At 63.4% G+C, this 107,337-nt stretch carries 100 protein-coding genes and 1 rRNA gene (1 of these 101 cut by a window edge); 58 read left to right on the plus strand and 43 right to left on the minus strand.

Going from position 1 to position 107,337, the window contains the following annotated elements; genetic code table 11:
- The 10 genes from J2X56_RS18040 to J2X56_RS18085 all read left to right on the plus strand — a co-directional run.
- Nucleotides 1-676, plus strand: the 3' portion of a protein-coding gene (locus J2X56_RS18040; RefSeq protein ID WP_121041226.1) for an aspartate aminotransferase family protein. The gene continues 653 nt to the left of window position 1, outside the view; the window shows 676 of its 1,329 coding nt (coding positions 654-1,329); its start codon lies beyond the left edge, outside the window; it ends in the stop codon at nt 674-676.
- Between the two features lie 35 nt (nt 677-711).
- Entirely contained in the window at nt 712-2,205 is a 1,494-nt protein-coding gene (locus tag J2X56_RS18045; protein WP_121041228.1) for a CoA-acylating methylmalonate-semialdehyde dehydrogenase, read from the plus strand.
- A 574-nt stretch (nt 2,206-2,779) separates the two neighbouring features.
- Nucleotides 2,780-3,973: an ABC transporter substrate-binding protein gene (locus J2X56_RS18050; protein ID WP_121041230.1), complete on the plus strand. Its 1,194-nt coding sequence runs from the start codon at nt 2,780-2,782 to the stop codon at nt 3,971-3,973.
- A gap of 80 nt (nt 3,974-4,053) precedes the next feature.
- A complete protein-coding gene (locus tag J2X56_RS18055; RefSeq protein ID WP_310161426.1) occupies nt 4,054-4,920 on the plus strand; it encodes a branched-chain amino acid ABC transporter permease in 867 nt (288 codons plus the stop codon).
- A gap of 52 nt (nt 4,921-4,972) precedes the next feature.
- Nucleotides 4,973-5,971 (plus strand): branched-chain amino acid ABC transporter permease, encoded by a 999-nt coding sequence (locus tag J2X56_RS18060; RefSeq protein ID WP_121041234.1) that lies wholly within the window; start codon nt 4,973-4,975, stop codon nt 5,969-5,971.
- A complete protein-coding gene (locus J2X56_RS18065; protein ID WP_034340654.1) occupies nt 5,968-6,735 on the plus strand; it encodes an ABC transporter ATP-binding protein in 768 nt (255 codons plus the stop codon). Before J2X56_RS18060 ends, J2X56_RS18065 begins: the two co-directional genes overlap by 4 nt.
- Nucleotides 6,732-7,436 (plus strand): ABC transporter ATP-binding protein, encoded by a 705-nt coding sequence (locus J2X56_RS18070; RefSeq protein ID WP_034340657.1) that lies wholly within the window; start codon nt 6,732-6,734, stop codon nt 7,434-7,436. Before J2X56_RS18065 ends, J2X56_RS18070 begins: the two co-directional genes overlap by 4 nt.
- Nucleotides 7,437-7,471: 35 nt before the next feature.
- Nucleotides 7,472-8,731 (plus strand): Zn-dependent hydrolase, encoded by a 1,260-nt coding sequence (locus J2X56_RS18075; protein ID WP_310161431.1) that lies wholly within the window; start codon nt 7,472-7,474, stop codon nt 8,729-8,731.
- Nucleotides 8,732-8,768: 37 nt separating this feature from the next.
- Nucleotides 8,769-10,262: a M81 family metallopeptidase gene (locus tag J2X56_RS18080; protein ID WP_310161434.1), complete on the plus strand. Its 1,494-nt coding sequence runs from the start codon at nt 8,769-8,771 to the stop codon at nt 10,260-10,262.
- A 220-nt stretch (nt 10,263-10,482) separates the two neighbouring features.
- Nucleotides 10,483-12,057, plus strand: coding sequence for a methyl-accepting chemotaxis protein (locus tag J2X56_RS18085; RefSeq protein WP_121041242.1), 1,575 nt, complete (start codon nt 10,483-10,485; stop codon nt 12,055-12,057).
- Between the two features lie 4 nt (nt 12,058-12,061).
- Here the strand turns inward: J2X56_RS18085 and J2X56_RS18090 are convergent, their stop codons facing one another.
- Nucleotides 12,062-12,952 carry a TauD/TfdA family dioxygenase gene (locus tag J2X56_RS18090; RefSeq protein WP_121041244.1) on the minus strand — a complete coding sequence of 297 codons (891 nt, stop codon included), beginning with the start codon at nt 12,950-12,952 and terminating at the stop codon, nt 12,062-12,064.
- A 155-nt stretch (nt 12,953-13,107) separates the two neighbouring features.
- Between J2X56_RS18090 and J2X56_RS18095 the strand changes: the two genes are divergently transcribed.
- Nucleotides 13,108-14,031 (plus strand): cupin-like domain-containing protein, encoded by a 924-nt coding sequence (locus J2X56_RS18095; RefSeq protein ID WP_310161439.1) that lies wholly within the window; start codon nt 13,108-13,110, stop codon nt 14,029-14,031.
- Nucleotides 14,032-14,102: 71 nt separating this feature from the next.
- Here the strand turns inward: J2X56_RS18095 and gatB are convergent, their stop codons facing one another.
- The 3 genes from gatB to gatC form a co-directional block, all read right to left on the minus strand.
- The gene (gene gatB / locus J2X56_RS18100; RefSeq protein ID WP_310161442.1) at nt 14,103-15,563 is read right to left on the minus strand and encodes an Asp-tRNA(Asn)/Glu-tRNA(Gln) amidotransferase subunit GatB; all 1,461 of its coding nucleotides are present in this window, start codon (nt 15,561-15,563) and stop codon (nt 14,103-14,105) included.
- Between the two features lie 45 nt (nt 15,564-15,608).
- The gene (gatA, locus tag J2X56_RS18105) at nt 15,609-17,075 is read right to left on the minus strand and encodes an Asp-tRNA(Asn)/Glu-tRNA(Gln) amidotransferase subunit GatA (RefSeq protein ID WP_034340678.1); all 1,467 of its coding nucleotides are present in this window, start codon (nt 17,073-17,075) and stop codon (nt 15,609-15,611) included.
- A 73-nt stretch (nt 17,076-17,148) separates the two neighbouring features.
- Nucleotides 17,149-17,451 carry an Asp-tRNA(Asn)/Glu-tRNA(Gln) amidotransferase subunit GatC gene (gatC, locus tag J2X56_RS18110; protein WP_134223901.1) on the minus strand — a complete coding sequence of 101 codons (303 nt, stop codon included), beginning with the start codon at nt 17,449-17,451 and terminating at the stop codon, nt 17,149-17,151.
- Between the two features lie 359 nt (nt 17,452-17,810).
- Here gatC and J2X56_RS18115 point away from each other — a divergent pair, with 359 nt between their 5' ends.
- The 6 genes from J2X56_RS18115 (at nt 17,811) to J2X56_RS18140 (ending at nt 25,292) form a co-directional block, all read left to right on the plus strand.
- On the plus strand, nt 17,811-18,854 hold the full coding sequence (locus J2X56_RS18115; protein WP_006465688.1) for a rod shape-determining protein: 1,044 nt from the start codon (nt 17,811-17,813) through the stop codon (nt 18,852-18,854).
- A 326-nt stretch (nt 18,855-19,180) separates the two neighbouring features.
- Nucleotides 19,181-20,260: a rod shape-determining protein MreC gene (mreC, locus tag J2X56_RS18120; protein WP_121041251.1), complete on the plus strand. Its 1,080-nt coding sequence runs from the start codon at nt 19,181-19,183 to the stop codon at nt 20,258-20,260.
- The gene (gene mreD, locus J2X56_RS18125) at nt 20,257-20,766 is read left to right on the plus strand and encodes a rod shape-determining protein MreD (protein WP_034340686.1); all 510 of its coding nucleotides are present in this window, start codon (nt 20,257-20,259) and stop codon (nt 20,764-20,766) included. The genes mreC and mreD overlap by 4 nt, the downstream gene beginning before the upstream one ends.
- Before the next feature lie 19 nt (nt 20,767-20,785).
- Entirely contained in the window at nt 20,786-22,759 is a 1,974-nt protein-coding gene (gene mrdA / locus J2X56_RS18130; RefSeq protein WP_121041252.1) for a penicillin-binding protein 2, read from the plus strand.
- Between the two features lie 40 nt (nt 22,760-22,799).
- Entirely contained in the window at nt 22,800-23,909 is a 1,110-nt protein-coding gene (gene rodA, locus J2X56_RS18135) for a rod shape-determining protein RodA (RefSeq protein ID WP_034340689.1), read from the plus strand.
- Between the two features lie 174 nt (nt 23,910-24,083).
- A complete protein-coding gene (locus tag J2X56_RS18140; RefSeq protein WP_209569556.1) occupies nt 24,084-25,292 on the plus strand; it encodes a septal ring lytic transglycosylase RlpA family protein in 1,209 nt (402 codons plus the stop codon).
- A 144-nt stretch (nt 25,293-25,436) separates the two neighbouring features.
- On the opposite strand, the gene rsmI is transcribed toward J2X56_RS18140, so the two are convergent.
- Nucleotides 25,437-26,351: a 16S rRNA (cytidine(1402)-2'-O)-methyltransferase gene (rsmI, locus tag J2X56_RS18145; protein WP_134134201.1), complete on the minus strand. Its 915-nt coding sequence runs from the start codon at nt 26,349-26,351 to the stop codon at nt 25,437-25,439.
- Between the two features lie 13 nt (nt 26,352-26,364).
- Here rsmI and J2X56_RS18150 point away from each other — a divergent pair, with 13 nt between their 5' ends.
- The 6 genes from J2X56_RS18150 to J2X56_RS18175 all read left to right on the plus strand — a co-directional run bounded on the left by J2X56_RS18150 (nt 26,365) and on the right by J2X56_RS18175 (nt 30,752).
- On the plus strand, nt 26,365-27,630 hold the full coding sequence (locus J2X56_RS18150; protein ID WP_121041256.1) for a penicillin-binding protein activator: 1,266 nt from the start codon (nt 26,365-26,367) through the stop codon (nt 27,628-27,630).
- Between the two features lie 7 nt (nt 27,631-27,637).
- Complete coding sequence (locus J2X56_RS18155; protein WP_310161455.1) at nt 27,638-28,006, plus strand: YraN family protein; 369 nt, start codon at nt 27,638-27,640, stop codon at nt 28,004-28,006.
- A gap of 123 nt (nt 28,007-28,129) precedes the next feature.
- Nucleotides 28,130-28,726 (plus strand): phosphoheptose isomerase, encoded by a 597-nt coding sequence (locus J2X56_RS18160; protein ID WP_039782952.1) that lies wholly within the window; start codon nt 28,130-28,132, stop codon nt 28,724-28,726.
- Nucleotides 28,719-29,378, plus strand: coding sequence for a BON domain-containing protein (locus tag J2X56_RS18165; RefSeq protein ID WP_121041260.1), 660 nt, complete (start codon nt 28,719-28,721; stop codon nt 29,376-29,378). The genes J2X56_RS18160 and J2X56_RS18165 overlap by 8 nt, the downstream gene beginning before the upstream one ends.
- 166 nt (nt 29,379-29,544) lie before the next feature.
- The gene (locus J2X56_RS18170) at nt 29,545-30,069 is read left to right on the plus strand and encodes a peroxiredoxin (protein ID WP_034340016.1); all 525 of its coding nucleotides are present in this window, start codon (nt 29,545-29,547) and stop codon (nt 30,067-30,069) included.
- Between the two features lie 182 nt (nt 30,070-30,251).
- On the plus strand, nt 30,252-30,752 hold the full coding sequence (locus J2X56_RS18175) for a signal transduction histidine kinase (protein ID WP_034340000.1): 501 nt from the start codon (nt 30,252-30,254) through the stop codon (nt 30,750-30,752).
- A gap of 90 nt (nt 30,753-30,842) precedes the next feature.
- On the opposite strand, the gene pyrE is transcribed toward J2X56_RS18175, so the two are convergent.
- Complete coding sequence (pyrE, locus tag J2X56_RS18180) at nt 30,843-31,502, minus strand: orotate phosphoribosyltransferase (protein ID WP_008333588.1); 660 nt, start codon at nt 31,500-31,502, stop codon at nt 30,843-30,845.
- Between the two features lie 174 nt (nt 31,503-31,676).
- On the opposite strand from pyrE, the gene J2X56_RS18185 reads away from it, so the two are divergent.
- Nucleotides 31,677-32,453 carry an exodeoxyribonuclease III gene (locus J2X56_RS18185; protein WP_039790188.1) on the plus strand — a complete coding sequence of 259 codons (777 nt, stop codon included), beginning with the start codon at nt 31,677-31,679 and terminating at the stop codon, nt 32,451-32,453.
- Between the two features lie 87 nt (nt 32,454-32,540).
- Here the strand turns inward: J2X56_RS18185 and J2X56_RS18190 are convergent, their stop codons facing one another.
- The 3 genes from J2X56_RS18190 to dprA form a co-directional block, all read right to left on the minus strand.
- The gene (locus J2X56_RS18190) at nt 32,541-35,219 is read right to left on the minus strand and encodes a DNA topoisomerase III (protein WP_134134206.1); all 2,679 of its coding nucleotides are present in this window, start codon (nt 35,217-35,219) and stop codon (nt 32,541-32,543) included.
- 402 nt (nt 35,220-35,621) lie between these two features.
- A complete protein-coding gene (locus J2X56_RS18195; protein ID WP_034339991.1) occupies nt 35,622-36,098 on the minus strand; it encodes a DUF494 family protein in 477 nt (158 codons plus the stop codon).
- Between the two features lie 86 nt (nt 36,099-36,184).
- Entirely contained in the window at nt 36,185-37,330 is a 1,146-nt protein-coding gene (dprA, locus tag J2X56_RS18200) for a DNA-processing protein DprA (protein ID WP_310161467.1), read from the minus strand.
- Between the two features lie 303 nt (nt 37,331-37,633).
- Between dprA and def the strand changes: the two genes are divergently transcribed.
- Nucleotides 37,634-38,152, plus strand: coding sequence for a peptide deformylase (gene def, locus J2X56_RS18205; RefSeq protein ID WP_039790192.1), 519 nt, complete (start codon nt 37,634-37,636; stop codon nt 38,150-38,152).
- A gap of 108 nt (nt 38,153-38,260) precedes the next feature.
- Here the strand turns inward: def and J2X56_RS18210 are convergent, their stop codons facing one another.
- Complete coding sequence (locus tag J2X56_RS18210; RefSeq protein ID WP_134134209.1) at nt 38,261-39,325, minus strand: MBL fold metallo-hydrolase; 1,065 nt, start codon at nt 39,323-39,325, stop codon at nt 38,261-38,263.
- Nucleotides 39,326-39,462: 137 nt separating this feature from the next.
- Between J2X56_RS18210 and J2X56_RS18215 the strand changes: the two genes are divergently transcribed.
- The 9 genes from J2X56_RS18215 to J2X56_RS18255 all read left to right on the plus strand — a co-directional run bounded on the left by J2X56_RS18215 (nt 39,463) and on the right by J2X56_RS18255 (nt 48,496).
- Nucleotides 39,463-39,876 (plus strand): MerR family DNA-binding transcriptional regulator, encoded by a 414-nt coding sequence (locus J2X56_RS18215; RefSeq protein ID WP_008333608.1) that lies wholly within the window; start codon nt 39,463-39,465, stop codon nt 39,874-39,876.
- A 113-nt stretch (nt 39,877-39,989) separates the two neighbouring features.
- Nucleotides 39,990-41,174, plus strand: coding sequence for an isovaleryl-CoA dehydrogenase (locus tag J2X56_RS18220; RefSeq protein WP_039790199.1), 1,185 nt, complete (start codon nt 39,990-39,992; stop codon nt 41,172-41,174).
- A gap of 41 nt (nt 41,175-41,215) precedes the next feature.
- Complete coding sequence (locus J2X56_RS18225) at nt 41,216-41,818, plus strand: 2-hydroxychromene-2-carboxylate isomerase (RefSeq protein WP_121041270.1); 603 nt, start codon at nt 41,216-41,218, stop codon at nt 41,816-41,818.
- Nucleotides 41,818-42,234 carry a YchJ family protein gene (locus J2X56_RS18230; protein ID WP_121041271.1) on the plus strand — a complete coding sequence of 139 codons (417 nt, stop codon included), beginning with the start codon at nt 41,818-41,820 and terminating at the stop codon, nt 42,232-42,234. Before J2X56_RS18225 ends, J2X56_RS18230 begins: the two co-directional genes overlap by 1 nt.
- 80 nt (nt 42,235-42,314) lie before the next feature.
- A complete protein-coding gene (locus J2X56_RS18235; protein ID WP_310161478.1) occupies nt 42,315-43,949 on the plus strand; it encodes a carboxyl transferase domain-containing protein in 1,635 nt (544 codons plus the stop codon).
- A 22-nt stretch (nt 43,950-43,971) separates the two neighbouring features.
- Entirely contained in the window at nt 43,972-45,987 is a 2,016-nt protein-coding gene (locus tag J2X56_RS18240; RefSeq protein ID WP_310161481.1) for an acetyl/propionyl/methylcrotonyl-CoA carboxylase subunit alpha, read from the plus strand.
- Nucleotides 45,988-45,997: 10 nt separating this feature from the next.
- A complete protein-coding gene (locus J2X56_RS18245; protein WP_310161484.1) occupies nt 45,998-46,927 on the plus strand; it encodes an MBL fold metallo-hydrolase in 930 nt (309 codons plus the stop codon).
- A gap of 98 nt (nt 46,928-47,025) precedes the next feature.
- Nucleotides 47,026-47,535: a YbaK/EbsC family protein gene (locus tag J2X56_RS18250; RefSeq protein ID WP_310161486.1), complete on the plus strand. Its 510-nt coding sequence runs from the start codon at nt 47,026-47,028 to the stop codon at nt 47,533-47,535.
- 52 nt (nt 47,536-47,587) lie between these two features.
- Nucleotides 47,588-48,496 carry a hydroxymethylglutaryl-CoA lyase gene (locus J2X56_RS18255; RefSeq protein ID WP_088755573.1) on the plus strand — a complete coding sequence of 303 codons (909 nt, stop codon included), beginning with the start codon at nt 47,588-47,590 and terminating at the stop codon, nt 48,494-48,496.
- Nucleotides 48,497-48,692: 196 nt separating this feature from the next.
- Here J2X56_RS18255 and J2X56_RS18260 read toward each other — a convergent pair whose 3' ends face one another.
- The 6 genes from J2X56_RS18260 to J2X56_RS18285 all read right to left on the minus strand — a co-directional run bounded on the left by J2X56_RS18260 (nt 48,693) and on the right by J2X56_RS18285 (nt 54,447).
- Nucleotides 48,693-49,091 (minus strand): hypothetical protein, encoded by a 399-nt coding sequence (locus J2X56_RS18260; RefSeq protein ID WP_310161487.1) that lies wholly within the window; start codon nt 49,089-49,091, stop codon nt 48,693-48,695.
- A 125-nt stretch (nt 49,092-49,216) separates the two neighbouring features.
- Complete coding sequence (locus J2X56_RS18265) at nt 49,217-49,606, minus strand: Imm41 family immunity protein (RefSeq protein WP_310161489.1); 390 nt, start codon at nt 49,604-49,606, stop codon at nt 49,217-49,219.
- Nucleotides 49,607-49,610: 4 nt separating this feature from the next.
- Complete coding sequence (locus tag J2X56_RS18270) at nt 49,611-50,255, minus strand: Imm42 family immunity protein (RefSeq protein WP_310161492.1); 645 nt, start codon at nt 50,253-50,255, stop codon at nt 49,611-49,613.
- A gap of 119 nt (nt 50,256-50,374) precedes the next feature.
- The gene (gene imm45, locus J2X56_RS18275; protein WP_310161494.1) at nt 50,375-50,707 is read right to left on the minus strand and encodes an Imm45 family immunity protein; all 333 of its coding nucleotides are present in this window, start codon (nt 50,705-50,707) and stop codon (nt 50,375-50,377) included.
- A gap of 141 nt (nt 50,708-50,848) precedes the next feature.
- Nucleotides 50,849-51,598, minus strand: a complete 750-nt coding sequence (locus J2X56_RS18280) for a hypothetical protein (protein ID WP_310161496.1) — start codon at nt 51,596-51,598, stop codon at nt 50,849-50,851.
- 233 nt (nt 51,599-51,831) lie between these two features.
- Entirely contained in the window at nt 51,832-54,447 is a 2,616-nt protein-coding gene (locus J2X56_RS18285; protein WP_310161498.1) for a filamentous hemagglutinin N-terminal domain-containing protein, read from the minus strand.
- 199 nt (nt 54,448-54,646) lie between these two features.
- Between J2X56_RS18285 and J2X56_RS18290 the strand changes: the two genes are divergently transcribed.
- Nucleotides 54,647-56,353, plus strand: coding sequence for a ShlB/FhaC/HecB family hemolysin secretion/activation protein (locus tag J2X56_RS18290; RefSeq protein ID WP_310161501.1), 1,707 nt, complete (start codon nt 54,647-54,649; stop codon nt 56,351-56,353).
- Nucleotides 56,354-56,395: 42 nt separating this feature from the next.
- Here the strand turns inward: J2X56_RS18290 and J2X56_RS18295 are convergent, their stop codons facing one another.
- The gene (locus J2X56_RS18295; RefSeq protein ID WP_166675113.1) at nt 56,396-56,551 is read right to left on the minus strand and encodes a hypothetical protein; all 156 of its coding nucleotides are present in this window, start codon (nt 56,549-56,551) and stop codon (nt 56,396-56,398) included.
- 309 nt (nt 56,552-56,860) lie between these two features.
- Between J2X56_RS18295 and J2X56_RS18300 the strand changes: the two genes are divergently transcribed.
- Both J2X56_RS18300 and J2X56_RS18305 read left to right on the plus strand, forming a co-directional pair.
- On the plus strand, nt 56,861-57,835 hold the full coding sequence (locus J2X56_RS18300) for a nitronate monooxygenase family protein (RefSeq protein WP_034339953.1): 975 nt from the start codon (nt 56,861-56,863) through the stop codon (nt 57,833-57,835).
- 388 nt (nt 57,836-58,223) lie between these two features.
- On the plus strand, nt 58,224-58,493 hold the full coding sequence (locus J2X56_RS18305; protein ID WP_121041285.1) for a hypothetical protein: 270 nt from the start codon (nt 58,224-58,226) through the stop codon (nt 58,491-58,493).
- A 52-nt stretch (nt 58,494-58,545) separates the two neighbouring features.
- Here J2X56_RS18305 and J2X56_RS18310 read toward each other — a convergent pair whose 3' ends face one another.
- Both J2X56_RS18310 and J2X56_RS18315 read right to left on the minus strand, forming a co-directional pair.
- Nucleotides 58,546-59,241 (minus strand): alpha/beta fold hydrolase, encoded by a 696-nt coding sequence (locus tag J2X56_RS18310; protein WP_034339948.1) that lies wholly within the window; start codon nt 59,239-59,241, stop codon nt 58,546-58,548.
- A gap of 48 nt (nt 59,242-59,289) precedes the next feature.
- Nucleotides 59,290-60,450, minus strand: a complete 1,161-nt coding sequence (locus tag J2X56_RS18315; RefSeq protein ID WP_121041288.1) for an MFS transporter — start codon at nt 60,448-60,450, stop codon at nt 59,290-59,292.
- A 266-nt stretch (nt 60,451-60,716) separates the two neighbouring features.
- Between J2X56_RS18315 and J2X56_RS18320 the strand changes: the two genes are divergently transcribed.
- Both J2X56_RS18320 and J2X56_RS18325 read left to right on the plus strand, forming a co-directional pair.
- A complete protein-coding gene (locus J2X56_RS18320; RefSeq protein ID WP_134134219.1) occupies nt 60,717-61,316 on the plus strand; it encodes an HD-GYP domain-containing protein in 600 nt (199 codons plus the stop codon).
- Between the two features lie 74 nt (nt 61,317-61,390).
- On the plus strand, nt 61,391-62,626 hold the full coding sequence (locus tag J2X56_RS18325; RefSeq protein ID WP_310161514.1) for a YbfB/YjiJ family MFS transporter: 1,236 nt from the start codon (nt 61,391-61,393) through the stop codon (nt 62,624-62,626).
- Between the two features lie 57 nt (nt 62,627-62,683).
- On the opposite strand, the gene hisC is transcribed toward J2X56_RS18325, so the two are convergent.
- From hisC to J2X56_RS18340, 3 genes are all read right to left on the minus strand, one after another.
- Nucleotides 62,684-63,766 carry a histidinol-phosphate transaminase gene (hisC, locus tag J2X56_RS18330; RefSeq protein ID WP_039790211.1) on the minus strand — a complete coding sequence of 361 codons (1,083 nt, stop codon included), beginning with the start codon at nt 63,764-63,766 and terminating at the stop codon, nt 62,684-62,686.
- Between the two features lie 84 nt (nt 63,767-63,850).
- On the minus strand, nt 63,851-64,513 hold the full coding sequence (locus tag J2X56_RS18335; protein WP_134134223.1) for a helix-turn-helix transcriptional regulator: 663 nt from the start codon (nt 64,511-64,513) through the stop codon (nt 63,851-63,853).
- A gap of 89 nt (nt 64,514-64,602) precedes the next feature.
- A complete protein-coding gene (locus J2X56_RS18340; protein ID WP_121041296.1) occupies nt 64,603-65,277 on the minus strand; it encodes a Crp/Fnr family transcriptional regulator in 675 nt (224 codons plus the stop codon).
- 180 nt (nt 65,278-65,457) lie between these two features.
- Here J2X56_RS18340 and J2X56_RS18345 point away from each other — a divergent pair, with 180 nt between their 5' ends.
- Nucleotides 65,458-67,098: an acyl-CoA synthetase gene (locus tag J2X56_RS18345; protein ID WP_310161519.1), complete on the plus strand. Its 1,641-nt coding sequence runs from the start codon at nt 65,458-65,460 to the stop codon at nt 67,096-67,098.
- A gap of 21 nt (nt 67,099-67,119) precedes the next feature.
- Here J2X56_RS18345 and J2X56_RS18350 read toward each other — a convergent pair whose 3' ends face one another.
- The 14 genes from J2X56_RS18350 to J2X56_RS18415 all read right to left on the minus strand — a co-directional run bounded on the left by J2X56_RS18350 (nt 67,120) and on the right by J2X56_RS18415 (nt 81,981).
- On the minus strand, nt 67,120-67,713 hold the full coding sequence (locus tag J2X56_RS18350; protein WP_121041300.1) for a molybdopterin-dependent oxidoreductase: 594 nt from the start codon (nt 67,711-67,713) through the stop codon (nt 67,120-67,122).
- A gap of 147 nt (nt 67,714-67,860) precedes the next feature.
- Entirely contained in the window at nt 67,861-68,775 is a 915-nt protein-coding gene (locus J2X56_RS18355; protein ID WP_088755427.1) for a bile acid:sodium symporter family protein, read from the minus strand.
- 230 nt (nt 68,776-69,005) lie between these two features.
- Nucleotides 69,006-69,356, minus strand: coding sequence for a YgdI/YgdR family lipoprotein (locus J2X56_RS18360; RefSeq protein WP_240733816.1), 351 nt, complete (start codon nt 69,354-69,356; stop codon nt 69,006-69,008).
- A gap of 101 nt (nt 69,357-69,457) precedes the next feature.
- A complete protein-coding gene (gene ettA, locus J2X56_RS18365) occupies nt 69,458-71,125 on the minus strand; it encodes an energy-dependent translational throttle protein EttA (RefSeq protein ID WP_039790218.1) in 1,668 nt (555 codons plus the stop codon).
- Nucleotides 71,126-71,166: 41 nt separating this feature from the next.
- Complete coding sequence (rarD, locus tag J2X56_RS18370; protein WP_310161529.1) at nt 71,167-72,063, minus strand: EamA family transporter RarD; 897 nt, start codon at nt 72,061-72,063, stop codon at nt 71,167-71,169.
- A 114-nt stretch (nt 72,064-72,177) separates the two neighbouring features.
- Nucleotides 72,178-72,699: an ureidoglycolate lyase gene (locus J2X56_RS18375; RefSeq protein ID WP_199725056.1), complete on the minus strand. Its 522-nt coding sequence runs from the start codon at nt 72,697-72,699 to the stop codon at nt 72,178-72,180.
- Nucleotides 72,686-73,876 (minus strand): amidase, encoded by a 1,191-nt coding sequence (locus J2X56_RS18380; RefSeq protein ID WP_121041303.1) that lies wholly within the window; start codon nt 73,874-73,876, stop codon nt 72,686-72,688. Before J2X56_RS18380 ends, J2X56_RS18375 begins: the two co-directional genes overlap by 14 nt.
- 50 nt (nt 73,877-73,926) lie before the next feature.
- Nucleotides 73,927-74,928, minus strand: a complete 1,002-nt coding sequence (locus tag J2X56_RS18385) for an ABC transporter ATP-binding protein (RefSeq protein WP_121041305.1) — start codon at nt 74,926-74,928, stop codon at nt 73,927-73,929.
- Entirely contained in the window at nt 74,921-76,012 is a 1,092-nt protein-coding gene (locus J2X56_RS18390; protein ID WP_121041307.1) for an ABC transporter ATP-binding protein, read from the minus strand. The genes J2X56_RS18385 and J2X56_RS18390 overlap by 8 nt, the downstream gene beginning before the upstream one ends.
- Nucleotides 76,009-76,911 carry an ABC transporter permease gene (locus J2X56_RS18395; RefSeq protein WP_121041309.1) on the minus strand — a complete coding sequence of 301 codons (903 nt, stop codon included), beginning with the start codon at nt 76,909-76,911 and terminating at the stop codon, nt 76,009-76,011. Before J2X56_RS18395 ends, J2X56_RS18390 begins: the two co-directional genes overlap by 4 nt.
- Before the next feature lies 1 nt (nt 76,912).
- The gene (locus J2X56_RS18400; RefSeq protein ID WP_121041311.1) at nt 76,913-77,866 is read right to left on the minus strand and encodes an ABC transporter permease; all 954 of its coding nucleotides are present in this window, start codon (nt 77,864-77,866) and stop codon (nt 76,913-76,915) included.
- 157 nt (nt 77,867-78,023) lie between these two features.
- Nucleotides 78,024-79,676: an ABC transporter substrate-binding protein gene (locus tag J2X56_RS18405; RefSeq protein WP_121041313.1), complete on the minus strand. Its 1,653-nt coding sequence runs from the start codon at nt 79,674-79,676 to the stop codon at nt 78,024-78,026.
- 91 nt (nt 79,677-79,767) lie between these two features.
- Nucleotides 79,768-80,463, minus strand: coding sequence for a FadR/GntR family transcriptional regulator (locus tag J2X56_RS18410; protein ID WP_121041315.1), 696 nt, complete (start codon nt 80,461-80,463; stop codon nt 79,768-79,770).
- Nucleotides 80,464-80,757: 294 nt separating this feature from the next.
- The gene (locus J2X56_RS18415) at nt 80,758-81,981 is read right to left on the minus strand and encodes a Bcr/CflA family multidrug efflux MFS transporter (protein WP_121041317.1); all 1,224 of its coding nucleotides are present in this window, start codon (nt 81,979-81,981) and stop codon (nt 80,758-80,760) included.
- 471 nt (nt 81,982-82,452) lie between these two features.
- Between J2X56_RS18415 and J2X56_RS18420 the strand changes: the two genes are divergently transcribed.
- The 16 genes from J2X56_RS18420 (at nt 82,453) to J2X56_RS18495 (ending at nt 98,757) form a co-directional block, all read left to right on the plus strand.
- Nucleotides 82,453-83,787 (plus strand): extracellular solute-binding protein, encoded by a 1,335-nt coding sequence (locus J2X56_RS18420; RefSeq protein WP_310161542.1) that lies wholly within the window; start codon nt 82,453-82,455, stop codon nt 83,785-83,787.
- A gap of 13 nt (nt 83,788-83,800) precedes the next feature.
- Entirely contained in the window at nt 83,801-85,522 is a 1,722-nt protein-coding gene (locus tag J2X56_RS18425) for a diguanylate cyclase (protein ID WP_034339882.1), read from the plus strand.
- A 160-nt stretch (nt 85,523-85,682) separates the two neighbouring features.
- The gene (locus tag J2X56_RS18430; RefSeq protein WP_134134231.1) at nt 85,683-86,510 is read left to right on the plus strand and encodes a ferritin-like domain-containing protein; all 828 of its coding nucleotides are present in this window, start codon (nt 85,683-85,685) and stop codon (nt 86,508-86,510) included.
- Between the two features lie 435 nt (nt 86,511-86,945).
- Entirely contained in the window at nt 86,946-88,199 is a 1,254-nt protein-coding gene (gene urtA / locus J2X56_RS18435; RefSeq protein WP_013236630.1) for an urea ABC transporter substrate-binding protein, read from the plus strand.
- A 173-nt stretch (nt 88,200-88,372) separates the two neighbouring features.
- Nucleotides 88,373-89,989: an urea ABC transporter permease subunit UrtB gene (gene urtB, locus J2X56_RS18440; protein WP_121041323.1), complete on the plus strand. Its 1,617-nt coding sequence runs from the start codon at nt 88,373-88,375 to the stop codon at nt 89,987-89,989.
- A complete protein-coding gene (gene urtC / locus J2X56_RS18445; RefSeq protein WP_121041325.1) occupies nt 89,986-91,116 on the plus strand; it encodes an urea ABC transporter permease subunit UrtC in 1,131 nt (376 codons plus the stop codon). Before urtB ends, urtC begins: the two co-directional genes overlap by 4 nt.
- Nucleotides 91,113-91,982 carry an urea ABC transporter ATP-binding protein UrtD gene (gene urtD / locus J2X56_RS18450; RefSeq protein WP_121041327.1) on the plus strand — a complete coding sequence of 290 codons (870 nt, stop codon included), beginning with the start codon at nt 91,113-91,115 and terminating at the stop codon, nt 91,980-91,982. Before urtC ends, urtD begins: the two co-directional genes overlap by 4 nt.
- A gap of 18 nt (nt 91,983-92,000) precedes the next feature.
- The gene (gene urtE, locus J2X56_RS18455; protein ID WP_008333719.1) at nt 92,001-92,699 is read left to right on the plus strand and encodes an urea ABC transporter ATP-binding subunit UrtE; all 699 of its coding nucleotides are present in this window, start codon (nt 92,001-92,003) and stop codon (nt 92,697-92,699) included.
- Between the two features lie 112 nt (nt 92,700-92,811).
- Nucleotides 92,812-93,711, plus strand: coding sequence for an urease accessory protein UreD (locus tag J2X56_RS18460; RefSeq protein ID WP_409025220.1), 900 nt, complete (start codon nt 92,812-92,814; stop codon nt 93,709-93,711).
- 90 nt (nt 93,712-93,801) lie between these two features.
- The gene (locus J2X56_RS18465; protein WP_008333723.1) at nt 93,802-94,104 is read left to right on the plus strand and encodes an urease subunit gamma; all 303 of its coding nucleotides are present in this window, start codon (nt 93,802-93,804) and stop codon (nt 94,102-94,104) included.
- A gap of 10 nt (nt 94,105-94,114) precedes the next feature.
- Complete coding sequence (locus J2X56_RS18470; RefSeq protein WP_204726746.1) at nt 94,115-94,459, plus strand: urease subunit beta; 345 nt, start codon at nt 94,115-94,117, stop codon at nt 94,457-94,459.
- Complete coding sequence (gene ureC, locus J2X56_RS18475) at nt 94,456-96,156, plus strand: urease subunit alpha (RefSeq protein ID WP_310161553.1); 1,701 nt, start codon at nt 94,456-94,458, stop codon at nt 96,154-96,156. The genes J2X56_RS18470 and ureC overlap by 4 nt, the downstream gene beginning before the upstream one ends.
- 18 nt (nt 96,157-96,174) lie before the next feature.
- Nucleotides 96,175-96,708 (plus strand): urease accessory protein UreE, encoded by a 534-nt coding sequence (ureE, locus tag J2X56_RS18480; RefSeq protein ID WP_121041333.1) that lies wholly within the window; start codon nt 96,175-96,177, stop codon nt 96,706-96,708.
- A gap of 4 nt (nt 96,709-96,712) precedes the next feature.
- Complete coding sequence (locus J2X56_RS18485) at nt 96,713-97,393, plus strand: urease accessory UreF family protein (RefSeq protein ID WP_310161556.1); 681 nt, start codon at nt 96,713-96,715, stop codon at nt 97,391-97,393.
- Nucleotides 97,394-97,453: 60 nt separating this feature from the next.
- Nucleotides 97,454-98,086, plus strand: coding sequence for an urease accessory protein UreG (ureG, locus tag J2X56_RS18490; RefSeq protein WP_013236640.1), 633 nt, complete (start codon nt 97,454-97,456; stop codon nt 98,084-98,086).
- Between the two features lie 59 nt (nt 98,087-98,145).
- Nucleotides 98,146-98,757: a HupE/UreJ family protein gene (locus J2X56_RS18495; RefSeq protein WP_034339842.1), complete on the plus strand. Its 612-nt coding sequence runs from the start codon at nt 98,146-98,148 to the stop codon at nt 98,755-98,757.
- Here the strand turns inward: J2X56_RS18495 and glpD are convergent.
- The 5 genes from glpD to phnD all read right to left on the minus strand — a co-directional run bounded on the left by glpD (nt 98,739) and on the right by phnD (nt 103,904).
- The gene (gene glpD / locus J2X56_RS18500; protein WP_134134237.1) at nt 98,739-100,343 is read right to left on the minus strand and encodes a glycerol-3-phosphate dehydrogenase; all 1,605 of its coding nucleotides are present in this window, start codon (nt 100,341-100,343) and stop codon (nt 98,739-98,741) included. The two genes, J2X56_RS18495 and glpD, sit on opposite strands and share 19 nt — an antisense overlap.
- Nucleotides 100,344-100,355: 12 nt before the next feature.
- Complete coding sequence (gene phnE, locus J2X56_RS18505) at nt 100,356-101,189, minus strand: phosphonate ABC transporter, permease protein PhnE (RefSeq protein ID WP_034339830.1); 834 nt, start codon at nt 101,187-101,189, stop codon at nt 100,356-100,358.
- Entirely contained in the window at nt 101,182-101,985 is an 804-nt protein-coding gene (gene phnE, locus J2X56_RS18510) for a phosphonate ABC transporter, permease protein PhnE (protein WP_310161562.1), read from the minus strand. Before phnE (J2X56_RS18510) ends, phnE (J2X56_RS18505) begins: the two co-directional genes overlap by 8 nt.
- Nucleotides 101,982-102,752, minus strand: coding sequence for a phosphonate ABC transporter ATP-binding protein (phnC, locus tag J2X56_RS18515; RefSeq protein ID WP_013236645.1), 771 nt, complete (start codon nt 102,750-102,752; stop codon nt 101,982-101,984). Before phnC ends, phnE (J2X56_RS18510) begins: the two co-directional genes overlap by 4 nt.
- A gap of 162 nt (nt 102,753-102,914) precedes the next feature.
- Complete coding sequence (phnD, locus tag J2X56_RS18520) at nt 102,915-103,904, minus strand: phosphate/phosphite/phosphonate ABC transporter substrate-binding protein (protein WP_034339821.1); 990 nt, start codon at nt 103,902-103,904, stop codon at nt 102,915-102,917.
- 258 nt (nt 103,905-104,162) lie between these two features.
- Between phnD and J2X56_RS18525 the strand changes: the two genes are divergently transcribed.
- A complete protein-coding gene (locus tag J2X56_RS18525) occupies nt 104,163-104,849 on the plus strand; it encodes a response regulator transcription factor (protein ID WP_088755402.1) in 687 nt (228 codons plus the stop codon).
- A 4-nt stretch (nt 104,850-104,853) separates the two neighbouring features.
- Complete coding sequence (locus J2X56_RS18530; protein WP_121041342.1) at nt 104,854-106,257, plus strand: sensor histidine kinase; 1,404 nt, start codon at nt 104,854-104,856, stop codon at nt 106,255-106,257.
- Nucleotides 106,258-106,389: 132 nt separating this feature from the next.
- Here the strand turns inward: J2X56_RS18530 and J2X56_RS18535 are convergent, their stop codons facing one another.
- The gene (locus J2X56_RS18535) at nt 106,390-106,902 is read right to left on the minus strand and encodes a hypothetical protein (protein WP_310161571.1); all 513 of its coding nucleotides are present in this window, start codon (nt 106,900-106,902) and stop codon (nt 106,390-106,392) included.
- 136 nt (nt 106,903-107,038) lie between these two features.
- A 5S ribosomal RNA gene (gene rrf / locus J2X56_RS18540) occupies nt 107,039-107,151 on the minus strand.
- Between the last annotated feature and the right edge of the window lie 186 nt (nt 107,152-107,337).

The raw sequence follows: 107,337 nt of genomic DNA on the forward strand, positions 1-107,337 counted from the left end.
CGCCGTGATCGTGGAACCGGTGGCCGGCTCCACCGGCGTGCTGATCCCGCCCAAGGGATACCTGAAGCGCCTGCGCGAAATCTGCACCAAGCACGGCATCCTGTTGATCTTCGATGAAGTCATCACCGGCTTCGGCCGCCTGGGGACGCCCTTTGCGTCCGACTACTTCGATGTCGAACCGGATATCTTCACCACCGCCAAGGGCCTCACCAACGGCGTGGTGCCGATGGGCGCGGTGTTCGTGAAGAAGGAAATCCACGACGCCTTCATGAACGGTCCGGACGGCATCGAGCTGTTCCACGGCTACACCTACTCCGGCCACCCGCTGGCCTGCGCCGCCGGCCTGGCCTCGCTGGAAGTGTTCCAGACCGAAGGCGTGCTGGAAAATGCGCAAGCCGTGTCGGACTATTTCCAGGAAGCGGCGCATGCCCTGCGCGGCCTGCCGCACGTGATCGACGTGCGCACCATTGGCCTCATCGCCGGCATCGAGCTGTCCTCCATTCCCGGCCGCGTCGGTGCCCGCGCCTATGACGCCTTCGTGCGCGCCTTCAATGACGGCATCCTCATCCGCGTCACCGGCGACATCATCGCCCTGTCGCCGCCGCTGATCATCAACAAGCAGCAGATCGACGAACTGTTCGGCAAGCTGGCGGCCATCCTCAAGACCCTGGCCTGATCCCCTTCACCCAAGCAATGACGCAAGAAAGATTCATGGAAAAGATTGCACACTACATCGGCGGCAAGCGCGTCGATACCCAAAGCGGGCGCTACGCCGATGTCTTCAACCCGGCCCAGGGCGTGCCGGTGGCGCAGGTTGCGCTGGGCACGGCCGACGAGGTCGATGCGGCGGTGAAGGCCGGTGTGGCCGCCTTCCCGGCCTGGTCCAACACCCCGCCGCTGACCCGCGCGCGCGTACTGTTCCGCTTCCTGCACCTGATCCAGCAGCGCGCCGACGACTTCGCCCGCATCATCGTGCGCGAGCACGGCAAGACCTTCTCGGATGCCCAGGGTGAAGTGGCGCGCGGCATCGAGATCGTCGAGTTCGCCGCCGGTATCCCGCAGATGCTCAAGGGGGAATACACCGACCAGATCGCCCGTGGCATCGACGCCTGGTCGATGCGCCAGGCGCTGGGCGTGGTGGCCGGCATCACGCCGTTCAACTTCCCGGCCATGGTGCCGATGTGGATGTTCCCCATCGCCATTGCCTGTGGCAACTGCTTCGTGTTGAAGCCCTCCGAGCGCGATCCCTCGGCTGCGCTGCTGATCGCCGACCTGCTGCAGGAAGCCGGCCTGCCCGATGGCGTCTTCAACGTCATCCAGGGCGACAAGGTGACCGTCGATGCCCTGCTCGATCATCCGCAGGTCAAGGCCATCAGCTTCGTCGGCTCGACCCCGATTGCCGAATACATCTATGCCCGTGGCTCGGCCAAGGGCAAGCGCGTGCAAGCCCTGGGCGGTGCCAAGAACCACATGGTGGTCATGCCCGACGCCGACATGCAGCTGGCCGTGGATGCCCTGATGGGCGCGGCTTACGGCTCGGCCGGCGAGCGCTGCATGGCGATCTCGGTGGCGGTGGCCGTGGGCAGCGCCGGTGATGAACTGGTGGCCGCACTGGCCGAGCGTGCGCGCAACCTGAAGATCAACGAAGGCATGGCGGCCGGTGCCGAGATGGGTCCGGTGGTGACCGCGGCTGCCAAGGAACGCATCGAAGGCCTCATCGGCCGTGGTGTGGAAGAAGGCGCGACGCTGGTGGTGGATGGCCGTGGCTACCAGGTGCCTGGTTTTGAGAAGGGCTTCTTCGTCGGCGGCACGCTGCTCGACCATGTGACGCCCGAGATGACGGTGTACAAGGAAGAGATTTTCGGACCGGTGCTGTGCGTGCTGCGCTGCCCCGACATCGCCAGCGCAGTCGAACTGATCAATGCACATGAGTACGGCAACGGCGTGGCGGTCTATACCCGTGACGGCGGCGTGGCGCGCGAGTTCGTGCGCCAGATCGAAGTGGGCATGGTGGGGGTCAACGTGCCGCTGCCGGTGCCGATGGCCTTCAGCAGCTTCGGTGGCTGGAAGCGCAGTCTCTTCGGCGACCATCACATGTACGGACCGGAGGGCGTACGCTTCTACACCCGGGCCAAGGCAGTGATGCAGCGCTGGCCCAATACGGCAAGTGCCGGTGCGGAATTCGCGTTCCCGCAGATGAAATAAACAGGATCAACGGCATGAAATTTTCATGCCGTTTTTCTTTGGCGGGTGCGTATCATGAAGGGCCCGTCCCGCCCTGCCCAGACGGTGTTGGTGCAGAAAACGTCAGGCAAGGTGCAGAAACGATCAGCCATCCCCAGCCCGCAGGAAGTCAAATGCGGGCTTGCACCAAAAGCAGCAAACCTTAGAAAACCAGACCGTCGTGGACGACCGGTGGAGACACACCGGCAGCACGGGAGAACGGCAAACCACATTTGGAGACACGCTCTGCGGAGCGGCAGGAGGAGCCCCATGACGGCTCACGCCATGCGGCGCAAAGGCGCGCCGCAACAGCGTTTATGGCTTGTCACGTCCCGTATTGCAGCGACTGCGCAAGACGGTGCGACCCTGTTGACCCACCCTTTTCCGCCGGTTCGTGGCGGAGGATTCCACACGTCCATGCAAATCATCCCTGCCCGGCTTTCCTTAGTTTTTCGGGAAGCACGGGCATGGAACTTGCGTTGACGGGCAGTACTGCAGCATTGCGCAATTCCATGGATGTCATCTGTCAATCGTAAGCTTCGAGGGAGAAACAAGCATGATCAGCCGTCGCAATTTCCTGAAACTGTCCGCACTGGCCGCACCCGGCGCATTGAGCTATCACGATGTGTTTGCCCAGGCCGAGAGCATTGCCTTCGGCTGTCCGGTGCCGATGTCCGGCCCCTTCGCCGCCAACGGCAAGTTCGCCGACATGGGCATGAAGCTGGCCCTGCAGAAGTACGGCAAGGTACTGGGCAAGAGCACCAGCTACGTGACTCTGGACACCGAAGGCAAGCCCGCCACGGCGGTGCGCAAGATGCAGGAAACCATCGAGAAGGGCACGCGCTTCTTCGCTGGCGGCATCCTCTCCGGCGAAGCGCTGGCCATGGGCAAGGAAGCCGACAAGGCCGGCGCAGTCTTCATCACCACCGCCGGGGCCGACGAGATCACCGGCAGCGATTGCAACCGCGCCACCTTCCGCTGGTCGGTACCGACCTTCGGGGCCATCGAACAGACCGTGCGTCCGCTGCTGGAGAAGCTGCCCAATGCCAAGCGCTGGTACACCATCACGCCGCAATATGTATTCGGCGAAGGCCTGCTGTCGGCGGCCAAGAACATCTTCAAGGAAAAGGGCATCGAGCATGTGGGCAACAGCTACCACTCGCTGACCGAGAAGGAATTCTCCGGGTATCTCACCAATGCCATGGCGGCCAAGCCGGACGTGCTGCTGCTGCTCAACTTCGGTTCGCAATCCTCGGACACGCTGCGCCAGGCGGTCAGCTTCGGCATGAAGAACAACTGCACCATCCTCATGGCCTGGGCCTCGGGACTGGAACAGTTCGAGACCCTGGGGGCCGATATCTGCGATGGCGTCTACTTCGGCGCGCAGTACTGGCACGCCATCGATTCGCCCTTCAACAAAGAATTCGTCAAGCTGGTCAACGACAATCTCAAGATCGATCCCAACTACAGCCTGGCCGGTTCCTACATCTGTACCAAGATCATCCTGGACGCCATCATCAAGGCCAACAGCACCGATCCCAAGGCGGTGATCGCGGCCATGGAAGGCATGAAGTACGAGGGCCTGACCGGCACCGAGGAAATCCGCAAGGGCGACCACCAGGTCATCAAGAACTACTACCTGCTCAAGGGCAAGGCCAAGGCGAAGATGGCCAACAAGAATGACTATGCCGACATCGTTTCCTCCGGCAAGTCCTTCCTGCCGCTGGAGAAGACGCAGTGCAAGCTGTGATGGCTCTGGCTTGAGGTTCAGGGCCTGTCCTCCGCTTGCGGGGACAGGCCGCATTTGCTGCATCATCGTCACGAGGTTCCATGAACATCTATCTGCTGCAGATCGCCAATGGCGTGGGCATCGGCATGCTCTACTTCCTGCTGGCAGTGGGCTTGTCGATCGTCTTCGGCCTGCTGCGCTTCGTCAATTTCTCGCATGGCGCCTTCTTCCTGCTGGGCGCCTATCTCTGTTACGAGGCCACCAGCCGCGGTCTGGATTTCTGGTGGTCGCTCTTCATTGCCCCCGCCGCCGTGGGCCTGTTCGCCTGGGTGGTGGAGCGCTTCGTGCTGCGCCACGTGTATGCCCTGCCGCATCACTTCCACATCCTCTTCACGGTCGGCATGGCGCTGGTGATCCAGGAAGCGGTGATCTCGGTCTGGGGACCGCTGGGCAACAATGTCTCGCCGCCGGATCTGCTGCAGGGCGTGGTGATGTGGGGCGGCTTCGTCTATCCCAAGTACCGCCTCTTCGTCATCGGCCTGACCGCCGTCATGGCGCTGCTCCTGTGGTGGGTGCTGGAAGGCACGCGCCTGGGCTCGATCGTGCGGGCCGGGTCGGAATCGACCGAAATGGTCAGCCTGCTGGGCCTGAACATCCAGCGCATCTTCAGCCTGGTCTTCGCCCTGGGGGCGGCCACTGCCGGGCTGGCCGGAGCGCTGGCCGCGCCGATACGCGGGGCCGATCCCTTCATGGGCGTCGAGGCGCTGGGCATCGCCTTCGTGGTGGTGGTGGTCGGCGGGCTGGGCAGCTTCTGGGGCGCGCTCATCGGCGGCATCCTGGTCGGCATCGTGCAGAGCGTGATGAGCACGGTCTGGTCCGAAGGGGCGCACCTGATGATCTACGTGGCCAAGGCGGCGGTGATGCTGCTGCGTCCGAATGGCTTGCTGGGCCGGCCAGGCGCGGCCTGAGGCCGCATTACGTCACCTGACGCCACCTGACGTTTTCTGCACAGAGGCTTTCATGAAACAGATTGCGCATTTCCGTTACACCCTGCTGGCCGCCGCCGTGGTGCTGTTGCTGCCGCTGCTGCTGCCTTCCGGCACGCTGGCTACCGAAGTGCTGGTGTTCGCCCTGGCCGCGCTGGGCTGCAACCTGCTGCTGGGCTATACCGGCCTGATGTCCTTTGGCCAGGGCATCTTCTTTGGCGTGGGCAGCTATACCACCGGCGTGGTGCTGCTGCAATTGAAGCTCGCGCTGCTGCCCGCACTGGCCCTGGCTGCCGTGGGCGGCGCGCTGGTAGCGCTGCTGGTGGGCTGGTTCTCGATCCGCCAGCGCGGCACCTACTTCGTGATGCTCACGCTGGCCTTCGCCCAGATGTTTTATTTCCTCGCCTATACGATGAAGGACGTCACCGGCGGCGACAACGGCCTGCTGGACATCCCGCGTCCGCCGCTCTCGCTGTTCGGGATCACGCTGTTGCCGACCACTTCCTCCTGGCAGTACTACACGGTGGTGGCCATCTTGTTCGTGCTGGTGTTCTGGCTGCTGCAGCGCGTGGTCGATTCGGTACTCGGCAAGACCCTGCTGGCGGTGCGCGAGAACGAAGCGCGCGCCTCGGCGCTGGGGTATGACGTGCGGCTGCTGAAGCTGGCGGCCTTCGTCATTTCGGGCGCGGTCACTGGTCTGGCCGGTGGTCTGCACGCGATGATGACCGGCGTGGCACCGCTGTCCAACATCGAATATCACACCAGCGAAGCGATTCTCGTGATGACCGTCATCGGCGGCACCGGCAACCTGTTTGCCTCGGTGCTGGGCGCGAGCTTCTATGTGCTGGTGGGCAACTGGCTCTCCACGCTGTGGCCACGCTGGCTGATGCTGCTGGGGCTGCTGTTGATTGCGGTCAGCCTCTACATGCAGAAGGGCCTGTTCGGCCTGGCCGTGAAGTTGATCGATGCCGCGCGCGGCCGCAAGGATGACGCGGCGCAAGCCGCCACCGTGACCAAGGAGAAGCACTCATGAGCCGCCCCATCCTGCAAGCGGTCAACGTCACCAAACGCTACGGCAAGTTCACCGCCGTCAACGGCATTACGCTGGACATCGAGGCCGGCACCGTGCATTCGGTGATCGGTCCCAATGGCGCGGGCAAGACCACGCTGTTCCATACCCTGACCGGCACCACGCCCATCACCGAGGGCAGCATCCTGGTCGAGGGCGAGGAAGTGGCGCACCTGCCGGGCAATCGCCGGGTGCAGAAGGGATTGGCGCGCTCCTTCCAGGTGACCAGCCTGTTCCCCAACCTGAGCGTGCGCGAGAACCTGCGGCTGGCTGCGCAGGGGCGTTCGCCGCTGGCCGCACTCAATCCCTGGAAACGTGCCGAACAGTTCACTGCCGCCTGCACACTGGCCGATGAGCTGGTGGCGCGCCTGTCCCTGCAGGCGGTGGCGGAGCGGGCCTGTGCAGAACTTTCACATGGCCAGCAACGCAGGCTGGAGGTGGGCATGGCCATGGCCGGACGGCCCAAGGTGATCTTCCTGGACGAGCCGACCTCGGGCATGGGCATCGACGACATCGCCGAGATGAAACAGCTCATCCACGGGCTGCGTCGTGACTATACGGTGGTGCTGATCGAACACAACATGGATATCGTGATGGATATCTCGGACCGCATCACGGTGATGCAGCTGGGCCAGATCCTGGCGCAGGGCAAGCCGGCCGAGATCCGCAGCGATGAACGCGTGCGCCGGGCCTATCTCGGCAGCATGATCACGGGAGGCAAAGCATGATCCTGCAAGTGGAAGACGTTCACGGCTACTATGGCAAGAGCCACATCCTGCAGGGCGTGTCGCTGCAGGTCGATGCCGGGGAAGTGGTGACCCTGCTGGGACGCAATGGCGCGGGCAAGACCACGACCTTGAAAAGCATCGTCGGCGTGGTGCCGCCGGCGCAGGGACGCGTGCTGTTTGAAGGCCAGGTCATCAGCGGCCTGCCCTCCTACAAGATCGCGGCCCGCGGCGTGTGCCTGGTGCCGGAGCATCGCGGCATCTTCAAGCTGCTGACCGTGGAAGAGAACCTGACCATGGCCGCGCGCAAGGAATCCGCATGGGGGCTGGACGAGGTCTACACCATCTTCCCGCGCCTGAAGGAGCGCCGCAGGAATGGCGGCGGCCAGCTCTCCGGCGGCGAGCAGCAGATGCTGGCCATTGCACGCGCGCTGATGACGCATCCGCGCGTGCTGATGCTGGACGAACCGGTCGAAGGCCTGGCCCCGGTAATCGTGGACGAGATCGTGGCGCAGCTGCGGCAGATCAAGGCGACCGGGATGTCCATCATCCTGGTGGAACAGAATCTGGAAGTGTGTACGCAACTGGCTGACCGGCATTACATCGTCGAACAGGGACGCATCGTCTACAGCGGCAGCAATGCCGCCTTCCTGGCCGATGATGGCGTGAAGGACCGTTATCTGGGCGTGAATCTGGCGGCATGATGGCTGCCGCGCACCAACCCGAACAAGGACTCGATATGGACATGAAAACACAAGCCTCCACCCTGCGCATCGACGGCACGCGCCTGTGGGATTCACTGATGGAACTGGCCCGCATCGGCGGCACTGCCAAGGGCGGCGTCTGTCGCCTGGCCCTGACCGACCTCGACAAGCAGGGCCGCGACCTGGTCACGTCCTGGGCGCGCGCTGAAGGCATGAGCGTGGTGGTGGACCAGATCGGCAACATCTTCATGCGCCGCCCCGGCCGCAACAATGCGCTGCCGCCGGTGATGACGGGCTCGCACATCGATACCCAGCCCACCGGTGGCAAGTTCGACGGCAACTACGGCGTGCTCTCCGGCATCGAGGTGATCCGCACCCTGAACCAGCACAACATCCAGACCGAGGCCCCCATCGAAGTGGCGGTATGGACCAACGAAGAAGGCTCGCGCTTCGTGCCGGTGATGATGGGCTCGGGCGTGTTCTGCGGGGCCTTCACGCTGGAGCATGCCTACAACGCCACCGATATCGACGGCAAGAAGGTGCGCGACGAACTGGAACGCATCGGCTACATCGGTGAGCAGGTCTGCGGCGACCATCCCATCGGTGCGTATTACGAGGCGCACATCGAACAGGGGCCGGTGCTGGAAAATGCCGATACCGTCATCGGCGTGGTGCCGGCGGTGCTGGGGCTGTCGTGGTACGACTGTACGGTGACCGGTTTTGAATCGCATGCCGGGCCGACCCCGATGGAAATCCGCAAGGATGCGCTGCAGGTATCGACCTTCATCATGCAGGAAGTAGTGGCCATCGCCAACCGCTATCCGCCTTACGGACGCGGCACGGTGGGCCAGGTGCAGGTGATGCCCAACAGCCGCAACGTGATTCCGGGGCAGGTGAAATTTTCCATCGACCTGCGCAACGTCAGCGAGGACTCGCTCACGCGCATGCATGAAGACCTGCAGGCCTACCTGGAAGCGATGCGCAAGAAGACCGGGCTGTCCATCGAACTGGAGCGGGTGTCGTACTTCCCGCCCTGCCCCTTCCATCCGGATTGCGTGGACAACGTGCGCGCGGCCTCGGCCGCGCTGGGCTACAAGACCATGGACGTGGTCTCCGGCGCGGGACACGACGCCATCTATGCCGCACGCCTGGCACCGGCAGGCATGATCTTCGTGCCCTGCAAGGATGGGGTCTCCCACAACGAGATCGAAGATGCGCGCCCCGAGCACCTCGAAGCCGGCTGCAACGTGCTGTTGCAGGCCATGCTGGCCAGCGCGGGCGTGGTCGCCGACTGATCATTGCATGAATTTGGATTGATGCAAAAAACTGAACATGAAACCGAAAATCGTCATTGCACGCATGAATCACGAGACCAATACCTTCTCGCCGATTCCCACACCCCTTGAAGCCTTCGCCCCGCAATGGGATGCCGATGCGTATCGCGACCAGAAGGGGGCGCGCACCGCGATGGGCGCCTTCCTCGAACTGGCCGAACAGACCGGTGCCGAGATCGTCACGCCCCTGGCCGCCTGGGCCAATCCCAGCGCGGCGGTGGCGGCCGATGCCTACACGGTGATGTGCGACGCCATCGTGCGTGCCATCGAAGGTGGCTGCGATGCCATCCTGCTGGACCTGCATGGCGCCATGGTGGCCGAGAACGCCGAGGATGGCGAAGGCACGCTGCTCGAACGCATCCGCCGCATCGCGCCCGATACGCCCATGGCGGTGGCGCTGGACCTGCATGGCAACGTCACGCGAAAGATGGTCACGCATGCCGATGTGATCGTCAGCTTCAAGACCTATCCGCACATCGACATGTTCGAGACCGGCGAGCATGCCGGCCGCCTGCTGCTGGCACGGCTGCAGGGCAAGTCGCAGCCAACGATGGCCTGGCGCCAGGTACCGGTACTCTCGGCCACGCTGACCAGCAATACCTCGGCCTCGGCCATGCAGCGCGCCGTGGAAGCGGCCAAGGCGGCGGAGCAGGAAGCGGGCGTGCTGGCGGTGTCAGTGCTGGCGGGCTTCCCGCTGTCGGATTTCCGCGATGCGGGGATGTCCGTAGTGGTGGTGACCGAGAACGACACCGCACTGGCCGATGCCGTGGCCGAGCGCATCGCGCGGCAGATCTGGAATGAACGTGACGACTTCGTCTATGACAGCCTGCCGCTGGCCGAATCGCTGGCGCAGGCCCGTGCACTGAGCGAGGGACCGGGACAAGGGCCGGTGCTGCTGCTGGATCACAGCGACAACGTCATGTCGGGCGGTACTTGCAACACTATGGACGTGCTGGAAGCCGCTCTGCAGACGGGTCTCACGGGCATTGCCGTTGGCCCGGTGAGCGACCCGGAAGCGGTGGCGCAGCTGGTGCAGGCCGGGGTGGGTGCGACCGTCACGCTGGCCGTGGGCAACAAGGTGGACCTGGCTGCGCAGGGCATCAGCAAGACGCCGCCGGTTTATACCGGAAAGGTATCGGCCATCAGCGATGGCCGTTTCACCGTCACCGGGCCGATCTACACCGGCTCGACCTTGCAGATGGGGCGCAGCGTGCTGCTGGACATCGGTGCAGCGCGCATCGTCATCACTGAAGAGCGGGTCGAACCGTATGACCTCGGCGTCTTCACCAGCCTGGGCCTGGACCCGGCGCAGCAAGCCTTCGTGATCCTGAAGTCGCGCATGTATTGCCGTCCGGTCTTCGTGCCCATCAGCCGCGCGCTGGTGGAGTGCGATTCCGACAGCGGCGGCCCGACCAGCGCCAATTTCCGGCTGTTCCCGATCAAGAAGGTGCGCCGTCCGATCTATCCGCTGGATCCGGCCATGGACTGGTAACACGCACCGGGCTTGCGCTGCGGGCCGATGGGCTTTGCCGTAATACAACACCCCGGTATCGGGATATTCCCGAGTTGTGCCGTGCCGGGGAGGGCCTGTGTTAGCCTGCAAAGACAGCAAGGATGGGCTGCCCGTCCTTGCTGCCAGCGCCCGGCTCACGATCACAACAGAAAAACAGCACACCAGCCGCCGGTCGCCTCACTCAATCAGGGGAGACGGAATGAAAAACCTCAAGATCGGCGTACGCCTGGCCATCGGCTTCATTGCCTTGCTGATGTTGATGGCCGTGATGGTCGGCCTGGGCGTGTGGCGACTGGGCAATATCGGGGACGCCACCGACGAGATGACCCAGATCGCGCTGAAGAAGGAACGCGATGCCGTACAGTGGCATGCGGCCATCAAGGAAAACGGCGTGCGCACCTTCGCCGTCATGAAGAGTGATGACGATGCCTTCCAGCAATACTTCCAGAAGCAGATCGATGCGCAATCGGCCAAGATCAGCCAGCTGCAGAAGCAAGTGGAAGCGGCCATCACCGATCCCGAGGAAAAGCGTCTCTTCGCGGAAGTCGGCAAGCTGCGTGCCGCCTATCGCGATACGCGGCAAAAGATCTTCGACATCAAGACCGCCGGCGACGATGCACGCGCCCGCGAGATGACCGATACCACGCTGGTGAAGATGATGGATGAGTATGCCGACAGCGTGCTGCGCTATGCCGATTACCAGAAGAAGGTGATCGACCAGGCCGCCAGCGAGATCAACGGCGACTATCGTTCCGGCCGCAGCATGCTGCTGATGCTGGGTGCGCTGGAAATCGTGCTGGGCGCGGCACTGGCCTGGCTGCTCACGCGCAGCATCACGCGCCCGCTGAACCAGGCGGTGAGCATCGCGGAAACGGTGGCCGCAGGCGACCTCACCTCGCGCATCGAGGCCAATAGCCGGGACGAAACCGGCCAGCTGCTGGCCGCGCTCAAGTCCATGAATGGCAACCTGCAGGACATCGTGGGGCGGGTGCGTTCCGGCACCGAGACCATCAACGTCGCCTCGCGCGAGATTGCCACCGGCAACCTCGACCTGTCGGCGCGCACGGAACAGCAGGCCGGTTCGCTCGAAGAGACCGCATCGGCCATGGAACAGCTCACCTCCACCGTCAAGCAGAACGCCGACAATGCGCGCCAGGCCAATGCGCTGGCCGCATCGGCCTCACAGGTGGCCAGCCAGGGTGGTGCGGTGGTGGAGCAGGTGGTGGCGACCATGGGCGAGATCCACGCTTCGTCGCAAAAGATCGCCGACATCATCGGCGTGATCGATGGCATCGCCTTCCAGACCAACATCCTGGCCCTGAACGCCGCCGTGGAAGCGGCGCGCGCGGGGGAACAGGGACGCGGCTTTGCGGTGGTGGCCTCCGAAGTGCGCTCGCTGGCGCAGCGTTCAGCGTCGGCGGCCAAGGAGATCAAGCAGCTGATCGGGGATTCCGTGGAAAAGGTCGGCGACGGCAGCCGCCTGGTAGCCCAGGCCGGTGACACCATGCAGGAGGTGGTGCACAGCGTGGCGCGCGTGACCGAGATCGTGCGCGAGATCACGCTGGCCAGCCAGGAACAGAGCGATGGCATCGAACAGGTCAACCTGGCCATCACCCATATCGATGAAGCCACGCAGCAGAATGCGGCGCTGGTGGAAGAAGCGGCCGCGGCGGCGCGCTCCATGCAGGATCAGGCGGCCTCGCTGACCGAGGCGGTCAGCGTGTTTCGTCTCGATACCACCTTGGTAGCGGACGCGCCAGCGCGCCCTCAGTAATCGCTCAACGCGGCACGTCGCCTTCGACGGTGGTGCGATAGAGCGTACGGCGCAGGTGTTGCGGGGTGATGGCGGCGTAGTGCTGGGTGCTGCGGTTGTCCCAGAACACCATGTCATGCGCCTGCCATTGGTGCGTGTAGACATTCTCCGGACGGGTGATGTGGGCGTGCAGTTCCTTGAGGAGCGCATCGCTTTCGTCACGCGGGATGCCGATGATGTGCGAGGTAAAGCCTTCGCTCACGAACAGGATCTTGCGGCCGCTTTCCGGATGGGTGATGACCACCGGATGCTCCACCGGCGGCACCTCATCGATCTGCTGCTGCGTCAGCGGCTGGCGCCACGGCGAGAGCTTGCGCAGTCGCTCGTAGCGGTAGACGTAGGAGTGCACGGCGCGCTTGCCTTCGAGCTGGGTCTTGAGCGCAGCGGGCAGGCTGTCCCAGGCGGCAGCGGTATTGGCGTAGAGCGTATCGCCGCGTTCAGCGGGCAATTCTTGCGAATGCAGCAGCGCGCCCAGGCTGGGCTTGGGCATGTAGGACAGGTCCGAATGCCAGTCCGCGCCGGCATCGACCAGGCCGATGGGCTTGCCGTTCTCGACCACGTTGGAGACGATCAGGATCTCCGGATGCCCGGCCAGGTGGAAACGGTTCAGCACGTGCACCTGCAGGGGACCAAAGCGGCGGCTGAAATCGATGTGCTGCTGCGGCGTGATGCGCTGCTCGCGGAACACCACCACCCCATGCTCGACCAGGGCACCGCGAATGCGCGCCAGCTCTTGCGCCGAGACCGGCAGGTTCAGGTCCAGGCCAACGATTTCCGCGCCCAGCGGGGCGTCGAAAGGACGGATCTCGAAGTGTTGTTGCGACTGCTGCGTGCGTTCCAGTGTGGCGACCGACATGGGGGCTCCTGTGTAGGCGGTACCAGCCCGGCGCATGTCCGGCTGGCCAAACGCTTATTACACTCCCCCGGCTACCCCGGTACAAGTAAGAATAATTCATATCCTTATGCAGCAAACGAGATAGGGCCTGCCGCAACCCCATTAAAATGGCGAGGATGAAACCGTCCGAGCCTTCTCCTTCACTTCACCCCGGAACCGCCCATTCTGCGGCACGGTCCCTGCCGCCACGCCCCGACGTCAGCGGCCTGAGCGCGGAGGAAGCTGCGGCACGCAAGGCGGCGCGCGACCAGCGCGATGCCCAGGTGCGTGGCGTGCGTTCGGTGGCCGAGATGCGTGAGGCCATCCGTGCGGCCAGTGCGGTGTTGCCTGCGGTGCATGAGATCGCGCGCATTGGTCCGCACAAAACGGCGGCCTTCCGTGAACGGGCGCGGGCGGGATTGCCGTTCATCATGACGGGCATGGCCAGCCGCTGGCCGCTCTCGGCGATGTCGGTGCAAGCGCTGCGGGAACACTTCGGCCAGTTGCCGGTGCGTGCCCGCGTGGGCGACTACATCAACACTGCCTTCGCTCCCGACCGGGCCATGCAGGACATGACGCTGGTCGATTACCTGGAACAGGCGCTGGCCGATGAGAGCGGGCTGCCGCCCTATCTGGGCAACCTGGAATTGCGGGAATTGAATCGCCTGTGTCACTGGCCCAACTTCTTCGAGAAGATGGGACCGCCGCGCTTCTGGATCGGCCCGGCCGGCTGCATCACGCCGCTGCATTGCGACTATGACGACAATGTCTTCGCGCAGGTGTGGGGTAGCAAGCGCGTCTGGCTGGCCCCGCCCCATCATGACCAGTATCTCTATCCGAAGGAGGCCAATGCCATCCTGTTCGGTTCGCCCTTCGACCCCGATCATCCGGACCTGGAGCGCTTCCCGCTGGCGCGCCAGGCGGCACTGGTGTGCTGCGAAGTGCAGCCGGGAGAGATGCTCTACATCCCGGCGGGTTGGTATCACCAGGTCAGTTCATTGACCTTCTCGCTGTCGAGCAATCGCTGGGCGCGGGGGCGGCCATTGGTGTTGGCCGCATAAGAAAAAACCCCGCGTCCGTTGCGGGACGCAGGGTTCATTGCGCTGCTGCTTTATCAGGCAAGGGCCTTGTATCAGCCCGCCAGCTTCTTGCGCAGCAGTTCCGTCAATTGTGCCGGATTGGCCTTGCCGCGCGTGGCCTTCATGGCCTGGCCGATCAGGGCGTTGATGGCCTGTTCCTTGCCGGCGCGGAATTCCGCCACCGACTTTTCATTGGCGGCCAGCACCTGGTCCACGATGGCTTCCAGCGCGCCGCTGTCCGAAATCTGCTTCAGGCCCTTGGCTTCGATGATGTCATCGGCCAGGGAATCCTTGTCGGACCTGGCTTCCCACATGCCCGCAAAGACTTCCTTGGCGATCTTGTTGGAGATGGTGCCATCGGCGATGCGCTTCAGCAGCAGCGCCAGTTGCGCGGCCTTCACGGGCGCGTCGGCGATGTCGGTGTCTTCGCGGTTGAGCGTGGAGGCCACGTCACCCATGAGCCAGTTGGCGGCCGGCTTGGCCTGGTCCTTGCCCGCGGCAGCCACCACGGCTTCGAAGTAGGAGGCCATGCCCTTGGATTGCGTAAGCACCATGGCATCGTATTCCGGCAGCGCATACTCGGCCACGAAGCGCTCGCGCATCGCGGCGGGCAGCTCGGGCATGGTGGTCCTGACGCGCTCGATCCACTCCTGCGAGATGGTCAGCGGCGGCAGGTCGGGGTCGGGGAAGTAACGGTAATCCTGCGCGTCTTCCTTGCTGCGCATGGAACGGGTTTCCTTCTTGTCCGGATCGTAGAGGCGGGTTTCCTGGACCACGGTGCCACCGTCCTCGATCAGCTCGATCTGGCGGCGCACTTCGTAGTTGATGGCCTCTTCCAGGAAGCGGAAGGAGTTCAGGTTCTTGATCTCGCAACGGGTGCCGAATTTCTCCTGGCCGACCGGACGCACCGAGACGTTGGCGTCGCAGCGGAAGGAACCTTCCTGCATGTTGCCGTCGCAGATGCCCAGCCACACCACCAGCGAATGCAGGGCCTTGGCGTAGCCGACGGCTTCGGCGGCGCTGCGCATCTCGGGTTCGGTGACGATTTCCAGCAAGGGCGTACCAGCGCGGTTGAGGTCGATGCCGGTCATGCCCTGGTAGTCCTCGTGCAGGGACTTGCCGGCGTCTTCTTCGAGGTGGGCGCGGGTCAGGTTGATGGTCTTGATCTCGGTCTTGCCGTCCTTCTCGACGGCGAAGGACATGGTGCCGCCTTGCACCACGGGGATCTCGAACTGGCTGATCTGGTAGCCCTTGGGCAGGTCAGGATAGAAGTAATTCTTGCGCGCGAACACCGAGCGCGGGGCGATGGTGGCGCCGATGGCCAGGCCGAACTGGATCGCACGTTCCACCGCGCCCTTGTTCAGGACCGGCAGCACGCCCGGCAAGGCCAGGTCCACCGGGCTGGCCTGGGTGTTGGGCTCGGCACCGAAGCGGGTCGAGCTGCCGCTGAAGATCTTGGATTGGGTCGAAAGCTGCGTGTGCGTTTCGAGGCCGATGACGACTTCCCACTGCATGATGTTGTCCTTGCGAATGCTGTTGTAGTTGACGAGAGCCAGCGATCAGGCCGGTTCGCGCAGGTGCCAGTCGGTGGCCTGCTGGAACTGGTGCGCCACGTTCAAGAGGCGCGCTTCGTCGAAATAATTGCCGATGATCTGCAGGCCGACCGGACGCTTGCCGTTCTTCTCGCCCTGTCCGAATCCGCAAGGAATGGACATGCCCGGCAAACCGGCCAGGCTGGTGGAGAGCGTGAAGATGTCGGCCAGGTAGTTGGCCACCGGATCGTCGGTCTTGTCGCCCAGGTCCCAGGCGACGGTGGGCGAGACCGGGCCCATGATGACGTCGCACTGGCGGTTCTCGCCAGCCAGGGCGCGCTGGAAGTCCTCGGCGATCAGGCGGCGGATCTTCTGTGCCTGCAGGTAGTAGGCGTCGTAGTAGCCATGCGAGAGTACGTAGGAACCCACCAGGATGCGGCGCTTGACCTCGTCGCCAAAGCCTTCGGCGCGCGACTTCTTGTACATGTCGGCCAGGTCCTTGTAGTCGGCAGCGCGGTGACCGTAGCGCACGCCATCGAAACGCGACAGGTTCGACGAGGCTTCGGCCGGGGCGATCACGTAATACACGGGGATCGACAGCTCGGTCTTGGGCAGCGAGATCTCGACCAGGGTCGCACCGAGCTTCTCGAACTCGGCCAGGGCAGCGCGCACGGCCGCTTCCACGTCAGCGGCCAGGCCGGCACCGAAGAATTCCTTGGGCACACCGATGCGCAGGCCTTGCAGGCTCTGGTTCAGCGAGCGGGTGAAATCTTCCTTGGGACGTTGCAGGCTGGTGGAATCGCGTTCATCGAAGCCGGTCATGGCGTTCAACAGCAGGCCGCAGTCTTCGGCCGTCTTGGCGATCGGGCCGCCCTGATCCAGCGAGGAGGCGAAGGCGATCATGCCATAGCGCGACACGCTGCCATAGGTCGGCTTGATGCCGGTCACGCCGCACAGCGAGGCCGGCTGGCGGATCGAGCCGCCGGTATCGGTGGCGGTAGCGGCCGGTGCCAGGCGCGCGGCCACGGCAGCGGCCGAGCCGCCGGAGGAGCCGCCGGGGATGGCGGTTTTGTCCCAGGGGTTCTTGACCGCACCGTAGAACGAGTTCTCGTTGCTGGAGCCCATGGCGAATTCGTCACAGTTGAGCTTGCCCAAGGTGACGGTACCGGCCGCGTTGAACTGCTCCACCACGGTGGCATCGAAGGGGCTCACATAATCCTGCAACATGCGCGAACCCGCTGTGGTGCGCCAGTTGCGGGTGACGAAGATGTCCTTATGTGCAATGGGCACACCGGTCAAAGGACCGGCATCATTGCCTGCCAGGCGCACATCGGCAGCCTTGGCCTGCGCCAGGGTCAGATCGCGGTCCACATGCAGGAAGGCATTGAGGTCGCTGGCCGCAATGCGGTCCAGGAAAAGGGTCGCCAGTTCAGTGGCGGAAATCTTGCGCGCTTGCAGTTGCGCGGACAGTTCTTTGAGGGTGAGCTTGTGCATGGAGTCGGTTACGCTGCGGTCTTGCGGGCCGGCTGGGCCGGAAGCGGACGGTGGCTGGCGCGAAGCGCCGGATTCATTCAATGACCTTGGGCACCAGGTACAGGCCATCCTGGGTGGCCGGGGCCGGTTGCTGGTAGTCCTCGCGGCGATTGGATTCGGTCACGGCATCTTCGCGCAGGCGCAGTGCCAGCGCGGGTTCGATGGCGGCGATGGGGTGCGACAGCGGTTCCACGCCGGAAGTATCGATGGCCTTCATCTGCTCCACCAGGGCAAAGATGCCATTGAGCTTGTCCAGGGTGGCACCGGCCTGGGCCTCGGTGAGCTCCAGTCGGGACAGGTTGGCGATGCGTTTGACGTCGGAAAGGGCTAGAGACATGGTCGAAAGGACGCGCCGGGCGCGCCGCGTGATGTTGAAATTGGAAGACCCGTAGCCGCTGCGGCCGCAAGGCGTTTTCCGCAGCCTCGTTGCCGGGGGCAAGTTCGCTTGCGCGGCAGGTCGGCCAGGTCATGGCGTGGTGGGCGTAAAAAACGGCAAACCCGCGCCAGATGGCGGCCGGAAGGTCCCGGAATGCTGACATTTTTGGCAAACCGGCTTGCTGGTTTCTCGAGAATTATAAGGTAGAATGTCGGATTAATGCCTTGCAGGCGCCTGATTTTCGCGTCGCCGCAGCATGAACGGACACCTCCCCCTATCAAAAAGCTAGGCGCCCCCTCGCGGGCGCATCAGGACAACTCATGTTTGGATTTCTCCGCAGTTACTTCTCCAACGATCTGGCGATCGACCTCGGCACCGCGAACACGCTGATCTACGCGCGCGGCCATGGCATCGTGCTGGACGAGCCGTCGGTGGTGGCGATCCGCCAGCAAGGCGGCCCCAACGGCAAGAAGACCATCCAGGCGGTCGGCAAGGAAGCAAAGCAGATGCTGGGCAAGGTGCCCGGCAACATCGAGGCGATCCGCCCGATGAAGGACGGCGTGATCGCCGATTTCACCGTCACCGAGCAGATGCTGAAGCAATTCATCCGCATGGTGCATGACTCCAAGCTGTTCCGCCCCTCCCCGCGCATCATCATCTGCGTCCCCTGCGGTTCGACCCAGGTGGAACGCCGCGCCATCCGCGAATCCGCACTGGGCGCGGGCGCATCCCAGGTCTACCTGATCGAGGAACCGATGGCTGCGGCCATCGGCTCGGGCCTGCCGGTCTCGGACGCCACCGGCTCGATGGTGGTCGACATCGGCGGCGGCACCACCGAAGTGGGCATCATCTCGCTGGGCGGCATGGTCTACAAGGGTTCGGTGCGCGTGGGCGGCGACAAGTTCGACGAAGCCATCGTCAACTACATCCGCCGCAACTACGGCATGCTGATCGGCGAACAGACCGCCGAAGCGATCAAGAAGGAAATCGGCTCGGCCTTCCCCGGCTCGGAAGTCAAGGAAATGGAAGTCAAGGGCCGCAACCTGTCCGAAGGCATCCCGCGTTCCTTCACCATCTCCAGCAATGAAATCCTGGAAGCCCTGACCGATCCGCTGAACAACATCGTCTCGGCCGTCAAGAACGCGCTGGAACAGACCCCGCCGGAACTGGGTGCCGACATCGCCGAAAAGGGCATGATGCTCACCGGTGGCGGCGCCCTGCTGCGCGACCTGGACCGCCTGCTGATGGAAGAAACCGGCCTGCCAGTGATCGTGGCCGAAGATCCGCTGACTTGCGTGGTACGCGGCTCGGGCATGGCGCTGGACCGCATGGACAAGCTGGGTTCGATCTTCTCGGCCGAATAAGCCGGCCGGAAGTCGCAGAACAGCCACAGCAGAAAGTACAGCAGCATCAAAGTACATGGGCCTGCCGGACAGCAGGCCCGGGCAGCAAGCATGAACCGGCAGCGATGTACTGCCGGATGAGTGGGGAACCGAACCGTTCGATATGACGCCGTTCACACCGACCAGCCACAGGATGCGCACCCCGCGTGCGCACCCGATGCAGCGTCGGCGGGTACGGGGTCGCCAGAGCGCCTCGGCTCCCCTTTTTGTTACCGTTTTCGACGCAGGAAGTGAGTTATCCGCCTGCAGCCGGTCACCTGGTGTGACCCTGCAGTCGGCCTGACGCCATGGAAATCCCACCACTCTTCAAGCAGGGCGCTTCGGCCCGGGTGCGCGTGACCGTCTTTGCATTGATCTCGGTCGTGATGCTGGTGGTCGACGCCCGCATGCACGTGCTGGGCACGCTGCGCCAGGCGCTGGGCACGGCCCTCTATCCGTTCCAGACGGTGGCCATGGTGCCGCGCGACGCCTTCACCAATTCGTCCGAATACTTCTCTTCGCTGGCCTCGCTGCAGAAGGAAAACCGCGAGCTGCGCCAGCAGCAGATCGTCAACGCCCAGCTGATGCAGCAGGAACGCCTGCTGGCGGCCGAGAACGTGCAGCTGCGCAAGCTGCTGGACATGCAGCAGAAGGTGCCGGTCAAGTCCATCGTCGGCGAGATCCTCTACGATGCGCGCGATCCCTTCACCCGCAAGATCATCCTCAATCGCGGCTCGCAACAGGGCGTCACGGCCGGCCAGCCGGTCATCGACGAGGTCGGCATCGTGGGCCAGGTGACGCGGGTGTTTCCGTTCTCCTCCGAAGTGACGCTGCTGACCGACAAGGACCAGGCCATCCCGGTGCAGGTACTGCGCAACGGCCTGCGCAGCGTGGCCTACGGCCGCGGCCAGACCGGCGCGCTGGACCTGCGCTTCATGCCGGCCAACGCCGATATCCAGAAGGGTGACGTGCTGGTGACCTCGGGCATCGACGGTGTCTATCCGCCGGGCCTGTCGGTGGCCAGCGTGGCGCTGGTGGAAACCCGTTCGGCGGACTCTTTCGCGCGCATCGTGTGCCGTCCGCTGGCCGGCATCGACCGTCATCGCCAGCTGCTGATCCTGCTGGTGGAACAGAACCTGCCGCCGCGTCCGGAGCCGGACGTGATCGATGAAAAATCGGCCAAGCTCTTCAAGCGCCGCCTGCGTGACAGCACCCGCGACAACAGCGCCGAGGATGCCAACGCCACGCCCAAGGACAAGCCCGCCGAAGACCGCAAAGGGGCCGCCAACGTGACGCCGCCGGCCAAGCCTGCGGCAGCGGCGGCTCCGGCCACCCCGGCGGCTGCTGCAGCCACCGCCAAACCGGCCGCCAAGGAATCCGCACGATGAACAACCAATACATCCTCCTGCCGGCCAGTCCGCTGTTCATTGCCTTCAGCCTCATCGTGGCGTTCGTGCTGAACCTGATGCCCTGGGGGCAGATGGTCGGCGTGCCCGACTTCGTGGCGCTGGCGCTGGTGTTCTGGAACATCCACCAGCCGCGCAAGGTCGGCATCAGCGTGGCCTTCATGATGGGCCTGCTGATGGATGTGAACGAAGCCACGCTGCTGGGCGAGAACGCGCTGGCCTACACCCTGCTGTCGTATTTCGCCATCATGATCCACCGCCGCGTGCTGTGGTTCCCGCTGCGCACCCAGGCGCTGCACGTGCTGCCGCTGATGCTGCTGGCGCAGGCGGTGCAACTGGTGATCCAGCTGCTGGTGACGGGCAAGTCGCCTGACTGGTTCTATTTCAGCGAGAGCCTGGTCTCGGCCCTGCTGTGGCCGGTGGTAAGCGTCCTGCTGCTGGCGCCGCAGCGTCGCGCGGTGGACCGCGACGAGAACCGCCCCATCTGAGGGGCCAGGTGCAAGCAGCATGACCGAATTCAAGAATACCGCGCATGAGCTGAGACTGTTCCGGATGCGCCTGCTGGCCGCGAGCGTCCTGGTACTGGTGTGCTTCAGCCTGCTGCTGGCCCGTTTTTTGTGGCTGCAAGTGGTGCGCCACGACGCCTACGCCGCCCAGGCCGAGGAAAACCGCATCTCGGTGGTGCCCATCGTGCCCAACCGCGGCCTGATCCTGGACCGCAACGGCGTGGTGCTGGCGCGCAACTATTCGGCCTACACGCTGGAAATCACGCCCTCCAAGATCAAGACCAACATCGATGACCTCATCGATGAGCTGGGCACCATCGTTGAAATCCAGCAGCGCGACCGCCGCCGCTTCCGCCGCCTGCAGGAAGAATCCAAGAACTTCGAGAGCGTGCCCATCCGCACCCGCCTGACCGATGAGGAAGTGGCCAAGTTCACCGCCCAGCGCTATCGCTTCCCCGGCGTGGAAGTGCAGGCCCGCCTGTTCCGACAGTATCCCTACGGCAAGACCGCCGCGCACGTGATCGGCTACATCGGCCGCATCAGCCAGCGCGATGCCGAACGCATCGCCGACTCCGACGACGAAGCCAACTACAACGGCACCGACTACATCGGCAAGGAAGGCCTGGAAAAGAGCTACGAAAGCCAGCTGCACGGCACCACTGGCTACGAGGAAGTGGAAATCTCGGCCAGCGGACGCGCCGTGCGCTCGCTCTCGCGCACCCCGGCCACGCCCGGCAAGAACCTGATCCTGTCCATCGACATCGAGCTGCAGAAGGTGGTCGAAGAAGCCTTCGGCGACCAGAAGGGCGCGCTGGTGGCGATCAACCCGGCCACCGGCGACATCCTGGCCTATGTCTCCCAGCCCTCTTACGACCCCAACCTGTTCGTCGAAGGCATCGACCAGCAGAGCTGGGATGAGTTGAACAAGTCGCCCGACCGTCCGCTGCTGAACCGCCCGCTGTCGGGCCTCTATTCGCCTGGTTCGACCTACAAGCCCTTCATGGCGCTGGCCGCGCTGGAACTGGGCAAGCGCCGCCCGCAGGATGCCATCCGCGATCCGGGCTTCTTCGTGCTGGGCAATCACCGCTTCCGCGACGACAAGGAAGGTGGCCACGGCGTGGTGGACATGTACCGCTCCATCGCCATCTCCTGCGACACCTATTACTACATGCTGGCCAATGACATGGGGGTCAATGCCATCCATGACTTCATGAAGCCCTTCGGTTTCGGCCAGATCACCGGTATCGACCTGGAGCACGAGAAGCGCGGCATCCTGCCCTCTACCGAGTGGAAGCGCACCGCCTTCCGCAAACCCGAGCAGAAACGCTGGATCGCCGGTGACACCGTCTCGCTGGGCATCGGGCAGGGCTACAACAGCTTCACCCCGCTGCAACTGGCGCAGGCGACCTCCATCCTGGCCAACAATGGCGTGGTGATGAAGCCGCACCTGGTCAAGATCATCGAGGACGGGGTGTCCCACGAGCGCACAGAGACCGTGCCCAAGGAAAGCTATCGCATCCCGCTGAAGCAGGAAAACATCGACTTCATCAAGCGCGCCATGGTGGGCGTGGTCAAGGAAGGCACGGGCGCAGCCGCCTTCCGGGGCGCGCCCTACGAGTCGGGCGGCAAGACCGGTACGGCGCAGGTGGTCAACATCGCCAAGAACCAGAAGTATGATTCCAAGAAGCTTTCGCGCATCTACCACGACAACGGCCTCTACATCGGCTTTGCGCCGGCCGACGCGCCGCGCATCGCCATTGCGGCCGTCGTCGAGAACGGTGGCTGGGGCGCCGGCGTGGCCGCCCCGCTGGTACGCAAGGCCATGGATTACTTCATGCTGGGCAAGCGCCCCAATGAGCCGATCAAGTCGGTCGCGCCCGAGGCGGTGAGCCCGGATACCCCGGTCGAAGGTCCCACCTCCGAAGACGCCGGCAGCAGCAACACGCCGACGGTCCAGCCGGATGTGCAGGAATGAGGCCTGACATCGCAACGAGCAGTACGCACGAGGAGCCGGCATGAGCCTGCAACGTCCGCCCCTGTGGCAAATCATCAAGCCGCACCTGACGGTGTTCGACGGCGCGCTGTCGCTGATCGTGTTCCTGATCCTGTCGGTGGGCATCGTCACCCTCTATTCGGCTGGCATGAACTTCCCCGGCCGGGTGGAAGACCAGCTGCGCAACATCCTGGTGGCCTTCATCGTCATGTGGGTAGCCGCCAACGTCTCGCCCCAGCTGCTGCTGCGGCTGGCCGTGCCGGTCTATACGGTGGGGGTGACGCTGCTCATCGCGGTGGCGCTGTTCGGCATCATCAAGAAGGGCTCGCGCCGCTGGCTCAACATCGGCATGGTGGTGCAGCCTTCCGAGATCATGAAGATCGCCATGCCGCTGATGCTGGCCTGGTACTTCCAGAAGCGCGAAGGCATGCTGCGCTGGGATGCCTTCCTGGTGGCGGCGATCCTGCTGCTGATCCCGGGCTTTCTGATCATCCGCCAGCCTGACCTGGGCACCGGTCTGCTGGTGCTGGCGGCCGGCTTCTACGTCATCTTCTTTGCCGGCCTGCCCTGGAAGATCCTGCTGGGACTCTTCGTGGCAGGCGCGGCCAGCCTGCCGGTGGTGTGGTCCTTCATGCACGATTACCAGCGCCAGCGCGTCATGATGCTCATCGACCCGACCTCCGATCCGCTGGGCAAGGGCTTCCACATCATCCAGTCCACCATTGCCATCGGCTCCGGGGGCGTCACGGGCAAAGGCTGGCTCATGGGCACCCAGACGCACCTGGAATTCATCCCCGAACGCACCACCGACTTCATCTTCTCGGTCTATTCGGAGGAGTTCGGACTGATCGGCAACTGCGTGCTGCTGGTGCTGTACCTGCTCCTGATCGGGCGCGGCCTGATGATCACGGCCAATGCGCCCACGCTGTTCACGCGCCTGTTGGGCGGGGCGATCACGATGATTTTCTTCACCTATGCCTTCGTGAACATGGGCATGGTCAGCGGCATCCTGCCGGTGGTGGGCGTTCCTCTTCCCTTCATGAGCTATGGCGGCACCGCCCTGGTCACGCTGGGCTTGGGCGCAGGCATCCTGATGAGCATCCAGCGCCATCGCAAACTGGTTCAAAGCTGATCCAAACGCGTACTTTTCTTGTTGCATTAATGACAAGTTTGCGAGGATTCGTGAACTTGCTGTACTGACGAGTTGTCAGCCTCGGTGCATTGCAGTCTGGTATCGTTGCGAACATTCCGGCCGGGACCCGCAAGCACCAGGCCCCGCGCATCGACTGTTGACCAAGGACAGCCCATGGAAACACCCACTCTAGACCATCACCACCCGCGCGCCTCACTGGGCCGCGCCCTGCGCTGGGGCACGCTGCTGCTGCCCTTGCTGCTGGCCGCTTGCGGCACCAGCCAGCAGGCCCCGCGCCAGACCGCCCAGGCACCGGCCACCCCCACCAAGTCCGCCAGTACCCGGCCCTCCAACGTCCCGGCGCTGCCGGCGGCGGGTTCGGGGCGCGGCGGCTACTACAAGGATGACGGCCCGGGCGATCACATCCCCGATGGCCTCCTGGACGTGGCCGATGCCGAACCCCAGGTGGAACCAGTCTCCAAGGCCGCCAGCCGGCCTTATGCGGTGTTCGGCAAGACCTACGTGCCGATCACGGACAACAACCAGCCCTTCATCCAGCGCGGCGTGGGCAGCTGGTATGGCAAGAAATTCCATGGCCAGAAGACCTCTTCGGGCGAACTCTACGACATGTACAAAATGACGGCCGCGCATCCCACGCTGCCCATCCCGTCCTACGCCCGGGTGACCAACCTGAAGACCGGCAAGCAGGTCATCGTGCGCATCAATGACCGCGGGCCCTTCCACTCCAGCCGCATCATCGACCTTTCCTACACGGCTGCGCTCAAGCTCGGCTACCTCGGTACGGGTAGCAGCGAACTGGAAGTCGAGCGCATCCTGCCGGAAGAAGCCCAGCGCATGGCCGATGCACGCCGCAATGGCGGCGGCACCACGCTGGCGGCGGCCGATCCGATCAACCGGGCGGCCGATACCGGGGCCGGTGGGCAGGGTGTGTCCACCGGACCGGTGGAAATCAATACGGTCAGCGCGCAGAGCCTGCCACCGCAGCCGACCGTGGCGGCGGTACAGCCCATCAATGCAAGCACCAGCAGCGCCGCCGGTGGCGCGGGCATGGCCGGGGGCGGTGGCATCATCAATGCCGTGGCCAGCGGCTCGGCCCCTTCGCCGGCCATGCCGCAAGCGGTTCCGCTGACGGCCGGCTATTACCTGCAGTTCGGTGCCTACTCGCAGGAAGCCAATGCCCTGGTGGCGCGCGACAAGCTGCTGCCCAGCCTCTCCGGCATCGTCGACAGCATGCAGGCGGTGCAGGTCAACGGACTCTATCGCCTCTATGCCGGCCCCTACCCGACCCGTCCGGCAGCGCAGAACGCGGCCATGCTGGTGCGCCAGCGCAGTGCCGGCACGCCGTTCATCGTGGAGCGTTGAGCCGACTTCGGTTTTTGGGAATTTTCTTCACCCGCCCTGCAGAGGCATTTCAACGCAGGGCGGCGTGGCGGGCGATGCAGGGGCGGCCCCGCAAAAAACTTCATTTGATCGCCCGAACGGGCTGAACCGGGCGCCTGTGCGGCTTCAGGCGTCCTCGTCCTCTTGCGCGCCTTGGCGGATCTGCAGGGCGCGTTCATACAAGGCATTCTTTTTCTGGCCGGTGATCTGCGCGGCCAATGCCGCCGCCTGCTTGACCGGCAACTCTTCCAGCAGGATGCGCAAGACGCGCTCGCCCTCGGCATCTTCCCCCTCGACCGGCTGCGCCCCTTCCAGCAAGACCACGAATTCACCGCGCTGGCGGTTGGCATCCTGCTCCAGCCAGGCCACGGCCTCGCCCAGCGGGCAGCGGTGGATGTGCTCGAAGAGTTTGGTCAGCTCGCGCGCCAGCACCACCTGGCGGGTGGGGCCGAAGACCTGCAGCATGGACTGCACGGTCTCGACGATGCGGTGCGGGGCTTCATAGAACACCAGCGCGGCCTGCAGCGCGGCCAGTTCCTGCAAGGCGGTCTCACGCTGGCGGGTCTTGGCTGGCAGGAAGCCGACGAAGTGGAAACGGGCATCGGTCAGGCCCGAAGCCGACAAGGCCGTCACCGCCGCCGAGGCACCGGGCAAGGCGATGACCTGGAACCCTGCGGCGCGCACGGCGTCCACTACACGGGCGCCGGGGTCGGAGATGGCCGGGGTACCGGCGTCCGAGACCAGGGCCACGCGCTGGCCGGCCTGCAGGCGTTCAATGATCTTGGCGGCGGCTTCGCGCTCATTGTGTTCGTGGGTTGCCAGCAACTGCTTGGAAAGGCCATAACGCTGCAGCAACTGGCTGGTATTGCGGGTATCCTCGCAGGCCACCGCGTCAGCAATGGCCAGCACATGCAGGCCGCGCAGGGTGATGTCGCAGACGTTTCCGATGGGCGTGGCCAGCACATATAATGCCGACACCGGATAGCTTTGCTGGGCGGCATCCTGCAGGATGGAGGCGGCGACGCTGGAATTCTGATTCATTGGAGGGGGCGGGATGTTCACAAGTTGGAAGAAAATGACCGCGCAAGCGGCCCTGCTGGCAGGCATGCTGGCACCATGGATGATCACGGCCAGCGCCGCAGCAGCCGACAGTGTACCTCTGCTGGCCCAGGCTGCCACGCCTGGTGCTGCCGACCCCGCCCCGCTGGCCCTGCCGCCGGGCACCTCCCCGGAGATGGAATCAGCCGCCATCGGCGCACCCGCTGTGCCGCCACCCCCAGCTACCCCGACACCCGTGCGCGTGGCCCTGCTGCTGCCCTCGCGCAGCGGTGCCTTCGGCGCGGCTTCCGATGCCGTGCGCACGGGCTTCCTGACGGCCTATTCGCGCCAGAAGGAAAACATCCAGCTGGCCATCGTCGAAACCGGCGACTCGGCCCCCGACATGCAGCGTGCCTATGACGACGCATCCGCCAAGTTCGACATCGTGGTCGGCCCGCTCTCGCGCAGCGCCGTCACCGCCGTGGCGCAGAGCGGGCGCGTGAGCAAACCCACGGTGGCGCTGGCGCAGCCCGACATGAATGGCGAAACCGAATTGCAGTTGCCACCGCAGATGCTGGCCGTGGGCCTGTCCATCGACGAGGAAGCGCGCCAGGTCGCCAACTGGGTCGAGAAGGAAAAGGCCCCCGGCAAGATTTTCGCCATCTCCACCGGCACCGCCTGGCAGAAGCGCGCCGCCCGCTCCTTCCAGCTGCGCGCGCGCCAGCTCGGACTGCAGGTGGAAACGCTGGAACTGAGCACGCCCTCCAACGCCCTCTCCGCGCCCGGCCTGGCGCAACTGGCCAAGCGCGTGGAACAGGAAAAGCCGGCCCTGATCTTCGTCGCCCTGGATGCGGCGCAGACCGTGCAACTGCGCAGCGCCGTGGGCAACGAGCTGCCGCTGTACGGGACTTCGCAGATCAATCCCTTCACCCTCAAGCGTGACAACCCGAATGACAAGCTGCCCGAACTCGATGGCGTGCGCCTGATCGACATCCCCTGGCAGCTGCAGCCGGACAACGTGGCCGTGGCCCGCTACCCGCGTCCGGCGGTCAACGACAACGAGCGCCCCAATCCCGACCTGGCGCGCCTGTACGCGCTGGGCATCGATGCCTACCGGGTGGCCTATGGCATCGCCCAGAAGCAATCCGGCTTCGACATCGACGGCGTCACCGGCCGGCTGAACGTGAACATGGTCAGCGGCGGCACCACCTTCTTCCAACGCCAGGAAACCCAGGCCGTCTACCAGGATGGCTGGCCGGTGCCGATGGCCGACCAGTACTGAGGCCATCATGGCGCCAGGCAGCCCGCTGCGGCGCACGGCGCGCCAGCGCACCGGGGACGACGGCGAAGACCGGGCGCTGGCCTACCTGCAGGCGCAGGGCCTGCAGCTGGTGCAGCGCAATTTCCGCTGCAAGGGCGGCGAGATCGACCTGATCCTGCGTGAGGGCAGCACCATCGTCTTCGTGGAAGTGCGCGCCCGCGCCAGCAGCGCCTATGGCGGTGCGGCCGCCAGCGTCACGCCGGCCAAGCAGCGGCGCCTGCTGGTGGCCGCCCAGGTCTGGCTGCAAGGGCAAGCGCGCCTGCCGGCCTGCCGCTTCGACGTGGTGACGGTCGAAGGCGGGCAGTTGCAGTGGCTGCGCAACGCCATCGAGGCCTGAACAGCGGCCGTTTTGGCGCGACAGCGGGCCGCTGGCGTATCATGTGCGACCGGATTCCGGAAACTTCTCTTTACGAATTGCCCGGACTTGGCCGCGTTCAAGTCCTCTATAATCGCAGGCACTATGACAAATCCCCGCATCCTCGCCCATTTCCAGGAAAGCGCCGACCTGAAGATGAAGGCCGCCAGTGTTCTGGCCCAACCGATCGAACAGGCGATTGAACTAATGTTCACTGCACTGTCGAATGGCAACAAGATTCTTGCCTGTGGCAATGGCGGATCGGCCGCCGACAGCCAGCACTTCGCTGCCGAACTGGTCGGCCGCTTCGAACGTGAGCGCCTGCCGCTGCCGGCCCTGGCGCTGACCACCGATACGTCCATCCTCACCGCCGTCGGCAACGACTACAGCTACCAGGAAATCTTCTCGAAGCAAGTCCAGGCCTTCGGCCAGGCCGGCGACATCCTGCTGGCCTTCTCGACCTCGGGCAATTCGGGCAACATCCTGGCCGCCATCGAAGTGGCGCACGAACGCGACATGCGCGTGGTGGCCCTGACCGGCAAGGGTGGCGGCAAGATCGGCAAGATCCTGACCGACGCCGATGTGCATATCTGTGTGCCGCATGAACGCACCGCGCGCATCCAGGAAGTGCATCTGGTGTCGCTGCACTGCATTTGCGACGGTATCGACGTCGCGCTTTTTGGAGATGATGCGAATGAATGATGCACGATCCTTGTTGACCCGCCTGCGTCGCCCGCTGGCGGCCGTGGCCCTCGGCGGCATGGTGGCCCTGAGCCTGCAGGGCTGTTTTGCGGTGTTTGCCGGCGGTGCGCTGGCCACCACCTTCGCCGCCACCGACCGCCGCACCCTGGGCGCGCAGACGGAAGACAAGTCCATCGTGGTCAAGGGCGAAGCCCGCATTCCCGAAGTGGTGGCCTCCGGCTCCCACGTCAACGTGACGGCCTTCAACCGCAAGGTGCTGCTCTCGGGCGAAGTGCCGGACGAAGCCTCCAAGGCCGCCGCCGAGCGTGAAACCAAGGCCATCCAGAACGTCGACACGGTGTACAACGAACTGGAAGTGGGCCCGTCCTCCAGCTTCGGTTCGCGCTCCAGCGATGCGCTCATCACCAGCAAGGTCCTGGCCAGCCTGGTGGACGACAAGACGCTGTACTCCAGCGCCTTCAAGATCACCACCGAGCGCGGCATCGTCTACATGCTGGGCCGCGTGACCCAGCGTGAAGGCCAGCGTGCGGCGCAGATCGCCAGCGGCGTTTCCGGTGTGAACAAGGTCGTGACCCTGTTCGAATACATCACCGAGGACGAACTGAAGGACTACCAGCGCAAGCCGGCCAGCGAGAACAAGGCCACCAGCTGATGGCAGCTGCGTAGCTGATGCAGGTCAAACCGCCGGCGAGTCCGGCGGTTTTCACGTGCAGGGGCCGCCCGCAGGATTCTGCGGCGAGGTCTATAATGCTTCAGTTCAACGAGGCTGCCGTATGCAGTGGCAGACCTCTTCCCGCAGTCCGGATCCGGAGTTTCCCATGCAAGCACAGGCCAACGCGCCCAAGAGCGGTCTCATGATCAAGCTGGCAGCCGTCCTGGTGGTGGCCGCTGTCGCCGCCTTCGCCTATTTCAAGGTCAATGCCGGCAATGCCGCGCCCGACGTCACCTTCACCAAGCTCGATGGCCAGCAGGTGGCACTGAAGGATTTGCGCGGCAAGGTGGTCATGGTCAATTTCTGGGCCACCAGCTGCACCACCTGCGTGGGCGAAATGCCGCAAATGATCGACACCTACAACAAGTTCAAGGACCGTGGCCTGGACTTCGTGGCCGTCGCCATGAGCTATGACCCGCCCAACTACGTGCTGAACTACACCGAAACCCGCAAGCTGCCCTTCAAGGTCGCGCTGGACCCGCAGGACACGCTGGCCAAGGCCTTCGGCGACGTCAAGCTGACCCCGACCACCTTTGTCATCGGCAAGGATGGCAACATCATCAAGCGCTATGTCGGCGAGCCGCAATTCGCCGAATTGCACCAGTTGCTGGAAAAGGCGCTGGCGGCCTGAGCCCGCAGCGCTCGCTCTTCCCCGCTTGCAAGCCGGCACCGTGCCGGCTTTTTCATTTCTGATTGCAGGATGACAACTGCACGGAACATCCCCGTGCTTGCCGTAGTCCAAGATATTCATATTGTCGTCATGACAAGCGCTCGCGTGCCTCTGCCGACACCTTCACAACAAAGGAGGCTGACATGAAATTCCGGACCATTTTCCTCATCGTGCTGCTGGCGCTGGTCGCCATCTTCGCCGCCGTCAACTGGACGGCCTTTACGGCCACGACCACGCTCTCGCTGATCTACACCGAATTCCAGGCACCGCTGGGCGCGGTAATGCTGGGCGTGGTGGTGGTGCTGACGGCCTTCTTCCTGCTCTACATCCTGGCCCTGCAGACCAGCGTGATGCTGGAAAGCCGCCGCCTGACCAAGCAGCTGGAAGCCCAGCGCGCCCTGGCCGACCAGGCCGAGCATTCGCGCTTCAATGACCTGCGCGGCTACCTGAAGACCGAGCTGGAACAGCTTCAACGCCGCCAGACCGAACAGCAAACCCTGCTGGCGCAGCGCCTGGATGCATTGCAGCGTGACATCCACCAGCGCGTGGAACAGACCGAGAACGCCGTCGCGGCCCAGGTCGGGGAGCTCGATGACCGCCTGCAGCGCCAGCGCGTGACCACCGTACCTCAGAATTTGGCATAAACCTTCCAACGCCCACGCAAAAAAGGCTGGAACCTCGCGGATCCAGCCTTTTTCTTCATTTAATGCCTTTTAGCGGCAGTTCCAGGGCACTTAGACGCCGTAACGGGTCCGATACGCTGCTACCGCATCCTTGTACTGGCTCAGGCGGGCATCGCCGCCGTTGGAGATGTACTCGAAGAGGTCATTGAGGTTGCCGATGGAAATGACCGGCATGTCGTACTCGCGCGCCACTTCCTGCACCGCCGACAGTTCGGAGAGGGCGCCATCCTTGCCCGAGCGCTCCATGCGGTCCAGTGCGATCAGCACGGCGCAGGGGGTGGCACCGGCGGCGCGGATCATGTCCACCGACTCGCGCACCGAGGTGCCGGCCGAGATGACGTCATCAATGATGACGACCTTGCCCTGCAGCTTGGCACCGACAATGGTGCCGCCTTCGCCGTGGTCCTTGGCTTCCTTGCGGTTGAAGGCGAAGGGGACATTGCGGCCCATGCCGGCCAGCGCCACCGCGGTGGCCGAGGCCAGGGTGATGCCCTTGTAGGCGGGGCCGAACAGCATGTCATATTCCACGCCCGAATCCTGCAGGGTCTGGGCGTAGAAGCGGGCCACCTGGGCCAGAGTGGCGCCCTCGCTGAAGAGGCCGGCGTTGAAGAAGTAAGGCGAGGTACGGCCCGCCTTGGTGACGAATTCGCCAAAGCGCAGCACGCCGGCCGATACCGCGAATTCGATGAATTCCTGTCTCAAGTTGCTCACAATGCATTTCCCGGGAAGAGTCAAAACGGAAGGTGCGGACCGCGCCCGCTTGCCGCCAGGCAAGGCGGCGCGGTGGCAAAGCCTTCATCAGGCCGACATTTTAAATGATTCATCCTATCGGTTATGCTACCGGCCTGATTGAACACACTTCTGCAGCAAGCAAACAGGACATCCATGCCAAAAATCGTCTCCGCCAACCTCAACGGAATCCGTTCGGCCGCCAAGAAGGGCTTCTTCGAGTGGCTGCAAAAGGAAGCGCCGGACTTCGTCTGCGTGCAGGAACTGAAGGCCCAGGCGGCCGACATGACCGAAGACTTCCTGGCCCCGGCCGGCTATGTCGGCCATTTCCACTATGCCCAGAAGAAGGGCTACTCGGGCGTGGGCGTCTACAGCCGCCGCCAGCCGGATTCGGTGCGCATCGGCTTCGGCAATACCGAATTCGATGACGAAGGCCGCTATGTCGAATGCGACTACGGCGACCTGACCGTGATCTCGCTCTATGCGCCCTCGGGTTCCTCCAGCGAGGAACGCCAGGAAGCCAAGTTCCGCTTCATGGAAGCCTTCCTGCCGCACCTGATGGAACTGGAAAAGAGTGGCCGCGAAGTGGTCATCTGCGGCGACTGGAACATCGCCCACAAGGAAATCGACCTGAAGAACTGGAAGAGCAACCAGAAGAATTCAGGTTTCTTGCCGGAAGAACGCGCCTGGATGACGCGCATCTTTGACCAGCTGGGGCTGGTGGACGTGTATCGCCGCCTGCATCCGGAAACCACTGGCGAAGCCTACACCTGGTGGAGCAACCGCGGCCAGGCCTGGGCCAACAACGTGGGATGGCGTATCGACTACCACGTCTCCACGCCGGGCATTGCGGCCAAGGCGGTCAGTGCGGCGATCTACAAGGAACAGCGCTTTTCAGATCATGCGCCGTTGACGGTGGTGTACAGCGACTAAGCAGCCGCCGAACCAGATCGGCCTCGCCAATAAAAAGCCCTCGCACCGTGAAGTGCGAGGGCTTTGTCGTTTCTGGCCGCCCGAGAATCAGGCGTCCGGAGCCGCAGCCTTCTTCGGCGTCGCCTTGCGTAGGGCCGGCTTCTTGGCCGCTGCCGCCTTGGTCTTGGTGGCCGTGGTCTTGGCGGCCGTCTTGGTCGCCGTCTTCTTGGCGGCCGGCTTGGCTACGGCCTCGTCGGCACCGTCATCGGCGTCCGCTGCTGCAGCCTTGCCCTTGGCGGGAGCTTTGGCCTTGCGTTCCTCGAACTCGAAGCTGATCTTGCCATCCTTGCCCCGCACCAGGAAGGCCTTGAAGGGCCGGCGCGTGCGCTGCGAGATGAAGCCCGGCAGCAGGTCGGTCTTGCCGTCGTTGAGGAGCTTGGCCATCTGCTCCGGCAGGATCTCCTGCTGCAGGATGATGCGGCTGCTGCGGAAGTCGCAAGCCTTGGGCTTGGCCACGGTCTTCTCGCAGACATAGGCCAGGCCCATTTCGTAGACGCCGCTGCCGCACTTGGGGCAGGCGCCCAGCGGGGTCTGCTCGCTGAAGTCCACCGGCTCGCCGCCTTCGCCATCGGCCTGGTCCTGGCCGAAGTCGAATTCCAGCTTGAAGTTCTTGATCTCTTCGTCGCGCGAAATCTTCAGGATGGCCGCAAACGGACGGCCCATCTTGGAGCGGAAGCCCTGCAGCGGACCAATGGTGCGGTTCTGCAGCAGCTCTTCCACTTCGGCGATTTCGAACTGGCGGCCACCGGGCACCTTGCTCATCGAGAATTCGCACTTGGTGCAGGCGAAGCGACGGTAATTTTCCTTCACCACGCCACCGCAGTTGGGGCAAGGCGTCTGCAGCGTCGCATAGTCGCCGGGGATGGTGTCGTTGTCGTATTCCTTGGCGCGCTTGACGATGATCTGGGTCATCTGCGCGATCTCGCGCATGAACTCGTCACGGCTGATCTTGCCGCGCTCCATCTGGGCCAGCTTGTGTTCCCACTCGCCGGTCAGTTCGGGTTCGGTCAGTTCATCCACACCCAGGCCATGCAGCAGCGTCATCAGCTGGAAGGCCTTGGCGGTGGGCATCATTTCGCGGCCTTCGCGCAGCAGGTACTTTTCGTTCAGCAGGCCTTCGATGATGGCCGCGCGCGTGGCCGGCGTGCCCAAGCCCTTGCCGGCCATGGCTTCGCGCAGTTCATCCGAATCCACCAGCTTGCCTGCGCCTTCCATGGCCGACAGCAGCGTGGCTTCGGTGTAGCGGGCGGGCGGCTTGGTGACCAGGCCGTTGGCAGTGACCTTGTCGGTCTTGACCTTCTCGCCCGGGGCCACGGCCACCAGGTTGCCGCCGCCTTCCTTGTCCTTGTCGTCTTCCTCGACCTGCTTGCCGTAGATGGCCAGCCAGCCGGGGTTGATCATGACTTTGCCTTCGCTCTTGAACTGGTGGCCCGACACTTCCGTGAAGCGGGTGGTCACCTGGAACTCGGCCGGCGGGAAGAACACTGCCATGAAGCGGCGCGTCACCAGGTCGTAGAGCTTCTGTTCCGGCTCCGACAGGTTCTTGGGCACCTGGGTGGTCGGGATGATGGCGAAGTGGTCGCTGATCTTGGTGTTGTCGAAGATGCGCTTGTTGGGCTTGACCCAGCCTTGCTTCAAGATCTGCTTGGAGAACTGGTGGTAGTTGTTGTTCTCCGCCAGCGCCTCCATGGTGTCCTTGACCGTGTTGATGTAGTCCTCGGGCAGGTGGCGCGAGTCGGTACGCGGATAGGTCAGCACCTTGTGCTTTTCATACAGCGCCTGGGCCAGGCCCAGGGTGTTCTTGGCCGAGAAGCCGAAGCGCGAGTTGGCCTCGCGCTGCAGGCTGGTCAGGTCGAACAGGCCCGGCGACATCTGCGTGGTCGGCTTGGATTCCTCGGTGACATTGCCCGGCTTGTCGCGGCAGGCGGCCACGATGGAGTCCGCTGCGGCTTTGCTCCACAGGCGCTCGGGACGCTTCTCGGGATCGGCTTCATCCTTCTTGTGGCCCTTGTCCAGCCAGCGGCCCTTGTAGATGCCGGCAGCGCAGACGAATTCGGCGTGCACTTCCCAGTAGTCACGCGGGATGAACTTCTTGATCTTCTCTTCACGCTCGACCACGATGGACAGGGTCGGCGTCTGCACGCGGCCCACGGTGGTCAGATAGAAGCCGCCCTCCTTGGAATTGAAGGCGGTCATGGCGCGGGTGCCGTTGATGCCGATCAGCCAGTCGGCTTCGCTGCGGCAGCGCGCGGCATTGGCCAGCGGGAGCATTTCTTCATCATCGCGCAGATGGGCGAAGCCCTCGCGGATGGCGCCGGGCGTCATCGATTGCAGCCACAGGCGCTTCACCGGCTGCTTGGCCTTGGTGTATTGCGCGATCAGGCGGAAGATCAGTTCACCTTCGCGGCCCGCGTCACATGCGTTGATGAGGGTGGTGACATCCTTGCGTTTGATGAGCTTGGAGAGCACCTTCAGGCGCGACTCGGTCTTGGCAATCGGATTGAGCGCAAAGTGCGGCGGAATCATCGGCAGGTGGGTAAAACTCCACTTGCCGCGCTTGACGTCGTATTCCTCGGGGACTGCGATTTCCAGCAGGTGACCGACGGCCGAGGACAGGATGTACTCGTCGGATTCGAAATACTCATCGTGCTTGGTGAAGCCGCCGAGCGTCTTCGCGATGTCGTTCGCGACAGAGGGCTTCTCGGCAATGATGAGGGTCTTGCTCATAGGTATGGGTCTCGGTGGTGAGAGGTCAGTTGCTGGTGTGCTGCGGGAGTTGCATCAGCCTCACGTGGGGCCGGACTGCTCCGAAACAACACCATGCCATCCCAGGCGGTCAACGATAGGCGGCGGCAAGCTACGCAAGTGGCCGGCGTTTCATTGCCTGTGGACAACGGAATTTTTATATAGTAGCCAATATCGGGCCAATGCGGGGGAATGATAAGCGTGATGCAAATGAAACGGCAAGCACAAGGGCTTGCCGTTTCATTGATTCATGCGCTTTCGCCGGCTTTTATGTTCATTCATGCCGAAATGGCTTGAAATGAAGCAACAGCACGGGGATGCGGCGTCAGCACGTTGTCAGCAAGGCTCCCTCCCAGCCCTGTCGCTCGTGCCAGGCCGGTGCGTTCAGTGCAGCAGGCGCGGTTCGGTATCGTCTTCGTCGAGGAACAGCTCCTCGAACATCAGGCCGTCCGGTTCCTTGCCCTGGCTCCACAGCACCATCAATACGATGACCTTGAGTTTTTCCAGGGTGATCGGCGCTTCACCGGCGGCCAGGGCGCGCTCGATGACGATTTCGCGCTGGATCGGGTCCAGCATCTTGGCCGATTCGAGGAACTGGATGAAACCGATGGCTTCCACGCCCAGAATGTCACTTTCCTGGGTCGCATAGATGCGCGTACCGAAGGAAAAGGCGGTCTGTCGGGGATAGTTGTCGGCGAATTCGTGATTGGCGACTTCAAGATCAGTCAGCCATCCGAGTGCCTGGGAGATTTCATCTTCTTCGAAACCGATCGCGGACAACTTTTTGACGAGCGCCTCGGGTTCGGGGCAGGCATCAGGGCGATAGTAGGTTTCGTACAGGTAAACGAGGACATCAAACATGTTCGTACTCTATCGCGAAGGTTATGAATGTACAAGTCAGCCAAGTCCAGTATGGCAGGATTTGCGGCGCTGCGGGGATAATTTCTTCACACGATGCGGCGATAACGTGCACCCGGCAGCAGCTCCACCCAACCCTGCAGTTCCAAGGTTAGCAAACTCCCTGCCAGGCCCGCTGCATCAAGGCCGCAGCGCAACGCGAGGGTATCGGCATCGACCGGGTCATGGCCCAGGCTCTGCAATAACTGTTGGCTTGCCGCATCGAGCTCATCCATGGCGCGCGATGAAGTTGCCTGCACGACAGATTGCTGCTTCGGCAACGTGGACCAGCCAGGCAGCTCATCGAGAATATCCTGCGTGGTCTCGACCAGCTTGGCCCCTTGCCGGATCAGTTGATGGCAACCCTTGGACAGCGGCGCGTGGATCGACCCCGGAATGGCAAACACATCCCGCCCCTGCTCGGCCGCCATGCGCGCGGTGATGAGCGAGCCCGACCGGGCCGCCGCCTCCACCACCAGCACGGCGCGCGACAAGCCCGAGATCAGGCGGTTGCGGCGCGGAAAGTTGGCTGAAAGCGGCGGCGTGCCCAGTGCATATTCGCTGACGATGCAGCCGCCCTCGGCGATGCGTTGTGCCAGCGCGCGATTGCGCTGGGGATAATCCAGATCGATGCCGGTACCGATGACGGCCACCGTCGAGCCCGGCCCGGCCAATCCCCCCGCATGCGCGGCCGCATCGATACCCAGCGCCAACCCGGAGACGATGGTGATGCCCGCACGGCTGAGCTCCTCCGAAAACCGGCCCGCATGCTGCACGCCCTGGGCCGTGGCATTGCGGCTGCCGACCACCGCCAGCGCATTGCCCGCCAGCAGCGCCGGATTGCCGCGCACGTACAGCAGCAAGGGCGGATCGGCAATCTGCAGCAAGCCCGGCGGATAGCTTGCATCGGCCAGCGTGATGACGGATTGCCCCGGCACCTGCGCCCAGGCCAGCGTGGTGGCGATGCGCTCGCGCTGCTGTGCAGTCGGTGCGCACGCCAGGCGAGCCGCCACCGGGGCCGGTACCACCGCCCGCAAGGCCTCCTGATCGGCCTGCCAGATACCCTGCGGCAAACCGAACACCGCCAGCAGCCGGCGCGCCAGCACCGGCCCGATGCCCTCGGTCATGGCCAAGCGCAGCCAGGCAGTCAGTTCTGTGGCCGGATCGGCAATAGTGTCGTGGAAAGGCTCTTGCATGAAGATATATGAAGTGTTGTACATCGGCTGCCCGCTCAAGGCCGTGCGGCGCGGCTCTCCGGGCGGGCCTGTGGCGGGCTGTGATACACTTTTCCGAAAAACGGGAATCTCCTGGCCGCCGCGCCACGCCGCACAGGCCTGCCAGGACCGGCATTGTGCGGTGGCCGTGCTTGAAGCGTCGCGCTTCGGCCGCATTTACATGACAAATCCCGAAATGAATTTCCCGCACGCTCGCAAAATGACGAGATCCGGCCCGAACCAGGTCCCCCGAGACCGAACCCCAAGCTTACCGAGAACACACGTATGGCCCTGCTGAACATCCTCCGTTATCCCGATCCGCGCCTGCACAAGGTTGCCGTCCCCGTGACCGTCTTCGACGAGCGCATCAAGAAGCTGGTGGCCGACATGGCCGAGACCATGTATGCCGCCCCCGGCGTAGGCCTGGCCGCCAGCCAGGTGGATGTGCATGAACAGGTGGTGGTCATTGACGTCTCCGATGAAGGCAAGAACCTGCAGGTCTTCATCAACCCCGAGATCCTCTGGGCCAGCGAAGAGAAGCGCGTCTATGACGAAGGCTGCCTGTCGGTGCCCGGCATCTACGACGGTGTGGAACGTCCGGCCCGCGTGAAGGTGCGCGCTTTTGATGCCGACGGCAAGGCCTTCGAAGTTGATGCCGATGAGCTCTTGGCCGTGTGCATCCAGCATGAGATGGATCACCTGAAGGGCAAGGTCTTCGTCGAATATCTGTCGCCGTTGAAGCGCAACCGCATCAAGACCAAGCTGCAGAAGGAAGAGCGCGAGATGAAGAAGAAGGCGGGCTGACGCACTGCCCACATCCGCGATAAAAAATAACGCCGGCCGGGTCATCCCCGCCGGCGTTTTTCATTGATGCGTCACTTGCATCAATACCATCGATTGATGCAAGAAGGCTTACACCGCCACAAACCGATACACCCCATCCTCCCCCAGCAAGCGTTTCACCGCGCCGTCATACCAGAGCTTGTGCAAGTGCGCGACCGCCTCCCCCAGCGCAAAGGACAGCTGATGCGTATCCAGCGGCCGCTTGAACATCACCGGCAGGATATCCACCCCCGTCTGCGGTGTGGCACAGGCCGCCAGCACTTCGGCCAGACGCTCGCGGTGATGGTCGTTCAACTGCTGGATACGGGTATGCAAGCCACGGAAGGGCTTGCCATGCGAAGGCAGCACCAGCACATCGCCCGGCAGGTGCGCGTATTTCGCCAGCGAATCCAGATACTGCTGCACCGGATTGCTCTCCGGCTCGATCGCAAACACCGACACATTGGTGGAGATGCGCGGCAAGACCATGTCCCCCGAAATGAGCACATTCAGCGCCGCGCAATACAGGGAAACGTGCTCCGGCGAATGACCGAATCCGGTAATGATTTCCCAATCGCGTCCGCCGATGCGCACCGCGTGGCCATCCTGCATGCGGTGATACGCGTGCGGCACCGCCGGCACCAGGTCCTGGTAATACGTATTGCGCCCCTGCAGCGTCGCCACCGTCTCGGGATCCGCCAGGCCATGCCGCTGGAAATGCGGCGTGGCCGCCGTGCCCTCGGCCCCCGGCAAGGCCGCCGACATCACGCGCGCAAAAGCGTAATCCCCGGTGCTCATCCACAGCGGTGCCTGCCAGCGCTGGCACAGCCAGTCGGCCAGCCCTACGTGATCGGGATGGCAATGCGTGACCAGCACGCGCAGGATGGGCAAGCCATCGAGTTCTTCAGTGAAGATGCGCTCCCAGGCCGCGCGCGTATCGTCGGTGGCGATGCCGCAATCGACCACGGTCCAGCCGCGCTGGCGGCCTTGCGGGGTGTCGGCCTCGTCTTCCAGCAGCCACAGGTTGATGTGATTCAGGGCAAAGGGCAGCCCCATGCGCAGCCAGCGCACGCCCGGCGCCACCTCCATGGTGTGGCCGGTGTCGGGCAGGGTGTCGCCGAAGGCGTAGTCGAGCTGGGATTCAAGAGCATTCATCAGTAAGCCTGGCGATCATCGAGAAGGGGGAGGTAGTCATGCAGCGTCGCACCAGCCCTGCATTTTTTGCTGGACGACAGGGCACAATATACTTTACGTTAACGTAAAGTGCCAGACCAACCCAATCCATCCCGTCCATGCCTACCTACACCATCACCGAACTGGCGGAAGAATTCGCGATCACGCCGCGCGCGATCCGGTTCTACGAAGACCACGGCATCCTCAATCCCAAGCGCGAGGGGGTGGGCGGTCGGCATCGCGTCTATCCGGCGCGCGAACGCACGCGCCTGAAGCTCACGCTGCGCGGCAAGCGCCTGGGCTTCACACTGGCCGAAATCAAGGACCTGATCGACATGTACGAATCGCCCAAGGATACGCAGCCGCAGCTGCAGCGCTTCCTGGGCCTGCTGCAACAGCATCGCGAAAAACTGGAACAGCAGCGCGAAGACCTCGAACTGACCCTCTCCGAAATCGCCGCCCACGAAGAGGAATGCCGGCAACTGCTGGCCGATGCCAAACCGAAGAGCAAACGCAAGGCGGTAGCGGCCTGACGCAAACGGCATTTCGCAACGCGCAGACCGTCTTCATTGACGTAAACGTCAAGCAACAGCAATCGTTCCACATCACAACAAGAAATCCCCAAACACCCAACGAGGAGACACCCATGATCCACCTGCCCGGCCTCAATTTCGACCATGGCGAAGACATCGCCGCCCTGCGCGAAGCCGTCGCCGCCTTCGCCCAAACGGAGATCGCCCCGCGCGCAGCCGAGATCGACCGCAGCGACCAGTTCCCCATGGACCTGTGGAAGAAGCTGGGCGACTTGGGCGTGCTGGGCATCACGGTCGGCGAGGAATACGGCGGGGCCGGACTGGGCTACCTGGCGCACATCATCGCGATGGAAGAAATCTCGCGCGCCTCGGCATCGGTGGGCCTGTCCTACGGTGCGCACTCCAATCTGTGCGTGAACCAGATCAAGCGCAACGGCAACGAAGAGCAGAAGCGCAAGTACCTGCCCAAGCTGATCTCGGGCGACTTCATCGGCGCGCTGGCCATGTCCGAACCCAACGCCGGCTCGGATGTGGTGAGCATGAAACTGCGCGCCGACAAGAAGGGCGACCGCTACGTGCTCAACGGCAGCAAGATGTGGATCACCAATGGCCCCGATGCCGACGTGCTGGTGGTCTATGCCAAGACCGATCTCGACGCCGGGGCGCGCGGCATGACTGCCTTCTTGGTAGAGAAAGGATATAAAGGATTTTCCGTTGCGCAGAAACTGGACAAGCTCGGCATGCGCGGTTCCCACACCGGTGAACTGGTGTTCCAGGATTGCGAAGTCCCGGAAGAAAACGTATTGGGCGGCGTCGGCCGTGGCGTCAACGTGCTGATGTCGGGCCTGGACTTCGAGCGCAGCGTGCTCTCCGGCGGCCCGCTGGGCATCATGCAGGCCTGCATGGATGTGGTGGTGCCGTATGTGCATGACCGCAAGCAGTTCGGCCAGGCCATCGGCGAATTCCAGCTCATGCAGGGCAAGCTGGCCGACATGTATTCCACCATGATGGCCTGCAAGGCCTACGTCTATGCGGTCGGCCAGGCCTGTGACCGCGCCGACAGCGCCGACAAGGTGCGCGCCCTGCGCAAGGATGCCGCCGGTGCCATCCTCTACTCGGCCGAGAAGGCCACCTGGATGGCGGGTGAAGCGATCCAGTCGCTGGGCGGCAATGGCTACATCAACGAATATCCCGTGGGCCGCCTGTGGCGCGATGCCAAGCTCTACGAGATCGGCGCTGGCACCAGCGAGATCCGCCGCATGCTGATCGGCCGCGAACTGTTTGCCGATACGCTGTAAGCGCCCTCCCCTCTTTTCAAACTTAAAACACAACGGACATCATGAGCACCCCCATCGATTTCTACTTCGACTTCAGCTCGCCCTACGGCTATTTCGCTGCCGTCGAGATCGACAAGCTGGCCGCGAAATACAGCCGCAGCGTCAACTGGCATCCCATCCTGCTGGGTCCCATCTTCAAGGCACTGGGCACCAATTCGCTGGCCAACATTCCGGTCAAGGGCGACTACTCGCGTCACGACATGGAGCGCACCGCCCGCTTCCACAATATCTTTTACAAGGCCCCGAGCCAGTTCCCCATCGGCACGCAAGTCGCCGCACGCGCCACGCTGTGGGTGCAGCAGACCCAGCCGGCCAAGGCAGTGGACCTGATCAAGACCTTGTACAGCGCCTACTTCACCGAAGACATCGACATCAGCGTGCCCGAAAACGTGCTGCGCATCGCCGCCGACAACGGCATCGACCGCGCAGCACTGGAAACGGCGCTGGGTACGCCCGAACTGAAGGAGCAGCTGCGCGCAGCCACCGAAGCGGCCGGCAAGGCTGGCGTCTTCGGCTCGCCCTTCATGATCGTCGATGGCGAACCATTCTGGGGCTTTGACCGCTTCACCCAGCTGGAAGCCTTCCTCAAGAACGGAAAGATCTGATGAGCACCAGGAAAGACAAGTCCGGCCCCTGCCCCTGCGGCCAGCCCAGCTTCGAGAAATGCTGTGGCCGCTTCATCACCGGTGGCCAAGTGCCGGCCACGGCCGAGCTGCTGATGCGCTCGCGCTATACCGCCTTCGCCCTGCGCGACGAAGCCTACCTGCGCGCGACCTGGTTCCCGGACACCTTGCCGGAAGAAGAACTGACCAGCGAAACCGACGTCAAGTGGATCGGCCTGGACATCAAGAAACACCAGCACGCCAGCGGCAGCGATGAAGCGACCGTCGAGTTCGTGGCGCGCTTCAAGGTGGGTGGCAAGGCGCACCGCCTGCACGAGATCAGCAACTTCGTGCGCCAGCCTGACGACAGCGGCCAGGCGCGCTGGTATTACGTGGATGGGCGCTTCCCGGAGGACTGACGTTTTCTGCACCATGCCCCGCTGCGCCAGCACCGGTGCGGCCGACAGCACAACAAGAAACTGAACAGAGAGACCAAACCATGCCGCAGATTGAAAGCAAGCTCAACCCGCGCAGCGAGGAATTCCAGCACAACCGCGATGCCATGCAGCGCATCGTCGACGACCTGCGCCAGAAGGTGGCCGCCATTGCCGAAGGCGGCGGCCAGGCCGCGCGCGAGAAGCACGTGGCACGCGGCAAGCTGCTGCCGCGCGACCGGGTGCAGATGCTGCTGGACCCCGGCACGCCCTTCCTGGAATTCTCGCAACTGGCCGCCTACGGCATGTACCGCGAGAAAGACCGCGAAGGCAACCTGAAAGATGCCGCCCCCTCGGCCGGCATCATCACCGGCATCGGCCGCGTGGCCGGGCAGGAGTGCGTGATCGTCTGCAACGATGCCACCGTCAAGGGCGGCACCTACTATCCGATGACGGCCAAGAAGCACCTGCGCGCGCAGGAGATCGCCGAATTCAATCACCTGCCCTGCATCTATCTGGTCGACAGCGGCGGGGCCAATCTGCCCAACCAGGATGAGGTCTTCCCCGACCGCGACCACTTCGGCCGCATCTTCTACAACCAGGCCAACCTGTCGGCCAAGGGCATTCCGCAGATTGCCGTGGTGATGGGCTCCTGCACCGCAGGCGGCGCGTATGTGCCGGCCATGAGCGATGAATCCATCATCGTCAAGGAGCAGGCCACCATCTTCCTGGCCGGGCCACCGCTGGTCAAAGCGGCCACCGGTGAAGTGGTGACGGCCGAAGAACTGGGCGGCGGCGACGTCCATACGCGCCTCTCGGGCGTGGCCGATCACCTGGCCCAGGACGACACCCATGCCCTGGCCATCGCGCGCAACATCGTCAGCCACCTCAACCGCCGCAAGCCGCAGCAGCTGGCCGTGCGCGAGAGCGTGGAACCCAAGTATCCGGCGCAGGAACTGTATGGCGTGATCCCGACCGATACGCGCAAGCCCTTCGATGTGCGCGAGGTCATCGCCCGCATCGTCGACGGCAGCGAGTTCGATGAATTCAAGGCGCGCTACGGCACCACGCTGGTGTGCGGTTTCGCGCACCTGCACGGCATGCCGGTGGGCATCATCGCCAACAACGGCATCCTGTTTTCGGAAGCGGCCGAGAAGGGCACGCACTTCATCGAACTGTGCTGCCAGCGCAAGATCCCGCTGATCTTCCTGCAGAACATCACCGGCTTCATGGTCGGCAAGAAGGCCGAGAACGAGGGCATTGCACGCCATGGTGCAAAAATGGTCACGGCCGTCTCCACCGCCAAAGTGCCCAAGCTCACCGTCATCATCGGCGGCAGTTTCGGTGCGGGCAACTATGGCATGTGCGGCCGCGCCTTTTCGCCGCGCTTCCTGTGGATGTGGCCCAATGCGCGCATCTCGGTCATGGGTGGCGAGCAGGCCGCCAGCGTGCTGGCCACCGTCAAGCGCGACGGCATCGAAACGCGCGGCGGCAGTTGGAGCGCCGAAGAGGAAGCCGCCTTCAAGGAGCCCATCCGCGCCCAATATGAAACCCAGGGCCATCCCTATTACGCCTCGGCGCGCCTGTGGGACGACGGCGTGATCGATCCTGCCGATACCCGCCAGGTATTGGCGCTGGGACTGTCGGCCGCCCTGAACGCCCCCATCGAAGAGACCCGATTCGGCGTCTTCCGCATCTGAAGCGCGCCACCGAGGAGACACCATGTTCACCAAGATCCTGATCGCCAATCGCGGCGAAATCGCCTGCCGCGTGGCCGCCACGGCCCGCCGCCTGGGTATCGCCACCGTGGCCGTCTATTCCGACGCCGATGCGCAGGCCAAGCACGTGGCCGCCTGCGACGAGAGCGTGCACCTGGGCCCGGCGCCGGCCAAGGAGAGCTATCTCTGCGCCGACAAGATCATCGCCGCCGCACTCGGCACGGGTGCGCAGGCGATTCACCCCGGCTACGGCTTCCTGTCGGAGAACGCCGGATTCGCCCAGGCCTGTGCCGATGCCGGCCTGGTCTTCATCGGCCCGCCAGCCTCGGCCATCGATGCCATGGGCTCCAAATCCGCCGCTAAGGCCTTGATGGAAAAGGCCGCCGTGCCGCTGGTGCCGGGCTATCACGGCGAGCGCCAGGAGAGCGATTTTTTACGCGCGGAAGCAGACCGCATCGGCTACCCGGTGCTGCTCAAGGCCAGCGCCGGTGGCGGCGGCAAGGGCATGCGCGTGGTCGAACGCAGTGAAGATTTCGAGGCGGCACTGGCCTCCTGCAAGCGCGAGGCGATCTCCAGCTTTGGCGATGACCGCGTGCTGGTGGAGAAATACCTGACCCGTCCGCGCCATATCGAAATCCAGGTGTTTGCTGATAGCCACGGCAATTGCGTCTATCTCTTCGAGCGCGACTGCTCGGTGCAACGCCGCCACCAGAAAGTGCTGGAAGAAGCCCCTGCCCCCGGCATGAGCTGCGGCCGCCGTGCCGCCATGGGTGAGGCGGCCGTCGCGGCTGCCCGTGCGGTTGGCTACGTCGGTGCCGGCACGGTGGAATTCATCGCCAACCAGGACGGCAGTTTCTACTTCATGGAGATGAACACGCGCCTGCAGGTCGAGCACCCCGTCACGGAAATGATTACCGGACTGGACCTGGTGGAGTGGCAATTGCGCGTGGCCTCGGGCGAACCGCTGCCGCTGAAGCAGGAGCAGCTGCGCATCCAGGGCCATGCCATCGAGGCGCGCATCTATGCGGAGAATCCCGAGAAAGGCTTCCTCCCCGCCATCGGCACGCTCACCCGCATGCGCAGCGCTCCTGCGGTGGAATTCACGCTGGCCGCACCCGGTGCCACGCAACCGGCGGCCGTGCGCATCGATGCCGGCGTGCGCGAGGGCGATGCCATCTCGCCCTTCTATGATCCGATGATCGCCAAGCTCATCGTCTGGGGTGCGGACCGTGATGCGGCCCTGCGCAACATGGCGCGCGCGCTGGCGCAGTACCAGGTGGTCGGACTGGCGACCAATATCGGCTTCCTGCAGCGGCTGATTGCAGGCCAGGCATTTGCGACGGCCGATCTGGATACCGGCCTGATCGAACGTCATCGCGACACGCTCTTCCCGGCCCCGGTTGCGCCCACGACCGACACGCTGGCCCTGGCCACCGCTGCCCTGCTGCAACAGGAGCAGCGCAATCAGGACAGCCGCGACCCCTGGGCCCGGACCAGCGGCTGGCGACTCAATACCCGCCTGCAGCGCAGCCTGAATTTCGAGGATGACTCAGGCAACAGCGAAGTCCGGATCGACTACGCGGGCGACGGCCGGCAATGGCAATTGCAGATCGGCGGCAACACGCACACGCTGGCCCTGCATGCGGCCAACTCCGACAGCGTGCGCATCTCCCTGGACGGCCGTACCCTGCAAGCCGATGTGGCCTGGGAAGGCGAAGGGCTACACCTCTTCGATGGCCGCAGCCAGCACAGCCTGCGCCTGCTCGACCCGATGGCCCACGCCGGCCATGCAGAGGCCGAGGGCGGACGCCTGACCGCGCCCATGCCCGGCAAGATCGTCGCGCTGCTGGTGGACCAGGGCGCGAGCGTCACGCAGGGCACGCCGTTGCTCATCATGGAAGCCATGAAGATGGAACACACCATCGCCGCCCCCTCGGCCGGCACAGTGGAAGCGATGCGCTACGCGGTTGGCGACCAGGTGGCCGAAGGTGCGCAGCTGCTGGACTTCAAGGCCGCGTGAGCCGCGCGCCGTGAACACGTCCGCACTGCGCCTGCCCCCCTCGCTGCACGTACTGGAGCGGGGCTGGCTGTCGTCCAACAACGTGCTGCTGTTCGGCCGCGATGAAGTCGCCATGATCGACAGCGGCTACGTTGCCCATGCCGAACAGACGCAGACGCTGGTGCGCCACGTCCTGCACCAGCGCGGACGTGAGCGGCTCGATGTGCTGCTCAATACCCATCTGCATTCGGACCACTGCGGCGGCAATGCCGCCCTGCACGCCGCCTATGGCTGCCGCATTGCCATCCCGGCTGCCGAGGATGACAAGGTGCGCCAGTGGGACGAAGACGCCCTGAGCTACCGCGCCACCGGCCAGCGTTGCCCGCGCTTTGCGCACGACCAGCTGATCCGCAGCGGCGATGTGCTGCGCCTGGGTGATCTCGACTGGACCGCCCTGGCCGCGCCGGGACATGACCCGCATGCGCTGCTGCTGTATTGCGCGCAGGAGGGTGTGCTGATCTCGGCGGATGCCTTGTGGCGCAATGGATTCGGGATCATCTTCCCGGAGCTGGATGGCGAATCCGGTTTCGAGGAGGCGCGCGCCACGCTGGAGCTGATCCGCAGCCTCGATGTGCGCACCGTGATTCCCGGCCATGGCGCGCCTTTCACCGAGGTGGATGATGCGCTGGAGAAGGCCTTCTCGCGGCTCGATTATCTGCAGGCCGATCCGCTGCGCAATGCGCACAATGGCATCAAGGTCCTGGTGAAATTCCTGCTGCTCGAACGCGGCCGCATTGCACTGGCGGAATTGCCGACGATGATGCGGGAGATCCCCTTGTTGCGCATCACCAATGCGCGCTTCCTGCAGATGGACGATGCGGCCCTGGCCGACTGGTGCGTAGCGCAACTGCAGAAGGCGGGCGCGGCGGCCAGCGATGGCATGTTCCTGCTGGATCGCTGAATGCGGGCCTGCGCGGCAGAGGGGGCGGGGGTGCTGTTATCATTTCCGGCTTGTCCTGCTGCCGGCCTTGCGCCTCCTAGTCAAACGCCATGAACGCCATGAACGAACCTGCTGCCGCCCTGCCCTCTTCCGCCCAACGTGTTGCCGACCTGCTGGCGGCGATGGGCCATGACAAACCGGTCACGATGCTGCCCTCGACCGGCCGCACCTCGGCCGAAGCCGCTGCGGCCGTGGGCTGCAGCGTGGCCGAGATTGCCAAGTCCATCATCTTCCGGCGCGTTTCTGACGGTGCGCCGGTGCTGGTCATTGCCAGCGGTGCCAACCGGGTGGACGAAGCCAAGGTCACCGCCCTGACCGGTCCGCTCGGCAAGGCCGATGCCAAGTTCGTGCGGGATGCGACCGGTTATGCCATTGGCGGCGTCTGTCCCATCGGCCACGTGGTCAAGCCGGTGATGCTGATCGACCGTGACCTGTTCAACTTTGACAGTGTCTGGGCGGCGGCCGGCCATCCGCATGCCGTCTTCAACCTCACGGCCGCGCAGCTGGAGAAGATGACCGGCGGCACGGTGGCCGATGTGCGGCTCGATGCTGCGCCAGCGGCCAGCTGAGCTGTTCTACAGCCATCCACGCAATACAACAACCCCAACGGAGACCCGCATGATGAGCCTGCCCAAGAAAGTGAAGATCGTTGAAGTCGGACCGCGCGACGGTTTGCAGAACGAGAAGGAAACCATTTCCGCCGAGGTCAAGATCGAGCTGGTGAACCGGCTTTCTGCGGCGGGGTTTCCGAATGTGGAGGCGGCTTCTTTCGTCTCGCCCAAGTGGGTGCCGCAGATGGCCACTTCCAGCGAGGTGATGCATGGCATCACGCGCAAGCCGGGCGTGGTGTATTCCGCGCTGGTGCCCAACATGAAGGGCTTCGAGGCGGCGCTGGAGGCGGGGGTGGATGAGGTGGTGATTTTCGGCGCGGCCTCGGAGGCGTTCTCGCAGAAGAACATCAATTGCTCCATTGCCGAATCCATCGAACGTTTTGCCGAAGTGGCCAAGGCCGCCAAGGACCACCGCAAGCGCCTGCGTGCGGCGGTGAGTTGCGCGTTCGGATGTCCGTACCAGGGTGAGGTGCCGCTGGACGCGGTGGCCGACGTGGTGCGGCGTTTCCGCGAGCTGGGCTGTGACGAGATCGACATCGCCGACACCATCGGCGTGGCCACGCCGGGCAAGGTGCGGCCGGTGATGGAGACGGCGATCCGTGAATTCCATATCGAAGGTTTGTCGGGTCACTTCCACGATACTTATGGGCAGGCGCTGGCCAATATCTATGCCAGTCTGCAGACGGGCATCAGCATCTATCACGCGTCGGTGGCGGGACTGGGGGGCTGTCCGTATGCCAAGGGTGCGACCGGCAATGTGGCGACCGAGGATGTGCTGTACATGATGAACGGGCTCGGGATCGAGACCGGGATCGACCTGGATGCGGTGGCCGAGGCGGGGCAGTTCATCTCGCAGCAGCTGGGGCGCAAGTCGGTGAGCAGGGTGGGGAATGCGTTGGCGGCTAAGCGGGTGGGGTGAGGGTTATTGGGAGGGGCCGAGACATTGGGGGCGGGATCGGCTTCTGTAACCTCTGCCACTTGCGGAGCGTTCGGTATGAGGACGCTAGCTGAGGCATTTGCTTTAGCTGCTTGGGGTGAGCAGGTTGGGCTGGGTCATTACATTGGCTCATTTTAGTCATCGGTCCTCTTCTGGCTTTTCGGCAGGGTATTTTCTATTACTTCCGCTCAAGATAGTCTTCAGGAAACTTATAGCCTTCAGGGATATCTGGCCACGTGAATCTAGGATCTCGATACATCACCTTGTCGATTTCGTCTTCAATGCTTCTGTATAGATTTTTTAAATTCTGTGCAAAGAGCCTGGCTTCAAGAAGGGCCACATAAGCCGTCAGATGGTCATTCGATTTCCGCGCTATCCGATGAATCTCAAAATACGACAAGAGCTTAGATAAGTCGTAATCATGTTGCTCATCAAGTGACGTTTCATAATCGATAGACCATTCAAATTGACCGTCATCTTTTATCTCCTCATTCATTTCATCGATAGTTAAACCGATACTGGACGTCAACTCCAAAAACGCTGATTGAATCAAATCTAATCCATCTAGGTTTTTCATTTCAATTTTCTCCTTGAACAAGAGCCAAACCTCGCTTATTAAAATTAACAGTGCCATCCCAATCTTGGCTGCCAGGGAGATTTCGGTACAAATTCGCGCAGCAGATATCCATCTATTTCCCCTTCTTATCCATCAATAAATGGATTTCTAAGATCAAAGCGACTCTCGTCTAAAATCTCGCCCGAAAATGCGCCGACCACAGCCAAGTCCAACCGCTCATAGAATTCCAAAATTTCGGAATCGGTAAGATTTTGTATCTTGAAAATATCATTGGCATTGAAGTGGGAAGAAATAAGAGATGCAATCTTTACGTACAGTCGAACAACGGCCGTTGCGATATCCCACTCCGTTTTTCGGTGCTTCATCAGTTTCGCTATGTCTATGAGATCCTTATGAAATTTCCAAAACTCTTGCTCATCCCATATCCCATACTCGACGAGCCTCTCGTAAAAGCTTCCTTCCCAACTATCATTGCCAGGCAGACTGCGAAATAAATTTTTATAACATTTATTCATTTGGTCACTCACCGGATTCTGAAACAGTGTTGCCCTCCGACGTACCCGACCGCTCGCAAGCCTCTTGCCGCCCGAGTGATTGGGTCTTTGGAAAATGCTCTACCGCCAGGAATTCTTCAACCGCATATCTGACTTCCCCGGGAGGAAGCTCGTAACAGTGGACAGTTTTTCCCCAATCATTTGAACAAAGCAGCACTTCCTTGCTACCGCATTTGAACAAGAAGAACCTCCAGCCCTTATCGCTTATTTCGACATACATCGAGAGCTCTACGCCAAATGGTGGATCAGTTCGGCGCTCGGCTTCGATCTCGATAAATAAATCAAGTAGCTTGGATATCCTGTCATCACTGTGCGCCCACCAGCTGGGCGGAAATACCGGATCTGATTTCGTCTGATATCCATGCGTGTGCATCGCCTTTTCAAAAATCTCATCCACATCGAACCCCGGTTCCAATTCATCCAGACGATCTAGTCTGTCGAATGAGCGTCGCAAATCGGAGGCAATAATATTTAAGGTAAAGTTATCTTCGCTATTGCAGAGTAGTAGCTGTGAATTTACAAAGATATTGAAAGGACCAAAACAAAAACTGTCATTGCCTTCCACTACGTCATACCAGAATGCAAAATTGATCGAATTTCCAGCCAGCATTAATTAACTCCCTTTTATTCATCTCGGGGAAATCCAAGTTACTGACAGCGCGCCATCCAATGCAACGTGCCAGCGATCTTTAAGCAGAGCTCTAACTCAATTTTCAAATGGCTCTGAATTCACTCAAGATCTTGAGTCTTGTAACGTGGCAGGTACAGTACCTTCTCAACCGGACACTCTGGATATATCCACTTGGACCAATTTTGTACTAACCATTGTCTGGAAATCCCTCTACCATGTTCATAGCTTGCATCCTCCGGAAGTCGAACCAAAACAAGCCCTGCTTTCAGTCCTGTCGCCACAAGAATGGCGTAATTCCTTTCGGCCACAGGCAAGTCGACCAACATGAAATCGACCTTTTCCTCATAAGGCCATTCCGCTTCAGCTCTGAATATCGCACCGTTTGATATTGCTTCGCACTTTAGGCCAACCAAGTTTTCCCATTCCATCATTTCACTTTCAAGTCGCGACCGTATCAATAAGGATTTTGAAAGACGAAGATGAAGCTCCATCTCTACCGGCAATGCGCTCTTTAACTTCAGTCGAAAAAATTACTCAAGGATTAAGGACTGACGTGGGTGAGATCCGGTTGATCAACAGCCGCCGCTCATCACCAGATGTTCTGGAAATCTGTAGTCATCAGGGATATCTGGCCAAGCAAATCTCTCATCGAAAATGCTGACCTTATGCGCATCAGCCTTGATATCTCCGAATAACTCCGATATCGATCGGGCATGAGCTCCAACATCTTTGAGGGCCTGGTAAGCGGCCAGCTGGTCATTCTTGTGGGTAGCAATACGGTGGACCTCTACGCTGAGCAAGAGCTGGTCAAGATATCGCTCCAGACGATCACCCAGGGAGGAGTTGTAGTCAATACACCATTCGAAATGATCATTTTCATCCTTCGCTTTATCCATTTCTTCTCGCGTGACCCCTATGCCCTCAGCCATTTTGATAAGCGTCTTCCTGATGGCATCGATGCGATCCTTTTCCATCACCTCTATTTCTCTTGTTGCACTTTTCCAGAGCATCAGTCCGTCGCGACCAGCAATGTCATCAGGACCATTCACTCGCTTCACTGCGTCAGCCCCGGCAGTCACAAAATGCTGAGGTATCTGGTATCCCGTGGGGATCGATGGCCATGAAAATCTTTTATCTCTCCATAAAACCTTATCAACATCGCCCCATATATCTTTGAAGAGATTTGACAACAATTGCGCGCTCGATGCGGCCCGCATCAGTGCACAACAGGCAGTCACATCATCACCGGACGGCCTTGATCTGTTGAAAAATTCAACCAGAGAGACTAGCGCTCGCAAGTCCTGATTGAAAGTTGAATTCATAGATACATCCTGGTCAATGAACCAGCAATATTGTCCGTCCTCCTCTCTCTCTGACATGATCTCGTCTTTAGTCACCTGCAATGGCCGTCGCATACCGACGATACGTACCGCCCGAAGACCACTTTTCGGCATCGAGATACTGCTCCGTCAGGCCCCGCAGCCTGGCTTCGTCGCGTTGTTCAAGCGGCTTGCTCCGCTCCTCCGCTAGCGCATCATCCAACTTGCGCTTGGCCTCATCCGCCTCCTTCGCCCGAATGTTCAGGAAGCTCCCCAACTCCCGCGTAAAGGCCCCCGCAATGGCCGTCCGATTCTCTATCTCCTCCTTGTCGAAGATCGGCTTGAGCGCATTGCTCCCCTCCTTGCTGCTGCTCACCTCCCGATTCACCGAGGCCACCGTCTGCTCGGCTGCTCGTCACATCCTGACCCGCCTGGATGTGGATGCTGTGGCCGCTGACCTGCGTGGCGACCTCCTTGCTACCGGTCACCACGGCGCGATTGATGCCGACTTCGCTGGTGCCGTGTGCACCGTTGGCGCGATCCACGAAGTTAGGCCCGGTCAAGCGACTGACCCAGTTGCCGCCGCCCTTGTCATCGGCCCAGCGGATCTCCTGCCGGAAATATTCCTGCACGACACCAAGACGCACATCCCGGCCCGCCGCCAACACGGCGTCACCCGAGGCGGCAATCACGGCAGCATCGGCCTGCAGGTCGCGGCCAGCAAGCAGCACCACGTCCTTGCCACTCACGCTGGCCACCTGATCGATATTGCGTCCCGTGGTGACGGCATTGGCAGTCGTGACGCTGGTACTGCGAAGCACGACATCCCGGCCCGCACTCAGCATCAGCTTGTCGTTGGCATCGATGACGCCACCGGCATTCTCGATATCACTCTGCGCCACAACGCGAACCGAGCCGCCCTCGATGCGCCCGCCGAGATTGCGGACGTTGTCCGCGCGCAGCGTCACACCCGATCGTGCGGCGATGGTGCCGCCGCGATTGAGGATACCGTGCGAGAACAGCTTGCCGCTGTTGTCCAGTGCATCGGCATCGATCTGGAGGGTGCTGCCGGCACCGACGTTTTTTTCGTTGGTGAATTTGCCGGTCACTTTCAGGGTCAGCGATTGGACTGCACTGAGCGTGCCGCGATTGTCGAGGGTAGCAGCCTTGAAGTCGGCACCGGCCCTGCTGCCCATGGTGCCAGCATTGGTGAGGGCGGCGCTTGCGCTGGCGTTGAGTGCCGCTTCCCCGATGAAGCGCCCCTGGTTTTCAATCGCTACCGCCTCGGCATCGAGTGTCCGTTTTGCTTCGATGCTGCCGCTGTTGAAGAGCCGTCCTGCTACCTGCAACTGGACCGATTCCTGTGCGGAATAAATATCTCCCCGATTGGTCAGGGTCGTGGCGCGTAGCTCAAGCCGGGCATTGCTGCCGATCTTGCCGCTGTTGTCCAGCATGTTGCGTATACGCAGTGCGAGCGTGGCGGGAGTGAGCACGCTGCCGGTGTTCTCCAGCGTGACCGCAGCAAGCGTAACGCCGGTATCCCCTAGCAGGCTGCCTGCATTGCGTATCGAACCGCTACTCTGCACGCGGGTGTCGCCTGTGCTCCCGATGCGTCCCGTGCCGGTGTTTTCCAGTGTCCCGACTTCAAGGAGGGTGCTGTCCCTGGCGCCCAAGCTACCCTGGTTGATGAGCGCTCCGGTGGTGCGTATCTGGAGCTGCCGGCTGGCGTCAAGCGTGCCGGCATTGTCCAGTGCAGTGGCGTGGATGCGCAGCGTGCTTTCGGAGCCCATCGTGCCGCTGCCGGCGTTGCTCACCGCTCCGGCGGCAGCGATCACGGTGTCGCCCCGTGCGGCCAGCGTCCCGGTGTTTTCCAAGTGGCCGGCTGCCGTCACGACCAGCTGTCCTTCAGTGGCCGTGAGCGTGCCGCCGTTGTGCACGCCCACGCCATGTTCGGTAGCACTCAAGTAGATGTGGCCGGCATACATGCCGCCGAGCGCTGCCACATCGATGGCGCGCACCGGCGCACCATCGGTGGCGCTCTGGTCCGGCGTGACCTGCGCGTGATCAGCACTGACCGTATTGAGCCCGGTGGTGAGCCGGATCTGTTTGGCCCGCAGCTCCGCATGTACGCGCACTGCACGGGCGATGACGTCGGCATACGCGGTGTCATTGGCTTGCAAGCCCAGCCCCTCAAAGCTGATCACGCCGCTGTTGACGCGATAGCTTTCCAGGTTGCCCTGCCGGATGACGGGCGTGCCGGTGGTCATGGTGGCGTGTTGGGCGTTGATGAAACCGCAGCCCGCGCAGGTGATGCCGGCAGGGTTGGCGATGATCACCTGCGCCGGGTTGCCTGCCACCTCGATGAAGCCGCGCAGGTAGCTGGGGTCCGTTGCATTGACCTGGTTGACGATGATCTGTGCGCCACCGCCCGGCATCCATGGATTGCCGGCGATATAGCCGCCCAGTTCGGACTTGCTGGAGCCACCCGCGTTATTGAGGATGACTCCGCGTCCATCCACATCAAAACGCCGGTAGCTGTTGACCGACAGGCCCTTGGCGTTGGGCTGCCGGATGTTCACCACGGGCACGCCGTTGGCGGCCTTGAGCACCATCGGCTGCTCTTCGCGCGGCGCGTTGCGGTCTGCCAGGATCTGCGCATGTGCCACGCTTTGCCACGTCAGTGCCAGGGCCAAGACCAGCGTGCAGAACTTCCACGATGCCGGTGCCACCACACCGGCAGCCCCGCATGCCATCGGTGACCTCTGGCCGCTGATGGTGGACGCGGTTTCCGCGACCGCCATCAGCATGCCGCGATGACGGTTGAAGACCAATTGATAGCACTGACGGTTCATGGATCGCCCCTTTTGCGAGATCGACCCGGACCGGATGCCTCATCGATTCGAGGCGCAGTCTATTTTTTTAGAGCGGATTAAAAAATCAGAAAAGTCTGATTTATGTGCAGACGATAAAAAGAGAAATTGCGATCTCCCCAATTTTTGAATGATCGCGACACGCGTGCCCGGTGTTGTTTTGCTCGCTGACCATTTCCTTATGAATCGCTACCACCTCCTTTCTCCGCTGCTGCTCGGCGCGCTCTGCCTCCCGCTCTACAGCGCAGCACAATCTCCCGGCATCCAGCAAGAACAACTGCAGCGCGAACGAGAGCGCGTCTTGCGCGAGGCCCTCGAGCAAGCGCCCGATGTGCTCACGCTGGGCCTGCCCCCTCCCGGTTCCACGTCGTTGGACTACCCCGAGGACGAACAACCTTGCAGCCGCATCGACACGATCATCATGGAAGGAGATTCTGCGGAGCGCTTCCGGCCCGCCCTGGGCACGGTGATGAAGGCGGCCGGGGGGGGTGGTGCCACCGGCCGCTGCCTGGGCAGCCAGGGTCTGCAAATCCTGCTGGCGCGCGTGCAGGCCGACATCATCGCGCGCGGCTACACCACCACCCGCGTGCTGGCGCAGCCGCAGGATCTCTCCACGGGCAGGCTGATCCTCACGGTGATTGCCGGCAGGCTGCGCAAGGTGCGCATGGCCGAGGGAGCGGACACGCGCGGCAATGCTGTCACGGCACTGCCGCTGTCTGAGGGAGAGCTGCTCGACTTGCGCGCCATCGAGCAAGGATTGGAAAACCTCAGGCGCGTGCCGACAGCAGAGGCTGACATCGAGATCACGCCCTCGGAAGAATCCGACGCGCAAGCCGGCGACAGCGATCTGGTCGTGCAATACCGGCAGGCCTTTCCGTTCCGCGTGTCAGCCTCGCTGGACGATGGCGGTGCGCGCACCACTGGCCGCTATCAGGCAGGCGTGACGGTGGCCTATGACAACTGGTGGACGCTCAATGATCTCTTCTACGCCAGTCTCACGCGCAGCCTGGGGCGCTATGGGGATCGCGGCAGCCGCAGCCATACCGTGCATTATTCGCTGCCCTTCGGCTACTGGCTGCTCTCGGCGACGCTCTCGGGCAGCCGTTATCACCAGACGGTGGAGGGCGCCTTTGAACCGGTGGTCTACAGCGGCCATGCCGAAACGAGCGAAGTCAAACTGTCGCGCCTCCTGCGACGCAATGCCACCAGCAAGAGCCATGTCGCAGCCCGGCTGTTGCTGCGCAAGTCCTTCAATTTCGTCGACCAGATCCCGCTGGCGCCGCAACAGCGCAGGATGACGGCATGGGAATGGAGCGTGAATCACCGCCACTTCATCGGACCGGCCGTGGCCGAGATCAACCTGAGCCATCGCCGTGCACTGGACCGGCAAGGCCGTGCGCCCGAGGACGAACTCGACCTGCCGCAGATCACCACGCGCTATGGACTGTGGCTGGCGGACGCGGCGATCCATGCGCCCTTCACGCTGGGCACGGCGCGTTTACGTTACAACGCAACGGCGCGCGCCCAATGGAACCGGGGCAAGCTGCCGGCGCAGGATCAGTTCGCCATCGGGGGACGCTATACCGTGCGTGGCTTTGATGGCGACATGAACTTGCAGGCCGAGCGCGGCTGGCTGCTGCGCAATGAGTTGTCCTGGGGGATGGGAGAAGGCGGGCAGGAAGTCTACGCCGGCGTCGATACCGGCGCGGTAGCGGGACCACTGACGCAAAGCCTGAGCGGGCGCCGCTTGAGCGGTGCCGTATTGGGCTGGCGTGGCAACGTGGACAAGCTCGGCATGGAGCTCTTCATCGCTGCGCCACTGACCAGGCCACAGGGATTCCCCACCGGTACGCTGACCGGCGGGTTCAGCCTGCAATGGTCGTATTGAATGAAGAAAATGCGGCGCAGGATGGCTGGCAGCCGCCGCGCTTCACTGCTGGCGATAACGCCGCAGGCCGCGCACCGGCAGCTTGTCCGATTCGATGAGCGCCTTTTTCAGTGCACGCTTGTGCAGCAGCGCGCCCCCAATCAGTGCGACGGCGGCCAGGACGATGATGAGGACATTGACGAGATCAAAGTGTTGCATGATTCCCCCCTACGGCTAATAACGATAGATAGATGGAACGCGGGCATGACCCTTCCGGCTGAGCCGGTCCGCAAGACGCCCCCGGTAGCGCCCTGCGTGGCCTGTTTTTATTGCAGGCTTGTGGAAAACATAGCACGCATGAAGGGAAGACAGTAAATCATATAAATAATTTCCTGAATATTTCACCTTGGCGCAACAAAAAGCACGACCGTTATATTTTGTCGCTTTTTGTCCTATAATCGCCGGACAAAAGCGGCATGGGGTCCAGCCCTGTTGCCTTGAGATAATGACAACCCAAGAGAGACGACCATGCCACCAGCCCCTGCTTACCCCAAAGCATTGCAAGATCTGCGCCTGCCCATCATCTGCTCGCCCATGTTCATCGCCAGCGGCCCGGCGCTGGTGGCAGCCCAGTGCAAGGCCGGGCTGGTCGGATCGTTTCCTGCCCTCAACGCGCGCCCGGCCGAGCTGCTCGACACCTGGCTGACCCAGCTGCAGGACGAGCTTGCCCAATGGCAAGCGGAACACCCGCAACGCAAGGCGGGACCGATCGCGGTCAACCAGATCGTGCACCAGTCCAATGACCGCCTGGCCCAGGACGTGGCCACCTGCGTGAAGCACCAGGTGCCCATCATCATCTCCAGCCTGCGCGCGCCGCCCAAGGAAATGCTGGATGCGGTCCACAGCTATGGCGGCATCGTGCTGCATGACGTGATCTCGCTGCGCCATGCCGAGAAGGCCCTGGAAGCCGGTGTCGATGGCCTGATCCTGGTGGCCGCCGGTGCGGGTGGCCATGCAGGTACGCTCTCGCCCTTCGCGCTGGTGGGTGAAGTGCGCAAGATGTTCAAGGGACCGCTGGCCCTGTCCGGATCCATCGCCACGGGCGATGCGGTGCTGGCAGCGCAGGCCATGGGCGCGGACTTCGCCTACATGGGCTCGCGCTGGCTGGCCACGCGTGAATCCAACGTCGACGACGCCTACCGCCAGGCCATCGTGGAGTCGACCGCCGCCGATGTGGTCTACACCAACCTCTTTACCGGCGTGCACGGCAACTACCTGAAGAAGTCCATCGTCAATGCCGGCCTCGATCCGGACAACCTGCCCGAAGCCGACAAGACCAAGATGAACTTCGGTTCCGGCGGCGGCAGCAAGGCCAAGGCATGGCGCGATATCTGGGGCGCAGGCCAGGGCGTGGGATTGATGGAAGATGTGCCGACCGTGGCCGAAATGGTGGATCGGCTGGAAGAGGAATATCGCGCCGCGCGTGCGCGACTGTCGCTGTGAGGCGACGCTTTTGCAGTAACGGATGAGCTTCACGCCATCATGAGCGGCGTGAAAAACTAAGTAAAAGGCGGACCGCTACCCGGGTCCGCCTTTTTTTTCATGCGCGGCCATTCACAGCAAATGGGGAACGCAGCCAGTCCTGGCGCGTCCAAGCGGGCATCTGCTCTTTTCTTTCCGCGCCTTGTGCGCCGGCTTGTACGAATTGTCTGTCGGACAAAATCTTATTTTTCATCTCACTTTGTAACTCGCGGCACTTCTGTTGTGAGGCCCGGTCGTACTTGTTCGCTTCATGCAGATGCAAGGCGTGATGATGCGCTGTGGCCACTCTCACACGGCATCGCCCTGCGGCAAAAGAAGAGTCAACCATTCAATTGCGAGGACCACCACCATGACCAGCTTCCTGAGAACCAGAAAAGACCGTCACCCCAAACATGACAAGCCGCGCCTGCCGCATGAGCATGACCAGCATGCGGACCGCCAGGACGCCGCCAACAGCGGCCATGCCGTCGAGCGCCCCGAGATTCGCCAGGCATATGACGATATCCGCAAGGGCCAGGTCGATACCGACCTGCGCGGCACGGGCGGACTGGATGAAATGAACAAACGGCCCGGCAGCCGCTCGGCCGAAGCGCCCCGCAAAGAGCGCGACGAGGGCTGAAGCCCGCTTCAAGTCCTGCCGCGCCGGCCCCGGACTGGCCGACGCGCAGGCTTCACAGACCGGATTGCACGATCCAGTCAGAGATGATCCCGAACAATTCCTGCGGCTTTTCCATCGGCGTCATGTGACCGCAGTCACCGATGATCTCCAGGCGCGAGTGCGGTATCTGGCGCGCCATCTCTTCCGATTCCTCCACACTGCGCAGCTTGTCTTCGTCACTGCTGACGATGAGCACCGGGCATTGCAGCCGTTGCAGATCCTCGGCGTTGCTGTCGCGCAGGGTCTGCAGCTGCCGCAGGAACACGTCCTTGCCATTGGCCAGGGCCATGGCCTGCAGCCGGTCCAGCAGGCCGCGATCGGTGCTGCGCGCCGGATGCAGCGAAGAGGCCAGTGCGCGCGATGTCAGCCCCTTGAAGGGGGTGCGCCGGGCCAGCTCGATCTGCGCCAGCGTGCCCGCCGATTCGCGCTCGGTCTGCGGGCGCGATGAGGTATTGAGCAAACCCAGGCCCAGCACGCGTTCCGGTGCCTTGAGCGCAATGGCTTGCGCCACGAAGCCCCCCATCGAAAATCCGAACAGCACGAAGCGCTCCGGCGCCTGGCGCAGCACGGCGTCGGCCATGGCCTGGATGCCGATATCCTGGCCGAGGTCGCCGAAAGTCAGTGTACCCAGCGTGGACAGATCGGCCTGCATGTCATCCCACAGGTGGGCATTGAGCATGAAGCCCGGCAGCAGGACCAGATTGCGCATCGTATTTTTTCCTTGCATCAGAGGTAGTAGAAGTGAAAAGCGGAGGCCTTACTGCAGCCACTGCGCACGGCGGCTGGACCCGGCCATGGCCAGGCACAGGACGCCCAGCAAGGCCAGTGCAGCCTGCAATCCCCAGCCATGGGCGAGGAAGCCGAACACCGGCGGGCCAATCAGGCTGCCGCTGTAGCCCAGCGTGGCCACCGCCGCCAGGGCGCTGGAACCGTGCCGTCCGGCGGCACTGAAGACGAACGGGAAGACCGCGGCCACGCCGGTCCCGGCGATGGCAAAGCCGAGAATGGCCAGCGTCATGCCGGGTGCCGCCACGGCCAGGGCGATGCCGAGGCTCGCGATGAGCGTACCGACCCACACCACGCGGCGCGCGTCATAGCGGGCCTTGAGACGGTCGCCGATCATGCGCATGATGAGCATCATCCCGGCGAAGGCAGCATAGGCCAGGGGCGTGGCACCATCGCTGGCACCGATATGATCCTTCATGTAGATGCCGCTCCAGTCGGCCACCGAACCTTCGACGATGGCGCCGCAGAACGCGATCACGCCCAGTACCACCAGATGTCCGTGCGGCAGCGCGAAGAGCTTGCGTGCTGGATCGTGCTCGGGGCGGTCATCGGGCAGCGCTTCATAGCAGGCGTAGAGCGGATAGAGGAACAGCGCGGCCACCAGCAGGAAGTGCCAGATCGGTGCGATGCCCATGCCCGCCACGCCACTGGCGGCGAGCGCACCGGAGAAGGTGCCCACGCAGAACCAGCCATGCAGCATGGACATGATGGGCCGGCCGGCGTCGCGTTCGGCCTGTGCGCCCAGCGCATTGATGGCGACGTCGAAGCAGCTGGACGCCGCTCCATAGAGCGTGCAGATCAGCATCAGCGAGGCCACGTTCGGTGCCAGTCCCAGCAAGGGCAGCGACACCAGCAGAGCCAGCCCCGCGTAGAGCGTGCTGTGGCGCGCACCGTAATGGCCGGTGATCCACGCGGCCAGCGGGAAGGAGCCGACCGCGCCGATGCCGCCACACAGCAGCACCAGCGCCAGCGTGGCCGCATCGAGCTGCAGATGGTCCCGGATGGCGGGAATGCGTGCCGCCCAGGTGGAAAACACCACGCCCAGCAACAGGAAGAAGAGCGGGATGGCAAACTTGCGCCAGATCAGGCGCAGGGCAGAAGACGGGCGGGAAGTGGACAGCTTTGTTGTCATCGATCAGTCAGGAATGTAAACTGCGCAGAATCATTTCTTTCCTGAAATGAGTTTCAATATTGCAGACCGCTATTATCCGACAACCGGGAAAACGCATGCACATGCGTCGTCGGACCAACGGGTCGGGGCTTCCCCAAGAGGGGCTCATTCAGAGAAAAGGAACCGGCAAAGGTTCACGGCAGGTGCATCGCCTGTCACCCTCCATCGAGCAACACCTCTGAGCGACCGTGCACGCTGCCAGCGGCTGCAATCACGCAGGGACAGGAATGCCAGTTTCAGAACCGAACAAGATCTACCAGGAAGTCATCGATGCATTGATCGCCCTGCATCGGCTCACTGACGGCTATACGCCCAATCACGAAGACCAGACCGCCGAGCTGGCGGTGATGATCGGCCGTCATCTGGCCCTGCCGGCCGAGCGCATCGACGTGCTGCACATGGCCGCTCAAGTGCACGACATCGGCAAAGCCAGGATACCGCTCGATTTGCTGACCAAACCCGGCCGCATTACCGCTGACGAATACGGCGTGCTCAAGACCCACGTGCAGTTCGGTTACGAGATCTTGAACAAGATCAGCTTCCCCTTCAACCTGGCCGAGATCGTCTGGTGCCATCACGAGTACCTCGATGGCAGCGGCTATCCGCGCGGCATCGGCGGCGATGCGCTGCCGCTGGAGGCGCGCATCCTGACCGTGGCTGACATCGTCGAGTCGATGTCGGCCGACCGGCCCTACCGCAAGTCGCTGGGCATGGCGGTAGCGCTGGAAGAAATCCAGCGCCAGAGCGGGACGCGCCTCGATCCCGTGGTGGTGGATGCCTGCCTGCACGTGGTGCAGCAGCACAACTGGCGGCCGGTCACCAACTAGCCCGGCGCAGCGGTTTGACCGCTTCGGCTACACTGGCACCACACCACAACAAGACCGCCAGGAGACGCCATTCCATGCCCCCGCACGCCGCGCATGCGCCCTCGCCTTTCATCCTGCGCCACCCCATCCTGACCGCCCTGGCCCTGTCGCTGGGCACGGCCGTGGCGCTGGGGGTGGCGCGTTTCTCCTATGCCCTGCTGCTGGCACCCATGCGCAGCGACCTCGGCTGGCCTTACCTCATCGCCGGCGGCATGAATACCGGCAATGCCTTGGGCTACCTGCTGGGCGCGCTGCTGACGCCGCGCCTGATGCGCCGCTATCAGGCGCACCGCGTGCTGATCGCGGGCGCCTTCGCCACCGCCCTGCTGTCCTTCCTGCCGGCGCTGACCACGGACACGCTGCTGCAATTGCTGCTGCGGATAGTAACGGGTGTGACCAGTGCGCTCATCTTCGTCTCGGGCGGATTGCTGGTGAGCCGGCTGGCGGCATTGCATGCGCAGCGCGCCGGCCTGCTGCTGGGCTTGTATTACGGCGGTACCGGGATCGGCATCGTGGCCGCGTCGCTGCTGGTGCCACCGGTGATGGAGGCCGCAGCCGCCCGGGGTGCGCCCCATCCGTGGCAATGGGCGTGGATTCTGCTGGGTACGCTGGCGCTGGTGGCCAGCCTGATCATGACGCTGCCCGCGCGGCTGATGCCGACCTCGCCGGCGCAGGCGGCAGGAGGCGGGACCTGGCGTGCGCGCAGTTTGTTGTTCGGGCTGACCGGTTATTTATTCTTCGGGCTCGGGTACATCGGCTACATGACCTTCGTCATCGCCTTGCTGAAGGAAGAAGGGATGGCACCGGCGCGCATCACGCTGTTCTTTGCGCTGCTGGGCGCGGCGACCTTTGCGTCTTCACGCATCTGGGCACGCATGCTGGACAGCTTCCGGGGCGGGCAATCGCTGGCCATCCTCAATGGCCTGCTGTGCCTGGCCACGCTGCTGCCGGCCATGACGGACGCGCCGGTGGCGGTGTTTGCCTCAGGGCTGCTGTTTGGCGGCTGCTTCCTGTCGGCCGTGGCGTCGACCACGGCCATGGTGCGTCACAACCTCCCGCCATCGGACTGGCCAGCCGGCATCAGCGCCTTCACCATCATCTTTGCCGTGGGGCAGATCATCGGCCCGTCCATCGTCGGATGGATCGCCGATGGTGCCGGCGGCCTGCAACGCGGCTTGACGTTTTCTGCACTGATGCTGCTGGCGGGGGCGCTGGTGGCGTGGCGGCAAAGGCCGCTGGGCGCGGGCGAGGGACGCACCGCAGGCGTCTGACGTTTTCTGCACATCGGGCCGCGCGGCCAACACCGGCGCGGCCCGCAGAGGGGATACTTACTGCTGGCCGAGATGGCGGCGCAATGCCTCCACCAGGGTGCCGCAATCCTCATCGGTGCCGATGGTGATGCGCAGGAACTGCTTGATGCGCTCGCTCTTGAAGTGGCGCACGATGATGCCATCGCTGCGCAAGGCAGCGGCCAGCTCGGCGGCATCGCGCTGCGGATGGCGGGCGAAGACGAAGTTGGCCGCCGAAGGCAGCACCTCGAAGCCCAGTGCTTCCAGCTGCGCCACCAGTGCGGTGCGGCTGGCGATGACCATGTCGCAGGTCTTGCGGAAATAGTCCTCGTCCTCGATGGCGGCGGTGGCACCGGCAATGGCGGGGCGGTCCAGCGGATAGGAGTTGAAGCTGTTCTTGACGCGTTCCAGCGCATCGATCAGGTCGGCATGGCCGACTGCGAAACCGACCCGCATGCCGGCCAATGCGCGCGACTTGGAGAAGGTCTGCACCACCAGCAGGTTGGGATAGCGCTGCACCAGCGGGATGGCGCTCTCGCCGCCGAAATCGATATAAGCTTCATCGACCACCACCACGCGCTCCGGATTGCCCTGCAGGATGCGCTCCACTTCGTCCAATCCAAGCAGGCAGCCGGTCGGCGCATTGGGATTGGGGAAGATGATGCCGCCGATGGCATCGCCATGGCCGAGGTAATCCTCGGTGCGCAGGGTGAAATCTTCGGCCAGCGGCACGGCGCGATAGTCAACCTGGTACAGGCCGGCATAGGTCGGATAGAAGCTGTAGGTGATATCCGGGAACAGGATGGGCTTGCCATGTTGCAGCAGGGCCTGGAAGGCGTGCGCCAGCACTTCGTCGGAGCCGTTGCCCACGAACACCTCGCGCGCGCTGATACCGTCTGCGGCATGGCGGCGGGCGATGGCCAGCTTCAGCGGTTCGGCGTCGGGATTGGGGTACAGGCGCAGGTTGTCGCTGACCTCGCGGGCGATGGCCTGCAGGGCCAGCGGCGACGGGCCATACGGGCTCTCGTTGGTATTGAGCTTGACCAGGCGCGCGATCTTGGGTTGTTCGCCGGGGGTGTAGGGCGTCAGGCGGCTGACGATGGGACTCCAGAACTTGCTCATGAGAAATCAGCCCGGACCGGGCCACACAGAATTGAGGGAAAGCGCAGATGGTAGCAAACTTGCCGCCACCCGGCCGCAGACGCTTCAGAAATAAGGGCGGTAGCGCGGCTGGCGGGCCGGGTCATCCTGCGCAGCAACGGCCGGACGGGGATGGCTGCTCAGCAGCGACAGGGCGCGGCCGGCAATCTCGGGCGGCAGGCCGATCAGGTCCTGGCAGGCGCGCTGCAGGGCCGACAGCGAGGCAAACCCGGCTGCGGCGGGACTGGCACCGGCATCTTCCATCCGCGCCAGTTGCGCCAGCACCCAGGCCACGCGCTGCTCGCGCACCAGGCTGCGCAATGACTCGCCCTCGGCAAACAGCAAGGCACGCAGGCGGGCAGTGGAGATCTGCCACTGACCTGCGATGCGCTCGGCGCACCAGTCGGCGCTGGGCTGCGCAAAGATGGCGGCGGCAAGGCGGCGGGCGTGGGGCTTGCTGGTGTCGGCGGCGCGTTCCATGTCGGCGCTGGCCTGTGCCTCCAGCGCCAGCGACCAGACTGCGGGGCGCATGCCTTGTGCCGTCACGCGCGGATGCGCGAGGCAGGAAAAACGCACGAAGGGCGGCACCGTGAAGCTTTCGCCCTCCTGCAGCTCTACCGCTACGCCCCCGCTCTTCAAGGTGGCCGCCCCCTTCCAGACCCGCACGCGCGCCGGGGCGGCGAACCGCAGTTCACGCAGCAGCAGGTGATGATGGGTGATGATGGCCATGGATGAATCGATGCAGTGTCAACGCCGGAATGTTCGCCCGATCTTAAGCCGGTAGCCTGCGCCTGACTGTCATCGTGGTGACAGGCCGCTCACAGCGAGGCCATGCCGAAGGCGCGCAAGCCATCGAGGTCGACCACGCGAATGCTCTGGTAGGAAATCTCCACCAGCCCCAGCTCGGCCAGGTGGCGCATGGCCTGGTTCACGCGCTGGCGCGACAATCCGGTCAAGAGGCCAATCTCTTCCTGCGACAGTTCCAGCACCTTGGAAGTACGCGGATACAGCATCGGATGAAACAGCTGTGCAATGGCCTGCGCCACACGGGCGTCAACATCAAGCAGGCGTTCGTTCTGGACCGTGGCGATGAACTGGCCCATGCGTTCGTTCAACTGGCCGATGACGAAGGCGTTGAAGGGCAGGCTCTCGGCCATGAGGCGGTGGAAGGTATCGGCCGGCACCAGCAGGATCTGTGACGCCCGGATGGCGATGACGTCATAGCGGCGCGGCTCGCGCTTGATGACGCTGCCCTCGCCGCACCAGCCGCCCTCGGGTACGCCCGAGAGCGTACTGCTGCGGCCATCGATGTTGTAGACGGCCAGCTTGATCAAGCCCTCATGGACGCCGATCCAGTATTGCGAGAGTTCGCCGCGCCGGGCCACGAAGGCATCGGCCGACAAGCGCGTCAACTGGGTGGTGGCGGCGGCCAGCGCACGATGTTCGCCAGCCAGTGCGGCGAACCAGTCGTATTGCTGCAGAAGCTGCGCCATCGGGCTGCTCATGGGATCGTCAGAGAGGGAAGGAAACGGCAAACATTGTCGCATGTCAGCCTTGTCGTCGTGATGACAAAGCGCAAGACAGCTTCGGTGCTACCCTAGTGCAGAAAATAACAGGCGGCTGATAAAAAATGCACAGGCCGCGCCCCTCATCCCCGCCGCAAGGAGACAGACATGGCAGATTTCGACACCGGCCTTGGCCGCAACGCCGCCAATTACGCGGCCCTCACCCCCATCGATTTCATCGCGCGCGCCGCCGCCGTCTATGGCCAGCGTCCCGCCATCATTCACGGCGCATTGCGCCAGGACTGGGACCAGACCTATCGCCGCACGCGCCGCCTGGCCAGCGCCCTGCAGCGTCTGGGCATCGGCAAGAACGACACCGTCTCGGCCATGCTGCCCAATACCCCGGCGATGGTGGAGGCGCACTTCGGTGTGCCCATGGCCGGTGCGGTATTGAATGCCCTCAACATCCGGCTCGATGCCGAATCCATCGTCTTCATGCTGCGCCATGGCGAAGCCAAGGTGCTGCTGATCGACAGCGAATTCGCCGCGCTGGCGCAGCAGTTGCGCACGCAATTGCCGGCGCTCAAAATCGTCGAGGTGTTCGACGTGCTGGGTCCGCCGCCGGTGCCCGGCGAGCGTTTCGGCCATCTGGAATACGAAGCCCTGCTGGCCGATGGCGATGAAAATTTCGAATGGCAATGGCCCGCCGACGAGTGGGATGCGATTGCGCTGAATTACACCTCCGGCACCACCGGCGACCCCAAGGGCGTGGTCTATCACCATCGCGGCGCGGCCCTGAATGCGGTCTCCAACATCCTCGAATGGGATCTGCCCAAGCATCCGGTCTACCTGTGGACGCTGCCCATGTTCCATTGCAATGGCTGGTGCTTCCCGTGGACCGTGGCCGCCCGCGCAGGCGTGAACGTATGCCTGCGCAAGTTCGACCCCAAGCTGGTGTTCGACCTGATCGCCGAACATGGCATCACGCATTACTGCGCCGCGCCCATCGTGCATGCGGCGCTGGCCAATGCCCCCGAGGGCTGGCGCGCCGGCATCCGCGGTCCGGTCAAGGCGATGGTGGCCGGTGCGCCGCCGCCAGCGGCCGTGCTGGCCAAGATGGAGGCGATGCAGTTCGAGCTGACCCACGTGTATGGACTCACCGAAGTCTATGGACCGGCAGCCGTGTGTGCGGAACAGGATGAATGGAACGCGCTGTCGGTGGATCAACGCGCGGTGCAGAAATCTCGCCAGGGCGTGCGCTATCACCTGCAGAGCGGAGTGACGGTGCTCTCGCCGGACACCATGGAACCGGTGGCCGCCGATGGCGAGGAGATCGGCGAGATCATGTTCCGCGGCAACATCTGCATGAAGGGTTACCTGAAGAACGACAAGGCCACGCAGGAAGCCTTTGCCGGGGGCTGGTTCCATACCGGTGATCTGGGCGTGATGAACGCGGACGGCTACATCAAGATCAAGGACCGCAGCAAGGACATCATCATCTCCGGCGGGGAAAACATTTCCAGCGTGGAAGTGGAAGACGTGCTCTACCGCCATCCGGCCGTGCTGGCCGCAGCGGTAGTAGCGCAACCGGATGAGAAATGGGGAGAGACGCCCTGCGCCTTCGTCGAACTCAAGGACGGGGCCAACATCGATGCGGCCGAACTGACCGAATTCTGCCGGGGCCATCTGGCCGGTTTCAAGGTACCCAAGGCGATCTACTTCGGTCCGCTGCCCAAGACGTCCACCGGCAAGATCCAGAAGTTCGAACTGCGCAAGCGCATGAAGTCGGACAGTGTCATCAACGTCTGAGGCGCTGTCCTGCGCATCTCGTCAGGCCTTGCGCACGGCGATGTGATACAGCCCCCACGGGCATTGGCCGAAGCGCTCCGGCAAGGGGCGCGCGCTCATCTCGGGGAAGCTGTCGGCGTCATATACGGCCCACAGCGGACCGAGTCCACCCAGCGGGATGGGCTTGCCATCCAGATGGGTGGCGATGATGAAGCGGTACTTGGCGATATCTTCCGCCGAGACCAGCACCGCGTAGCCATCGACGGCGCGCAGGGCACAGTTCTGCACAGTGGCGGGACCTCCGACGGCGCGCAAGACTTCCGAGAGCAGCGGACCGCGCAGGCTGTGGCGGCGGCCATCGTATTCCAGCGTGGGACGGATCTCCACCGAAGGCAGCGCGGCGAGCGCGGCAAAATCGAAGGTGTGGGCACGGTCGAACGCCAGCTTCTGCTTGGCCATCATCTGGTCCAGCGCCGGATCGAGCGGGCCGCGATTGGCCTTGCTGATGTCGCCGGTCACCGTGAGCAATACCGGACCTGCGGCAGCACCGGACTTCTTGTCGGCAGCCAATGCAGGCAGGGCCACGGGTGCGGCCAGCAGCGAGGCACCGAGGCCGAGGAACTTGCGTTTTTGCATGGAAAACCCTCCTGATGGAGATGGATGGGACGTGCGGTGATGGCGGATTGTAATCAGTTTTTGCGCTTCGCTGCGCACCAACGACAACGGCCCGCCTCAAGGCGAAGCGGGCCGTTGGATTCAGCGCTGCATCATTGCAACTGCGCTTCAGTCACGTGGCGGACGGCCACGCCAGTAACCGGCCAGCAGCGACCCGGAGAGGTTGTGCCACACCGAGAACAGTGCGCCCGGCAAGGCCGCCACCGGCGTGAAATACAGCTTGCCCAGGGCGGCCGCCAAACCGGAATTCTGCATCCCGACTTCGATGGCCAGCGTGCGGCAGACTGCTTCGTCGAAGCCCAGCAGGCGGCCACCCCAGTAGCCACCCAGCAAACCCAGGCCGTTGTGCAGGATCACGCCCACCAGCACCACCAGGCCGACCGAAGCGATGCTGGCCTGGCTGCCCGCAACCACCGCCGAGATGATCAGCAGGATGGCCACCATCGACACCAGCGACAGGTAGGGCTCGATGCGGCGGATCAGCTTGCCCGCGAACAGGTTCAGCACCAGGCCGACCGCAATGGGCACCACCACGATCTGCACGATCGACATCAGCATGGCGTGGGCGTCGAAGTGGATGGAGGCATCCACGTAGAGCTCGGTCAGCATCGGCGTGGCGAACACCGACACCAGCGCGGAGAGCGTGGAGATCGTCACCGACAGGGCCACATCGCCGCGCGAGAGATAGATCATCACGTTGGAGGCAGTGCCGGAGGCGACGCTGCCCACCAGCACCATGCCGGCGGTGAGGTCAGGCGGCATGCGCAGTACCTTGGCGATGACCCAGGCAGCCAGCGGCATGACCAGGTAGTGCAGGATGATGCCGGCAGCCACCGGTGCGGGGCGCTTGATGATGCGCTTGAAGTCGTCCACCGTGAGCGTGACGCCCATGGTCAGCATGATGAGCGTCAACAGCTGGGTGATGTATTTGCCGATGGGCGTGAAGGTCGGCGGTGAGAAGTAGGCAGCGGCGGAAAGCAGCAGCGCCCACACGGGAAAGAGGCGGGTGATGGTGGCAAGCATGGCAATGGATGAATGATGAATACAGGCCCGTGCATGAAGACGATCATGCCGGGATGGCGCGTTTGTTATGTTCATTGCGCGGATGACGCACACTGCGGCGGAGAGGCTTCGTGCACCAGGTCCGGTGCCGGCCTCTTCTCTATCCTCGATCACGCGCCTTGTGGGCGCGGCAAGGGCGTGATTCTACCCGCGCAGGCCGATTCCTGCCGGCTCCCGGGCCGTGGGACGGCCTACTGGCGAATAAGATCACATTTGAAACTAAGCATCACCTTGGGTGGCATCACGCCGATCACGCCTTCCGAACGTTCGCTGCCGATGATGCGCGCACGGCGGCCCTGCTGACGGCACCAGTCATCGGCCTGCTGCAGACCCTGTACCGCGACGCCGTCGTTGCCGTGCCAGCGTGAACTGGCCACCAGCAGGTAGGTGTCCTTGTCGATCTGCGTGACCGGTTGCGAGGAGGCGCAGCCGGCCAGTGCGGCCACCATCGCAAGGGACAGCGTCGGCATCAGGCGGATTGTCATCGGGGCTCCCTTAGTCTTGTGATCCACGATGGTAGCCAGCGCGATGGGTGGCGTCATGCGTCCCTACAACTCTTTACCTCCGACGACGTTCCGCTGCACGGACGAAAAAAAACGCCGCTGAAGCCAGCGGCGTTTTCTCGACCATCTCAGTCAAGCCATCAACGCGTAACCGGTTTGTAACGGATACGCTTGGGCTTGGCGGCTTCTTCGCCGAGGCGCTTCTTCTTGTCGGCTTCGTATTCCTGATAGTTGCCGTCGAAGAAGGTGACCTGCGAATCGCCTTCGAAGGCGATGATGTGGGTGGCGATACGGTCCAGGAACCAGCGATCGTGGGAGATCACCAGCACGGTGCCGGCAAATTCCAGCAGCGCATCTTCCAGGGCGCGCAGAGTTTCCACGTCGAGGTCGTTGGACGGTTCGTCCAGCAGCAGGACGTTGCCGCCCTGCAGCAGGGTCTTGGCCAGGTGCAGGCGGCCGCGCTCACCGCCGGACAGGTTGCCGACCACCTTCTGCTGGTCGCCGCCCTTGAAGTTGAAGCGGCCCAGGTAGGCGCGCGAGGGCATTTCGAAACGGCCCACGGTGAGGATGTCGGCACCGCCCGAGACATCTTCAAAGACCGTCTTCTTGTTGCCCAGGTCTTCACGCGACTGGTCCACCAGCGACACCTTGACGGTGGGGCCCAGCACCAGTTCGCCGCTGTCCGGCGTTTCACGGCCGGCCAGCATGCGGAACAGGGTCGATTTACCGGCCCCGTTGGGACCGATGATGCCGACGATGGCACCGGCCGGAATCTTGAAGTTCAGGTTGTCGATCAGCAGGCGGTCGCCATAGCCCTTGCTGACGTTCTTGAATTCGATGACTTCATTGCCCAGGCGCTCGGCCACGGGAATGAAGATTTCCTGGGTCTCGTTGCGCTTCTGGTATTCGTATTCGGAGAGCTCGTTGAAGCGGGCCAGACGCGCCTTGCTCTTGGCCTGGCGGCCCTTGGGGTTCTGGCGCACCCACTCCAGTTCCTTGGCGATGGTCTTCTGGCGGGCCGATTCGCTGGCCTCTTCCTGCTTGAGGCGGGCTTCCTTCTGTTCCAGCCAGGAGCTGTAGTTGCCCTTCCAGGGGATGCCGTGGCCGCGGTCCAGTTCCAGGATCCATTCGGCGGCGTTGTCGAGGAAGTAGCGATCGTGGGTGATGGCCACCACGGTGCCGGGGAAGCGTTGCAGGAACTGCTCCAGCCAGTCCACCGATTCGGCGTCCAGGTGGTTGGTCGGTTCGTCCAGCAGCAGCATGTCGGGCTTGGAGAGCAGCAGCTTGCACAGCGCCACGCGGCGCTTTTCGCCACCGGAGAGCACGCCGATCTTGGCGTCCCAGGGCGGCAGGCGCAGGGCGTCAGCGGCCATTTCCAGCTGCTGGTTCAGGCTGTTGCCGTCAGCGGCGGCGATGATGGCTTCCAGGCGCGCCTGTTCGGTGGCGAGGGCGTCGAAGTCGGCGTCTTCTTCTGCATAGGCGGCATAGACCGCGTCCAGCTTGGCCTGGGCTTCGAAGACTTCGCCCAGGGCGCTTTCGACTTCCTGGCGCACGGTCTTCTCGGCGTCGAGCTGGGGTTCCTGCGGCAGGTAGCCGATGTTCAGGTTGGGCATCGGGATGGCTTCACCCTCGATTTCCTTGTCGATGCCGGCCATGATCTTGAGCAGGGTGGACTTGCCCGAGCCGTTCAGGCCGAGCACGCCGATCTTGGCGCCGGGGAAGAAGGACAGCGAGATGTCCTTGAGGATCTGCCGCTTCGGCGGCACGATCTTGCCGACGCGGTTCATGGTAAAGACGTATTGAGCCATGGTATGAGTTGCCAGTGAGAGGGAAACGATAGGAGGCGGCGTCAGGCGCCGCCGGCGCTGGGCTCTGCCGAGCTTTGCGCGCGGGTGCGCAGGTAGCGCCACAAGCCTTCGGCGGAGTATACCGCGAGCGCCACCCAGATCACGCAAAAGCCGATGGCGCGCGCCCCGGTGAAGGGCTCGCCGTAGATCAGCACGCCGCCCAGCAGCTGGATGGTAGGCGAAATGTATTGCATCAGGCCCAGCATCGACAAGGGGATGCGGCGCGCGCCATGGGCAAAGAGCAGCAGCGGCACCGCCGTGATCGGGCCGGACAGGGCCAGCAGGATCTTGGCTGTGGTCGATGCATGGGTGAAGGCATTGTTGTCACGCAAGGTATCCACGCCCAGGATGGCCAGCACCAGCGGCAGCATCAGCAAGGTTTCCAGCGACAGGCCTTCAAGCGCGCCCAGGTGCGCGGTCTTGCGCAGCAGGCCATAGAAGGCGAAGGTCAGCGCGATCAGCAGCGAGATCCACGGCAGGCTGCCGTTGGCGAAGGTCAGCCAGATCACGGCACCGAGTGCCAGGAAGACCGCCAGCCATTGCAGGGGACGCATGCGTTCCTTCAGGATCAGGTAGCCCATGAAGACGCTCATGAGCGGGCTCATGAAGTAGCCCAGGCTGGTATCGACGATGCGCCCGGCGTTGACGGCCCAGACATACAGGGTCCAGTTGCCGGTCAGCAGCAGGGCCGAGAGCAGGAAGCCCAGCACCACCATGGGCCGCTTGATGACCTCGCCCACCCAGCGCCATTGCCGCCGCCAGGCCAGCACGGCCACCAGGAACACGCAGGACCAGAAGAGGCGATGCACGACGATATCGAAGGAGGGAATCTCCTTGAGCAACTTGAAATACAGCGGGAACAGGCCCCACAGGACGGAGGCGCAAACGGCGTGAAGCATGGCAAGGCAATGGAATCGGAAGCCGGACCTGTGCGCGGCACTGCGCGGTCACGGCGGTGAGAATCCGTCATTATTGCAGGATTCGCCGCCACCGGCCCGACGCCGGCGTGCGGCTCAGGCCGCTGGCAACTTCACTTGTGCCTGCGTGGACATCATGACGACCTCGCAATCGACCTGCGTGGCCGCACGTTCGATGACCAGCACATCGGCTGCACCGAGGGTGATCAAGGGATGGTGCCAGACTCCGCGGCGCAGGGTGACGCCCTGTCCCGGCTCGATCACGAAGGCGGCAATGGCCGACTCATCCGGCCGCTCACCGTCGCCGGCCAGCACCGCCAGGCAGCGGCTGGCTCCCAGGGGAATGAAGCTCTGGCTGCCCAGGCGGTGGCGTTCAAAGGCGCACAGCGGATAGGTTGCCGGATCGCCCTGCCCCTGCGTGCGGAAGATGGCCACGCAGGCGCGGCCGCCCTCGTCGTCCACGTCGAGGGCGGCCACATCGTCGTAACGGCGTGTGGTACCGAAGTTGATGTCGCGCTCGGACGGGCCCGGCGCAATCAACACCCCATAGGCCGCGAAGGCCTCCTGCGTCAGCGCTTGCGCCAGGATCACGCGCGCGGCGGTGTCAGGCGCAGGCATGCATCAATCTCGCGGCATAATCGATCAACGAACGGTCACTGCCGGGCGGTGCAATCAGGGACAGTCCGAACGGCGCGCCATCGAGTTGCATCAAGGGCAGCGAAATTTGCGGGCATCCCGACAGCCCGGACAGGCAGAGCATGCGCACCGCCTGGTTGCGATAGTCTTCCAGCGACTGTTCCGAATCGGTCAGCAGCGGTGCCGCATCCGGCGCGCTGGGCAAGAGCAACACGCCGTCGTTGCCCAGCAGGCCGGTAAAGGCGGCGCGGAAGGTCTCGCGCACGGCGCTGTGCTCCTGCATCTGCTGCGCCGTGATGGTGGCCGACCAGGCAAAGCGTTCGGCCACGCCCGGCCCCAGCTGGAAGCCGTAACGGCTGATGTTCTCACCATGGGCCTGCCAGGCCTCGTAGCCCTGGATGTGACGAAACGCCCAGTACAGCGCATCAAAGGAAGGGGTCGCCGCCGCAACCGGCTGCGGCACACCCAGCACGCCCGCCAGGCGCTCCAGCACCTGCGCAAACCGGGACTGCACGTGCGGCGCCAGCAGGCCCAGCACGTCGCTGGCAACCAGCACACGCGGCGCCTGAGGCAAGGGTGCGCTGTCCTCGCCCAGCAAGACCGCGCCCGCGCGGGCGAATACGTCCATGTCGCGTGCAAACCAGCCGCAGGTGTCGAAACTGCGCGCCAGGTCCATCACCCCCGCAAGCGGTACGCGGCCATGAGTGGGCCGCAAGCCGATCAGGCCGCAATGGCTGGCCGGCACCCGGACCGATCCGCCGGTATCGGTGCCCAGCGCCAGGTCGGCCAGGCCGTTGGAGACCGCCGAGGCCGATCCGGAACTGGAGCCGCCCGGAATCCGCTCGGGCGCGCCGCCATTGCGAGGCGTGCCGAAGTGGGCGTTCTTGCCGTTCATCGAGAAGGCCAGTTCATCGGTGACCACCTTGCCGACGAATTGCGCGCCCGCTTGCAGCAGCGACTGCACCGCCGGGGCAGACGCGGCCTTGATGCCGGACAGGGCCAGCATGTGCGGATTGCCGCAGCCGGTGGGATAGCCCTCCACATCGAAGATGTCCTTGACCGCCAGGCGCACGCCGGCCAGGGGGCCGCTGGCGGCCTGCGGCTGGGGCACGAAGGGATAGGGGACGAAGCAGCGGGCGGTGAAAGCATCGGCACTCATGCGGTTTCCTTGTCAGGTCGGTGTGGGTGGGAGAGCGGCGCGGTCATGGATCAGGCTGCAGCCAGCTGCAGTGCTTCGGCGCGCAGGCAGCGTACCGTATGTTGCTCGCCCACGGATTGTTCGACCGGCTGCCGCGTCAGGCAATCGGCCTGCGCATGCGGGCAGCGCTCGGCGAAGGCACAGCCCGGCGGCAGGTTGGCCAGGTCGGGCGGTGCGCCGGGGATGGTCTGCAGGCGCTGGCCCTTCTGCATGGCGCCGTGGCTGCGGCTTTGCAGCAGCGACATGGTGTAGGGATGGCGCGGCTGGGTCAGCAGTTGCGAGGCCGGTCCCTGCTCGACGATGCGTCCGGCATACATCACCGCGATGCGGTCGGCCACTTCGACGGCCGCGCCGATGTCGTGGGTGACGAAGATGATCGACAGGCCCAGCTCGCGCTGCAGCTCGCGCAACAACAGCAGGATCTGGATCTGCACCGTGGCATCGAGCGCCGTGGTGGGCTCATCGGCCAGCAGAACCTTGGGCGAGCAGGACAGCGCCAGTGCGATCATGGCGCGCTGGCGCATGCCGCCGGACATCTCGTGGGGATAGGCATCAAGCCGCCGTTCCGGGCTGGGAATGCGGACCTTCTCGAACAGCGCCAGTGCCTGTGCACGGGCCTGGGCGGCCGAGACCTTCTTGTGGCGGCGGATGGTCTCGGCGATCTGCGCCCCCACCGTATAGACCGGATCGAGCGCCAGCAAGGGTTCCTGGAAAATCATGGCCACGCTGTCGCCGCGCAGGGCCGACAGTTCGCGGCCGGTCATCGCCAGGACATCGCGGCCATCGACTTCCAGTCCACCTTCGATACGGGTGCGCGCCTCGGGATGCAGCCGCATGATGGAACGCAGCGTGACGCTCTTGCCCGAGCCCGATTCACCGATCAAGGCCACCACCTCGCCCTCGGCCACCTCCAGGTCCACGCCGCTGACGGCGCGGATGGTCTTGCCGGGGGCCTTGAAGGTCACCCGCAAGTCATGCAGGCGCACCATCGTTTTCTTGGAAGCATCAGCCATGTTGCAGCTCCTTGTTCAGCATGCCGGCTTCGAATCCGGTGTCGTCATAGCCACTGCCGGCCTCATAGCGCAGGCAGGCCACGCCGTGTTCCGGTGCGGCCTCGACAAAGGCCGGCGCGCGCTGCTGGCAGACCGGCTGCGCGAACTGGCAGCGGGTATGGAAGCGGCAGCCCGGGGGCGGGTTGATGGGATTGGGCGGGTCGCCCGCCAGCGGCGCTTCTTCGGTGCGGCGGCTGGGGTCCATGCTGGGCATGGAGCGCAACAGCGCGCGCGTGTAGGGATGGCGCGGTGTGTCGAACACCTGCTCGGCCGGACCGACCTCGACCACCTGGCCCAGGTACATCACCAGCACGCGGTCGGAGATGAAACGGACCACGTTCAGATCGTGGCTGATGAACAGATAGGTAAGGCCGAATTCCTGCTTCAGGTCCAGCAGCAGGTTCAGCACCTGCGCCTCCACCGATTTGTCCAGCGCCGAGACGGCCTCATCCAGGATCACCAGGCGCGGCTCCAGCGCCAGGGCGCGCGCGATGTTGACGCGCTGGCGCTGGCCGCCGGAGAGCTCGTGTGGATAGCGTCCGGCGAAGCGTTCCGGCTGCAGGCCCACCCGCGCCAGGAGGCTGCGGGCACGGACGATGGCTTCACGCGCGGGCAGGCCATGTACGGTGGGCGCAAAGGCGATCGAATCCTCGATGGTCATGCGCGGATTGAGCGAGGAATAACTGTCCTGGAACACCATCTGCGCCTGGCGCCGGAACTGGCGCAAGGGCATGGCGCGCGATCCTACGGTCTGGCCGTCGAAGACCAGTTCGCCGCTGTCCTGCTCGATCAGCTGCATCAGCACGCGCGCCGTGGTGGACTTGCCGCAGCCGGATTCACCGACTACGCCCAGGGTTTCGCCTTTCATGATGTCGAAGCTCACGCCATCGACTGCGCGCACCGCATGGGCCGGACCGCGCAGCAGGGGCAGGCCCTGCTGCTTGAGCGGAAAGTGCTTCAGCAGTTGACGCACGCCCAGCAGGGGCTGGCGCGGGCCGCCGACATCACGCGGATCCTGGTTCAGGAGCGAGGCAGACAGGCTCATTGCTTGACCTCCATGGCCGAGCGCAGGCCGTCGGACAACAGGTTGAAGGAAATCGAGGTGACGAAGATGAAGGCGCCCGGCAGGGCCGCTACCCAGGGCTGGGTGTAGATGGCGGTGCGCAGGGTGTTCAACATCAGGCCCCATTCCGGCTCGGGCGGCTTGACGCCCAGGCCGAGGAAGGACAAGCCCGAGGCCAGGATCATAGAGACCGAAATGAGGCTGGTGGAATAGACGAAGATCGGTCCCAGCACATTGCCCAGGACATGCGCGCGCACGATGGTGAAGGCGCTGGCCCCTGAGGCGCGCGCCGCATCGACGTAATCGCTGCGCCGCACCTGGGTGGTGACGCTTTCTGCAATGCGCGCGATCTGCGGGACGAAGACGATGGTCAGCGAGGTGAGCGCATTGAAGATGCCCGCACCCAGCGCCCCCGACAGGGCAATGGCCAGCAGTACCGAAGGAAAGGCGTAGAGGATATCGATGCTGCGCATGATGGCGGTGTTGGTGAAGCCGCCGGCGTACCCGGCCACAATGCCCAGCGCACTGCCGATGACGAAGGCCAGCAGCACCGGCGTGATGCCCATGAACAGCGACAGCCGGCCACCCAGCAGCAGGCGCGAGAACATGTCCCGCCCCAGTTCGTCGGTGCCCAGCAGATGGCCGGCGGTGCCGATGGGTTTCAGGCGCGAAAACATCGAGGCGGCAAACGGATCGCCCGGCATCACCCAGGGGGCGGCGATGGCCGCCACGATCAGCAGCAGCAGCACGGCGGCGGCGATCATGGCACCGGGATTGCGCACCAGGCGCGCACCGACGTTGGCCCAGTGGCCACGCGAGCGGCGCATGGCGGTGGCCGGCTCGGCCGTCTTGAGGGCGGGGACGGAAGTGGAGAGGTTCATGTCAGGCTCGCTCGATACGGGGGTCGAAGATGGTTTGCAGGACATCCACCAGCAGGTTCAGCGCCACGAAGAACGTGGCCAGCACCAGGATGCTCCCCTGCAGCAGCGGCAGGTCGCGCTGGAAGATGGCCTGGTTGAGCAGGAAGCCGGTCCCGGGCCAGGAAAACACGGTTTCGATCAGGATCGAACCACCCAGCAGATAACCCAGTTGCAGGCCCATGACGGCCAGTGCGGTCGGTGCCGCATTCTTGACCACGTGGCGCAAGACGCCAGCGTCCGACAGGCCGCGCGCCTTCAGGCCCACCACGAATTCCTGGGCCAGGATGTCGGCCACCAGGGCGCGCACGGTACGGGCGATGATGCCCATGGGGATGAAGGACATGGTCACGGCCGGCATGAGCAGGTACTTCATGTGCTCCAGGTCCCAAACCCAGGCGCCCGATCCATCGGGGCCGGCACCGGTGGCGGGCAGCCACATCAGCTTGGAAGAGAACACGATCACCAGCACCATCCCCAGCCAGTAATGCGGCACCGACACGCCCACCACCGAAATGAAGGAGGCGGCGCGGTCCACCCAGGAATTGCGGAAGTAGCCCGCCACGAAGCCGAACAGCGAACCGAACACGAAACCGATCAGCGTAGCCACGGCCGCCAGCATGAAGGTATTGCCGACCGCCTTGAACACTTCTGCGGCGACCGGACGGCCGGTCGCGATCGAGCTGCCGAGGTCGCCGTGCAGGGCGCGCCAGACCCAGCTCAGGAATTGCTCGGGATAGCTGCGGTTGAATCCGTAGATTTCCATGAGCTGCTTTTGCAGGTCGGCCGAGGCATCCGGCGGCAGGATCGAGACCAGCGGATCACCCGGGGCGATGTGGACCAGCATGAAGCAGAGGAAGGCCACGCCCAGCATGATGGGCAGGGCATAGAGAAAGCGTCGTATCAGGTAGGCGATCATGGCAGTTCCGGCGACGGGTCAGGTGCTGCGGCGGCAGTGCCGCAAAAGGTGCTTGGTGCGAAAAACGTCACGGTGCAGAAAACGTCAAGCCTGGTGCAGAAAACGTCAGCGGCGCCGGCGCACTGCGGCGCCGCTGATGTGCTCCTGCGTCAGGGCATCAGTCCATGCTCATGGTGGCGATGTCGATGAACCAGCTCTGCGGCTGCACCACGCCCTTGACCTTGGCGGAGATGGCACGCGGGCCGGTGTCGTGGGCCACCCAGACGAAGGGCGCTTCATCGACGATCTTGGCGTGCAGCTGGGCCAGCAAGGCGTCACGCTGCTTGGGATCGAAGGTGGTGCGCGCCTTGGCGATCAAGGCATCGACGTCGGCGTTGCTGTAGAAGCCCCAGTTGTTGGAGGTCGGCGGGGCAGCCTTGGTATCGACGAAACGCACCATGGCAAAGAACGGGTCCATGGAGGCGAAGCTGACGTTGATCGCATTGGCACCGTGCGCGCTGGGGTCCTTGGCACCGATGCGCCAGTTGGTATAGAGGGTGTTCCACTCGATGACGTCGAACTGCACGTCGAAGAAGCACTCCTTCAGGTTCTGCTGCATGAACTCGTTCATCGGCAGCGGCTGCATCTGACCGGAACCGGAGGCCGAGATCTGCACCTTCACCGTCAGCGGCTTGGCGGCCGAATAGCCGGCTTCGCTCATGAGCTTCTTGGCGGCCGCCGGATCGTACTTGATCTGGAAGCTCGGGTTGCCGCGCCACGGATGGCCGGGTTCGACAGTACCGGTGGCTTCACCCATGAGTCCGCCCAGCAGCTGCTTCATCGCCGGACGATTCACGCACAGGTTGGCTGCATGGCGCACACGCTTGTCCAGCCAGGGCGAGCCGGGCACGAAGGACAGCTGCCACGGCCACACGTGGGGCTGCGGATTGGAATAGATCTTGAAGCCGCGCGCCTTGATCGCGTCCAGTGCATCCGGTGCGGGCGCTTCGATCCAGTCGACCTGGCCCGACATCAGGGCCGCGGTGCGCGAGTTGGCTTCGGGCAGCGGCAGCATCACCACACGATCGATCTTGGGGCGGCGTGCGGCATCCCAGTAGCCGTCGTTCTTGACCACTTCCAGCCGCTCGCGCGGGACGAACTTGGCCATCTTGAAGGGGCCGGTGCCGGAAGCATCGGCGGCGAAGGCAGCCCAGGCCTGCTTGCTGCGCTCGGCCTTGTCGGTCACCGAGGCCGGCACGGCAGCCAGTTTTTTCTCCCATTGGGCGGGCGAGGCCATGAACAGGTTGGTGAGGTTGATCGGCAGGAACGAGTCCGGCTCGGCGGTCGTCAGTTCCACGGTGAGATCATCGATCTTGCGCGCCGAGCGCAGGGTGGGCATGCGCGAGGCGGTGGTGCCGACCTGGCTGGGGTCGAATTGCACGGCGTTCTTGTCGAGCACCTTGTTGACGTTCCAGACAACGGCGTCGGCGTTGAAGGCCGAGCCATCATGGAATTTCACGCCGGGACGCAACTTGAAGATCCATTTGGTCTTGTCCTTGGCATCGACCTGCCACGATACGGCCAGGTCGGGGATCAGTTCGCTGGCCTTGTCGGCTTTGGACAGGTCCCATTGCGTGAGCCCGTCATACATGGGAATGCCGGTGAAACGGTTGCCCTCGAAGCCCTGGTCGGGCTGGCCCAGCGTGCGCGGGATATCGCCGGCGGTCATGGCGATGCGCAATACTTTTTCGGCGTGGGCCGGCAGGCTGGCCAAGGCGCCGAAGGCCAGGGTACAGGCCAGCGTGAGGGGGAGGGTCTTGGATAATTTCATATCGGTGCTTTCCTGGTTGAGGGACGACGATGGAAACAACGGATGCCACTGAAACTGCGCGAAGCCAAGAACGAGATCAGCTGCCCTGCTTTCAGGGCGGTGAGAATGAGAGACCAACGCGTTGGGCGGCGTTGACGATGTGCTGCTGCATGGCCTGGCGCGCGCCGTCGATGTCACCGGCAGAGATGGCGGCCGCTATCGCGCGATGCTCCACGGCGGGTGCCCAGATGCGTTCGCGGTCGGCGAAGGGCACGCGCAGGCTGTGGCTGATGGGGCGCTCGAACTGCCGCACCACCTGGGAAAAGGCGGGGTTGCCGGAGAGCTCGGCCAGCAGCTGATGGAATTCCAGGTCGGCGTGCGAAGCGCTGACCAGGTCGAGATTCTTGAGCGCCTCCTCGAAGCGCGCCTGGATCCCCCACAGGCGCGGAGTGGCATGAGCGCTGATGTGGCGCGCGGCCAGGGCGGCCCCGGCCGACTCCAGCGTATAGCGCAGCTGGAACACAGCCGCCAGGTCCAGCGCCGCAGCGGCTGTGCCGCCTTCACCGGCGGGTGGCTGGGGCGGGGCCACGCGGCCCTCCTGGCGTGGGCTCACCAGCGTGCCCTTGCCGGGAACGGAACGGATGAAGCCCAGCGCCTCCAGCATCGACAAGGCCTCCCGCAGCGACGCGCGGCTGATGCCCATGGACTCGGCCAGTTCGCGCTGGCTGGGCAGCATGGCGCCGGGCGCATAGGTGCCGGAGAGAATCTGGCGCTGCAGGGTCTGTGCTGCGATGTTGGGCATGCTCATGGTGGAGGTCCTTGTTGGCCTGACTGGTCAGACCGCGAAGGGCTCATCAGCAATGAGCGTGCCACCCGGCCGCGTGGTAGCCGCAAACCCGGCTGCGGTGCGGCTTTGCACGCCGGGACGTAACCCGCCGATCCTCGTGCAGCGAGGTGCGACCATGTGCGTTCTTGAGGCGAAACGCACCCCGGGGGTGAGCGCAATCCCGAAAATCGCGCAAGCCATCGGTGCCGCGCGGACACAAAAAAGCCCGGCGCGTGGCCGGGCTGGAGATGGATTGGTGGAACCGGGCAGTGGCGCTCAGTTCACCGCCGGCGTCACCGGCTCATGCTTGGCCACGAAGTGATACAGCAGGAAGGCGCTCACGCCGCAGATGGCCATCACCGACACCAGCGGCAAGGCCGTGCCGTCATGCCACAGGCTCATCACCACACCCGAGAGCACGCCCATGCCGAACTGCAGCGTACCCATCAAGGCGGCGGCGGTGCCGGCCTGGCGGCCCTGGTGCTTGAGCGCGATGGCGGTTGCATTCGGGCCGGTAAAACCATAAGCCGTGAGGAAACCGAAGAAACCGAACAGCAGCAGCGGCAGGCTCTCCAGTCCGGCCAGGACCGCCAGCACCACCGCCAGCGACAGGCCGGCCGGTACCCACAGTACACGGCCCAGCACGCGTTCGGCCGAGCGCTTGACCACCAGGCGCGCATTGATCTGCGAAGCGGCAATCAGGCCAATGGCGTTGGAGGCAAACACGAAACCGAAATACTGCGGCTTGATCCCGTGCAGCTCGATCACCACGAACGGACCGCCTGCGATGTAGGCGAACATGCCCGCCTGCACCAATCCTCCGCACAGCACGAAGGACATGAACTGGCGATGGCGCAGCAAACCCCAGTACTGGCGCAAGGTGCGGCCCAGATGCAGCGGTTCGGCACGGGAGACATCCACCGTTTCGGTCAGGTACTTGCGCGTGCCGAGCATGCACAGCAGGCCGAAGATCGTCAGCACCACGAAAATGCCGCGCCAGCTGGCGAAGACCAGCATCAGGCCGCCGATGAAAGGAGCGAGGATGGGTGCCAGGCCAAATACCAGCATCAGCATCGAGAACGCCTTGGCCGAACCCTCGGCCCCCATGCGATCACGCACCATGGCGCGCGGGATCACCATGCCGGCGCTGCCGCCCAGCCCCTGGAACAATCTCAGCACGATCAGTGTCTCAATGCTCTGTACAAAAATGCACAGCAGGGAGCATACGAAATACAAGGCGATCCCGAAGAACAAGGGCGGTTTGCGGCCGAAGCGATCCGACAGCGGACCATAGAACATCTGCCCGACGGCCAGGCCGACGAGGAAAGAAGCGAGCGTGAGCTGGACCAGGTTGGTGCCCACGCCGAGTTCCTTGGCGATGGCAGTGAAGCTGGGCAGGTACATGTCGATGGCCAGCGCACCCAGCGCAGTCAAGGCTGCCAGGACGGCCAGCCATGGGGGAAATTTGCCCATGGAGAGCGAAGTATCTTTGTTGTGCATGTGGAATTCGGTGAGACAGCCGCATCGCCGGCAGTGAGGACGATGCCAACAGGTTGAAGCAAGGTGAAGCGCGATCGCCCCGAAAGGCGTGAGGGGCACATTATAAGGGCCTGTTCATTTTCGTTCAGGCGGCACATCAAGGCGGACGTAATTGCGCCGTGGCAAAAGCTGAACAAAGACAAGAAATACACACGCGGTTCGTGCAGGACGATGTAAAAGCTGGCAAACTTGTTGTCATTGTTCTCACATGCCAGGATCGTGCAAAGGGAGCGGCAGGTAGGCGCAACGCGGGCTGCAGCGGGTCAGGTGACACAGATCACCATGACTGCGCGAAGGTCAACGCGGCACCATGCGCATTGCTGTAAAACAAGAAAAGTTTAGCCGCAGGGGAAATCGATGCGTGGCCGATATACGCCAGCAGTAACAGGCGTGCCTGATCCGGGTTGCCACTCCAGCTGCGGGCAGTCAGGCATGACAGGGTACGCCAAGCGCGGACTCAGAATCTTCATCGCGGGGGTGGCGTCAGCACTCCTGCTGATGGCTTGCGAGCGTGGCGACGACAGCGGCAGCACTGCCACGGCCACCACAGCCACCGCAGCCGCCGAACCGGTGGTGCTCACCGCGCTGGTCTGGGCACCCGACTGGTCCGAGGAAATGCATCGCGTGGCCGATGCCTTCTCGCTCAAGCATCCCGAGGTGCGGATCAACCTGCAATTCATGATCGGCAATTCCGTCGAGGAAAACCTCAAGCCGCGCGCCGCCACCGACAGCCTGCCCGACATCGTCTCGGTCAACGCCAATCCGTATACGGCCACCCTGGCGGACCAGGGCTTGCTGGCCGACATCGGCGATACCCAGGCCTGGGGCAACATGCTGGAGGTCCTGCAACGCGAATGGACCTCGCCGGGCGGGCGGCGCTACGGCATTCCCTCGGGCGTGGCCACCACCCTGATCTACTACAACCGCGACATGTTCGACCGCGCCGGCATCACTGCACCACCGGCCGACTTCGAGTCCTTCCTGGCGGCCGGCGCCGCACTGCGCAAGGCCGGCCTGGTGCCGCTGGCGCTGCGGGGTGGCTTCCCCAACATGCTGGGCAATGGTCCCTTCAGCTACGGCTTCGCCAACCAGATCGCAGCCAAGGTCCCCGACTGGCGCACCCGCATCGCCAATGGCACCCTGCAGCTGGACAATGCGGACGGCGCGGCCATCTTTGCGCGCCTGCGTACGCTGGTGGAGCAGAAGATGGTGCAGGCCGACTGTCTGCGCGCCGGCTACGACACGACCCTGCGCCAGTTCGCCGAAGGCCGCGCAGCGATGACCTTCCAGGGCAGCTGGGCCGCCGGCACGCTGATGAATGCGCGCGGCATGCGGGTAGGCGTGTTCGTGCCGCCATGGAATGACAAGGGCCAGCCGCTCAAACCGGTGCTGGGCAGCGAGACCGGCTTTGCAGTGGCCCAGCACAGCGGCGCGCGGCAACGGCAGGCGGCGGTGCAGTTCCTGGACTTCCTCTACGGTCCGGGGATGCCGATCTGGCAAGCCAAGCGGCAGAACATTCCGCCGTTCCGCGTGATCGCGGCCGATGTGAAAGGCGATCCCGCGCTCTTCGCGCTGGTCGACCAGATGACGCGCGATGCCGCCGCCAGCAATGCCCCGGGACTGTATTACTCGGTGCTGCCGGTCAATACCATAGACGTCCTGCATCCACTCCTGCAGAGCGTGCTGTCGGGCAGCCAGACCCCGGCGCGGGCCGCGCGCCTGCTGCAGGACTCCATCACCGAACAGGCACGCCTGTCGGCCAGGTAAGGGAGCGCGTTCGATGAAAAAACGGCTCGACTTTTTCTGGCTGGGATTCCTGCGCAAGATCGAAATCCGCTACCGGCTCATCAATTCCTTCATCCTGGTCTCGCTGGTGCCGCTGGTGATCTCAGGTCTGCTGGCCTATCGCGAAACCACCCGTGCCACCCAGGAGAAGGTACACACCTACTCGGTCCAGGTGGTCAAGCAGATCTCGCAGAACCTGATGCTGCGCATGGAAAAGATCGAGGACACCAGCGAGGAGCTGGCGCTCTCCGACAAGCTGCAGCGCCTGCTGGGCGACTATTACAGCGGCGACGAAGCCACCAGTGCTGCGGCCCGCAGCGGGGTGGCGCGCGTGCTGCTGGACACCTATGGATCGCTGCCGGACGTGAACCAGAAATACCTGCTGGACCGCAAGCGCCAGGTCATCGATCCGCAGATCTTTGCGCCGCTGGCCAGCAACATCACCCGCGTGGCGGAGGAGGCGCCAGACCTCGGCGGACGCGGCTGGTGGACGCTCTACAACGGCGGCCATGGCCAGAAGAGCGTGGCCATGCTGCGCGAGATCCGCTTCACCGGCAACAACCGCGCTGCCGGCGTGCTCTTCGTCGGCGTGCGGCCGAGCTACTTCTTCAGCATCTTCGAGGGCGTGGACCTGGGCTATGACTCCAGTCTGTTCATCGTGGATGCGAGCGATGGCACGGTAGTCGTGCAGGGACGCGATACCAGCTTCAGCCGTGCCGATCCGGCCTTGCTGGAGGGCATCACGGCCAGCGTGGGACAACGCCGCACCAGCGACTTCATCGCCTACACGCGCGCCGACAAGACGCGCTACTACGCCGCCATCGCCCAGTTGCCGCACACCTCATGGTGGGTAGTCAGCGCCACGCCAAGCGACAAGCTCAACGCCGACACCCGCTCGGTGCGCGACAAGATCATCGCCATCGGCCTGCTGTGCTTTGCCGCTTCACTGTTGCTCTCGGCGCTGATCGCGCGCAGCATCAGCGTGCCGCTGCAGCGCCTGGTGGCGGCCATGAAGGAAGCCGGCAGCGGCGATACCACGGTGCGCGTGGAACAGGCCGGCGGCGACGAGATCGCCATCCTCTCGCGCAAGTTCAACGAGATGGCCGGCAAGCTGCAGCAGAACAAGGAAGAACTGGAAGACCAGGTCGCCCGCCGCACGCGCGAGCTGGAGCTGGCCAATCGCAAGCTGGAAGCGCTCTCGGCCACCGATGGCCTGACCGGGGTGGCCAACCGGCGTCGCTTCGACGAAGTACTCGACAGCGAGCTGCGGCGCTCGGTGCGCTCCGGCCATGCGCTGGCGCTCCTGATGCTGGACGTGGATTACTTCAAGAAATACAACGACCGCTACGGCCACGTGGCCGGGGACGAATGCCTGCGCATCGTGGCGCGCGTGCTGCAGAAGAGTTCGCGCCGCGCTACCGACCTGGTAGCACGCTATGGCGGCGAGGAGTTCTGCGTCATCATCGCCGAGAGCGATACCGCCCATGCCCTGCAGCAGGCCGAGCACATCTGCCAGGCCATCTTCGAACTCAAGCTGCCGCATGCCGATTCGCCCTTCGGCTACATCACGGCCAGTATCGGCGTGGCCTCGCTGCAGCCGGATGAGCACACCAGCGCCGAACAACTGCTGCGCGTGGCCGACCAGGCGCTGTATCACGCCAAGTACCAGGGCCGCAACCGCGTGGTGCTGGGCAGTGACGCGACCAGCAACCTGTGATCGGGTAGAGTCGCCCGGACCGGTCCACCTGACGAAATGCTGACGTCGCGCGACGCTTTGCAAAGTTGCGTCAAGACGCCGGCGGCGGCCCTGAACCAATGTCATCGCGCTGCATCATATCGCTATGCCCACCATCACTTTGAGAAGAGAGGTATAGCAGATGAACCCGAGTCGCCAAGAAAAAAAACACTGGACCATCGATGACATCGACCTGAGCCGCATCGACCGCGAGCGGGTGCGGCAGAATGAAGACCTGTTCTACCTGGTGGCCTGCGCTTCCTTCGTCGAAAGCGGTTCCGACCTCTACACCCACAACCTGGTGGAATTCTACAAAGGCGATGCCGAGGTCGAGACCTGGTTGCGCGAGCAATGGGAACAGGAAGAGCTGCAGCACGGCGCGGCCCTGCGCGCCTATGTCGAGCATGTCTGGCCGGAGTTCGACTGGCCGCGCGCCTACCAGGGCTTCCTCAACGAATATTCGCAATACTGCAAGGTCGAGCTGCTCGAACCGACACGGGCCCAGGAGCTGGCCGCGCGCTGCGTGGTCGAGACCGGCACCTCCACCTATTACCGGGCGCTGGCGCGGGCCACCGACGAGCCGGTCCTGAAGCACCTGGCCGGGCTCATCGCCAATGACGAGGTCAATCACTACAAGCATTTCTACCAGTACTTCCGCCGCTATCGCCGCGAAGAAAACATCGGCCGCTCGCGCGTCTTCGGCACCCTCAGCCGCCGCACCCTGGAACTGAAGAGCGAGGACGCCGATTGCGCCATCCGTCACGTGGTGATGGTGTACAAGCCGGAACTGGCCGCCGATCCGGCGCGCGTGAAGGAACTGGCCTCGCGCATGAGCCGTACCGTGCGCGTCAATCTCAAGCCCGAAACCACCATCAAGATGATCATGCGGCCGCTGGAGTTGCCGGTGACCCTGCAGAACATGATCGAATTCCCCTTGCGCCAGTTCATGCAGCACGTGCTGCTGCGCTGATCCCGCGCCGGAGGGTGGTCCGCCAGGACCATCTTCCGGCCCAAGCGCCGGGCAGGCACCGCAATGGATCACGCCGCCTGCTGCCCCATCGTTCAGGATGTGCTCACTATTGTGAACAATCTGTCTCACCCCTCAGGAAGTTGATCCACTTGCCGCAAACCCGCCTCCACTGGCGCTTTGCGCGGCGCACCAAGATCGCGCACCGCCGAGCGCCAGGCTGGTGAGTGTTGCCGCAGCGACATGGGACTGTCGACAATGGCGCTCGGCTTTGGTGCGCAATCCTGGCGTGCCTGACAACATTCTTCCCGCACCGTGCCCCTCCCCGCCCCGCTTTGATGCAGCCCGCAGGCCCTTGGCGGGGCATTGGCACGCAATCTGCTAAAGCGACTGGGCAGTGAAAAAAATCTTCCAAAACTTTTCTCGAGGGAGCACCACATGTCACGTCGTACCGTACTGAAAGCCACCGCTCTGGGCGCATTCGCACTGGCCGCATCCTCCTGGCTGCCTTCGGCCTTCGCTGCCGACACCATCAAGGTCGGTATCCTGCACTCGCTGTCGGGCACCATGGCGATTTCCGAAACGTCCCTGAAGGACGTGGCCCTGATGACCATCGACGAAATCAACGCCGCCGGCGGCGTGATGGGCAAGAAGCTCGAACCGGTGGTGGTCGACCCCGCCTCGAACTGGCCGCTGTTCGCCGAAAAGGCCCGCCAGCTGATCTCCCAGGACAAGGTCTCGGTAGTCTTCGGCTGCTGGACTTCGGTGTCGCGCAAGTCGGTGCTGCCGGTCTTCAAGGAACTGAACAGCCTGCTGTTCTACCCGGTGCAGTACGAAGGTGAAGAACTGGAGAAGAACGTCTTCTACACCGGTGCTGCCCCCAACCAGCAAGCCATTCCCGCCGTGGAATACCTGATGTCCAAGGAAGGCGGCGGCGCCAAGCGCTTCGTGCTGCTGGGCACCGACTACGTCTATCCGCGTACCACCAACAAGATCCTGCGCGCCTTCCTGCACAGCAAGGGTGTGAAGGATTCCGACATCGACGAGGTCTACACCCCGTTCGGCCACTCCGATTACCAGACCATCGTGGCCAACATCAAGAAGTTCTCCGCAGGTGGCAAGACGGCCGTGATCTCGACCATCAACGGCGACTCCAACGTGCCCTTCTACAAGGAACTGGGCAACGCCGGCCTGAAGGCGACCGACGTGCCGGTGGTGGCATTCTCGGTGGGTGAAGAAGAACTGCGCGGTGTCGATACCAAGCCGCTGGTGGGCCACCTGGCCGCCTGGAACTACTTCGAATCGGTGAAGAATCCGGTCAACACCGCCTTCATCAAGAAGTGGAAGGAATACGCCAAGGCCAAGAACCTGCCCAACGCCGATACCGTCGTGACCAACGACCCGATGGAAGCCACCTACGTCGGCATCCACATGTGGGCACAGGCCGTGGAAAAGGCCAAGTCCACCGACACCGACAAGGTGATCGCCGCCATGGGTGGCCAGACCTACAAGGCACCGTCGGGCTACACGCTGGAAATGGACAAGACCAACCACCACCTGCACAAGCCCGTCATGATCGGCGAAATCAAGGCGGACGGTCAGTTCAACGTGGTCTACAAGACCAAGACCACCATCCGCGCACAACCCTGGAGCCCGTACATCCCGGGCAACGAAAGCAAGCAGAAGAACTAAGCTTGCGGTTGTTGTAGTTCATGGCGTTCTTCGGAGCGCCTTCCGTACGCCGCCGGACGGCGTATGGAAGGCGCTCCGTCCGCCGCAATGCATCTCCCTCCACAAGAAAACCGCCCGACGACTCGCCCCGGCCACCGCATTGACCGGCCCGCGCTTCGAGGCGCACACCGACCATGAAACCAGCCATCCAGTTCCTACGCGGGCTGCTCGCGACCTGGCTTTGCGTCCACGCCCTGGGGGCGTTCGCAGCCATCGATCCGGCCCTGCTCAAGCCCCTTGGCGGAGACGACCCCGACGCGCGCATCGACGCCGTCAACCAGATTGCCGCGCTGGCCAATGAAGACGCGCTCAAGATCCTCAACGCCTTGAACAGCGACGCGCTCTACGTCACCCCCGCCGGTGACGTGCTCATCGTCGACGACGCGGGCAAGGCGTTCAATCCGGCCAATGACCAGACCGGCCCGGCGCCCGATGACGCCGAAGGCATCACCGTCAACAACCGCCTGCGCGGTGCTGTCGATGGCGCGCTCTCGGGCCTGAAGCTGCTCTCACCGCAGCGCGACCAGCGCCTGGCCGCCGCCGGTGAATTGCTCAAGAATGCCGACCCGGCGCAGATCCCGCTGATCGAAAAAGCGCTCGCCAAGGAAAGCGATCCGCAGATCAAGGACGTGCTGCAGCAGGTGCAAGCCACCGCCAACCTGCATTCGGCCGACCCGGCGGCACGCCGCGCGGCCGTCAAGAAACTGGCCGAGACCACCAATGCCTCGTTGAAGCCGGTGCTGGAAAACATGCTGGCCAAGAATCCCGATGGCTCCTACGTCGAAGCCGATGAAGGCGTGCGTATCGAAGCAGTGCGCACCCTCTCCGCACTGGACCGCCACCTGGCCATCGTCGACTTCGCCGGCAAGCTGTTCTATGGCGTCTCGCTGGGCAGCGTGCTGCTGCTGGCCGCGCTGGGCCTGGCCATCACCTTCGGCCTCATGGGCATCATCAACATGGCCCACGGTGAGCTGCTGATGATCGGTGCCTACACCACCTACGTGTGCCAGCTGGTGTTCCGCAAATTCTTCCCCGGTGCCATCGATGCGTATCTGGTGGTGGCACTGCCGGCCGCCTTCATCGTGGCCGCAGCGGTTGGCATCGCGCTGGAGCGCCTGGTGATCCGCTGGCTCTATGGCCGTCCGCTGGAAACCCTGCTCTGCACCTGGGGCATCAGCCTGATGCTGATGCAAGGTGTGCGCTCCATCTTCGGTGCGCAGAACGTGGAAGTGGCCAACCCGAGCTGGATGTCGGGCGGCGTGACCGTGCTGGGTTCGCTGGTGCTCTCCTACAACCGCATCGTGATCGTGTTCTTCGCGCTCTTCGTGGTGTTCGCGGTGTGGCTGATCCTGAACAAGACGCGCCTGGGCCTGTTCGTGCGCGCCGTCACCCAGAACCGCCGCATGGCCGACTGCGTGGGCGTGTCCACCGGCAAGATCGACATGATGACCTTCGGCCTCGGTTGCGGCATCGCCGGTCTCGGTGGCGTGGCCCTCTCGCAGCTGGGCAACGTCGGTCCCGACCTGGGACAGGGTTACATCGTCGACTCCTTCATGGTGGTGGTGCTGGGTGGCGTGGGCCAGCTGGCCGGGACCGTCATCGCAGCCTTCGGCCTGGGCGAAGTCAACAAATTCCTGGAACCGATGGCCGGTGCCGTGCTGGCCAAGATCGCCATCCTGGTCTTCATCATCGTATTCATCCAGAAGCGTCCGCAAGGCCTCTTCGCACTCAAGGGAAGGAGCGTGGAATGAGCACCATGATCATGCGCCCCTCGCTGTTCAATCGCCCGTCCTGGACCGGCATCGTCATCTGCACCATCGTGCTGGCACTGCTGCCGGTGTGCAACCTGCTGTTCCCCGCAGATAGCGCGCTGCACGTGTCCTCCTACACCGTCGCTTTGGTCGGAAAGTTCATGTGCTATGCCATGGCTGCGCTGGCCCTCGACCTGGTGTGGGGCTACACGGGCATCCTCTCGCTGGGGCATGGCGTTTTCTTCGCACTGGGCGGATACGCCCACGGCATGTACCTGATGCGCGCCATCGGCCGTGACGGCGTGTACCAGAGCAACCTGCCTGACTTCATGGTGTTCCTGAACTGGAAGGCCTATCCCTGGTACTGGTGGATGACCGACCACTTCTGGTTCTCCATGCTGCTGGTGGTGCTGGTGCCGGGTCTGCTGGCCTTCGTGTTCGGTTACTTCGCGTTCCGTTCGCGCATCAAGGGCGTGTATTTCTCCATCATCACGCAAGCGATGACCTTCGCCTTCATGCTGCTGTTCTTCCGCAACGATACCGGCTTCGGCGGCAACAACGGCTTCACCGACTTCAAGCGCATCCTCGGCTTCACCATCACCGCACCGGCCACCAAGGCGGTGCTGTACCTGGTGACGCTGGCGCTGCTGTTCGGTGCCCTGGTCCTGTGCCGCATGATCGTCACCTCCAAGCTGGGCCGCGTGCTGCAGGGCGTGCGCGATTCCGAATCACGCCTCATGTTCATCGGCTACAACCCGCTGTGGTTCAAGCTCTTCGTGTGGACGCTGTCGGCCGTGATCTGCGGTATCGCCGGTGCCCTGTACGTACCACAGGTGGGCATCATCAATCCTTCCGAGATGTCGCCGGCCAACTCCATCGAGATGGTGATCTGGGCGGCCGTCGGTGGCCGTGGCACGCTGATCGGACCGATCATCGGCGCCTTCACGGTCAATGGCTTGAAGAGCTGGTTCACTGCGGCCTTCCCGGACCTGTGGCTGTATGCGCTGGGGCTGATCTTCATCCTGGTCACGCTGTTCCTGCCGCAGGGCATCCTGGGCCTGGTGCAGAAATTCAAGAAACGCGATGCCGCGTCCGCTGAGGGCAGCGCATCCAAGGAGGCCGCATGAGTGCCATCGAACCCGGCAAGAATCCAGTCGCCATCGGCGGCCTGGGCGGCAACGTCGATACGCCCCGCGCCGACCACGGCGCATCCTACGAACGCATCAAACCCGAAGGCGTCGATACCACCCACGGTGCCATCCTCTATCTGGAAAACATCACGGTGTCCTTCGATGGCTTCAAGGCCATCAACAACCTGAACCTGGATATTTCGGTCGGTGAATTGCGCTGCATCATCGGTCCCAACGGTGCGGGCAAGACCACGATGATGGACGTCATCACCGGCAAGACCCGGCCCACGTCCGGCACCGCCTTCTTCGGCCAGACCATCGACCTGACCAAGATGACCGAATACGAGATCGCGCATGCGGGCATCGGCCGCAAGTTCCAGCGCCCGACGGTGTTCGAGCAGCACACCGTGTTCGAAAACCTGGAACTGGCGATGAAGATGGACAAGCGCGTCAAGACCACGCTCTTTGCGCGACTGTCCTCGGAGCAGATCGGCAAGATCGAGGAAATCCTCAAGCTGATCCGCCTGAACGGCCAGGAACATCGCGTGGCCGGCCTGCTCTCGCACGGGCAGAAACAGTGGCTGGAAATCGGCATGCTGTTGATGCAAGAACCGCAATTGCTGTTGCTGGACGAACCGGTGGCCGGCATGTCCGACGCCGAGACCGCCCGCACCGCCGAGCTGTTGAACGAGCTGCGCGGCAAGCATTCCATCATGGTGGTGGAACACGACATGGGCTTCGTCGAAGAGATCGCCCAAGGTGGCAAAGTGACCGTGCTGCATGAAGGATCGGTGCTGGCCGAAGGCAACATGCGCCAGGTGCAATCCAACGAGCGCGTCATCGAAGTCTACCTGGGACGATAAGAGCGGAGACCATCATCCATGCTGCAAGTCAATGAACTGAACCAGTACTACGGCGCGGCGCATACGCTGCGCGGCGTCTCGCTCGATGTGCAGAAGGGCAAAGTCTTGTCCCTTCTGGGCCGCAATGGCGTGGGCAAGACCACGCTCCTGAAATGCCTGATGGGCGTGCTGCCGGTGGCCAAGGGCAACGTCAGCTTCGAAGGCCAGGACATCACCCGTCTCAAGCCGCACCAGCGCGCCAAGCTGGGCATCGCCTACGTGCCGCAGGGACGCGAGATCTTCGCGCGCCTGACGGTGGAAGAAAACATGCTCATGGGCATGGCTACGCTGTCGGGCCGCCGTGCCTCCACCATCAAGGGCGAGGTCTATGAACTCTTCCCGGTGTTGAAGGAAATGCTGCATCGTCGCGGCGGCGATCTTTCCGGCGGCCAGCAGCAGCAGCTGGCCATCGCCCGGGCACTGCTGGCCGAGCCCAAGCTGATCATCCTGGATGAACCGACCGAAGGCATCCAGCCCTCCATCATCAAGGACATCGGCCGCGTCATCAGCCTGCTGCGCCAGCGCGGCGACATCGGCATCCTGCTGTGCGAGCAGTATTTCGACTTCGCCCGCGAACTGGCCGATACCTTCGTGGTGATGTCGCGCGGCGAAGTGGTCGCGGCCGGCACCCAGGATCAGATGGATGGCGAGGACGTGAAGAAGCATCTGGCGGTCTGAGGCCGTCGCACAGGAAGGCTGCGCGTTTGCAGCGGGTCTGCTATAAAGTCGCATGTTCGCGGCCAGGCAGTCCGCTTGCACACGCCGCCTTCCACGCAATGAAGAACCAGGTATGAAACGACTCCCCGGCCATCCGGAACCCGCCAGCATGCCGGCTCCCGCGACACCAGGCGCGCCCCTGCGGCATGCGCCGGACCAGGCACGCCTGGCGTTGGGCTTTGCCGACGACAAGGGCACCACGCGCCTCATGCGCCGCCAGCACTTCGGCCCCCTGCGCGTGCAGAAGCCGCTCTATCCCGAAGATCCCTCCATCTGCCACGCCATCATCGTCCACCCGCCGGGCGGCATCGTCGGTGGCGACCAGCTCTCCATCACCGCCGAGGTGGGCGAGCGCGCCCATGCGCTGCTGACCACGCCCGGTGCGGGCAAGTGGTATCGCGCCAACGGCCAGTCCTCGCGCCAGGCCGTCAGGCTCGACGCAGCAGCCGGGGCCACGCTGGAATGGCTGCCGCAGGAAACCATCTTCTTCGATGGCGCCGACGTGCGCATGGAACATGAAGTGACCCTGGCCGCCGACGCCGCTTACCTGGGCGCGGAAATCCTCTGCTTCGGCCGTACCGCGTCGGGCGAAACCTTCGACACCGGTGCCGTCAGCCAGCGCACCAACATCCGCCGCGGCGGCAAGCTGGTGTGGTTCGAGCAGGGCCGCCTGCAGGCGGAGGCAGGCGCCATGCAAGGCCCGCTGGCGCTGGACGGGCAGACCATCTGTGGCACCTTGATCGCCGTGGGCGATGGCATGGATGCGGCACTGCTCGGACGGCTGCGCGAGACCATCGGCGCCCTGCAGCTGGAAGGACGCAGCGGTGCCACGCTGATGAAGCAGGTGCTGATCGCGCGCTACATGGGGCCATCCAGCCTGGTGGCGCGGCAGTGGCTGCATGCGGCCTGGCATGTGCTGCGCCCGGCGGTCACCGGCAAGCCGGCGGCCATTCCGCGCATCTGGAATACATGAATACGACGTAAAACGCTGCATCAGGAAAACTGAATCAAGCCTCGCCCTGCGTTATAGAACCTGAAGGCCATCCAACGGCCAGGAGCCAACATGGAACTGACACCAAGAGAAAAAGACAAGCTGCTCATCTTCACCGCTGCCCTGCTGGCCGAGCGCCGCAAGGCCCGTGGCCTCAAGCTCAACTATCCGGAAGCGGTGGCGCTGATCACCGCCGCCATCATGGAAGGCGCGCGCGACGGCAAGACCGTGGCCGAGCTGATGTCCGAGGGGACCACCATCCTGACCCGCGACGATGTCATGGAAGGCGTGCCCGAGATGATCCCCGACATCCAGGTCGAAGCCACCTTCCCCGATGGCAGCAAGCTGGTCACCGTCCACCATCCGATTCCTTGAGGAGCGCGTCATGATTCCAGGCGAAATGCTGGTCGAACCCGGCGACATCGAACTCAATGTCGGCCGCCCCACCGTGACGGTGACGGTGGCCAACAGCGGCGACCGTCCCATCCAGGTCGGCTCCCACTTCCATTTTTATGAGACCAATCCGGCACTGCGCTTCGAACGCGAAGCGGCCTATGGCATGCGCTTGAACATCGCGGCCGGGACGGCGGTGCGCTTCGAGCCCGGACAGGAACGCACGGTGGAACTGGTGGCGCTGGCAGGGGACCGCCGCGTCTACGGCTTCAATGCACTGGTGATGGGCAAGCTGAAGGCCCGGCATGGCAACGACAAGAAGGGGCAAACCAAATGAGCAAGATTTCCCGTTCGGCCTATGCCGAAATGTTCGGCCCCACCGTCGGCGACCGCGTGCGCCTGGCCGATACCGCGCTGTTCCTGGAAGTGGAGAAGGATTACACGGTCTATGGCGAGGAAGTGAAATTCGGCGGCGGCAAGGTGATCCGCGACGGCATGGGCCAGTCGCAGCGCCCCCATGCCGAGGTGATGGATACCGTCATCACCAATGCGCTCATCGTCGATCACTGGGGCATCGTCAAGGCCGACATCGGCATCAAGTCGGGCAAGATCGCCGGCATCGGCAAGGCCGGCAATCCCGACATCCAGCCCGGCGTGACCATGGCCATCGGCGGCGCCACCGAGATCATCGCCGGTGAAGGCATGATCGTCACCGCCGGCGGCATCGACAGCCACATCCACTTCATCTGTCCGCAGCAGATCGAGGAAGCGCTCATGAGCGGCGTCACCACCATGCTGGGCGGCGGCACCGGTCCGGCCGTCGGCACGGCCGCCACCACCTGCACACCCGGTCCCTGGCACATTCACTCCATGCTGGCCGCAGCGGACGCCTTCCCGATGAACCTCGGTTTCCTCGGCAAGGGCAACGTCAGCCTGCCGTTGCCGCTGGAAGAACAGATCCGCGCCGGTGCCATCGGCCTGAAGCTGCACGAGGACTGGGGCTCGACGCCTGCGGCCATCGACAACTGCCTGACGGTGGCCGACCGCATGGATATCCAGGTGGCCATCCACACCGATACGCTCAATGAGGGCGGCTTCCTGGAGCACACGCTGGCGGCCTTCAAGGACCGCACCATCCACACCTTCCACACCGAAGGCGCGGGCGGCGGCCACGCGCCGGACATCATCGCGGCCGTGGGCGAGGGCAACGTGCTGCCGTCCTCGACCAACCCGACGCGTCCCTTCACGGTCAATACCCTGGACGAACACCTGGACATGCTGATGGTCTGCCATCACCTGGACCCGGCCATCGCCGAAGACATCGCCTTTGCCGAATCGCGCATCCGCCGCGAGACCATCGCCGCCGAAGACATCCTGCATGACATCGGCGCGATCTCCATGATGTCTTCCGACTCGCAGGCCATGGGCCGCGTGGGCGAAGTCATCCTGCGTACCTGGCAGACCGCGCACAAGATGAAGGTGCAGCGCGGTTCGCTCAAGGAAGATACCTCGCGCAACGACAACTTCCGCATCAAGCGCTACATCGCCAAGTACACCATCAACCCGGCCATCACCCACGGCATCTCGCACGTGGTGGGTTCGCTGGAAGTGGGCAAGATCGCCGACATCGTGCTGTGGAAGCCGGCTTTCTTCGGGGCCAAGCCCTCGATGATCCTGAAGAGCGGGATGATCGCGGCCGCCCAGATGGGTGACCCCAATGCCTCCATCCCGACCCCGCAGCCGGTGCATTACCGGATGATGTTCGGTGCCTATGGCGGTGGCTTGAAGACCTCGATGACCTTCGTCTCGCAGGCGGCCTTCGATGCCGGCATCGGTGAACAGCTCAAACTCAACAAGCCGGTGGTGGCCGTGAAGAACATGCGCAACCTGCGCAAGCGCGACATGATCCACAACGGGGTCACGCCGAAGATGGAAGTCGATTCCGAGACCTATGAAGTGCGCGCCGATGGCGAGCTGCTGGTGTGCGAACCGGCGGTCTCGCTGCCGCTGGCACAACGTTATTTCCTGTTCTGATTTTCATTAGATTTTTTCATGCTCACTCTCAATACCAAGATAGCCCAGGCCGAGCAGATCGACGGCGAACTGGAACTGCCCTATGACCAGCGCGAGAAGAGCCGCCTGCGTGCCACCCTGCGTTCCGGTGAAGACGTGGCGGTGTTCACCGTGCGCGGTACGGTGCTGCGCGATGGCGACCTGCTGCGCGGCGATGATGGCCGCGTGGTCAGGATCATCGCCAAGGCCGAAGCGACCTATCGCGTCGATGCGGCCGATGCGCACCTGCTGCTGCGTTGCGCCTTCCACCTCGGCAATCGTCACACCCAGGCGCATGTGGGCCATGAAGGGGGCGTCGGTTTCCTGCGCATCCGCAAGGACCCGGTGCTGAAGGAAATGCTGGAAGGGCTGGGTGCGCGCGTCTCCGAAGAACTGGCGGCCTTCGAGCCGGAAGCGGGGGCCTATGGCGGCGGTCATCACCATCATGGCGATGACCATCACCACAATCCGCTGGCACCGATTCCGCTGCGCCAGAAAATCCATCGTCCCGGCGACAAGAAGGAAGAGGGCTGACTCCATGCAAGCTGCTGCCTTGCTGCATCTGCTGCAACTGAGCAGCCCGTCCTTGCCGATCGGCGCCTACAGCTATTCGCAAGGGCTGGAGGCGGCCATCGAGTGCGGGCGCGTGGGCAGCGAAGCCACGGCCCGTGCCTGGATCGGCCATGCGCTGCATGAAGTGGTGGCGCGTTTCGAGGCCCCCATCTTTGCGCGGCTGGTGGCAGCCTTCGAGGCCCGTGATGCAGAAAAGGTCACCTTGTGGACCGAACGCTTCATCGCGGCCCGCGATACTTCCGAGTTTCGTGCCGAAACCATTCAGATGGGCTATTCGCTGGGCAGACTGGCGACCGACCTGAAGCTGGGCGATGAGACCTTGCTGGCCATCCTGCAGGCGCAGCCGGAACTGCCGCTGCCAACCTCCCTGGCCTTTGCTACCGTGGCCCTGCAGGTGCCGCGCGAGGCGGCGGTGCTGGGCATGCTGTTCGCCTGGGCCGAGAACCAGGTGCTGGCCTGCGTGAAGACGGTGCCGCTGGGCCAGGTGGCGGGGCAGCGTATCCTGCTGTCGCTGCAGCCTGAACTGGAAAAGGCCGCGGCCACCGCGCTGACGCTGGAGGATGACGAGCTGTGCAACTGGGCACCGGGCCTGTCGCTGCTGTCGATGCAGCATGAGGTGCAGTACAGCCGCATCTATCGTTCTTAATTATTGAAATCGTTTATATCGTTTTCGTTTCAACACGACCAAGAGATCAAGAGACCAACCATGAGCAACTCCACTTCCAATCCGCTGCGCGTGGGCATCGGCGGCCCGGTCGGTTCCGGCAAGACGGCGCTGTGCGAAATGCTGTGCAAGCGCATGCGCGACCATTACGACATGGCCGTCATCACCAATGACATCTACACCAAGGAAGACATGGAAATCCTGCTGCGCGCCGATGCGCTGCCGGCAGAACGCCTGATGGGGGTGGAGACCGGCGGCTGCCCGCACACCGCCATTCGCGAGGATGCCTCCATCAACCTGGAAGCGATTGCCCGCATGAGCGCCGATTTCCCGGACCTGGACCTGATCCTGGTGGAGTCCGGCGGCGACAACCTGGCCGCCACCTTCAGCCCGGAACTGTCGGACCTGACCATCTACGTGATCGACGTGGCCGGCGGCGAAAAGATTCCGCGCAAGGGCGGCCCCGGCATCACCCGCTCGGACCTGCTCATCATCAACAAGACCGACCTGGCTCCCTATGTGGGCGCAAATCTGGATATCATGGCGGCCGATGCCAAGCGCATGCGCGGTGAGCGCCCCTTCGTGTTCACCAACCTGCGCAGTGGCGACGGGGTGGAAAAGGTCATCGAATACATCCGCAAGCAGGGCTTGCTGGACGAGAAGCCGAAGAACTGAACCCGAACCCTGTCACTTCCCCGATTCAAGAATCTGCCGTATCAGCCCAAGGAGAAAACATGTTGACCCTCTCGACCAAGACCCGCGCCCGCCTGGGCGTCCTGGCCGTCACCGCACTGGCGGCCGGCACTGCCCTGGCGCACCCCGGCCATCCGGGTTCCACCATGGATGCCTCGGCCAGCATGGCCGCCGGCTTCGCCCATCCGTTCTCGGGCATCGACCACCTGCTGGCCATGCTGGCCGTGGGCCTGTGGGCGGCACAGAACAAGCAGCGCGCCCTGTGGGTGCTGCCGCTGGCCTTCCCGCTGATGATGGTGGCTGGCGCGCTGCTGGCCTTCGCCGGCCTGCAAGTGCCGGCCGTGGAAACCGGTATCGCCGCTTCGGTGGCCGTGCTGGGCCTGCTGATCGCCTTCGCCGTGCGCCTGCCGCTGTGGGGCAGCACGCTGGTGGTGTCGGTCTTCGCGATGTTCCATGGCTACGCACACGGCGCTGAACTGCCGCACGGCAGCTCGGCCGCCCTGTACGGTGCCGGCTTCATCGCCGCCACCGCACTGCTGCATGCCGCGGGCCTCGGTATCGGCCTGATCGCGGGCAAGCAGATGGCTGACCGCGTGGTGCGCATCGGCGGCGTCGGTATCGCCGCCGTGGGTGCTTACCTGCTGGCTGCCTGAAGCAACTCGCCCGCTTCGGCGGGTGGTTCCTGACCGGAAGACTGGCCGCCGCGCGCGGCCAGCCAGGCGTCCAGCACGGCCTCGCTGCCCTTGGGGAAATGCAGGCCGAGCTTGGAACGCCGCCACAGGATGTCGGCCGCATTGGTGGCCCATTCGTGGCGCAACAAGTAGTCCACCTCGGCGGCATAGAGCCCGCCCAGGATTTCTTCTCCCATCTCTTCCAAGTTCTTTCTTCCTTCCAGCAGCGCGTGCGTGCGGCTGCCATAGGCACGCGCATAGCGTTGCAACAATGCGGCGGGCAGCCACGGATACTGCTGCTGCAAGCCTTCCACGTAGTGACCGAATTGGCGCACCGAGCGATTGGACGGCTGCGCCCCATACAGGTCGCCACCCGGCAGGCAGCCGTGTTCGGTCCACGCGCCACGCTGGTTGCCCAGTACCGGCGCGATCATATCTACCGCTTCCTCGGCCAGCTTGCGGAAGGTGGTGATCTTGCCGCCGAAGATGGAGAGCAGCGGGGCGCCTTGCGTGTTCAGGTCGAGCTGGTAGTCGCGCGTGACGGCCGAGGCGTCGGCGGCTGCGTCTTCCAGCAGCGGGCGCACCCCTGAATACGACCACACCACGTCGGCCGGTGTAATGGGCTTGGCGAAATAGCGATTGGCCAGCTGGCAGAGATAAGCCGTCTCATCCTCGGAGATGGCCACGTCTTCTACCTTGCCCTGATACTCGATATCGGTGGTCCCGATGAGCGTGAAGTCCTGCTCGTAGGGAATGGCGAAGACGATGCGGCCATCCGGGTTCTGGAAGATGTAGGCGTGATCGTGTTCGAACAGGCGTGGCACCACGATGTGGCTGCCCTTGACCAGGCGCACCGACTTGCTCGAATGCACGTGGGCCGCACCGCCCAGGAACTGCGCCACCCACGGGCCGGCGGCATTGACCACGCAGCGTGCGCGCACCTGCATGGCATGGCCGTCTTCACGGCGCAGCACCGCTTGCCAGCCGTTGTCCTGGCGCGTGAGCGATTCGCAGCGGGTGCGGGTCATGATGTGCGCGCCTTTTTCGGCGGCATCCATGGCGTTCAACACCACCAGCCGGGCATCATCGACCCAGCCATCGGAATAGACGAAGCCACGCGTGAACTGCGCTTTCAATGGCGCCCCCGAGGCGTGGCGGCGCAGGTCCAGTGCACGCGAGCCCGGCAACAATTCGCGCCGGGCCAGGTGATCGTAGAGGAACATGCCCAAACGGATCAGCCAGGCCGGGCGCTGTCCCTGGTCATGCGGCATCACGAAGCGCAGCGGCCACATGATGTGCGGCGCGCTGCGCAGGAGCACTTCGCGCTCGATCAGCGCCTTGCGCACCAGCCCGAATTCATAATGTTCCAGGTAGCGCAGGCCACCGTGGATGAGCTTGCTGGAGGACGACGACGTATGCTGCGCCAGGTCGTGCTGTTCGCACAGCGCCACCGACAGGCCGCGCCCGGCCGCATCGCGCGCGATGCCCGCGCCGTTGATGCCGCCGCCGACCACCAGCACATCGTATTGCGGAGGATAGGTGATGCCTTCCATGCCACGTGCTTTCATGCTGGCTCCCGGTCAGAGTATGCGCTTGCGGATTTGCGTGACCACCACTTCGGTCACGATCACGATGGCGAAGATGGAAACCAGCACCGTCGCCACGCGCGGCCACTGGAACAGGTTCAACGCGGTATCGAGCACCATGCCCACGCCACCGGCACCGACGATGCCCAGCACGGCGGATTCACGCACGTTGATGTCCCAGCGCAGCAGCACGATGGACATGAAGGCCGGCTTCAATTGCGGCCAGTAGCCATACCAGATCTCGGAGAACTTGCTCGCGCCCGACGCCTGCAGCGCCTCGATGGGGCCGCGCGGCATCTGCTCGATGGTCTCGCCGGCCATCTTGCCGACGAAGCCGATCGAGCGGAAAGCGATGGCCAGCGTGCCCGCCAGCGGACCGGGTCCGAAGATGGCCAGGAACAGCAGCGCCCACACCAGCGAATTGACCGAGCGGCTGGCCACCAGCACGATGCGGGCGAACAGGTTCAGGCCGCGATGGCGGGTCAGGTTGGGCGCCACCAGCAGGCCAAAGGGAATGGCCAGCACGATGGAGAGCAGGGTACCGAGCGTAGCGATGTGCAGGGTCTCGATCAGTCCGGCCTGGACGTCGCTGCTGAAGTAGGCCCAGTCGATGGGCCACATGCGGGCGAGCATGTCGCTCATCTGCTCGGGCGCATCGTAGAGGAACTCGGGGATGATCTCGATGTAGCGCAGCGATTGCACCACGGCCAGGGCGATGACCAGCCACACGGTGAAACGCAGGATGCGCTGCAGGGGCGTATGGCGCTGCCATTCGCGCTCGGCCGGGTTGAGCGCGGCAGCGGGGCGGGGGAGGACGGTATCAGACATTGAAAACCTTCTTGACCGAATTGGCCAGCAATTCGCCGACGACGATGATGGTGATGATGGTGACCAGGATGGTGAGCACGAAGTCGTAATCGAAGCGCTGGAAGGCGGAGAACAGCACGCCGCCCACGCCGCCCGCACCGACGATGCCGACCATGGTCGAGTTGCGCAGGTTGGAGTCGAGCTGGTAGGTCGAGAAACCGACGAAGCGCGACATCACCTGCGGCAGCACGCCAAAGAGGATCACGTTCATGAAGGAGGCACCGGTGGCGCGGATGGCTTCGACCTGTTTGATGGAGATCTCTTCAATGGCTTCGGCAAAGAGCTTGCCGATGAAGCCGATGGACGCCACGATCAGCGCCAGCACACCGGCCAGTGCACCAAAGCCCACGGCCTTGACGAACAGGATGGCCACGATCACCGGATGCAGCGAGCGGCACACCGACACCAGCGCGCGTGCAGGCCAGGAGATCCAGGAGGGCATCAGGTTGCGTGCGCCCATCAAGCCGATAGGCAGCGAGAACAGGATGCCAAACAGCGACGCCAGCACGGCAATCTGCAGCGTCTCCTTGATGCCGCCCCAGAGGATGTCGCCCTTGGAGAGATCGGGCGGAAACATGCGGCCCAGGAACTTGGCGCCATTGCCGAGGCCCGAAGAGAAACGCTCCCACGAGAAACCCAGTTGCGTGGCTGCGTAGATCGCATACAGGGCGATGAGCCAGATCACCACGCGGGTGGCCAGTTGCGGCTTGAAGGCCAGGCTCACGCGGTGTGCGGAGGAAGTGGAGGAGGTCGTCATGCCAGCCAGTCCTCGCCGCCGTAGATCTGTTTGAGGAAGTCATCCGACAGGTTCTCGGCATTGCCGTCGTAGACCACGTGGCCGCCGGACATGCCGATGATGCGGTCGGCATAGCGCTTGGCCAGCTCCACGTCGTGGATGTTGACGATGACCGGGATCTTCTGGGCGCGGCCCTGTTCCTTGAGCAGCGAGATGATCTCGAAGGAGGTCTTGGGGTCCAGCGAGGACGTCGGTTCATCGGCCAGCAGCAGGCGCGGGCGCTGCATCAGGGCACGGGCGATGCCCACGCGCTGGCGCTGGCCACCGGAGAGCGCGTCAGCCCGCTGGTTGGCGAAGTTGCCCAGGCCCACGGTATCGAGCAATTCAAACGCGTGCGCGATATCTTCCTTGGCGAAGTTGCGGCGCCAGGCGGTGAAGGCATTGACGTAACCCAGTCTTCCGCACAACAGGTTCTCCATCACGGAAAGGCGCTCCACCAGGTTGTATTCCTGGAACACCATGCCGATGTGGCGGCGCTGTTCACGCAGGGCACGGCCGCGCAGTTCGGCCAGGTTCACGCGCTTGCCTTCGCCCTCGAACCAGATCGCGCCACGGCTGGGATCGACCAGGCGGTTGATGCAGCGGATCAGGGTGGACTTGCCGGTGCCGGAAGGGCCGATGATGGCGATCAGGCCGGCGTCGCCAATCTTCAGGTCGATGCCTTTGAGGATGGGATGACCGGGCTTGTATTCCTTGACCAGGCCCTGGATTTCGATGGCGTGTGACATGGGAGACGCTTTCTCTGGTGATGTTTCTGGTAACGCGCGGCAGGTCGCGGGATGCGAGAGGCCGCAGCCCCTGCCGGTGAGCAGGGGCCGTGTTGCTTGTGCTGGATGGATTCGTCTTGCTCGGCATCCGGACCGGAGGTCACGGATGCCTTGCGGTGCGGCTTACTTCTTGCCGGCGTTCTGCTTGTCGTAGGCGGCACGGTTGAAGGATTCACCGGCGGACTGGGCGACGAAGCGCACCATCTCGAAGTCCTTCTTGTAGTTGATCGGGTAGAAGCGATCGGAACCGGCGAAGGCCTTCTTGAGCTCATCGGTGAAGCGATAGTCGTAGAAGCACTTGAGCATCTTGTCGCGGAAGTTCGGCTCCAGGTCATGCGCATAGGCAAAGTCCTGGGTCGGGAATTTCTCGCTGTGCCAGATGACGCGGAAGTTCTCGGCCTTGATCACGCCACGCTCCACCATGCGGTCAAAGACGTCGGAGGCGATGGCGGCGGCATCGTAGTCGCCCGAGTTCACGCCCAGGATGGACTGGTCATGCTTGCCGGAGAAGATGACCTTGTAGTCCTTGTCCGGCGTCACGCCCAGCTTGGGGAACAAGGCCATCGGGGCCATGTGGCCGGAGTTCGACGAAGGCGCGGTGTGGGCGACCTTCTTGCCCTTGAGGTCGGTCATCTTCTGGATCGGGCTGTCCTTGCGCACGATCACGTTGAGGGTATAACCCTGATAACCCTTGGCATCACCAATGACGGCAAACGGCACGGCACCGGCGATGTTGACGGCGAAGTTGGTCGGTCCCGGCGAGAAGCCGCCGACGTGCAGGCGGCCCGAGCGCATGGCTTCGATTTCAGCAGCGTTGGATTGCACCTGGAAGAAGACCACCTTCTTGGCGGTACATTGCGACAGGTAGTCGGTGAAGGGCTTGAAGATCTTGTCGTAGACGGCCGGATCTTCCACCGGGGTGAAGGTGAAGACCAGGGTATTGGGGTTCTTCAGCTTCTTGGGATCGGTGGGGGTGTCGGCGGTCAGGTCGTGATTGGCGTCGCAGTATTGCTGGTCGAGGTCGCCGCGATTGCTGCAGGTGTCCTGGGCGAAGGCGATGGCCGGGGCGGCCAGGGCGAGTGCCAACAGGGTCTTGATCAGACGTGGGGTCATGCTGTCTCCTGGAGATGGTTTTGGTCTTGGTGCCGGTCGCGACGGCGGTGTTGAGCAGTGCATGGCCGGCGATGTGCGGGAGTGTAGGCGAGGGGGACGGCTTTTGCCATGGGGCGATGCCGCCGAGGAGGGGGTTTCCTGTCAGCTGCCTTTCCAGTGGCTTTCAATCTGCTTTCAAAGCGTGGGGAGACGGGGCTCGCGCCCTGCGTGGATTGGCGGTATAAAGGCGGCTGCACAACGATAACGACACGGGAGATCATGCATATCCTGCTGGTAGAGGATGACATCGACATGTCGCGCGCCCTGGTACGCGCGCTGGAACGGCGCGGCTTCCAGGTCACGCATTGCGGCGATGGCATCAGTGCGCTCTCGCACATCAAGGACGGGATTGGCGACCTGGTGGTGCTCGATCTCAATATTCCCGGACTGGACGGGCTGCACCTGCTGCAGCGCATCCGCTCGCAGGACATCGGTACCCCGGTGATCGTGCTGACCGCGCGCGGCGCAGTGGGCGATCGCGTGGTGGGCCTCAATGCCGGTGCCGATGATTACCTGGCCAAGCCCTTTGATCTGGATGAGCTCGATGCGCGCATCCGTGCGCTGCTGCGGCGGCGGACCAATGCCGATGACGGCGGGCAGCGCTGCGGGCGCTTGCGCTTTGACCGGGCATCGGGGGCGTTCTATTGTGACGATGAGCCGCTGGAGTTGACGCCGCGCGAGCATACGCTGTTGAAGGCACTGATCGCCAAGCCGGGACATGCGGTGACCAAGGAGAAATTGTTCAGGCTGGTTTTCCCGATGGAAGAGAACACGCAGCTCGAAGCCATCGAAGTGGTGGTGCATCGGGTGCGCAAGAAACTCATGGAGACCGGCGCCGAAATCATGACCCTGCGCGGGCTGGGTTATCTGCTGCGGGATCGGCAGCAGCAGGGCGGCGAGGGCTGAGGACGTGGCACATCTGTTTTCGCGGCGTCGCTCGGTGCGTGCCTATCTGCTGGCTTGGATCATCTCGCCGATTGCCCTGTTCATCGTCATCGATTCCTTCTCGCTTTATCGCAATACGCTGGAGTCGGTCAACACCGCTTATGACCGGATGCTGATTGCCTCGGTGCATTCGATTGGCGACCTGCTGCGCATCGAAAATGGCGAGCTCAAGGCTTCGCTGCCGTATGCGGCGCTGGAGATTTATGAGGCCGATTATTCGAGCCGGATGATTTACCGCATCAATGGCCTGGACGGCAAGTTCTTCGAGGGCGATCAGGATCTGCCTTCCTACAAGGGGAAGGCGGACAAGGAGGCCATCTATCCGGCCCTGGCGCATATCTACGAAGATACCTATAACGGCGTGCCGGTCAGGGTGGCAGCGCTGTTCCAGCCGGTGGTGACCAATGATCCGCGCGGCGCGGCACTGGTGCAGGTGGCCGAGACGATGGAGAACCGCAGTGCGCTGGCGCGCAAGATTTTCTGGGAGACGCTGATCCGTCAGGCGGCCTTGCTGGTGGTGATCGTGTCGGTGACCTTGTATGTGGTGCGGCGTGCGCTGCAACCGGTGGATGCCTTGCGGCGGCAGCTTGATGAGCGGCCGGCCGATGATCTCTCGCCCGTGGCACCACCGATGGCGCCGCGTGAATTGCAGCCGTTCATCGATGCCTTGAATCAATTGATGGCGCGCTTGCGACGGCTGCTGGATCACCAGCAACGTTTCGTGGCCAATGCCTCGCATCAGTTGCGTACGCCATTGGCCGTGCTCAAAACACAGTTGCAGTCGGGCTTGCGGGGCGATGCGCCGGCACCGGTGATCTGGCAGGAGATGTCGGGTACCGTCGAGCGGGCCACGACGCTGGCCAATCAATTGCTGTCCCTGGCCAAGGTCGAGCAGATACGCGGTCGCGGTGCGCAGGAGGTGTGTGACCTGGGCATGCTGGCGCGCGAGACGGCAGTGGATCTGTCGCCGCTGATTGCGGAGAAGGATCTGGACTTCGAGCTGGAGGGGGAGAAGATCCTCGTGATGGGTCATCCGTGGATGATCGGGGAGCTGATTTCCAATCTGCTGCATAACGCGATCCGGCATACGCCTGTGCATGGGAAGCTGGGCATTCGCATCAGTGCTCGGGAAGATGTGGCGGAGTTGCTGATCTGGGATAGCGGAGAGGGGATCGATGACCAGGCGATGGAGAATGTCTTCAAGGCGTTTTCTTCCAATGTTTCATCAGCCGGCGGGTTGGGGCTGACCATCTGCGGAGAGATTGTCGATTCGATGCAGGCGACCATCAGCTTGCGCAATCGGATCAGCAAGGAGGGGGCGGTTGAAGGCTTGAATGCGCTGGTGCATTTCAGATCTGTTGCGGGGTGAGCGTTGAGTCGCAGGAATGTGGAGGGTGTGGAAAACTTAGTTTTTGGTCTGGCTCGTTCGTCATTCAGCGCAGAAGAGGGTAGGGTCGTCGAACGCCTGTGTATAAGTTTTTGTATCCTGTTTTCAGTTAGTTCAGGCTGTGGGCAAAGTGGCTTGAACCGCATCCCCGGCGGGATTGGGGATAAGTTGCGTCGTTTTCCGCGGTGATGAGTTCATCGCTTGTTTATTAGAAAAGCCGGCTTTGCCGGCTTTTCTTTTGGTGTTGGGTTTTGTCTCGAATACTCCAGGAAACTTGGAAAATGATCCATTACCTTGTTCTGCAACGGAATGACGTTGACTTGAGAAGCGCAAGACGTGAATCAGCAGGATCGCTGTGGACAATTCATCCACGGCCAGTGAAGAGGAGTTGGCCCTGTGGAAAACATAAGCTGGCTTTCCTGTTGCTGCCCTGTGGAAAAGACAAACCGCGCCCGGTGTTGGGTGGTTCAGAGGTGATATGAAGAAGGAGGGTAGGACGGCCCGATATGCGGACGATGCGTAGAGAACGCCTGTGGAAAAGATGAAGCAAGTCGCCGTTTTGTCAGTGCGGCGGACAGAACCGGAGTTACGCCAAGCCATCTGCATCAACGGCCTGGCGCGTTTCATGGCTTTCTGACCGAGAAGACAGCATCGGCACCTCTGGCCACACCGGAATTTACTTCGCCTGCCGACCAAATGAAAACGGAGCGCGCAAAGCAAAAACCCTCGCTACTTGCGTAACGAGGGTTTTTGGGGATAACAAGCCTGACGATGACCTACTTTCACACTGGTTGCAGCACTATCATCGGCGCGAAGTCGTTTCACGGTCCTGTTCGGGATGGGAAGGGGTGGTACCAACTTGCTATAGTCATCAGGCATAACTTGTAAAGTCAGTTGCTCTCGACGGAGCAGCAACTAACCCAAACTGGAAGAAGTATTTAGTAGATTCTTGGGGTGTGATGCACTAAGGGCAAACACAATATATGCTCAACTTGTCTATAACAGAGCTAATGTTATAGGAACAAGCCGCACGGGCAATTAGTATCAGTTAGCTTAACGCAT

The organism is Herbaspirillum sp. 1173 (genome assembly GCF_031455335.1).
GTDB classification, from domain to species: Bacteria; Pseudomonadota; Gammaproteobacteria; order Burkholderiales; family Burkholderiaceae_D; genus Herbaspirillum; species Herbaspirillum huttiense.

Excerpts from the sequence above, each read along its gene's own strand:
- J2X56_RS18150 (WP_121041256.1), top strand. The coding sequence starts at position 26,365 with ATGTTCACAAGTTGGAAGAAAATGACCGCGCAAGCGGCCCTGCTGGCA.
- J2X56_RS18115 (WP_006465688.1), top strand. The coding sequence starts at position 17,811 with ATGTTTGGATTTCTCCGCAGTTACTTCTCCAACGATCTGGCGATCGAC.
- J2X56_RS18280 (WP_310161496.1), bottom strand. The coding sequence starts at position 51,598 with ATGAATTCAACTTTCAATCAGGACTTGCGAGCGCTAGTCTCTCTGGTT.
- phnE (WP_310161562.1), bottom strand. The coding sequence starts at position 101,985 with ATGACGACCTCCTCCACTTCCTCCGCACACCGCGTGAGCCTGGCCTTC.
- J2X56_RS18385 (WP_121041305.1), bottom strand. The coding sequence starts at position 74,928 with ATGGCTGATGCTTCCAAGAAAACGATGGTGCGCCTGCATGACTTGCGG.
- J2X56_RS18375 (WP_199725056.1), bottom strand. The coding sequence starts at position 72,699 with ATGCCTGCGCCTGACACCGCCGCGCGCGTGATCCTGGCGCAAGCGCTG.
- gatA (WP_034340678.1), bottom strand. The coding sequence starts at position 17,075 with ATGCACAAGCTCACCCTCAAAGAACTGTCCGCGCAACTGCAAGCGCGC.
- J2X56_RS18090 (WP_121041244.1), bottom strand. The coding sequence starts at position 12,952 with ATGTCGGTCGCCACACTGGAACGCACGCAGCAGTCGCAACAACACTTC.
- J2X56_RS18460 (WP_409025220.1), top strand. The coding sequence starts at position 92,812 with ATGAAACGACTCCCCGGCCATCCGGAACCCGCCAGCATGCCGGCTCCC.
- J2X56_RS18390 (WP_121041307.1), bottom strand. The coding sequence starts at position 76,012 with ATGAGCCTGTCTGCCTCGCTCCTGAACCAGGATCCGCGTGATGTCGGC.
- J2X56_RS18190 (WP_134134206.1), bottom strand. The coding sequence starts at position 35,219 with ATGAGCAAGACCCTCATCATTGCCGAGAAGCCCTCTGTCGCGAACGAC.
- J2X56_RS18095 (WP_310161439.1), top strand. The coding sequence starts at position 13,108 with ATGAAACCGTCCGAGCCTTCTCCTTCACTTCACCCCGGAACCGCCCAT.
- J2X56_RS18050 (WP_121041230.1), top strand. The coding sequence starts at position 2,780 with ATGATCAGCCGTCGCAATTTCCTGAAACTGTCCGCACTGGCCGCACCC.
- J2X56_RS18240 (WP_310161481.1), top strand. The coding sequence starts at position 43,972 with ATGTTCACCAAGATCCTGATCGCCAATCGCGGCGAAATCGCCTGCCGC.
- ureG (WP_013236640.1), top strand. The coding sequence starts at position 97,454 with ATGAGCAACTCCACTTCCAATCCGCTGCGCGTGGGCATCGGCGGCCCG.
- J2X56_RS18325 (WP_310161514.1), top strand. The coding sequence starts at position 61,391 with ATGCCCCCGCACGCCGCGCATGCGCCCTCGCCTTTCATCCTGCGCCAC.
- J2X56_RS18380 (WP_121041303.1), bottom strand. The coding sequence starts at position 73,876 with ATGAGTGCCGATGCTTTCACCGCCCGCTGCTTCGTCCCCTATCCCTTC.
- J2X56_RS18140 (WP_209569556.1), top strand. The coding sequence starts at position 24,084 with ATGGAAACACCCACTCTAGACCATCACCACCCGCGCGCCTCACTGGGC.
- J2X56_RS18395 (WP_121041309.1), bottom strand. The coding sequence starts at position 76,911 with ATGAACCTCTCCACTTCCGTCCCCGCCCTCAAGACGGCCGAGCCGGCC.
- J2X56_RS18340 (WP_121041296.1), bottom strand. The coding sequence starts at position 65,277 with ATGGCGCAGCTTCTGCAGCAATACGACTGGTTCGCCGCACTGGCTGGC.
- J2X56_RS18320 (WP_134134219.1), top strand. The coding sequence starts at position 60,717 with ATGCCAGTTTCAGAACCGAACAAGATCTACCAGGAAGTCATCGATGCA.
- J2X56_RS18465 (WP_008333723.1), top strand. The coding sequence starts at position 93,802 with ATGGAACTGACACCAAGAGAAAAAGACAAGCTGCTCATCTTCACCGCT.
- J2X56_RS18060 (WP_121041234.1), top strand. The coding sequence starts at position 4,973 with ATGAAACAGATTGCGCATTTCCGTTACACCCTGCTGGCCGCCGCCGTG.
- mreD (WP_034340686.1), top strand. The coding sequence starts at position 20,257 with ATGAACAACCAATACATCCTCCTGCCGGCCAGTCCGCTGTTCATTGCC.
- J2X56_RS18470 (WP_204726746.1), top strand. The coding sequence starts at position 94,115 with ATGATTCCAGGCGAAATGCTGGTCGAACCCGGCGACATCGAACTCAAT.
- J2X56_RS18350 (WP_121041300.1), bottom strand. The coding sequence starts at position 67,713 with ATGCAAAAACGCAAGTTCCTCGGCCTCGGTGCCTCGCTGCTGGCCGCA.
- J2X56_RS18400 (WP_121041311.1), bottom strand. The coding sequence starts at position 77,866 with ATGATCGCCTACCTGATACGACGCTTTCTCTATGCCCTGCCCATCATG.
- J2X56_RS18220 (WP_039790199.1), top strand. The coding sequence starts at position 39,990 with ATGATCCACCTGCCCGGCCTCAATTTCGACCATGGCGAAGACATCGCC.
- J2X56_RS18300 (WP_034339953.1), top strand. The coding sequence starts at position 56,861 with ATGCCACCAGCCCCTGCTTACCCCAAAGCATTGCAAGATCTGCGCCTG.
- J2X56_RS18525 (WP_088755402.1), top strand. The coding sequence starts at position 104,163 with ATGCATATCCTGCTGGTAGAGGATGACATCGACATGTCGCGCGCCCTG.
- J2X56_RS18260 (WP_310161487.1), bottom strand. The coding sequence starts at position 49,091 with ATGAAAAACCTAGATGGATTAGATTTGATTCAATCAGCGTTTTTGGAG.
- rodA (WP_034340689.1), top strand. The coding sequence starts at position 22,800 with ATGAGCCTGCAACGTCCGCCCCTGTGGCAAATCATCAAGCCGCACCTG.
- J2X56_RS18405 (WP_121041313.1), bottom strand. The coding sequence starts at position 79,676 with ATGAAATTATCCAAGACCCTCCCCCTCACGCTGGCCTGTACCCTGGCC.
- J2X56_RS18170 (WP_034340016.1), top strand. The coding sequence starts at position 29,545 with ATGCAAGCACAGGCCAACGCGCCCAAGAGCGGTCTCATGATCAAGCTG.
- J2X56_RS18160 (WP_039782952.1), top strand. The coding sequence starts at position 28,130 with ATGACAAATCCCCGCATCCTCGCCCATTTCCAGGAAAGCGCCGACCTG.
- J2X56_RS18290 (WP_310161501.1), top strand. The coding sequence starts at position 54,647 with ATGAATCGCTACCACCTCCTTTCTCCGCTGCTGCTCGGCGCGCTCTGC.
- J2X56_RS18355 (WP_088755427.1), bottom strand. The coding sequence starts at position 68,775 with ATGCTTGCCACCATCACCCGCCTCTTTCCCGTGTGGGCGCTGCTGCTT.
- J2X56_RS18045 (WP_121041228.1), top strand. The coding sequence starts at position 712 with ATGGAAAAGATTGCACACTACATCGGCGGCAAGCGCGTCGATACCCAA.
- dprA (WP_310161467.1), bottom strand. The coding sequence starts at position 37,330 with ATGCAAGAGCCTTTCCACGACACTATTGCCGATCCGGCCACAGAACTG.
- urtD (WP_121041327.1), top strand. The coding sequence starts at position 91,113 with ATGAGTGCCATCGAACCCGGCAAGAATCCAGTCGCCATCGGCGGCCTG.
- J2X56_RS18335 (WP_134134223.1), bottom strand. The coding sequence starts at position 64,513 with ATGGCCATCATCACCCATCATCACCTGCTGCTGCGTGAACTGCGGTTC.
- J2X56_RS18070 (WP_034340657.1), top strand. The coding sequence starts at position 6,732 with ATGATCCTGCAAGTGGAAGACGTTCACGGCTACTATGGCAAGAGCCAC.
- J2X56_RS18420 (WP_310161542.1), top strand. The coding sequence starts at position 82,453 with ATGACAGGGTACGCCAAGCGCGGACTCAGAATCTTCATCGCGGGGGTG.
- J2X56_RS18065 (WP_034340654.1), top strand. The coding sequence starts at position 5,968 with ATGAGCCGCCCCATCCTGCAAGCGGTCAACGTCACCAAACGCTACGGC.
- J2X56_RS18485 (WP_310161556.1), top strand. The coding sequence starts at position 96,713 with ATGCAAGCTGCTGCCTTGCTGCATCTGCTGCAACTGAGCAGCCCGTCC.
- J2X56_RS18535 (WP_310161571.1), bottom strand. The coding sequence starts at position 106,902 with ATGAAACGCGCCAGGCCGTTGATGCAGATGGCTTGGCGTAACTCCGGT.
- imm45 (WP_310161494.1), bottom strand. The coding sequence starts at position 50,707 with ATGATGGAATGGGAAAACTTGGTTGGCCTAAAGTGCGAAGCAATATCA.
- J2X56_RS18430 (WP_134134231.1), top strand. The coding sequence starts at position 85,683 with ATGAACCCGAGTCGCCAAGAAAAAAAACACTGGACCATCGATGACATC.
- gatB (WP_310161442.1), bottom strand. The coding sequence starts at position 15,563 with ATGCAGTGGGAAGTCGTCATCGGCCTCGAAACGCACACGCAGCTTTCG.
- urtA (WP_013236630.1), top strand. The coding sequence starts at position 86,946 with ATGTCACGTCGTACCGTACTGAAAGCCACCGCTCTGGGCGCATTCGCA.
- mreC (WP_121041251.1), top strand. The coding sequence starts at position 19,181 with ATGGAAATCCCACCACTCTTCAAGCAGGGCGCTTCGGCCCGGGTGCGC.
- phnE (WP_034339830.1), bottom strand. The coding sequence starts at position 101,189 with ATGTCTGATACCGTCCTCCCCCGCCCCGCTGCCGCGCTCAACCCGGCC.
- hisC (WP_039790211.1), bottom strand. The coding sequence starts at position 63,766 with ATGAGCAAGTTCTGGAGTCCCATCGTCAGCCGCCTGACGCCCTACACC.
- J2X56_RS18295 (WP_166675113.1), bottom strand. The coding sequence starts at position 56,551 with ATGCAACACTTTGATCTCGTCAATGTCCTCATCATCGTCCTGGCCGCC.
- J2X56_RS18310 (WP_034339948.1), bottom strand. The coding sequence starts at position 59,241 with ATGCGCAATCTGGTCCTGCTGCCGGGCTTCATGCTCAATGCCCACCTG.
- rarD (WP_310161529.1), bottom strand. The coding sequence starts at position 72,063 with ATGCTTCACGCCGTTTGCGCCTCCGTCCTGTGGGGCCTGTTCCCGCTG.
- ettA (WP_039790218.1), bottom strand. The coding sequence starts at position 71,125 with ATGGCTCAATACGTCTTTACCATGAACCGCGTCGGCAAGATCGTGCCG.
- J2X56_RS18210 (WP_134134209.1), bottom strand. The coding sequence starts at position 39,325 with ATGAATGCTCTTGAATCCCAGCTCGACTACGCCTTCGGCGACACCCTG.
- urtB (WP_121041323.1), top strand. The coding sequence starts at position 88,373 with ATGAAACCAGCCATCCAGTTCCTACGCGGGCTGCTCGCGACCTGGCTT.
- J2X56_RS18270 (WP_310161492.1), bottom strand. The coding sequence starts at position 50,255 with ATGCTGGCTGGAAATTCGATCAATTTTGCATTCTGGTATGACGTAGTG.
- J2X56_RS18315 (WP_121041288.1), bottom strand. The coding sequence starts at position 60,450 with ATGACAACAAAGCTGTCCACTTCCCGCCCGTCTTCTGCCCTGCGCCTG.
- J2X56_RS18235 (WP_310161478.1), top strand. The coding sequence starts at position 42,315 with ATGCCGCAGATTGAAAGCAAGCTCAACCCGCGCAGCGAGGAATTCCAG.
- phnD (WP_034339821.1), bottom strand. The coding sequence starts at position 103,904 with ATGACCCCACGTCTGATCAAGACCCTGTTGGCACTCGCCCTGGCCGCC.
- J2X56_RS18360 (WP_240733816.1), bottom strand. The coding sequence starts at position 69,356 with ATGACGCCACCCATCGCGCTGGCTACCATCGTGGATCACAAGACTAAG.
- rsmI (WP_134134201.1), bottom strand. The coding sequence starts at position 26,351 with ATGAATCAGAATTCCAGCGTCGCCGCCTCCATCCTGCAGGATGCCGCC.
- J2X56_RS18425 (WP_034339882.1), top strand. The coding sequence starts at position 83,801 with ATGAAAAAACGGCTCGACTTTTTCTGGCTGGGATTCCTGCGCAAGATC.
- J2X56_RS18230 (WP_121041271.1), top strand. The coding sequence starts at position 41,818 with ATGAGCACCAGGAAAGACAAGTCCGGCCCCTGCCCCTGCGGCCAGCCC.
- J2X56_RS18225 (WP_121041270.1), top strand. The coding sequence starts at position 41,216 with ATGAGCACCCCCATCGATTTCTACTTCGACTTCAGCTCGCCCTACGGC.
- J2X56_RS18175 (WP_034340000.1), top strand. The coding sequence starts at position 30,252 with ATGAAATTCCGGACCATTTTCCTCATCGTGCTGCTGGCGCTGGTCGCC.
- gatC (WP_134223901.1), bottom strand. The coding sequence starts at position 17,451 with ATGTCTCTAGCCCTTTCCGACGTCAAACGCATCGCCAACCTGTCCCGA.
- J2X56_RS18305 (WP_121041285.1), top strand. The coding sequence starts at position 58,224 with ATGACCAGCTTCCTGAGAACCAGAAAAGACCGTCACCCCAAACATGAC.
- J2X56_RS18495 (WP_034339842.1), top strand. The coding sequence starts at position 98,146 with ATGTTGACCCTCTCGACCAAGACCCGCGCCCGCCTGGGCGTCCTGGCC.
- urtE (WP_008333719.1), top strand. The coding sequence starts at position 92,001 with ATGCTGCAAGTCAATGAACTGAACCAGTACTACGGCGCGGCGCATACG.
- J2X56_RS18215 (WP_008333608.1), top strand. The coding sequence starts at position 39,463 with ATGCCTACCTACACCATCACCGAACTGGCGGAAGAATTCGCGATCACG.
- def (WP_039790192.1), top strand. The coding sequence starts at position 37,634 with ATGGCCCTGCTGAACATCCTCCGTTATCCCGATCCGCGCCTGCACAAG.
- J2X56_RS18165 (WP_121041260.1), top strand. The coding sequence starts at position 28,719 with ATGAATGATGCACGATCCTTGTTGACCCGCCTGCGTCGCCCGCTGGCG.
- ureC (WP_310161553.1), top strand. The coding sequence starts at position 94,456 with ATGAGCAAGATTTCCCGTTCGGCCTATGCCGAAATGTTCGGCCCCACC.
- J2X56_RS18415 (WP_121041317.1), bottom strand. The coding sequence starts at position 81,981 with ATGCACAACAAAGATACTTCGCTCTCCATGGGCAAATTTCCCCCATGG.
- J2X56_RS18155 (WP_310161455.1), top strand. The coding sequence starts at position 27,638 with ATGGCGCCAGGCAGCCCGCTGCGGCGCACGGCGCGCCAGCGCACCGGG.
- J2X56_RS18185 (WP_039790188.1), top strand. The coding sequence starts at position 31,677 with ATGCCAAAAATCGTCTCCGCCAACCTCAACGGAATCCGTTCGGCCGCC.
- J2X56_RS18265 (WP_310161489.1), bottom strand. The coding sequence starts at position 49,606 with ATGAATAAATGTTATAAAAATTTATTTCGCAGTCTGCCTGGCAATGAT.
- J2X56_RS18285 (WP_310161498.1), bottom strand. The coding sequence starts at position 54,447 with ATGAACCGTCAGTGCTATCAATTGGTCTTCAACCGTCATCGCGGCATG.
- phnC (WP_013236645.1), bottom strand. The coding sequence starts at position 102,752 with ATGTCACACGCCATCGAAATCCAGGGCCTGGTCAAGGAATACAAGCCC.
- ureE (WP_121041333.1), top strand. The coding sequence starts at position 96,175 with ATGCTCACTCTCAATACCAAGATAGCCCAGGCCGAGCAGATCGACGGC.
- J2X56_RS18345 (WP_310161519.1), top strand. The coding sequence starts at position 65,458 with ATGGCAGATTTCGACACCGGCCTTGGCCGCAACGCCGCCAATTACGCG.
- J2X56_RS18085 (WP_121041242.1), top strand. The coding sequence starts at position 10,483 with ATGAAAAACCTCAAGATCGGCGTACGCCTGGCCATCGGCTTCATTGCC.
- J2X56_RS18075 (WP_310161431.1), top strand. The coding sequence starts at position 7,472 with ATGGACATGAAAACACAAGCCTCCACCCTGCGCATCGACGGCACGCGC.
- J2X56_RS18250 (WP_310161486.1), top strand. The coding sequence starts at position 47,026 with ATGAACGAACCTGCTGCCGCCCTGCCCTCTTCCGCCCAACGTGTTGCC.
- J2X56_RS18055 (WP_310161426.1), top strand. The coding sequence starts at position 4,054 with ATGAACATCTATCTGCTGCAGATCGCCAATGGCGTGGGCATCGGCATG.
- glpD (WP_134134237.1), bottom strand. The coding sequence starts at position 100,343 with ATGAAAGCACGTGGCATGGAAGGCATCACCTATCCTCCGCAATACGAT.
- urtC (WP_121041325.1), top strand. The coding sequence starts at position 89,986 with ATGAGCACCATGATCATGCGCCCCTCGCTGTTCAATCGCCCGTCCTGG.
- J2X56_RS18410 (WP_121041315.1), bottom strand. The coding sequence starts at position 80,463 with ATGAGCATGCCCAACATCGCAGCACAGACCCTGCAGCGCCAGATTCTC.
- J2X56_RS18080 (WP_310161434.1), top strand. The coding sequence starts at position 8,769 with ATGAAACCGAAAATCGTCATTGCACGCATGAATCACGAGACCAATACC.
- mrdA (WP_121041252.1), top strand. The coding sequence starts at position 20,786 with ATGACCGAATTCAAGAATACCGCGCATGAGCTGAGACTGTTCCGGATG.
- J2X56_RS18255 (WP_088755573.1), top strand. The coding sequence starts at position 47,588 with ATGAGCCTGCCCAAGAAAGTGAAGATCGTTGAAGTCGGACCGCGCGAC.
- J2X56_RS18195 (WP_034339991.1), bottom strand. The coding sequence starts at position 36,098 with ATGTTTGATGTCCTCGTTTACCTGTACGAAACCTACTATCGCCCTGAT.